The following is a 92393-nucleotide window of genomic DNA, read 5'->3' as shown; positions in this document are numbered from 1 at the left end:
ATCTCAGCAGGCGGCGGCAATAGAAGAAACTTCATCGGCTCTGGAAGAGATGGCTTCCATGACTCGCCAGAATGCAGACAACGCTTCAGAAGCTGAAAGACTCATGAGGGAAACTCGAGATATAGTTTCCGACGCCAATGCTTCTATGGATAACCTTGCCGCATCTATGGCGGAAATAAATCGAGCAAGCGAAGAAACATCGAAAATCATTAAAACAATTGACGAGATTGCCTTTCAGACCAACTTACTGGCTCTGAATGCGGCGGTGGAAGCGGCTCGAGCAGGCGAAGCTGGAGCAGGCTTTGCAGTCGTAGCCGACGAAGTAAGATCACTTGCCATGAGAGCAGCCGAAGCGGCAAAAAACACGGCAGCATTAATCGAAGCCACAGTTACAAAAGCTAAAGCCGGCATGAGCGCAACGGAACAGACAAAGGCGGTTTTTGCAAAGGTGGTTTACAGCACAGAAAAAGTTTCCGAACTGCTTGGAGAAATTGCAGCGGCGTCTCAGGAACAAAGGGATGGAATTGATCAGGTAAACAGAGCCGTATCCGAGATGGATAAATCGATCCAGGCGAATGCGGCAAATGCTGAGGAATCGGCTGCGGCGGCTGAGGAACTTAATGCCCAGGCGGAGCAGTTGCGCTCCTACGTGGGAGAACTTCTGGCTATAATAGGAGGAAGGGGCCTAGAAGTGGCTGAAGTTTCAAAACTATCGACGGAAAGACAGGCAAGAAAAGCTATTAGAGAAGTTCCAGCGCTGGCAAAACCCGCGGGCGCTGTTAAAAGAATTGCAGCTCCAGCAGCAAGACCTGCCATTCCCAGAAAAGCCTCAGAAGTCTCACCAGGTAAAACAGCTAAGGTAAAACCCATTATGGTATGGTCGCCTGAATATTCCGTGGGGGTTTCCGAACTTGACGATCAACATCAGAGGCTTTTCAAAATGATAAACGATCTGAACGAAGCTATGGCTACCGGGCGAGGAAAAGACGTGCTGGATCGAATACTTTCAGGGCTTGTGGACTACACGGATAAACATTTCCAGAGAGAAGAATACTACATGGAAAAAGCAAATTATCCCGATCTTGCAAATCACCGCGAGGTTCACAGACGATTGATGGAAAAGGTTCACGAAATGGCTAATAGATACAAAGCGGGTGAGATTGGTCTTGGTATAGAACTTCTCAATTTCCTGGGAGACTGGCTCAAGAAACACATTCTGGGAGCAGACAAGAAATATGTTCCTTACCTGACCGGGATGGATTTGAGAGATTCCATGTTTTAGGAAACAGAACTCAGCGCTATAAGGCTTTTCGGAAAAGATCGCGCTGATAAATCTCCCGGTTGCCCTATCGTAGGGGCACGGCATGCCGTGCCCCTACTGCCCAATTTATTTTTTTCAAAAGCCGAGATTTCCGAAACTCACTTCGTAAAAAAAACTGACATAAAGGCAGTATATCGTAAAAAAACCTGACAGAACTTAGACCTTATCGTTTTCTTGAGTGTAGCGACAACCCTTGCCGAAGACGTCCTTCCCTATTGGCATAAGCTTTGCCATAAGTTCCATGGGGTTACCGCACAAAAAGGGAGATCGATAATGACGAAACGCTACCACCTCGTTGGAATCAAAATGACCGTGGCTATAATTTGCTTCTCCATAATACCGCTGGTCATGCTTGGGTTTTCACTCTACCGCCATTTCAGCAATTCCTACACTGCTCGAGTTCTCGAATCTCTCAGAGTTTCGGTGGAGGATCGAAAACGGGCGATAGATTTATTTTTCGAGGAACGAGTTCTACAGCTTGCAAGCATCGCCAACACCCACAGTTTCTCCCAAATCACCAAACCCGGCTACCTTGATGAACTTTTTTCGCTCATACAGAGCCGCTCCCGATATTACATTGATATCGGGATCATAGATATGCATGGAAACCACGTTGCTTATGTTGGTCCATACAATCTCAAAGGCTTTAACTACCGCGAGACTGAATGGTTTCAGGCGGTTTCCATGCAGGGAGTTTACATAAGCGATGTATTTTTGGGCTTTCGGCGTGCACCACATTTTATTATTGCGGTTATGAAGAGAGAAGCTGATGGTTTCTGGTGGATTCTTAGAGCTACCATTAATACTGAACTTTTTGAATCTCTGGTGCTGGCTGCTCGCAAGGGGCGTTACGGCGATGCCTTTCTCGTAAACGAAAAGGGTGAATACCAGACTAATCCTCAAGTGATCGGTAAGACGCCGGATCAGTCTCTACCTCTGGAAGTAAGATTTTTCCATGGCACTAAGGTCACCGAAGCAAAAATGAACGGTCGCAGAGTGGCTACTGCGGCATCGTGGCTGGAAAATAAAAGATGGATGCTCGTGGTTATTGAAGACCTCGAAGAAGAATTATTTCCTCTTCTGCAGGCAAAACATCTGGCGTTCATACTGCTATTTGTGGGAGTAGGCGCCATTGTGATAGGAGCTGTTGCCGTATCGGTCGTGATGGTAAGACAACTTGAGCAGGCAGATCGAGAAAGAAGCGCTCTTGACGCTGAACTCATGCACTCTTCCAAAATGGCTGCTTTAGGAAGGCTTGCTGCCGGTGTGGCACATGAAATAAACAATCCGCTTGCTGTCATTCGAGAAAAAGCCGGCTGGTTGAGAGATTTGCTAGAAGAAGAGGACATCAAGGCAAGCGAAAATTTTAAGGAATTCGCCGATGCTGTTGATAAAATAGAATATCATGTTGAACGAGCACGAGAGGTGACTCACCGCCTTCTTGGATTCGCCCGTCGAATGGAGCCTCGTCGAGAAAAAGTTAATGTCAACAAGGTCATTCTGGAAACCCTTTCTTTTCTTGAAAACGAAGCGACCTATCGCAACATCACCATTCATAAAGATCTATCGCTCAATATTCCCGACATTCAGAGCGACGGAGCACAGCTTCAACAGGTGTTTTTGAATATTCTCAACAACGCTATTGATGCCGTTGAAAAGAACGGAGATATCTGGATCAGCACCAGGTTGAAAAATGGTGGGAACTGGGTTGCGATCGAAATAAGCGACAGTGGACCCGGAATTAACGAAGAAATCATGGATCGAATCTTCGATCCCTTTGTTACAACCAAACCGGTGGGTAAAGGAACCGGCCTGGGGCTTTCCATAACTTACAACATTGTAGAAAAGCTTGGTGGGAAAATCTATGCTCGCAACAGAGATGGTGGGCATGGAGCTGTTTTTACTGTTGAGTTGCCCCTGGTGGTTGGAGGAAGTGAGGACGTGCTGAGAGTATAACCCGTAAGAAAAAGGAAATCTGTTCTATGAATTCCAGAAAAATAAAAATTCTTGTCGTGGACGACGAACTTGATTTCCTCGAAACCATTGTCAAGCGCCTTGAAAGGCGGGGTTTTAATGCTTTTGGAGTATCAAGCGGCAAAGCAGCTTTGGAGTATCTTGAAACGAATGACGTGGATGTCATTGTGCTTGATGTCCGAATGCCCGGCATGGACGGCATAGAGGTGCTCAAAGAAGTCGTAACCAAGTGGCCACTGGTGCAGGTAATTCTTCTTACAGGGCACGGGTCACTTGAAGCTGGAAGACGAGGACTTGAGCTTGGAGCTTACGATTATGTCCTGAAGCCAGCCAAACTCGAAGATCTTATAAAGAAGATCCAGCAGGCTTTTGAACGAAAAATTTTGCTCGAACAAACTCAGACGGAGAGATAATTCTGTGAAGGTCGGGGAGTTTTTCGGAACGTTGCCGCTTATTAAAAACCCTCCAGAATCGTTGCTTATGACAACGATTGCAATTTCTTCTATTATTCTTGCTGCTATGGGGATTTATTCATCGCATAGCCTGGTCTTTACTGTTATCCTAATGGGACTTTTGTGTATAAACCTGGTTGGGCTTTACAAAATTCTAAAATCCTTTCAAAAACTCAAAGAAAGTCAGGTTCGGATAAACGATCAACTCATCCAATCCCACAAACTGTCCGCTCTGGGAGAAATAGTTACTGGAATTGCCCACGAGATAAATAACCCTCTTGCCATAATACATCAGGAAGTTCAGTGGGTTCAGCATTGCATGTCATCTCAAGAGGAAAATCTCATAGAAGAGGTCAAAGATTCCGTTCAGGAAATTTCACGACAGGTTCAACGTTGTCGCGATATTACTCACAAACTACTTGACTTTGCCAGGAAGCGTAAGCCTGTAGCACAATCAGCCGATTTGAATGAAGTTATTGAAGATATGGTTAAACTGGTTGAACTAACGACAAAAACGCCAACCAAAAATCGAGAATTGGGAAACTTGGGTAACACCAAGGCTGAGAAATTTATCCGAATTGAACGAAATTACAATCTTAACATCCCTCTCGTATTGGTGGATGTTCCTCTTTTAAGGCAGGTTATTCTCAATCTTCTGGTAAACGCTGTGCAATCTCTGGGGGAACAGGGTGGAATAATAGAAGTTTCCACAAGATACAGCGGTGGCGATATGGTGGAGTTTTCGGTAAGCGATACAGGTTGCGGTATTCCACCCGAACACTTAGACAAGATCTTTATTCCTTTTTTTACAACCAAGCCACCAGGCCAGGGAACGGGCCTGGGGCTTTCTCTAGCATACACGATTATTCACAGCATGGGCGGAACCATAGAAGTCGAAAGCAAATTGGGAAAGGGCTCTAGATTTACGGTGCAACTCCCAGCCAGAAAAAAGGAAGGACAAAGCCATGGAGGAAAAACAACCTTTGCGACCCAAAGTTTTGATAGTTGACGACGAGGAGCGATTCCGAAAAACTCTATCGAAGCTTCTTGTTGCTCAAGGGCTTGAAGTTTATTCTGCAGGAAGCGGTGAAGAATCGCTGGAGTTCATTAGTAATCATAATGTTGACATTGTGCTTCTTGACATGCGCATGCCCGGCATGAACGGAATAGACACTCTCACCGCCATAAAAAAGATAGACCCATCGATTGAGGTCATCATGCTAACGGGGCATGCATCTGTTGATGTGGCTGTGGAAATTATGAAACGGGGCGGTTATGAATATTTGTTAAAGCCCTGCGATATTGACGAATTGATGATAAAAATAGATTCCGCCTTCGAGAGAAGGATGACTCGGCTGAAACAGTTTTCTCAGCGGACTTCTCTTTCATAGCTTTCTTAATCCAAAGCCCCTTTGGGAAAAAATTTGTGTTCCCAACTGTTTGGTCCGCCCATAGAGAATTTTCAGGTAAACTATGACGACCATTCTTCCTGCTTTTTATAACCATTCAAAGCTCTGAACCACAATAAAGCCTGCTTGTCTAGCTTTTTCCATAACCTTTGGTTTTGCAAAGTGAGTTATTATTACCGGTACTACTTCTCCGCCAAATTCCTCCTTCACTGCCTCAACTTGATCCCACACCTTAGAAATTTTAGACATATCGTCAAGTTTCAACACTGCATCTCCAACAAGATAGATCTCTTTCCCTTCCCGAGTAGCTTTACCAAAGACATTTATTTCCAAATCGCCAATATGAGTGCGAATGAGGCGATCTGTTACTTCTATTCCGTAATTTACTTTCAAAAACTCTGGCAGTTTGCGGTATGCCTCGTTTTCCAAAGCAAATGCCACACTTATTGAAAGACCTCCAACCTGATGTCTAAGAATATCAACAGACGAAGCAAGTTTTGCAACCTCAATTTCGGTTTTCTTTTGAGCTTCCGCAAGTTCATTTACCCTTTCTTCGGTTCGCTTTTGAGCCTCCGCAAGCTCATTCAGCCTCTGCTCCGTCCGCTTCTGAGCTTCCGCAAGCTCATTTACCCTTTCTTCAGTTCGCTTTTGAGCCTCCGCAAGCTCATTTACTCTTTCTTCAGTGCGTTTTTGTGCAACGGCGAGATCTTGAACCGACTTGCCAAGTTCACGTACAATTTCCTTAAGATCGAGAAATTCTTTTTTTGTGACTGATTCCTCCCTTTGCCTTTCGAGTTCTTCCAGCATAGCGAGAAGAACTCTACGCAATTTAGGATCTACAGTGTCCAGTTCCTTGATAAAACTAACACTTATTGGCATGCATCTCCTCCTGTCTCAATGCGATTTCAATTAAAAACTATACGCGCAGGCTTAAAAATTCAAGTCCTACGTAGGATGTTCAAAAATTAGCTATCCACCTATGAAAACCCTTTTCAACCCTTCATTCACAATGAGGGTGTTCAGAAATTATCACTATATAAGTAACCACATAAAGAGTTATCTCCCCTGATTTTGTTAAAACATCTTCTTCATTAATAAGATTTTGTTATAAAGAGATTATGGTTAGGGGCATGACATGCCCCTGTAATATGATAACCGCGATTGTTATCACCACAATCTTTCTCTAACACCCTTTACTCGCCATTGACAATTTTCGGTCATTACTGGATAAAAATCTATGCAGAAAGGCTCAATATAAAAATGGAGGTCAAAAATTTCCATGACTCAACTCGAAATGGCAAAAAAAGGTATTATTTCCAATGAGATGAGAAAAGCGGCCGAGGCGGACAACATTGATCCTGAATCCTTGAGATCGCTCATTGCGTCTGGAAAAGCTGTGCTTCCCAAAAATATAAACCACAATTTTGACCGTATTCTTGCCATAGGGGAAAAGTTACGGACCAAGGTCAATGCTAATATTGGAAGCAGTGGAGCCTGCGCATCTTTAGAAAATGAGCTTGTAAAGCTCGAAGCAGCAGTATCTGCGGGAACAGATTCAGTGATGGATCTTTCCACCGGCGGCGATCTTGAAGCTATTCGCTTAGCAATTTTAGAAAAATCCCCTGTTATGGTCGGAACGGTGCCAATATACTCCGTAGCAACTCGGCTCCACAGAAATCACATTCCTATTTATAAGATGGACGTTGATGAACTCTTCAAAAGCATAGAAGAGCAGTGTCGTCAGGGAATAGATTATATAACAGTTCATTGCGGTATTACTCGAGAAACCATAAAACGAATCGAAGGAAGCAATAGACTCATACCATCCGTGAGTCGAGGTGGTTCAATACTGCTTCAGTGGATGAAGCACAATAACAAAGAAAATCCGCTATACGAGAACTTCGACGCCCTGTTGGAGATTGCTTACCGTTACGATGTGACCCTCAGTCTTGGTGATGGGATGAGGCCCGGGACAATAGTTGATGCTACGGATCGGCCTCAAATAGAAGAGCTTATCCTGCTTGGGGAGTTGGCACGACGTGCTAGAGAAAAGAACGTTCAGGCAATGATCGAGGGACCAGGTCATGTTCCTCTTGATCAAATCACCGCAAACGTCATTCTAGAAAAGCGACTGTGTGACGGTGCACCCTTTTACCTCCTCGGACCGCTTCCAACCGACATAGCTCCAGGTTATGATCACATCACTGCCGCCATAGGTGGAGCTATTGCTGCTGCTGCCGGAGCAGACTTTCTCTGTTATGTAACGCCGGCAGAACACTTAGCACTACCGACCCCGGAAGACGTTTACGTCGGTGTTGTGGCGTCTCGCATAGCGGGGCATGTAGCCGACATTGTCAAAGGAGTGCCTGGCGCTATAGAAAAAGATCGCCTGATGTCCACATATCGCCGAGACCTGAATTGGGAAGGTATGTTATCCGTAGCGATAGATCCAGAACAAGCCAAAAAGAGGCTAGCTCTCGCTAATGATCGGGAAACCTGCACCATGTGCGGAGAGTTGTGTGCGGTGAAGTTGTCTCGAGCATTCTTGAAAAAGGATAGCCAGGAAAAAGAATAAATTTCAGCGAGCTATTTTGACTCATCTCATTTTTGGTTGACTGGCTCTTCCAGGGTTAAGAACGTAGCGAGCGCTCCTCCCCTGACCGACTCGAATAATATACCCTTGAGCAATCAAATCATCGAGATCCCTTAGTGCGTGCCTAGCAGAGATACTATTGATCTCAGCATAATACTTATTTGTGATATAGCCGTGCTTTCGGATAAATTCGAGTCCTCTTACTTGGCGAGGTGACAGAAAATAAGAAGCTGGAGTTCCAGAAGAAAACGGATCCACCTGAGGGAAAGCCAGGTTTGGCTTTTCTTCCGATCGTTCTCTGGTGAATTCATCATCCTGTAAGAGTTCACCGCCTCTACCCTGGCGCACTTCGACAGGCAGGTCAGCCATAGTAATAACATTCCCCGACGACAGCAGGATGGCTCTTTCAATAACATTTTCTAGTTCTCGCACGTTTCCAGGCCAGTGATATTCCATGAGACACCGCATAGCGTTTCTGTCCACCTTCAAAGGCTCTCTATGTCCGATCTCCTTACTGTACTTTTCTAGGAAATGACTGATAAGGAGAGGTATATCCTCAGAGCGGTCTCTTAGAGGCGGCAGATGAATATTTACAACGTTTAATCGATAGAAAAGATCTGAACGAAATCTTCCTGCTTCAACCTCTCTTTTAAGATCTCTATTGGTAGCGGCGATAACTCGCACATCTACTCGGATTGTCTGGCTTCCGCCAACCCGCTCAAACTCCATCTCCTGAAGCACTCTAAGAAGCTTAACCTGAAGGTGCAGAGGCATTTCGCTTATTTCGTCGAGAAATAGAGTACCCTCATGAGCTAACTCAAACCGCCCCTTTCTCTGTTGAATGGCTCCGGTGAAGGCTCCTCGTTCATGGCCGAAAAGCTCGCTCTCAAGTAGCGTTTCAGGAAGAGCACCACAATTTACCGACACAAAGGGCTTGTCTTTCCTGGGACTCTGGTAATGAATAGCCTTAGCTATAAGCTCTTTTCCTGTGCCTGATTCGCCCGTAATAAGTACTGTCGATTTTGAAGGGGCAACCTTCTCGATTACATAAAACACCTTTTGCATAGCTGGACTTTTACCGATTATGTTCTGGAAAGAATACCGGTTTTTAATCTCTTCTTCCAGTTCTCTATTCCGGCAGAGAAGTCTAAAATGTTCCACAGCTCGAGCCACGACCATTTTGAATTCTTCGTTTTCGAAGGGCTTACAGATATAGTCAAAGGCTCCCTTCTTCATTGCTTCAACTGCCTTTTCGATAGTGCCGTAGGCTGTCATCATAATGATCGGAAGATCAGGCTTAAGACGGTGAAGGTTATCAAGAAAGATCATGCCATCAATGTCTGGCATTTTCATATCGGTCACAACAACATCAACATCGTGGTTCAGTGCCAGTTCCTGACCGGTTTTGGCGTTATCGGCTGTAAGCACTGTATAACCTTCATCGATCAAAAGTTCTTCTAGCACCACGAGGTAGTTTGGTTCATCATCCACTATGAGCACTGTTGGGGCCACGGTTTTACTACCTCCCTTTCTCCTTTGTGCAGCATCTTCAAAATAAAGGCTAACGGTGAGTTTACCACTCGTCAAGACATGAGGCAAAATGTTCGAAAATGTTAAAGGGCACCCCCATAGGAGTGCCCCTATTTTCTGCCACTAAAATTGCATACAAATCAAGAAAAGCTTTCAGATTTCGTTCCGGCACTGCTGCAGATAGGGCGATTTAGGTTATGTCTTTTGAGAACGGGCTTCTAATTCAAAAAGACTAGGAAAAATCGGTTGCTACGGTTATAAGGGGAAGGAGAGATCCAAGCTCTGTGCAATCTACTTCACTACAAAATGCAGGATCACTTATCATCAGCTCGATGGATCCCATCTCTCGTTCAACGGATTTAAGACATTCTTCAAGTTGTCCCTTTTTGGAGACATAGTAGAAGGAAATTCCCTGAGATTGAGCTTCCCTTGAGAAAAATTCAGCTCCCACTGTAGGATCTGGAGGACGATAAAGAGAGCCATCAAGAGCGAGAGCCACAATTTCGTAGGACATGCGCTTTGCAAATTCTAGAGCATAGTCAACCACAGCTTTGCTGAATAGGCCGTTTATTCCCAAAACCAGAATTTTTCTTGGTTTACGAACACCAACAAGCCGTTGAGCTTCATCTAGCAAGCCGCCCTCTGCAAAGGCGATAGCCTCACAAAAATCGTCGTAACGATCTTTAATCGATTTCAACACATTCTTTTTAGTAACTCTTACCCGGCTTTTCTTTTTCGGGCCCATAGTCCCACCGTTTACATTCTGTAATCTCTCTTGCGGTTGACCACCTGTTTTCTGGCGTAGTCACGCTCCTCTTCCTTTAGTCTCCTGTCCTCTTTCATTTCACTGAGAAACCTCATGGCAGTTTCTCTATCCCCTCTTTCGGCGTAGGTAACCGCCATGGCCCAAAGCTCTAATTTTTCTTTCAAACTCTTCATGATTATCACCTCTTTTTTTAGGTTGTTTTTTTACCTTTGTATCCGGTCTCGCCCATTTGTTCAGCATAAGTCATGCCAAAATTAGATCACTTATCCTCAAGCCTTTCTTTAATGGACGATGGAACAGCTTTCGCTTATCATAGCCATGAGCAGTAAAAACTCGTTATGATTGTTTAATAATGCAACCATTATCAAGCAAATGAGCTTAAAACTGAGGTTAGTTAAGCAAACTGAGACAACAAAATTGCAACTGTTTTTAACCAACATGTTTCTTTTATGAAACACTTGTGTAGGAGGCAAGCGATGTGGTTTTTCAAGAAAAAAGATGACGAGAATAAACAGACGGGACAGGATAGAGTTTCAAGCGCCGAGAAAATTGCGCAAGGAAGTAGTTCTCAAAGTTCAACGCTTTCAAAGTTACGATCCATGCTGGATGAAAAGCCTTATCCCCCATATGTCCGTGAAGCCGTCTTGATGGAGCTTGAACATCTTGAACATATGGACCCGGGCATGTCAGAATATTCTATAGGGCTAAATTATGTTGAATATCTCCTCAAGCTCCCATGGAACAAATACACCCAGGATAACTTAGACTTTGCTTCCGTTGAACAGATTCTGAATAAACATCACTATGGACTTACTCACATCAAAGAAAGAATTCTGGAACACTTGGCCATACGAACCCTGTGCATACTGAGAAACTTTCGTGTTCTAATTGTGGACGACGAGGAAATTGCTCTCAGGAATCTGGAATATATTCTTAAGCGTGAAGGCTACGATGTTGACTCAGCAATCAATGGCAAAGAAGCTCTAGAACAAATCATTCGAAAGGATTTTGACCTTGTTATTACAGACCTCAAAATGGACCAGATGGATGGCATGCAACTGCTTGAAAAGATCAAGGATATTAAGCCTCAAGTTGAAGTAGCGGTTGTAACAGGATACGCAACAGTGGATTCAGCCGTGGAAGCACTCAAGAAGGGAGCGGTTCATTACATCTCAAAACCGGTTAATATTGAAGACCTCAAGCGACTTGCTAGGGAACGAGCGGAAAAGAAGAGGCATCAGCAAATTGGGAGAGGTCCGGTCCTTTGCTTCGTAGGTCCACCTGGAACCGGAAAAACATCTATGGGGAAGTCAATAGCGGAAGCTCTGGGCAGAAAATTCGCTCGTATTTCCCTCGGCGGTTTAAAAGACGAAGCAGAGCTTCGAGGCCACCGTCGAACTTACGTGGGTGCTCTGCCCGGAAGAATTATTCAGGAAATTTACCGACTTGGGGTCAGCAATCCCGTAATCATGCTTGATGAGGTAGATAAAATCGGAAAAGACTTTCGAGGAGATCCAGCATCTGTTCTTCTTGAAATTCTGGATCAGGAACAGAATTTTCAATTTTACGATCACTATCTCGAAATTCCTTTTGATCTTTCCAGAGTCATGTTCATAGCCACTGCTAACACAGTAAGTGACCTACCCGGTCCACTTGTTGACCGATTTGAGATAATTCAATTTTCAGGTTACACCGAGCGGGAAAAAGTGGAGATAGCTGCAAATTACATTCTTCCTAAGTTACAGCAGGAATATGGACTTACGGATGTAATTCTGGATATTTCTCGTGATGTTTTGACCTTTATCATTAGAGAATACACTAGAGAAGCCGGTTTAAGGAATCTAGAGCGTGAGCTTGCCGCTTTATGTCGACGAGTAGCAAGGCTTATAGTGTCAAAGCAGATAGACCCTTATGATAGGGAAGACCAGAAAAGCGTTGTATCTTTCGATAATCAAAAGATTCAGGAATTTCTTGGTCCCCCACGGTTTCAACACGAAAAAATGGGTGTTATGAACAGAGTGGGTGTAACGACCGGTCTGGTATGGACAGAAAACGGAGGAGAAATCGTCTTTGTAGAAACCACTAAAATGCAGGGCACAAATCAACTTATTCTAACAGGGCTTCTTGGAAAGATCCTCAAAGAATCTGCTCAGACTGCTTTAAGTTACCTCAGGAGTCACGCTGTGGACTTTGGTATTGATCCAACTAATTTTGCGAATGTTGATATTCACATTCATATTCCGTCCGGCGCTATTCCTAAAGACGGTCCTTCAGCCGGCATTACAATCTTTTTTGCTCTTCTTTCCCTGTTTCTTAACCGTCCAGCTCGGAGAAATGTGGCTTTGACAGGAGAGCTATCACTTACTGGTAGGATTCTTCCTGTGGAAGGCGTGAGAGAAAAGCTCCTTGCAGCTCAACGTGCCGGCATAAATACCGTTGTCCTGCCTCTTAAAAACCGCTCTCACACGGAATTTCTAAGCGACGATGTTAAAGAAGGACTTAAAATTGTCTTTGTTGACGATGTGTCTAAGGTTATCGACACCGTTTTGGAGCAATTTAATGTCATGGGCTAAGCTGATATGTTGTATTTTTTCATCTTTCGCCATAGGGAAACTCGATCGATGCCAAGGATTTCCGCGGCCTTGCTTTTGTTACCCCGAGTTTTCATAAGCACCCATCGTATGTATTCCCGTTCATGTTCGTCCAGAGTAAGAAGTTCATTTTTCTGGGGACGCTTGATATGAAAAAGTCTCTGCTGCAAATCGATCGGGAGGTGTTCTACTTCAATACGGTTTCCTGTGGCTAAAGTAACGGCTCGCTCTATCATGTTTTCGAGTTCTCGAACATTTCCGGGGAATTCATATTCCATAAGTATATTCATAACGTCTTCAGAAATTTCCGTAATGGTCTTTTTTTGAGCTTTAGCAAATTTATCAATGAAGTAGTGACAAAGTAGCGGGATGTCATCCCTTCGCTCTCTAAGTGGTGGCACCTGTAAAGTAATAACGTTAAGACGGTAATAAAGATCCTGACGAAAATGCCCAAGTTCGACTTCTTTTTTGAGATTTTTGTTAGTTGCAGCAATTATTCTGACATCAATGGGTATTTCTTCTACTCCTCCTACACGTATGATTACCTTTTCCTGAATAACTCTAAGCAATCTAACCTGCATAGATGGGGGCATTTCTGCCACTTCGTCAAGAAAAAGAGTTCCTCCTGAGGCTATTTCCATAAGTCCTTTTTTTGTCGTATGTGCGCCGGTAAAAGCCCCTTTTTCGTGCCCAAAAAGCTCGCTACTTAATAATTCTTCCGTGAAAGCACCGCAGTTTATTGCTACAAAACGTTTATCTTTACGGGGACTGAGGTGATGAATCATGCGGGCTACAACTTCCTTTCCTGTTCCGGTTTCTCCCTGAATAAGCACGTTACAGTCTGCGGGGGCGATTTGCTCAATCATCTTGATAAGGCGCTCTACGGATGGGCTCTTGCCGATGAAAAGAGGCATACTTCCAACACCAGCAATTTCCTCTCGTAATTTTCGCACTTCCTTAACAAGCTGAACCTTTTCTAAAGCTTTTTGAACCAGATTTCTTAAGTCATTAATTTGAATAGGTTTGGAAAGATAGTAAAAAGCCCCCATTTTCATAGCTTCCACAGCCGTTTCAACACTCGCATACCCCGTAACCACAATAACTTCAGTCGTGGGGGATACTTCCTTAACTCTTTTTAGAACTTGAATGCCGTCAACATCGTTCATTTTAAGATCGGTTACGACCACATCAAAGAATTCTTCATCGACAAGCTTTATAGCGCTTCTTCCGTTATCTGCCGTAAATACCGTATGATTATCCTTTTCCAAAGCGTGCTTCATGTTTTGAAGAGCGATGAGTTCGTCATCTACAACCAGGATACGCCCCCCCACTGTTTGATCCTTCATTGCCCTCTTTCCCCTGAATCTCAGCAGTATGGAATATTGAACCTGCTCAATAGCAAGGTTAGTTTAATTCACACAAATCTCTCAGTATTTCATTGTTTATCACATTACGAATAATTTATGAAGTTTCTTTGTTGGTTAGCGGTAACCTGATGGTGAACTCCGTTCCTTTGCCTACCTCACTTGTAACTTCTATAGATCCTCTATGTTTTTTCACAATTCCATAAGCAATAGAAAGACCAAGCCCTGTGCCCGATGATCCTTCCTTTGTGGTAAAGAACGGATCAAAGATCCTGCCAATATGCTCCTTCGGGATCCCCTTTCCAGTATCCCGTATCTTAATTACGGCTTTGTCGCTTTCCGGGTCAACTTTGGCGATAATTTCTATTTTCCCCTTCGATGTCTCCATAGCCTGCACAGCATTGGTTATCATGTTAAGAAAAACCTGTTGCATCCGTTGTGGATCCATGGGTATTGTAAGATCATTTGGCACATCCACTACTATGTTTATCTGCGTAGGTAATTGACTGGCCATAAGCTGTATCGTCTTGTTTATAAGGCTCTTCAGATGAGTAGGCACAATGGAGAACTGTTTGGCTCGAGAAAACTCCAGGAGTCCCTTCACAATATCTTGAGCGCGCCGAGTTTCTTTCTCAATATTCATTATCATGGACTTTAAAGTTTCCTGAGGCATCTGATTCATGTCCATAAGGATAATTTGTGCAGTGGTTGAAATGTTGTTAAGGGGGTTATTTAGCTGGTGAGCAACGCCGGATGTTAAAATTCCAAGGGAGGAAAGTTTTTTTGCCTGAATCAACTCATCCTGCCTCATGTCTAGTTCTCTTAGCATTCTGTTAAAGGCCTCAATAACATTTCTAGTTTCATCGCGGGTTTCCGGCACAGGAAGCTGATCAAGGTTGCCTTCTGCGATAGCTAGAGTAGCTTTTTCTATTTCTTTAAGAGGTCGTATAACTTTCACGGCAATCATGTTGGCAATGAATACTCCAATAACTACTGCAATTCCAAGAACAGCAAGCAACTGAGTTTTAAGGAACCTTATTATCGCAAAGATTTTCGATCTTTCTTGAGTTACGGCTGCTTCAATAGAAGAAATAAGTCTTTTACCCTGATTTCTCAATTGATCTACTTCATCTTCTGTCAGAGCTTTTTTACCATTTATGCGTTCAGCTATTGCTTTATAGTTGCTAAATCCCGACCGCAATTCTTCGACCATTTTAGATACGTCAAGGGTTCCAACAAAAGGTGTGATTTCACCAATAATCTCTTCTATTCGTTTCATATAAGCCGCCATTTCATCAAGAGCTTCAGCAGACTGGTATAAAAGATAATTTTTTTCATACCGACGCATTTCAAGAGCGGCACTGCTTAATTCGTTGAGTTTCTCCAAAAATACAATTTTATGTTCGATTCTTTCCAAGTTAGTGTACGAATAATAACCTATGGTGAGAACCACCAGAGCGTAAAAAATAAAGCTTAAAACGACCTTCTGGCGAATGTTCAGGGCAAACCTGGGTTTTTTTTTGATCATTTGGGCACCTCACAATGGCCTTCTTTTTATTACCATTTTTGTTTTTAAATATTTTTGAACTTTGCTCAAGGATCTAAAGAGATAACGGTTAAATTATAAGGCGGGAGCATTGAACTACGTTGTGCTCCCGCCGGGGTCTTGGGGGTTATGATGGAAGGGTAGCAAAGTCACTAGGCAGTGCTGGCAACTTCTTCCACTTGATGCGCCGCTTCCTCCGCTGCTTTAATAGCTCGCTTTCTCGCAATCCACATGTTCGAAAGAATTATTACAGCTCCAGTCAAAAGGGCAAGGCACATGAATAGAAAACTAACTATGTCAAGAATCTTAAGGGTCTTTTCAGGCATAGAAATAAGATTCAACTGCGTGAGATATCGCGGAACAGCAAAAAACCTACTTATAACCACTATGTACATAATGGTGCCCATAACAACCTTAATCATGTATTCCTTGACGTAAGTGGTGCCAATAGCTCCCAACTGAACACCCAAAAGCGACCCAAGGAGAATAAGAAGGGTAAGACGAATATCAATCATGCCGTGTATCGCCCAGTTTATTGAACCTCCAAGTCCCATACAGAAAGCAACGACAAGTTCCGTCGCAGACGCCACAAGACTCGAAGCTCCGATAACATACATCATGCCAGGCACACCGATAAAGCCTCCAACGGCAATGGTGGCTGCAAGCATACCGGTTGCAAATCCCACAGGAAGAACCACCCAGAGAGAAATTCGCACATTAGCTGTTTTGAAGTGAATCATGGGCGGAAGATATATGGATTGGAGCTTCTTAGCAAGGGAAGAGCTTCCCTGAACTTTGGTTATGTTGTTACCTCTAATGCTTTTGTAGGCATCCCACAGCACATAGCCTCCAACGGTAAGAAGAACAACTATAAAAGCAACACTCACATAAAGGTTAGAACCGGCTTTACCCCATTTTTCGAGCACCATATGCTGAATCTTTATCCCCACTTGCACACCAACGCTAGCAAAAAGAGCCATCGCAAGTCCAAGCTTGATATCCACCTGGCCATATTTCCAGCGTTTGTAAGCTCCAACCAAAGCCTTAGGAAATTTATGACACATATTGCTTGCTACAGCCACTGATCCTGGAACTCCAAGGCTCATCATACCAGGAGTAAGCACAAAGGCTCCTCCAGAACCGATAAAACCGCTGACCAGCCCACCAATAAACCCAACTATTACCAGGAATAAAATCGCCCATACATCTAAATCAATGAAGTTTGCACTATTAAACAAGTCCTGCATATTTCCATCTCCTTTCTTTTATGTTTATGCCTGAATTCTTGGTCTTCTCCTGACCTCCGGCCTCTTTGCCACTTCTGCCACCTTTTCGGCTTCCACTTTAGGCTGCTTCAAAGCTTCAATTCCGAGAAACTGCCAAAGATAGTTAGCGAAAGCACCGTGAGCAAAGGAAAACACAAAAGCTATAGCTATTGGAAAAGCTGCGTAAATCCCACCTTTGGCGCATAATTTTAAGATTGTCGTAGAATTCAAAAACACAGCAGCATACAGAGTTGCGGTCAGGACTCCATAACCTATAACCTTCCTAAGTAAATGATTCTTCGCTACATTTTCTCTTGCCATATTCTCTCCTCCTTATAAACTGTCTATTCATTAGCCTTAAGGCATCATCCACCTGTGTCTTTCTCAAGAATCGTGCCCAAAATATTTCCGAGATTAAGATCCTGTGATCATTGAACAATTAGGTTACAAACTCAAAACACACATCAAAATCGTTGCATTATGCAATAGTTTGCTACGGGGTTATCTCTGGGGGCTTGAAATAATGTGTTGCAATGAAGCAATCTGGAAGGAAAGTGTTGCATAAATTAAACAGACGAAGGTGATAAACTCACTTAAACTAGATTTTATAACAAGGGCGTTCTAAAAATTTTGTAGAACTCAAAACTGAGAAAGGATGTTCGGAAAAGATCGCGCTGATAACCATCGCGGTTGACCTATCTTAGGGACATGGCATGCCATGCCCCTACCCATGAGGCTCTACTCCAACGATCCTGTTTCAACGTCATCAAAACATAGGGAGTTAAAAAAATCCAAAATAAGGGATAATTTCCGAATAACATCAAACTGTGAACTTGCTCAAAATAACCATCCCTTCGGATCTAACCGGAATCCTTTAATTTTGTAGCCAGATTTAAAGAAAGCTCTTTAAGCCGTTCTGTAGCATCTTCCAGAATTTTTATCTGCTGATCTCGCTCTTCGCTACGGAGGCGGCTCATTTCAACTACGTGATGGAAATCGATCATCGATGTTTCGACTCTAAGCCGTATCTCACGAATCAGCCAGATTATGCCGTTATCAATAAGTGGGAAAAGGTATTCCTTCATAAATTTGTCCGCATACCAATCAAAGGCATCAAGCATCTCCGCCCGCACTTCACTTTTTACAAGCTGCTCAGCTTCGCTCCGGAATCCTTTTCTATAAGAACCTTTAAGCCTTTTACTGCTACGACGACGTCCCAACTTATCTCGAAGACTGGAAAGAGTATCAATGGCTTTTCCAAGACCGAACTTAACTAAAAGGGTAACCATCCCCAAACCTTGCTCTTGAACAAATAAACCAAGAGAAGGAGGGTAAAGATCATGCAGATTTTTCCAATCCTTAGGAAGATCGTAAGATATAGCTTTTATTTCAAAACCCAACTTCTCAGAAAAAGTTTTCTGGTATCCATCAAAGGCCACTTTAAAAACCGACATGAAGGTTTGAAAGATTTGTCTTAATTTTTCGTATATGGCTCGCTCTTGAGTTCTAGAAAATTCAACGATTATGCCATGAGCTTTTTCGGCAACAACTCGAGCAAGTTCATTTCTTACCTCTATATAAAATTCGTAAAGCTTTTGCGGAAGATGTCTAGGATCACTTATATCTTCCCCAGCCCGACATTGATAGCTATCTATTGCATCCAGGACTTCTCCAACTAGAGGGCTCTTTTCGGGATCAAAGAATCGTAAAACTTCATATCTTGCATCATTAACCGCCGAAACAGCAAATTCCGCAACTGCCCTCTCAAAAGTATCCAGGGTCGCCTTCAAAACAGCCTGACATTTTGCTAAATCTTCAACGGCTGAAATCAGTTCTTTAACATCCATACTGAACATCTGGATACGCGCTTGAAAGGCGTTACACATCTGCGTCGCGAGAAAAAAAAGTCGGGAGCAACATCCGTTAAGGAGTTCTTCAGTGCTGGAGTCCACCATTCGCTGGATATGCTCTTTAAGGGTTCCTAATTCTCTCCTCGAAAGGTCGCAAAGTTCAGGAATTCTTTCTGCCCAAAAAAGGGTTCTTTCTCGTTCCAAAGGGTTAGCCCCTTCCCCTACAGTCGCCACCATTTCCGGAAGTGCCGCCACAGCGTAAACAGGCACATCCTGACCAAACCAGCCCAGTTCATCCTTGATTCTATTTCTTAGTCTTTCAAAATCGTCCCGTGACTCGTGTTCACTCATGTCCATGTTAATCACTACTGCGGTCATGGGCATAAGTCCCAATTTCTTTATTAAGCCCAATATTCTAAAATCGGCATTTCGGAGCCCCACTCTGCTCTGGATCACATAAATTACGCCGTGACAACGAACAAGGTAGTCTTGAAGGAGCGCAAAATGAGCCGGATTGGGAGAATCACCCCCCTGGCAATCGGCAATTTCCACATTTTCTCTAAGCCATGGCGTGGGGAAAAAGAGTTTTATGTCCTTCGTAAAAACCCAGAGATGTTCTGAACTCACATAAATTTGATGTTCGGGAAGACTGAGTTCATTAAAAAGGCGCCTCACCGGAGTATCAGTATCAAGCATATTTTCAAAATACTCATAACCTTCAAGGTAGCTATAAAGCATCATGCTATATGGATCGAAAGAAAGCCTTCCCAAACTTTGTGACTTTCTAAGTTGTTCTAGAAGCCTTTTTATAAGATCTCGATCAGATTTGCTCCTTATTTCCAATTTGTCTCTATAAGGAAAGTCTTCCTGGTCTAACAACCTCAACCCACAGTAAGTCTTTGTAATATCACTATTTATTTCTTTCCAGGATTTAAATTCCGCCCAGCCACCCTTTTCGTCCCTGGTGGTTCGGATGCGAGTCACACAGGATGTCACTATACCAGCACCACGTTTCAGTAAATCCTCACCTAAAAGGGCATTCACAAGAGTGCTCTTTCCAGATTTGACTGCTCCTGTTACGGCTATGCGAACAACACGTCCGGAGATCGCATCCTGTATAGCTTTAAGCTGATCAATCCATGAAGATAGCTCTTCAGTGGCTATTAATCCCTGATTAGCAACAGTTTCAAGAACCCCTTCTATTTTTTTGGCATACTCGGTAACAGTTTCTGAAAAGTTTATCATAAAGACCGCTCCGCAGAGGGGATAACAGTCTCATTTTCATCATCGTTTGGGATTATAGCGACAACTCTGTTTTTACCTAAAAACTTTGCCCTGTAGAGCGCCCTGTCCGCTCTCGATAGCAAATTGTCAATACTTTCTCCCGGCAGATATTCAGTTGCCCCAAAAGAGGCTGTCACTCGATAATCTTCCGGCAATCCAGGAAAGGATGCTTCCTCAATTTCCATTCTACACCGATCCAAACAAACCGTGGCAAACTCAAGAGGTGTTTCAGCCAAAACGATAAGAAACTCTTCTCCTCCATAACGCCCAACAACATCTGTTTTTCTTGTGCATGAAGACAAGATATCCACAAAAGCTTTTAACACTGAGTCTCCAACGGCATGTCCAAAAGTATCATTTATACGTTTGAACCAGTCAATATCGGCAATACAAACTGAAAAAGTAGTACCGTAGCGGTTAGCTCTTTCAATTTCCAGTTCAAGAAACTCCATAATGCCCATGCGGTTAAACACACCGGTAAGGTAGTCATGTCGAGCCAGGTGTTCCAGTCTTCTATAGGCAATAGAAATTTCAGCATAACCTTTAATAAGTTTTTTCCTGAGAGAACTTATATAGTCCCCAATAAAGGAAAACCAAACTAATGTAAAAATCAGCGTGACACCCTGGAGTATCTCGAATTTCAACTCCACAAGTTCTGGATGGCTTAACCACAAAGCGGATATAGCTATCCCATAGGTTGTCACAGCAAAAAAAGTCATAAACAGGAACTGCCGCCTATCAAACCTGAAAACCCCGAATATGAAGGCAATGAAATACATAATGAGAACGATTCCACGGTAAGCATTCATTAAATAGATAGTAATTCCAGCAAACACAATACCCACAGCAATCTGAAGCTGGGTTAAACTAGGGTCTTTGAATCTTTTATTGAACCCAGTTCGAAACATCCAGTAGAATATGGCGTTAGGTACCAGGCTGGACAAAATAAAAGCAATTGTTTGAACAAGTGTCAGCCTGAATATGCCCCAGAAATAGCAGCTAATAATCACACCCCATAATACTGTATATGACAAGAAGCCCAGAAAGAACCGCTTTATTCTGAGCTTCTGAGCATTTTCAGGGGTAGCTCCAATTCTATTTCTGCTAGTTTCTAGAGATTTTCTAATATTGTTGTAAACATTCATTCAGCAGGCTCCCAAAACACAATATCCAATAAAAAGCTATTGCCATCACCACCATTTATTCATCTAGATCTGATAGATTTGCTGTTATCTTATTTGGCCGGAACTAATCCCAGTAACAGTGTTCGCTTAGTTCTTTTAGAGCTTTCCTGGCAAATTCCAGAGAAGGATCCATTTCGAGAGACATTTGGTAAAGAGCTACCGCCTCTTTCTCGTGCCCCAGTTTTCTAAGACTCGATGCAATATTTGCATAGTCAATTGCAGAACCTGGATCTATTTCAATAGCCCGTTCAAAACACTCAATCGCCTTCTCAAACAACCCCAGATGATAATAACACACCCCCTTCAGATGATGGAATTCCTTTAAAATATAAGCTTCCTGTTCAACAGACTCAAGGCATCTAAGAGCCTGATTGTAATCCCCGAGATCTTTCCAACAGGATGCCATATTTATCATAATACTTGCTTTTTCAGCCGAAGGAGAGGGCGCTTCCACCAAAGCCTGTTCGTATAGTTCCAGTGCATCTTTAAAGGCTCCAAGTTGAGCTTCAGCATAACCACAAAAAAATAGAAGGTCATATCGCCTTCCAAAAACTCTTATAAGGTATCTAATATAATTTGAAGCTTCTTGCGGATCAAGCCCAAGTAAAAGAGTTCTAGCCATATGTTGTGGAAAATCTGTTCCTGTAGCACGGTCAAGAAAGTGAGCTCCCGGAATAATAGAATAAACGGCTGGAACGCCAAGTATAGGATGAGTAATATTCACTACGAAGATATCCCATCCTTTTCGCTTTTTAAGAACTTCCGCGGCTCGAGTAATCTCTATCAAAAGATCATCGTGAGCTACAGAAGGAAGACTAGAAAGAGAAACCACAGGAACACCGTTGCTGGTTGTAAGGTAGGACGCTTCATCTAAAGATTGATATTTTGGAAAGGTTGGCTTGTAAGATGTGCGATTCTGAAAATCGCCTGCAAGCTGAGCCACCTCCGTGAGAGCTCTACAAAGAGATGTTTCAGGATGAGTTGTTGTGCCAACTGTGAATACAATCTCACTTCTTTTGGGGAATGTAGCTGGATCATAGGCAAGAACTCCAACTGACGGAATTCCTGTATCCATAGAAAAATCCCGAAGGAATAATTTAATATTCTGGGCTCTATACTTTCTTAAAAGCTCTTTTCCAGCCTCTGACTGAACTGTTTCTGGATCTATCAGGGGAGTTGGAAGCTCGCCAAAACTTATTACCGTCCCGACATGCCGCTCTACTACCTCACAAAGGCTTTGGATAATAGCCTCTTCAATGGTGTTACCAGCGGCAGGACCGTTATATTCATTAATAAGATAAAACCAGTCCAACGGCACCCATTGGCTACGATTTTCTGCCACATTCAAAGCAGGAACCCATCTCAAGGGAACCGTTTCGAGAAAAGCCCTGGCTAAATCTTCATCTGTCACATCATCATGGATAGACATAAGGAAATGTTTTACAGAAATTGCGTCATCAGCAATTTCTTTCCAAGTAGCTTCAATGCGAGGATGTTCTTTTATGTAGGAAAAGAAACTAAAACGTTCAGCAAGTTCCATCAAAGCACTTGCTTCAGACTGAGCCGGCGTAGCCCCCTTTCCCATCTGCTTTCTGGTTCCAATAATAGTCATTGCATCGGTTCCGCAGCGACTTATGTAAACAGGTATGCCCAACCGTCCCGTATCAATGCGAAGAGTCTGAGCAAGAATATCAAATCCTGAGAGACGGAATCGTTCTTTTACCCAGGCAATTGTATCTTCCGGGGAGCGAGTTTTATCCTGATCGTAGCGGTAGGCTTTGTAAACGCTTCTGAGTCTTATACGAGAATCTGGTTTTGGGATTTTCATAAGATTCCTTCCTGTACTATCTTGAGAATCATATTTCCAAACTGCCCACGTTGTAACCTTGCAGGAACACCTTTCACCTTCTCAAGTTCTTCAAACGTGCAAGGTTTAACAGAGACTATCCTGAAAATAGTATCATCACTTAAGACTCTGAAGGGAGCTCTGTCCCACTGCCTGGCAAATTCATCCCGAAGCCGGTAAAGCCTACGAACAATCTTTTTATCCCGTTCATCGAGTTCCTTATAACAGTCCATGTGTAGGTAACCGTTGACTGAAAATCGGCGCTTCGGAACAATACGGGATGCAACAGCCTGGGAAAGTTCCCAGGCTTTTTCAAGACGACCGATTTTTTTGAGTTCCTTCTTCAACTTTTCAGCTAAAGGAATTAGATAAAACACATCCACCGCTGCATAGATTAGCAAATTTTTATCAAGAGGGCGGCGAGACCAGTCATAATGCTGTCCTTTTTTGTTGATTGATATGCCGAAATAGAGTGATAGCAGAGACGCAAGTCCACGGCGTTTGATACCGACAAGCTGACAAGCCACAGAAGTATCAAAAATGTTTACAAAGGAAAGCCCAAAATCATGCTTCAAACCCGAAATGTCATTAACGCCATGGTGCAAGATTTTCTCTATGTTGGGATCCGAAAAAAGCTCCGTGAGATGTGAACAATTCTTTACAGAAAGTGGATCGATGATATAATTCTTCACCCCGTTGGAAAGCTGAATAAGGCAGGTTTTTTCATGGTAGGCGTAAAAACCGTTGGATTCTGTATCAACAGCAAGTTGCCGTTCGCCTTTGAGGCTTACAACGAGATGGCTCAAAGCATCATCGGTTGTGATGACTTCAATGCAATCTATGGAGAAAGGAGAAACAGCCGATGAGCCAACACAAGAAGAAAAATCACGGGAAAAGTGATCCGCATCCATTATCTTCAAGTCCCTTTTACACCCCGTTTGAAAAATTAAAAAACAAGGTCTTTCTGGAAGTAAAAAAACCATCGAAAGACGCCGCTAATAAAATCACAATCGAGCATCCCATGCAAGAGATGAGTGAAGAGTTTCTCTTTGCTGAAGCGATGAAAGACGTTAAACCTCTACCTAAAAATGATGCCGAAGGCGAACGTATTCCTCCCCCTAGGCCAACTAACAAAGTTCCTCAGCACTTCATGGTTTCTGAAATGGAAGCTTATGCTGAACTTTTGGAATTAGCTTCTGGTTCTGGAAGCACAACCTTTGATCTATACTACACTGATGAATATGTGGAAGGCGCTGTTCAGGGACTTCCCTATCAGGTCCTTCGCAAGTTACGCCGCGGGGAATTCAGCTATCAGGATTATCTCGATCTGCATGGATACACTAAAAAAGAGGCTCAGACCAGGGTCATCACTTTTCTGGAAAGAGCTTACATGAGAGGCGATCGATGTGTGCTTATCATACCAGGTCGAGGACTCAATTCCGCTGAAAAAAAACCAGTCTTAAAAGAAGGGCTTATTCGATGGCTTACTCAGTATCCTTTGAAAAACATTGTGCTTGCATTTTCATCAGCAAGAGCCTGTGATGGTGGACTAGGAGCATTTTATGTTCTACTGAAGCGAGTAAAGAAAAAAGGACGGTTTATGGTGAGAGATTACCCGCTCTAGTCCACAAAAAGGGGCACAAAGGAAAACTGTTCTACGTCAACAAGCCCCCGATCGGTGATTTTAAGAAAGGGGATAACAGGAAGAGCAAGAAAAGAGAGTGCCATAAAGGGGTTTTCCATAGAAGATCCGAGCAAACGAGCTTTTTCCTTAAGTTCTTCTAGGCGATGAGCAACAACTTCGAGTGGTGCGTCAGTCATGAGTCCTGCTACTTCGAGAGGCAAGATCAGGACATCGTCAGGAGATGCAGCCACTGCCAAGCCTCCACAGACCTTCCTCAAAGCCTCAGCCGCAACTGCCATCAACTCATCGGATGTTCCCACAACTATCAGGTTATGGTTATCATGAGCCACCGTGGAAGCTAAAGCCCCACGTTTAAGCCCAAGTCCCTTGCAAAATCCCACAACTGGTAATGTTCCCGGCTCATAGCGATTCCAGACAGCTACCTTGAGGATATCTCTATCGGGATCGCTTACTGCCATCCCATCTCTCACGGTTACAGGTTCAATGAGGCTTTCGGTTACAATGGAATTTTCCTTAAGTCCAATGACCCGGATATGGGATCCCTGAGCTTTTACGGCAAAATAAGACGGCGTCACAATATCTATTTTCATCGGGCTCTGTGGTTTTGGTGCTCTAACAGAACAGGCTTCAATGAGTTTTCCATTTCTTGCGACTTCACAACCTCGCTTGAAGACTCTTTCCGGCACCCAGGGTTTAAGAGTCGGGCTCAGGGAAAAATCTGCAAGCATTCCCGGAATAATCGCTCCCCGATCTTTCAACCCAAAAGCCAGAGCCGGCGTCCAGGTAGCAAGAGTAAGAGCTCTTACGGGAGAAAGGCCCAACTCCATTGCGCTGTTCACCTGAATATTCAAATGCCCCAGTCTTAAAAGATCATCGGGATGTCTATCATCGCTTACAAAAAGACAGCGATGCCAGGTGGTATCGTCCACAAGACTGATGAGATTTTCCAGATCTTTAGTCTGGCTTCCCTCCCGAATCATAATCCACATTCCACGCGAAAGTTTCTCTCTAGCTTCTTCAAGCCTTGTGCATTCATGATCAGACTGAACTCCCGCCAGAATATAGGCATTAAGGTCTTTGCCAGAAAGAAAGGGAGAATGCCCATCAATTGAACAATCGCTAAAAAGAAATACCTTTTCCCATATGGATTTATCAGCGGATAAAACACCAGGGAAATTCATCAGTTCGCCAAGCCCAAGCACTCGTTCATCGCGGGCAAGATCAAACAAATCCACCGCATCAAGTTTTGCTCCGGATGTCTCCAGCGGTGATGCAGGAACACAGCTCGGAAGCATCACAAAAATATCAACGATGTGAGCAACCAATCTAGCCGCATCTAACACATAGGAAATCCCTTCGGTTCCGCATACATTGGCAATTTCGTGAGGGTCGGCAATAACGGTTGTTGTTCCCCAAGGAGCAACCGATTCGGCAAAACCTTCGGGAGTTAGAAGAGAACTTTCTATGTGAATATGCCCTTCAATGAACCCGGCGCAGGCGTAGGAACCTCGACAATCAATGTTTTCATGAGCATCGTAATCCCCACAACCTACAATAATTCCTTCGTGCACGGCAAAGTCTGTTTCTTCAATCTGACCGGTTAGCGGATTAACAATCTTAACGTTTCGGAAACACTTCTCCGCCTTTTCTTTACCCCTTGCAATATCAATGAAAAGGCGCCATTTCGAATAAGGACTTTTTGTCATTCTTTGCTCCTTGGGCAATATTCCTTGTTTTTTCCGCTAAGCCGAAAGTCCCAGAGCTACCCGTTTTGCCGCAATGTGATCTATAATCAAGCGAGCAGCCTTCTGAGGATCTGGTTCCACGGCAAATTTTGCTCCTACCACCTTTTCAAGGTCTTCGGTCAGAAGTTTTGCGATGTTACGGCTTCCAAGCACAGGCGGTGTTACACCCAGGACTGTGAAGATACCAGATGCTACGGCATAACAGGCTATAGAAACCGCTTTTTCGGAATACCACTCAGGGGCTGCAGCAGCAAGAGGTAGAGCGGACATATCGGCACCGATATGATTTGCTAAAGCCGCCGCAAGGACAAGAATCCGCACGTTATCAACACAGCTTCCCACATGAAGAACAGGAGGAATGGAGAGCGCTTCGCAGATTTTTCTAAGACCGTTGCCGGCGAGACGGGCTGCTTCGAGCTGTTTAAGACCGGCTTTACCATGAGCCACAGCCGCACAGCCCGTATCTACAACAAGAATGTCATTTTTAATAAGCTCTTTCGTCAGAGTCACATGACCATAGTCGTGTTTAATCTTGGGATTATTGCATCCAACTACACCGACAGCCCCTTTTATGGCTCCAGATTTAATTGCGTCAACCAGAGGATCCAGAGAGCCACCAAGTGCATCCAGTAGCGATTCCACGCTAAAGCCGCTAAAGATTTTAACAGGCTTTACGGGGATGAAGACTTTTTCGGGGATGCGATTTTTGAAATTTTCAACAGCTTCTTTGATAATTTCTCGAGCTAGCTCTCGAGCGTTTTCAGGATGAAACTCTTTATGTGTCATTCCGGGGAATTTTGCTTTATCGGAAGTGGAAATCAGCTTGGTGTGATAGCAGGTAGCAACAGTTCCGAGTGATGGCATAATGCATTGATAGTCAACGATCACCATTTCCACAGCTCCGGTGGCTATGGTGAGTTCGGTCATAAGGTGGTTACCGGCCATGGGAATGCCACGACGCATCAGGAGTTCGTTCCCCGTGCAGCATAGCCCTGCAAGGTTGATCCCTGCGGCACCGACTTCTCTGGCAAGAGCAATCAGATCGGGATCCTGCGACGCCTGAGCGATCATTTCGGAAACAAGAGGATTATGTCCATGAAGAATGATATTGACTTGATCTTCTTTAAGCACTCCAAGGTTGACTTCGGACGGGACGGGTTTTGGCACACCGAAAAGGATGTCGGAAACTTCGGTAGCGATCATAGACCCACCCCAGCCGTCAGCAAGAGCAGTTCTAAGGCCGTGAAGTAGCAGACTTATCCAGTCATTATCCACTCCCATGTGAGTGCGGTGCATCATTTCGACAACTTCCCGGTCGATGCCTCGTGGGGTAATGCCAAGTTTTGCCCAGAGTTCACGTCGGTCTTTGGGGGCTCTGGCAACAAAAGACACTTCTCGCTTTTTAGTGCCAAAGTCTTCTTCAAGGGCTTCGGCTAGCTTCAAAGCTATTTCGTTAACGCTCATTCCATCGGCATTTATGCCAAGTTCTACGGCAACCTTTTTTAACTTTTCCTCGCTGGAGATTCTGTATCCTGGGGCTTTATTTTCTGCTACGCTACGGAGCACCTCAACGAGGTCTCTTCCGTGATCGGAATGGGATGCTGATCCTGAGGCAATCATCCGTCCAAGGTTTCTTGCGACTATAATGTCGGCATCGGCTCCACAAACACCCTTTTGGGGTCCTTCGCCGAAGGGATCTATACGGCAAGGACCCATGACACAGTTTCGGCAGCTTAATCCCAGTTCGCAAAAGCCGCACTGGGGAAGCTGAGCCTGGTAACGATCCCATACGGTTTCCACACCGTCTGCCGCCGCTTTCTTTATCATAAGGCGGCCATCTTCGGTAATTGTTGGGACGTCGTGATGCATTGGTGTCCTCCTTCATGGAGTCTTTAATGCGGGTAATGGCTAATAAAACTCTGGTTTCAAAGATCCTTCAAGGATGCTAAACGAGATATTTTTCACGCTCAAATCTAACCGCCTACGGTCTATAATGTCAACTTTTCTTGAGATCATTCCAGGATTATCTTCTATTCGGAATATTTGCCGTTCTTCCTTTATAGTTGTTTGTATGACTAACGTTTGCTATGTTTCATGCAAGGAGGTTGTATTATTTATGGAAGATAGCCTTATGATGAAAGATTGAAGGGATTTAGCCTGGCATAAGACAACTTAAGGAGGCTATATGCCGGTCACACTGCCATTAGATATTTACGAGGTGTTTGAGAAGATTTTCGGAAAGGAAGATGCCAAAACAGTAATAAAGTCTCTCGAGTCAGTAATAGGCAATGAAATAACAAACAAGTGGCATCAGACAAAGGAAGAACTGAAAACCGAACTGCTCAGGGAAGTGCCTACAAAGTTAGAACTTGAGAACGTGAAGATTCAGTTAACAGGCGAGATAGAAAAAGTCAAAATTGAACTCCTTGGCAAGATAGAAACGGAGATAACCCGATTAGACCGTAAGTTCACCATAATGTTCGTGATATTGTTTTTCACGATAATCTTCTTAAACCAGAATGCCCTGGAGTTTTTGGCAAAGGCTATAGGGCTGGTAAAGTAAATAGAACTGAACAGGGCAAAAAGCCGAAAATGAGGGAATTTTCCAGATACTTAACCGGCTTTAACCAGAGTGGGCTACCATCCTTACCGTAGCAGGTGTATATTCCCAAGCCTTACATTTTTTAGTCCTGTCCTGATTGCCACTTCTTTGCATCTAAGAGCTGTCTCTCTTCTCGTTACGGGAAGATCGTGGAAGTAGAACTGAGGATAAAAAGCAAGAAGAGCATAGGGAATATCTGGATTAAGATCGGCTATAAACCTGGCGATATTCTCTACTTCTTCTTCGGTCACATAACCTGGCACAAGAAGAGTGCTTGCCACAAGTGGAGGAGGCTCAGGTCTTTCTTTTATTCTTTCTGCAAGTCTTGCAAAGTTTTTCAATGTGGTTTTATTTGACTGACCAGTAAGAACCTTATGGAGATTTTCATCCCAGACTTTTAAATCGAACTTAATGCAGCCTCCGGATTCAAGCACAAGGTCAAAAGCTTCGTCCAACAGTTTTTCATTCATAGAACCGTTGGTTTCAAAGCATATTCTTAGTATTTTCCCCTTTCTTTTTTCCAGCGCAAACTTTGAAAAAGCTATAGAAAAAGGCATTTGAGAACTTGGATCGCCGCCAAAGAAGCAGATGCAGGACGTAGCTTCATCCAGCAAAAAACCCATATCTTCAGGAGCAAAAAGCCTACCGTAATGAAGTTCCTCCTTAAAGTGCCAATTCTGACAAAAAAGACAGTTGAAAGAACAAGTGTGAAAAAATATCGCCAGATTTTTATAGCCGTATTCCGGGCCTCTTTTGTAAGCGTATTTAGGATATCCACTGCCTGTGCCACCAGGGCAAACCCAGTCTGCAACGCAGTTTGTAGGAAGAGGGTCGTGATAAAAAGATAGCTTTCCAAGTTCGAATTCAGGAGAAAGTTTTCCTCCGATGTTCTTCCTGAGACCACAATATCCCAGCTCTCCTTCGCCAATAACACAGGCATTAAGACAGACTTTGCAGGCAACACCTCCCAGGGTTTTAGGGGGAACTGCTAGCAGTCGAAACTTCTTCCTTGAACTTTTATGAACCTCGGCCGCAACCGCTAAGGCATCCTCGGGTTTTTGTCTTATGCAGTATGCACAGAGGCTTAATTCTGAAGATATTTCCGGATGTGTTTTATTACAAAATCTACATGTCCCCATAAAACAACCCTCAATACCTATGAAGTTTTATGGTAAAAAATCTCCAAATGGATTTTTTGGAGTTCTTTCTATTCGACATACTTAACTTAACAAATACCAAAACAAAGGCTAAAAAAATTCCTAATCTGACACATAATATATGGCGTAAGATGAGCCTAAAGACTTTTAGAAATTACTGATTCTTGTTAAAGTAAAGACCGAACGGGATAGCGAATACGATTGTCCATCTGGGAAGACTTTAACGAAGGAGGTTTAACCATGAAAAAAGATGTTCGTCCAGACAATGTCAAAAAGCGTTTTCCTTCCTGCTCTGTTCCACTTGTAAACGGAAAAGCTCTTATTCAAGCAGCAAGGAAAAATAAAACCATGATTATGGCAGCAAATATTCGATGTCGTCTTCCCGTTGAAGGTCTTGTGCGAGCATCCATGGCAACAAAAGCTCCGGTTATGTATGAAATAGCAAAGTCGGAACTGGGTTATACAGATTTCACACCTGCATCTTTTGTGGAATTCATCATTCGAGAAAATGAGAGGCTGGGAAACACCGACGTGCCTTTCGCCATTCATGGAGATCATATCACGGTGAAAAACCCGGGCGAGAAAGAAGGGGTAAGAGCGCTCATCCGGGAAGAAATGGAAGCAGGTTTCACATCTTTTGCTATCGATGCATCTCACATGGAAAATGAACTCAACCTTGAAGCGACTTCTGAACTCGCCAAACCAATAGTGGAAGCTGGTTTTTGTCTTGAAGTGGAACTTGGAGAAATTGGAGCCAAGAGCGGCAGCGCTGAAGGATTCACTAAGCCTGACGAAGCCGAATGGTTCATCAGGGAACTGGTCAAAAGAGGCATTCATCCAGATTTGCTTGCAATCAACAATGGATCAATCCACGGAACCTATTTTGGCACGGCAAAAGAAGGTATCCAGCTTGATTTAACGCTTGAGATTTGGAAGGCTATTCAACCCTGGTCTGTGGATATTGCTCAACACGGTATTACTGGCACTTCCTTGGAAAAAATCTCTTCTTTTATAAATTATGGTATTCGTAAGGGCAATGTAGGCACATTCTGGCAAAATATTTCCTTTGGATTTGCCATGAACGAAAACGGAAACGCTATAACCACCGAAGATAAGGGCTATATAAAAAGACCCTATCGTGGCATTCCCGACGAACTATGGGAAGAAATCTGGGCATGGGCAAAAGAAACAGGAAATGTCGGTGGAAACATTAAAAAAGCTAACAAAGTATTTGTAGCTAAACTAAACGCCATTGGTAGAGAATACAAGGAACGGATAACCTGGCAGGTTTACGAAGAGGCTATCAAACTATTTGAAGCCACTAGATCAATTGGTCTTGCAGACGAAGTATGGTCTATGCTTAGCTGATAAACAAAAAGGGGCAGCGCGCAATTTAAAAAAGCTGCCCCAATTTGCCTTCAAAAAATCTTTTTCAACACTTAATCCCCACAGGATGAACAACTTTTAGACGAAGAGGAGCTTTCTCCCGACGAAGAAGTCGACGAATCTTTCTCTTTAGATTTGGATGGCGAATAACCCTGGGATTTATGAGCATAATCTGTCACATACCATCCAGTTCCTTTTAGATGAAACGTGCTGAGAGAGATAAGCTTTCTGAGCGATCCCCCACAGGAAGGGCAAGTTGTAAGGGGTGCATCGGAAAACTTCTGCATTACCTCAGTGATCTTACCGCAACTTGTGCATTCGTATTCGTAAATGGGCATCTTCACGCTTGATTGCTCAAACTACGCATTTTGCATAGTTTGAGGCTGGGGTATTTATCATCCGCCCTTCCGGGCTTTCCCAATGCCCCAGCAGGCGGAATTTTGGGAAAGCCACAAATCATAGAGGTGACCTACGCCACCTCTTTTCCTAATTATGTTATTTTTAATATAGAGAAACAAAATAGCGTTTTTATAATAAAGCAACCAGCCATTTTTTGCAAGGCTACCATATTTCTCAAACACATCACAGTTTACAAAATATTAAATTGTCTCAAGACCTTTGCCAGACGGTCGTCGGTTTTGGCAAGTTCAAGGAGGACATTAATAAGATCTTTGGATTTGTCTTCTTTCCTGAGTTCAGCCAGAGCCTCTTCTTTAGCCTTCTTTATAATAGTTCTTCTGTCCCAGTATGCAAATCCTATAACGGTTACAACAATAGCCGTAAATACCGCCGTCAACCGATCAAGTTGTCTGTTGAGATCTTCGAAACGTCTATTTATTTCTTCAAAACGCTTGTCGATCTCCGCAAAACGCTGTTCAAAGCGTTTCTCAAGATCTTCAATTCTTTGCAAAACGGCTTTCTGATTTTCTTCGAGTTTTGTTTCGACCTTCGTGAGTCGTTCAATTATCTCCCTGTCGCTTATCCTTTCTGCTTGTTCTATCGCAAAACCGGGACAGACAAAAAAGGCCATCGATACAAGCAAAATAAGGAAGAAAATTACTTTCTTCATCAATACCTCCCATGAAAAACTGACGCTTAAACCAGGCCAGATATTTTCAAAGTTCTACAAGATGTTGAACTGCCTCAAAACCTTTGCCAGACGGTCGTCAGTCTTGGCAAGTTCAAGGAGGACATTAATAAGATCTTTAGATTTGTCTTTTTTCCTGAGTTCAGCTAGAGCCTCTTCTTTGGCCTTTTTTATAATAGTTCTTCTGTCCCAGTATGCAAATCCTATAACGGCTACAACAATAGCCGTAAATACCGCTGTCAATCGATCAAGTTGTTTGTTAAGATCTTCAAAACGTTGATCAATACGCCTGTTGATCTCTTCAAAACGTTTATCTATCTCCGCAAAACGTTGATCGAAGCGTTTATTCATCTCTTCAAAACGTTTGTCGATTTCTTCAAACCGCTGTTCAAAACGCTTTTCGAGATCATCAATTCTTTGCAAAACTGCTTTCTGGTTTTCTTCAAGTTTTGTTTCGACTTTCGTGAGTCGTTCAATTATTTCTCTGTCGCTTATCCTTTGTGCCTGCTCTATCGCAAAAGCCGATGAAACAACAAAAATAGCAAAGAAAGTTGTTATCAGACAAAAAAACACTTTCTTCATTTTTTAAATCCCTCCCATCAAGCCATAACCGCTCCGTGTAAAGCCGTCAATAAATCTGGGAGTCTATTTCTGAAGCAAACCTCAATTATTCTGATACCTTAACAGGTTCCGATCCCTTTACGGTTATCACTTTGTAAGATCTATCAACAACTCCGTAAGGATCTATTTTTCTAACTCCTGTAATGCTTCCGGAAGGTGCAAACCCCTGTTGAACTGCTAGCATGAGCCCTGCTCTGGTTTTTTCAGCACGATGTCTTATCTGCAAAATAATTGTAACAGCATCGTATCCCGCTGCTTCTAAAAATTGGGGTAAAGATTTATACATCGCCTGAAACCTGGACTTAAAAGCCGAAAAAACTTCACTGGTTTCCTGGTTAAAATAGGGCGTCACATAGTAGGCTCCATCAAGATACCCTCCCGAAAGACTTGAAAACTTGGGATTATCCCACAAATGGGAACCTATAAAAGTAACCCCTACCAAATTAGCTTGCACCAGTTGAGGCACAATAAGTGAGACGGTCTTCAAGTCATCGGGAAGAAACAAAGCCTGAAAGGGAGGGGTATCAAGAACAGTCTTTCCTTCTTTCTTTTCCCCGTAAAGCTTATCAATAAAGTTTTTGAAATTAGTCGTTCCCGGAGAGTATGATGCCTGAGCAACTACCTGTCCACCTCTTGCCTGAACAGCTTGTAAGAAAGCATCCCTGGTCTGCCGACCAAAACTTTCATCGGGATAAAAAATACCGAAGGTTTTGTAGCCAAGAGTTCCTACAGCATAATCGGCAATTCGATCAACTACAGATCGGACATCGGGAAGGAATTTAACAACAAATGATCCTCCTCCTGTTGAATCACCAGGAACAAGAGCAAAGGTAAGAGCAGGTAAAGGTTGTCCTGTGCTTTCTAATGCCTCCACTCCCTGACGGCTCATAGGACCAACTACGGCAATAACTTTGTCTTCGTTGACGAGTTTTTCAAAACCTTTCAGAGTTGATTGAGCTTCGGGAGGTGTATCCTGCACGATCAATTCAACCGGATCATCAGGGTGTTGTTCGTTCCACAGCGCCACAGCAAGCGATGCCCCTCTCATGACCTGATACCCATACCCACTGGCGCTACCACTAAGAGGCACCATAAGCCCTATTCTTCTGGGATCACCCGGTTCACCCACAATAACGTTTAACGGTTCGCTGGGACGAACCGGCTGTTGAGTTGCAACAGTTGGAGCCATACCAGAAATTTTTTGAAAAGCAGAAGCAAGGTAATGTCCCGCTCCTGCACTTTCGACCGTCGCTCTCAGAAGTTCTTTGCCTTCTGCCACACGGCCAGTATCCATAAGTTGCTTTCCAAGACTAGCCTGAGCAAAAAGCCTTAAATCCGGTGATGAGTTCTTATCAGCTAATATCGATCTAAGTTGCCTTTCATCAAGCGATTTGCTCATAAAAACCATAGCATCAGCCGCTTCGTCAGGAACTCTCATACTGGGCTGCTGCAAAGCCGCATTAAGATAATTCACAGCTTTCCTTATGTTTCCGTCCTGACTTATTGCAATGCCAAGAACAAAGTTCCTTTTCCCAACGTCAGATACTTTTTTACCAGCATCAATTGCTTCCCGGACTCTTCGTTCCATTAGAAAAGCTTTTGTAAGGCTATAGTAAGCCTCTCCCACTCCATTCCATTGTGGGTAATTGTTTACGAGATAGAGATAATAAACAGCGGCATCGTGCCATCTTCCCTGCTGTAACATAATCTGTCCCAGGCGATCCAAAGCAACTGGAGCCACAGTGCTTCCTGGATAAGATGTGGCAATTCTGTAGTAAAGATTTGCCGCTTCAGCGACGTTCCCTTCCTTTTCCAGTCGCTCAGCCTGACTCATCATGTTAGCAGTTTCATCAATAAACTGCTTAGGAGGAACCATTCCAGGTCTGGGATAGGAAGGATAATACCGCTGTTCCCCACCGTAATAACCAGAATCCATCGTTGCAGCACATGAAAGGCAAAGCAAAGCCGAAATAATTACACCAAACCAGCGAATTCCAAGCCCTACGGTAATTCTACGCTTCTCATTCATTAGACAAGCCCCCAACTACAGTTAACAATTTGCACCAAAACCTAAAAAATCTGTTGAATCCTCACGCTGCCGCTTCCATCATCTACAACTAACCTATAAATACGGTCTGCGTAATCTCGAAATAGATCTATATCATGGTGGCTTATTACCAGCACCTGATAAGACAATTTTTCGGCTATGCGGTGAATGATTCTCATAAACCGAGGAACAAGATCCGGTCTCAGCCAACAATCCTGTTCATCCAGAACAACGAACCTTCTATGATGTTTTTCATCAAGTTGTGACAAAGCTATTAGGCGAAGCCCCACGGATAGAATATTACAGACTGAACCACCCTGGCCTCGAAGAATATCTTCCCTATGCCCGTCTCGCTCAACATAAAACTGGATCCAGATTTTACCGTGTTTTACATCTACATCAGATTTAACTTTCAAATCTTGCCCTAGCACATCTTGCAAAGCGTAGGATAGATTTTCTTCAACATCCCTTAACCTTTCTACAAATACCTTGAGCGAAAGCTTCTCAAGACGGTCTGCGATGTATGGTTGAAGTTCAAGAAAACCGTTTATTTCCTGAAGTTCCTGCTCCAGATCAGCACATTTTCGGCGATAATTCTCTAAATCGCTCTTAAGAATATTAAATCGCTGGCGAACTTCTTCAGCAGCTTGAAAAATTTCATCCTGTTCGTTTAGAGTTGCATTTCTAACGTCCACTTTCGTTCCCGCCTTCAAGTTCTTTTAGCTTTTCCTTGATCTCTTCAATATGTTCCCGGTAAAGCTTTACCTTTTCTTCGTTCTCACGCCTCCATTTTTCAAGGAGATCTCGCAATTGATTCAAATCACTGGTTCCGTAAGTAGCCTCGGCTTTTGCCTTTAGTTCCTTCAATTGCTCCTCGCGACTTTTTAGATGAGTCGCCGTTTCAATTCGTTTTTTATCAAGTTTTGCATATTCAGCTTTAAGCGCTTCAAGTTCTTTTAAGATTTCATCATCACTTCGATTCATTGCTTACCGCCTCCTGATAAAGCTCCCAGATTTCTTTGTCCACAGGATCTGCCATATTCAGATTAACCTCTAAAAATTGTCTCAACCCGATGCCCTCGGCGGTTCTTCTTAGAGCTAGATTTTCGAGCCCACGGATAAATCTTGATTCTCCATCAACCGTTTCTATGTAAAATTCTCCTGGTTCAGGAAAGGGATAAAAGACTTCTTCGAAAGGTTTGTGTGGCACATCAATAGTTTCAAAATAGGGCTGTTCACCATTGTATAAAAGTGCAGTAATTGAAGGTTTTACATCTTTAATTGAAGCGCTCCTTATAATTCTTACAAGACTTCCGGGGTTAAGCCACAGAGTTTTACCCTTTTGAACTGGCGGGCGAGGTTTATGAAGATGGCCGTTCACAACCACATCGACACCGGGAATTTCTCGAAGATCAAAGCCCTTTATTCTAGGTTGAGGGCCGGGCGTGTCTTCAATAATTTCATCGAACAGAAGGTTATGATGACTGATCCACACAACCAAATCACACTTCCTTCGATCATCTTCGGAAACTTCGGCAGGAAGGGGAGTCCAGTCAGGGGAAGCTCCTAAAAGTATTGAACGTCCACAAACGGATACAACATCCACAGGACCGTCATCTTTAATGAGCCTGATAACTCCGGCTTCTTCCAGCACGGCAATGGAAACATCTGGAGTAAAGCGAGCCTCATGTTTGTCGTGGTTTCCCAACAAGACCCAGGGAATAAGTGGTTTGAAAAGGCGGATCAATTCCACGAGCAGGTAATTCGGGTTATTTCTTGGAACATGAAAAAGATCGCCCAAAATTACAGGCATAAGATTGTGTTGCCGTGCATAGTTCATAGCAAAAGATAGCTTTTCAATGACGGTTTCCGGATAATTATCCCGTCTGTAACCAGGCGCAAAAGATGCCACATGGGGATCACCAACAAAAAGGATTCCTTGATAATCCTTTGCTTTCCATGCCGCCATCAATTGTTAAGCCCCTTCACTCTTGGCAACACTAATGATTCGATCAGTAAGTTTTTGACAGGCAAACCATAAACTTTCAAGATCGATAATCTCAAGCACATTTTTATCAAAGAGAAACTTCACCCGGGCTTCAAATCCGTCCTCAGGTTGAGCGTCCCAGAAAAGAATGCGTATAGAAAGTTCAGGGAAAATGTCGAACTGCAAGCACAGATCGGCACTTTCTTCTTTAACGATTTTTGCTCCCAAGTCTTTAACTCGCCCGGTAAATTCTTCCATTCTGCCGCTGATTAGTTCTCCAAGAGGCTTTTCGCAGTAAATTCGAACATTTCTTGCCTTAGATACCGATCCCGGAATACTTTCCAGTCCCACCCATTCTCCTGAAGGTTTTCCGTGTTTACGAATTAAATAGTTAAGACAGAAGATCTTCTCCCACGGATCCAGCGTAATTTCGGAGTCCATGACGCTAATATCATGTTCGGTAACCCAAAGCTTGAAGCTAAGGAAAGGAAGGATAAGCCCTTTTTCTCCCCCACGGTTTTCTACAGGCAAGTCACAGCGTCGAGAGCAATCATCAAGGCCGATCTTTCTTAGTTCTTCAAAAAGATAATCCAGAGCGATTTGAAAATCTTCCTTTTTCAGGCCAAAGCCTTCTCCGAGCTGTGAAGCCACCTTTGCTCGAACATTTTCTCGAACCTGTGGATCTAAATGAGGACACTCATCAACCGGAATTTCTCCTTTTACGACCTGAGTAGCAAAAGCAAGGCAGGAAGCCAGTCCACAGTCGCCGCAGTTCGTTCGCGGCGTCAATTGATACAAGGTTAGCGGGACAAGATGTTCCTTTGATGACAAGGCTTTTGGCTGAACAGCCATAATTTCTCTAACCTTTCATTTGTCAACTAAAGCTAGGCTCTAAGAGCCTTCAAATATCCTTGAGCCTTCAATTCATTAACACGGTTAATTCGACGTTTTTTAAAAGTTTCAAAATATAGTCGAAGGTCTTGCCGCTTAAGATCTTCGAGCTCCTTTGCAAGATGCGCATTCTCTTCTATATCGGTAGGGGTCAACCCATACCATGAACAGTAATCTTCAAAGAAAACAAATTCTGGAGATACCTGATCATCCCTATAAACAATGCCTTTCTTTTTAAGATAAAATCGCGCTACGTCCATATCATACTGGATGATCCAACCAACATCCCGAATCATTGAAGAAGGATCCCACTCAGTCATATGGCTGCAGGCGGGACAGTAAATACTGACCACTGTTTCCTCAGGAAGAATGTCGTCACGGTAGAACAAATACGCCACGCCTAACCCGCACTGACACATAATTTTTTGATGAGTGCACATTTTTAGAACCTCCATGAAAATAATTAAAATCTGTAATTTTAAACTAACACACCTTTTGGAACTTGATAGTCCAAAAAGTGAGAAAAGCTAAAAAAGAGCATGCCCGGGAGTTCTAGGAAACGGGATGGTTTCTCTAATGTTTTGAATACCTGTGAGAAACTGAATAAACCGTTCCAATCCCAGACCAAAACCAGCATGGTGAGCAGATCCGTAACGGCGAAGATCAAGATACCACTCGTAACCTTCGATTTGCATTCCCTTAAGACGCATTTGTTCAATTAACACATCAAGGCGTTCCTCTCGTTGAGATCCACCTACAATTTCTCCTACGGCTGGAACCAGAATATCCATGGCTGCAACGGTTTCGCCATCCTCGTTTACACGCATGTAAAAAGGCTTAAGAGATCTTGGATAGTCAATCACCACCAAAGGGCCATTAACCAACACTTCAGTAAGAAATCGTTCATGCTCGGATTGCAGATCATCACCCCAGGAAGGCACCACTTCTAGTTCTTTACTGTGCTGAGAAAGCATCTTTATCGCTTCTGTATAGGAAATAATCTCAAATCCCTTCTTAAGCACGTTATTCAACCGATCCATCAGGTGCTCGTCTATAAAACGCTGGAAAAAGGCAAGCTCCTCTTCACATTCTACAAACATAGCCTCAATCATGACAGTGATAAATTCTTTGGCAAGAGCTATGTCATCATTAAGGTCGTAAAAGGCTGCTTCCGGTTCAACCATCCAGAATTCGGCAAGATGCCTTCTGGTATTGGAATTCTCGGCTCTGAAGGTAGGTCCAAAGGTATAAACCTTGCCGAGAGCGAGAGCGTAAATTTCTGCCTGAAGTTGTCCACTTACCGTGAGATAGGTTGGACGTCCAAAGAATTCTTCTTCACCATCTTTACTTGCGGTTACTCTAAAGACTTCTCCCGCCCCTTCACAATCGCTGGTTGTAATAATAGGAGTGTGAATATAGTAAAACCCACGTTTTTTGAAGAAATCGTGAATTGCGTAACTCAGAGCACTCCGCAAACGCATTACCGCAGATATGGTATTCGTGCGAGGGCGAAGATGAGCAATTTGTCTTAAAAACTCAAAGGAATGGCGCTTCTTCTGAAGCGGGTAGGTCGATGGATCCGCTTCGCCGTAAATTTCCACTCGAGAAGCAACGAATTCTATTTCCTGTCCCTTAGCCGGCGACGGTGTAACTACTCCTTCCACCATGATGGATGATCCAGTATGAAGCCGGGAAAAAAGTTCAGAAGACTTAGGATCACCAAATTTAGCATGATCTAGAATAATTTGCAGATTTCTTACCGATGAACCATCGTTTATTTCAACAAAGCTTACTCCAGCTTTGGAATCACGGCGAGTCCGCACCCAACCGAAAATTTGCATATTTTGTCCAACAATTTCCTTTCCTTTACGTAGAATCTCACAAATAGAAAGTCTCCTTTCCATATCTCTAGCGCCCCTTTCCGGTTCAACATTGTTAAATCATTGCTAATTCTAACCTTTCGCAGATTTCACTGCTAGCACATTTTTTCTAATTCGTGTTTGAGTTAACTTTATCTATTATGTTTTAATAATTAGATGAGGTTAATTGAAAGAAAGGAGATTAACTCAGTGAACTCAAAGGCAAAACCTCTAGCGGTAGGACACATCAAGGAAACGTCGCTTCTTAAACGTATTCCTGATGCTGTAGCGGCAAGGATTCTCACCGAATATGTAAAAAAGAAGACGGGAAGAACTCCGGAGGTAATGAATACATTCTCCGGCGTTATACTCCAGAGCGAGCAGGGAAAAATATTTTTTCGAGATGGTGAAGTTGAATTTGACCCGAGCCCTTTTCATGTCAAAAAAGTCAAATCATGGCCTGATGAGATAAGATCAATTATAAGGTTTTACGCAAGTAAAATTTATGTTGCTGAAGTTCGCAAAGTGTTACACGAGCAGTTCAACGTGGTTAAAGAACAGGAGATTGAAAACGGAGGATTTATCTTTGAGATTTCCTCTCAGCCAGACAACAAAGGGGACATCTTGAGACTTATTGTTACTCCAAAGGGGCGAATAGCTATTTTCCCTATTGAAGACAAAACAGAATCTCTTGAAAGCTGGGCTCAGGAGATAATAAAAGCTCTCGAAGCAAAGGGACTAATAGACTTTTAAACTGAAAACATCCAACTTAATTTAAGGTTTCTAAAATGCCCAAGACCATTCTTGGATGTGAAAAACTCATCACTAATCCACCATCGTGGCTTTATTCGGCTAGATGTGGGCTCCTATGTCACCAGGCATCGGTTACATCAAGGCTACATTCAGTGCCAGAAGAACTAATGAGTATAGGGGCTCGCATAGTCTGTCTTTTTTCTCCCCAGCATGGATTCTTTTCTGAAAAACAGGCAAACATGAAAGAATCAAACCACAGTGTTCACCCTTACCTTGGCATACCGGTTTATAGTCTATACGGGGAACATCGCTCACCAACAGACGAGATGCTCGAAAAAATAGACATTCTCCTGGTTGACCTTCAGGACGTAGGGTGCCGGGTTTACACTTACTACATAACCATGGGATTTTTTCTAGAAAAGCTCTCGGGAACGGATAAAAAAGCCATAATCCTTGACAGACCCAATCCCATCGACGGTGAATCAGTAGAAGGAAATATCGTTGAACCGTCATTTCGATCATTTGTAGGACGGTATTCCCTACCTATGCGTCACGGATTAACCATGGGAGAGCTTGCCAGATGGATCGCTTCGGAAAAAAAGCTCGATCTGGATCTTTCCGTCATCTCCATAGATTCGTGGAATAGACGAACTGAATTTCCATCTACGGGTCTTCTCTGGATATTTCCATCACCGAATATGCCATCATGGGAAACGGCTTTTCTCTATCCTGCCACGGTCTTACTGGAGGGAACCAACGTCAGTGAAGGACGAGGCACCACTCTACCCTTTGCCATTGTCGGCGCTCCTTTCATTGATCCCTACAAATTTATAACTTGCTGGGGCAAAGAACGCATCGAAAAACATGGCGTCTTCTTAAGGCCGATATTCTTTGAACCGGTGTATGACAAATGGAGCGGAAAGCTTTGCGGAGGATTCCAGATACACATTGTAAATAAAGACTTATGGAAGCCTTACAGGTTTGGTTTAGAACTTTTGCAAATGCTCATGAAATCCTATCCTGAAGAATTTCGCTGGCTGGATCCTCCTTACGAATACGAATGGAATAAGCTTCCAATAGACATCCTCATCGGAAGCCAAAGTATTCGTCAGAGCCTGGAGAAGGGAACAGCCGTTGAAGAACTCGAAGCAAAGTGGCAAAAGGAACTTGAAGAATACTGTAGAGTCCGAGAAAATGTGTTCCTGTATGGCAATTGAGATAAAAACTGCGGAGAGAGATCATGAGAGCCGTTGTGCAGCGAGTTAAGAAAGCTCGAGTTGAAGTAAAGGGAGAAGTTGTGGGAGCTATCGGAGAGGGACTTCTTGTTTTCCTTGGAGTAGGTAAAAGCGACGGTGACGAAGACCTTTCATATATCGTCGATAAACTTTTACACCTTCGTATTTTTGAAGATGATCAGGGCAAAATGAATCGATCAGTGCTAGACATAGAAGGCGGAATTCTTGTTGTATCTCAATTCACTCTTTTCGGAGACTGCCGCAAAGGCAGACGCCCTTCCTTCGCTGATGCCGCCCCACCAGAACAAGCCGAAATTCTTTACGAGGAATGCGTAAAGCGGCTGAGGGCTTTAGGTATCAACGTTGCAACAGGTAAATTCAGAGAAATGATGGATGTGTTTATACTGAACGATGGACCTGTGACCATCTTACTTGACAGTAAAAAGCTGTTTTAGGACCAGCGTGAGGGCAAAGGATGGAAGACAAGCAACCACTTATGGAACATTCAGGTATATGGGTAGATGAGGAAGGAAACTGGTTCTATTATGGAAATCCGATCATAAGAGAAGACATAATACAACTTTTCTACGAACATATTCAAACCATTCCTGGAAATGGATACGTTATTGAATGGCAGGGAAAACTTAATCCTATAGATGTTGATGATACTCCTTTCGTTATTACTCGCGTAGATTGGGACGAAGACGAACAGAGAATCAAAACTCTGTGGATAACTTTAAAACATCTACCTGAAAGAGAAATTCTCAACCCATCAACTCTCTTTATAGGCAAAAACAACGTGCTCTATTGCAAAATCCGTAACGGCCTTTTCATAGCTAGATTCTCACGACCAGCCTATTACCAGATAGCCCAACTCATAGAAGAAGAAAACGGTAGTTTTGTTATAAGGATTGGCGGTAAAACACATTTCATCAAAGACTCAACAGATCAGGTGTACTAAGGAAGATCAATGAAAGGATGGGAACTGAGCAAAGAAGATCTTATCTACCTTGCCGATCACGGAATAGATCCTGAGATTTTTAATCGCTACAGATCGCTCTTCGAAGCTGGAAAATATCCACCTGACCTTGTAAGACCATGCACTTTGGGCGATGGTATCGAATTTCTGGGTTCTGAAGATCAGGAAGCTTATATCGAACTTTACGAAAGCGAAGCCCTAAAGGGACGATGTAGCAAATTCGTTCCAGCATCCGGGGCTGCAACGAGAATGTTCCAATCCCTGTGCCTTATTTTTCAGCACGACTCCATTAATACTCTAAAAGATCTTGCTTCAAAGGCAGCCACAAAACCGGAACTTAAGGACACTCTTAAATTTTTTCAACACATTAGCAAATTCCCCTTCTTCCCGGAACTGCAAAGTTGGTGTAAATCTCACGGGCTATCAGTGGAAGAAATACTAGAAAAGGGCCCTTTGAAGTTAATCACTCGAGGCATACTAAGACACCACGACGGGCTCGGATTGGGGACGTTACCAAAAGCTCTCCTTCCCTTTCACCGTTACGGCGAAGAAGTTTTAACAGCGTTTGACGAACACATTCTTGAAGCCGCAGGTTATGTGACGGACGAAAACGGTATCTGCCAAATACACTTCACGGTTCCGGAAGAACATCTTACACGCTTTGAAAAACGTGCAGAAACTATTTCTAAAAGACTCGCTGCTCAGGGAGTGCATCTTAATATTTCATTCTCAATCCAACATCCATCAACTCACACTCCAGCGGTGAATCAAAAGGGAGAACTCGTTCGAAGACATGACGGGAAGATTCTTTTAAGACCTGGGGGCCATGGCGCTTTACTCAAAAACTTACAAGAGTTTGGCGGAGATATTGTTTTCATAAAAAACGTCGATAATGTCCCGGAAGATCACATAAAGCCCTTAGTAGTGCGATGGAAAAAAATCCTGGGCGGCATGCTCATTGCTGTGGAGCGAGATTTTAACCAGGCTCTTGATCAACTAGAAAAAGACCCTGATGGCGTTGCTAAGGCGGAAGCCGTTTGGGCAAAATGGAAACAAGTTCTTCCGCCAAACTACGACAATCTGAACAATACCGAAAAAAAACGTCTGTTCAGCTTTTTGCTTGATAGACCCAAGCGAGTTTGCGGGATGGTGCAAAATGTGGGGCAACCCGGTGGAGGACCTTTCTGGGTGAAAGATCCAAAAGGGTGGATATGTAGACAAATCATAGAAAAGCCACAGATCGATTCAAATAATCCTCAACAAGTAGCAATCTGGAATGCTTCTACCCATTTTAATCCAGTAGATGTAGTGTGTGCTTTAAAAAATAGCCACGGAAAACCTTATCAACTCTTTCAATTTGTTGATCAAACCTCATACATAATCACGGAAAAATCTCACCACGGAATATTAACAAAGGTTCTGGAACATCCCGGGTTGTGGAATGGGTCTATGGCCTGGTGGATAACCGTTTTTGTTGAAGTTCCAAGAGAAACATTCTACCCGGTGAAACAGATAACCGATCTACTTGAAAAAGAAAGCTTAAAAGAAAAATAGATTTAGATGTCACAGGAGCCATCATCTATTATCACGATCAACAAATCCGCTTTGTATTGCTTTTTTCTATTTGCACGCTTTTTTCCTCGCCGTGATACTGATAAACGTAGTTTCAACTTGCTAGATGGGCAACGGAGGCACTTTAGGACGTGCTTCTATGTCCTTACAGGAAAAACAAAGTGGCAAGAATATTCACAGGCGAGGTGATAAGATGGAACGATTCCTGGACTGTAGAGGGTTAGCCTGCCCTGCTCCAGTTCTAAAAACCAAAGAAGCGATAGAAGAACCTGGTATAATCAAGATAACAGTTCGTGTTGACAATCCTGCCGCTCGAGACAACGTATCTCGATTTCTTAGCCGATCAGGTTACAGAGTTTCATCCGTTCAGGAAGGAAACGATTTTTTAATTACAGGCGAAAAAGAAAAAACCAGTGTTTCTTCTATCCAGGAGCCTTTACCTTCCGAACTTACCTGCGCAATACCGGCGACGTCACCGGAACTACCTGTAAAGACCCTCATCATTATAGCAACCGACCGGCTGGGAAGGGATGTCGATCTTAATAATCCATCACCTACTTCTAATACCCCATCACTTGGTGAAGCTCTCATGAAAAATTTCATCGCCACTCTTAAAGAGATGGGCTCTCATCTCTGGAGACTTGTTTTTCTTAATTCGGGAGTAAGACTAACAATAGACGATTCACCTGTTCTTAACGATTTGATCGAACTTGAAAAATCTGGAATAAGCATTCTGGTCTGTGGAACATGCCTGAATTTTTATGGGCTTCTTGACAAAAAGAAAGTTGGTGAAACCACAAACATGCTGGACATTGTCACATCTATGGACGTAGCTACTAAAGTGATAACGATAACCTGAGGCAGCAGATTGATCATGCCCAGCTAAGCAAAATATATATTCCTCGGAGGGGATCTCAGGTAATGACGATTCAACAAAAGGTCAATCTTGCGGAAACGGTAAAAGCGGCAGGTTGAGCTGCTAAAATCGGGCCCGGCGTGCTCGCAGAATTGTTGAAGGATCTTCCCGTGGAGCATGACGAGAGAATTCTTGTCGGAAAGGAAACGTCCGATGATGCGGGAGTGTTTCTTCTCAACGAACAGACTGCTCTTGTGCAAACGGTAGATTTCTTTACTCCGATGGTAAACGATCCCTATGATTTTGGACGCATCGCTGCAGCCAATGCTCTAAGTGACATTTACGCAATGGGAGCAACGCCTCTTACTGCAATGAATATTGTTTGTTTTCCCACAAAAAAGATGGATCTTTCCTACCTCAAAGAAATTCTTCGAGGAGGACTCGATAAAATTCACGAAGCTGGAGCCGTACTTATCGGTGGGCACAGCGTGGAAGATGAAGAGATAAAATATGGGCTTTCAGTTACGGGTATCATCGAACCCGATAAAGTGCTCACAAATGCGGGAGCTCAACCGGGAGATGCTATCGTTTTAACAAAACCCATCGGAACCGGAATCCTTGCAACAGCCCTCAAAGGAAAGTTAATTTCTGAAAGCGATATTTTTGAAGCAACGGAATGGATGGCCACTCTGAATAAAACCGCTTCAGAGATTGCCAGGAACTTTACCGTTCATGGATGCACGGATGTTACAGGCTTTGGGCTTCTTGGACATCTCCTGGAAATGGCTTTGGCAAGTAAGGTGGTTGTAGAAGTAAGAGCTTCCTCAGTTCCGATACTTTCCAGGGTTTACGATCTAGCTGCAATGGGAATTATCCCTGCTGGAAGTTACGCCAATAGAAATTTCTGCTCCCACCAGCTTGAAGTGGACCCTTCTGTTGACTCAGTTCTCCTTGACATTCTTTCTGATCCTCAGACTTCCGGGGGGCTTTTGCTGAGTCTTCCTCAGGCGGAGGCTTTTGACCTCGTAGCACAGCTAAGAAATCGAGGGCTTACAGCCTCCGCCATCATAGGGCATGTTATAGACAAAGGGCGAGGTAAGATTATACTGCAACAATAAAATCAATGCTATATTTCAAGCCTCCATCCTAACTTTAAAGAACCATCCCTTATTTAATGCCGTAATTATTAGATAGAAATTCTATGATTATTTGTGCCTCTTCATCAGAGATGTTACTGCCTTTTTTATTTTTCATCCTTAAAACTGTTTTTTCCCAGTCCTGTTTTGACTTCCTTAAAGATTTAGGTTTTTCTGATGAATGACAGGCATTACACTTTTTTTCAAATAACTGTCTGGGGTCATCTCCATAACTTTCGATATTCAAAAAAGCAAGTGCTAAAAGCAAAAAGAACAAGATTAAAAAAGCTTTTTTAAACATTATCTCTATACCTCCTTATAGAATAAATTAAGCTGAACAAAAATAAAAAAACCCCGAATATGTGATTTGCCAGTGTAGAGGCAACACATCCGTCGCCCCTACAATCCTATATCTGTAATCCTATCGCCAGGAAAACCCCTCATGGAAAAATTTTTCTAGCACTCTCAATAGAAGCGAGGCCTTTCCCAAATTATCCCCTAAACTAATGCCCTAACCTTTGCCAGAATTTGCTCGTCAGTGTATAGTTTCAATTCAATAGCTTTACCCGGGCAGGCAGCTACACAGGCACCGCAACCCTGACAAACAGCCGGATCTATGAAAGCCGTTGATCGTCCGTTCTGCTCTATTATGGAAGGTGCCCCATAAGGACAGGTTCTAACACAGGTGAGGCAGCGGCTACACTGTTCAGGGTTAACTACCGATATGGCCCCACCGACCGTAAGAAATTTCTGTCTTAGAAAAGTCGATGCACGGGCGGCAGCTCCTTTAGCCTGACTGATGCACTCTTCAAGGAATTTAGGCCCCTGAGCCAGACCGCATATGAATATTCCCGGTGTTGCCGTATCTATAGGTTTAAGTTTAATGTGAGCTTCCATGAAGAATCCGTCGGGATCCAAACTAAGCTTAAAAACCTTTGAAAGCCTTTCGTTGTCTTCAGATGGAACAATTCCAGTGCTAAGAACAACAAGGTCGGCAGGAATCCAGATAGTGCGATTAAGTACAGGATCTTCATAGCGGACACGAAAAACTCCCGGGCCTTTACGTTCTGACTCCTTCTGAGGAATAATTTCAGGAGGAGATTCTACATTGAACCGCAGAAATCTGACTCCCATGGCTCTGGCTTCTGCATACAGTAGTTCCTTATGTCCAAAGGTTCTAATGTCTCTGTAAAGGATCGTTATCTGAGAAGGTGGACACATCTCCTTGTAACAAATAGCGTTAGCAACGGCAGTTGTGCAACAAATACGGCTACAATAAGGATGTTCCGGGTTTCGGGAACCAACACACTGGATCATGACGATGTTGTGAGCGTCTTTCAAAATGGGATCGTTAATCGCCACGGCTTTTTGAAATTCTCTCTGAGTAAGCACTCGATCGCTACTACCGCGTAAATAGTCTGAACCAGGGTATTCTATGGCTCCGGTAGCGACAATAATAGACCCCGCCGTTATAATCTCCTGTTCTCTTTTTTGGTTTTTATGAAGTGTAAGAAGAAAAGCTCCAGGTCGGCCTTCACATCGCACCACTTCAGTATCCAGCAAAATCTGGATACATTCATTGCGAGTTACTTCTTCGATAAGTCCTTTTACATAATCCTGAACTGGAGCTCCAGAATAGTGGAAATAATGCCATTGTAAGGCATTCCCCCCTAGTTTTGACGACTTTTCGATAATCGTTACCGGATATCCCTGGCGAGCAAGCTGTAGAGCTGCAACCATGCCGGAGGGTCCTCCACCTACCACCACAGCACTTTGATGAATAGGAATACGAACATCTTCAAGAGGCTCAAGAAGGCGAGCTTTTGCTACCGCCATTCGCACTAAATTTTTCGCCTTTTTTGTGGCTTTGTAAGGATCATCAGCGTGCACCCAGGAACACTGATCTCGAATATTTGCCATTTCAAATAGATACTTGTTTACACCTGCATCTTCTATCACTTTACGGAAGAGAGGTTCGTGAGTCCTGGGAGAACAGGACGCAACTACGACACGGTTTAGATTGTATTCTCTAATGGCATCTCTAATTCGTCTTGTTCCATCGGAAGCACAGGCAAATAAAAGATCTTCAGCAAGCACAACATTTGGCAAGGCGCGAGCATATTGAGCAACAGCCTTTACATCCACTACCCCGGCAATATTTATTCCGCAGTAGCAAACAAAGACCCCTATTCTTGGTGAGAAATCATCAATCTGGAGCGATTCACGTTCCTGCTTTTTTATTTTATCTTGTTCTGTCTCAGCTTCAGGGAGCTTATCCACCCGGAGAAGTTCTTGAACGGAGGATGCAGCTGAACAGGCTTGAACAACAGAATCCGGTATGTCTTTGGGTCCCTCTGCCATCCCACACACTACAACACCTGGCAAAGCAGTTTTAACCGGATCGAAAGGATCGGTCACAATAAATCCATAACGATCTGTTTGGAGCCCCAACTTTTTAGCCATATCTTCTGTAAAAGGCGACGGAACAATACCAACAGAAAGAACAACAAGATCGAATATCTCAGTTTTCAATTCGTTGGATTCATCGACATAAGAAACTTCTATCTTTCCGCCTTCCGGGGCTTCTATTATGCGAGATATGCTACTCTTTACAAACCTTACGCCGTATTGATTTTTTGCTCGCTCATAATATCGTTCAAATCCCTTACCCATGGCTCTGACATCGATGAAGAAAATAGTCGATTCCACTTCAGGATCATGATCCTTTGCAACCATCGCTTGCTTCATAGAATACATGCAGCAAACACCCGAACAATACTCCCGTCCAATAGAAGAATCCCTTGATCCTACACATTGGATCCAGGCGATCCGTTTAGGATGGCTTCCATCTTTAGGGCACTTTACTTCGCCTCCCGTTGGACCTGAAGCGGCAAGCATTCTTTCAAATTCAAGGCTGGTCACAACATTGGCGTATCGACCATAACCGTATTCCTGCTTAAAAAGGGGATCGAAAGTTTTAATTCCAGGGGCAACGATCACTCCCTCTACGGACAGTTCAATCTCTTCCGGTTTCATCCTGTGGTTAACAGCGTGAACAAGGCAGACATCTTCACATCGGTAGCATTCGGAACAGATACCGCATTCAAGGCACCTTTCTGCTTCTCGAAGGGCTTCTTCCTCGGAAAATCCCAAGAATATTTCATCGAAGGATTGCAGACGTCTTTCCAAGGGTATCTTTGAATATTTTACTCGACGCTTTCGGGGCTTTATACGGAAGGGTTTTTCAGGAACGGAAAGGAAAAAGTCCCTCCCTTCTAAAAGATCTTTCCCTTGAAGAAAACGATCGATCGATATGGCGGCTTCTTTGGCTGATCCAATAGCTAAAACCACTGTTGCAGGACCTAAAACGGCATCACCGGCGGCAAATATACCAGGGACAGAAGTTTCATAAGTTTTAGAGTTCACCCAGATAGTGCCCCATCTGTCAAGTTTCAGGCGAGTCTCGGACGGTTCATGATCGAGCATTGGAAATCTTACTCGCTGACCTATAGCTCCTATTACAGTATCGGCTTCTAATTCAAAAAAACTTCCTTCGATGGGTATGGGGCGACGTCTTCCACTTTCGTCTGGCGTCCCCAGCCTCATTCTGATGCACTTAAGACCTTTCACCTCACCTTCTTTATTTCCTAGAATTTCAACGCAACCGGTCAAATACTCAATGTGGATACCCTCTTCTTCGGCTTCTTCAAGATCCTCCCATACGACAGGCATTTCAGCTTTGCTTCTACGGTAAAGTATAGTCACTTCTTCAGCACCTAGTCTTTTAGCAGTCAACGCTGCATCGATAGCAACGCTTCCCCCTCCGATAATAGCTACCTTTTTACCCGGAGAAGGCCGACTTCCGCAACAGACCGCTCTTAGAAAATCTATACCGGCATAGACATTTTTAAGGTTTTCTCCCGGAATTCCGAGCGGCACAGGTTCCCAAGCTCCTACTCCTACAAAAATGGCATCAAATCCTTGCTGTCGAAGCTGGTAAAGAGTGAAGTCACGTCCCCAGGCTACCCCTGTTCTAATTTCAACTCCAAGCTGCTTGATTATTTCAATTTCTCTACGCACCACTTCCCGATCCAGCCTGAAGGAAGGAATGCCATACTCGAGTAGCCCCCCGGGTTTTTCCAAAGCTTCGAAGACAACCACTTCGTAACCTTCAATAGCAAGGTAATAGGCCGCTGTAAGCCCTGCAGGGCCGGCTCCAACTACAGCGACTTTTTTATTTTTTGATGGCTTCTTTTCGGGAACGTAGGGATTAGCTGAGAAAAGATCCAGATCGGCCACAAAGCGTTTTAGCTTTTCGATCGCTACGGGTTCGTCCTGTCTTCCGCGATAGCATGCCGTCTCACAGGGATGGGGGCAAACTCTGCCGCACACAGCCGGGAAAGGATTGTCTCGCTTAATCAGCTTTATAGCTTCATCATAGAGCCCTTTTCTAATCAGAGCGATAAATCCTTCGATACTTATCCCGGAGGGACATGCCGCCTTACAGGGGGCTGTTCCAGCTTTTTCTATGGCATAAGCTGAGGGAATCGCTTGAGGAAAGTGTTTGTAAGCTGCTCGCCTTAAAGAAAGCCCTTGGTTAAAAGTATCGGGAAGATCGATGGGACACACACTGGCACATTGTCCACAGGCTGTACAAAGGTTTTCATCAATAAAGCGGGGGAACTTGCTAATTTTTAGAATAAAATTGCCTGGGGTTCCAGAAAGACCTATGACTTCAGAACGGGTCAGAATCTCAATGTTAGGATGTGCGTTAACTTCAAGGAACCTTGGAGAAATCATACAAGTTGAGCAGTCGTTGGTGGGAAAGGTCTTATCGAGTTGAGCCATTACACCGCCAATGCTAATGTCTTTTTCTATGAGATACACATGGAAACCACTATTAGCTAGTTCAATACTTGCCTGCAGTCCAGCAATTCCCCCACCAATAACTGCAACGGCAGCTTTAGTAAGTTCTGTTCCCATAAAATTCCCCTCTTAAAAAGAGAAAAAATCCCGCCATCACACAAGTTAGTGAGATAGCAGGATTATATTTTATAAACTACGAGAACCAATTTTTACAGCAGACCACATTCTCTAAGGGTTGGCACGGGATCAACCACGTGGCGAGAAAGCCAGCTAACCTGACGTTCATCTCCTAAAGCTAGATTTATAAGTTCGGTGAAATAAAAGATTGGAATCTGATAACGTTCCCCGAAATGCTCTGAAATCTGATCCTGATACATATCGAGATTAGCGTGGCACATCTGACATGAAACCACTATACCATTTGCGCCCAGGGCAAGGGCTCTATCGTAAAGGCGCTTTACAAGGGCAAAAACAAGATCTGGTCGAGCAACCGTATGTCCTGCTCCGCAACAATCGGTCTTAAAGGGCCAATCAATCGATGTTGCTCCAAGAACTTCCACCAACTTATCCATCTGAGTGGGATTTTCATAATTTTTGGCGTCCGTGATTCTTGGAGGACGATTTACCATACAGCCGTAATATGAGACGAGTTTTAATCCTTCGAGAGGTTTTTTAATAAGATCGGAAATTTTATCGAGCATCTCAGGAGTCGTCAGATAGAAAAGAAGATCGTAGATTTTAACGGTGCCGCGAAAAGGATATTTTTGAGTGAGTTCTGGATGGGTATTTTGAAGAAGGTGTTTTTCTGCGTTTTTAAGTCGATTAAAGCAGAGGGCACAGGGGACAACTATATCAAGTCCTTTTTCCTCTGCAATCACAAGGTTTCTCGAAGGAAGTTCAAGAGCAATAAGTTCGTCTAAACTGTGAGCTGCCGTAGCCCCACAACAGGTCCAACCGTCAAGTTCAATAAGTTCAACCCCAAGACGTGAGCAGGCAACTTCAAGGGAATCACGATAATCCTTAGCCGTCCCTTCGAGAGAACAACCTGGGTAAAGCGTAACCTGAACCATCTTTCATATCCTCTCCGAATTAGTTCATTTTAGACTCAGGAAGCCCGTGTCCATTAGTATGAACTCGAGGTGGAAACAATCTCATTCTGCGATTTTTCAAAAGAAACAGTCCCAATTTTATATCGCGCCATATCGATCCATTTTCTAGTTTTTGCTTCCATGCTCCGGATTTCAATAGATAATCAGTAAGAATCTTCGGCTCGTGAACTCTCCCGGTTTTAAAAATATTTTCGAGAAAAACTTTCTGGAAAGCATAACTGGGGTTGTTTTTATAGTTTACCAGACCTTTCTTATGAGCTTTTTGTTTAAGATAATCCATTACTCCGGCAATATCTATTCCATTCGGACATCTGGTTGTGCAGGTTTCGCAGGAAGAACAAACCCAGATAGTGCGGCTTTTTAGAGCCTCATCCTCTTGCCCAAGTATTATAAGCCTTATAATCTGATCTGGATAATAATCCATCGCAAAAGTCAAAGGGCAACCGTTAGTGCACTTCCTACATTGAAAACAGGACAACACAGGATTACCCGTTTCTCTGGTAATTTCTTCTGCTAGAAGGAAATTAATCTCCTTTGGAGCTTCCTCTTGCACCTGTTCGAATCTATCTTCCATCATGATAAATCCCTCCTAAGACCCATAATAGCGCGCATAATTTTTACCACCCCTCCTAATATCATCATGACTTGCATCAACATTTTTTAGTTCCAGCTTTCCCAAGCTAGTTTCATATATTCAACATTATAATATACCTTTTTTGCGTATCAAGAATTTTTCAATCAGCCGATCCCAACCCACAGATTTTAAATTGCCGTAGATATCATCAGGTCTTTCACCACCAGTTGCGGCAAGAGCCATACCGTAGAGTTCTTCAGCGATCGCATCCAGTTCTCTAACTTCTGCCTTTAACCAGCTTTCTGCATCTTCTCGATACAGCAAAGACTCCGGGATCAACCGAAGATCGTCTGGCTCAACCATAAGAAGCCAACCTTCACCATAAGGATCATCTTTGGCTCGATCAGGATCAAGGATCGTCTTATAATTACGGGCAACCACAGTTCCACTTACAGGCGAAAGAATCGGCGAAATTTTTTCTTCCCGCCTGACCACCCATCCTTTATTAGAAGCCGTTATCTGCATTCCAATTTCTGGTAAACGTATCTCATCGAGGAAACCCATCAAGCGCCAGGCAAAGTCGTCCATTCCTACTCTCACCAACCCACCATATTCCATTCTAGCCCAGCTATGACCTGGATGATAAAAATAGTCCACAGCCAACCCAAAGCCTCCCACCATAAGAATTTTTACCACACCAGGAAACTCTGTAAGCTGACGTTCATACATTTCTTGATCAAACTCGCATCTGGAACATTCATAGGCATAACTGCAGACCCTCGCACCAACATTCCCGCTAATCGCATAGCGACAGAGCTTTTCTGGCGCATTCCGCAACATTTCTTCGCGCCAGCTTTCAAGAGCATCTCCTTCGCGAATAGCTTTCTGCATGGCTTTATCAAAGGAACAGGTTGTGCAATCATAAGCATTTTGGCAGAGCTTAAAGTTAACAACCCCTGCCTTCATCCAGATGCATTGCTGTTCCTGGATGCCAAACACCACCTGCCTGGTTCTTTTTTTGGGCTTCATTTTAATCCCCCCTTTCAACTGTCCGATCTTATCTTTAGCAATATCAGTGCCACAAAAGTTAAGTCCGTCAAAACCAAGTATTTACAGGGAAAACCCAAATTCAAAGTTGACAAAAGAGCCTTAAAAAGTGTTGAATTTTTATACAGAGTGATGGAAATTGCTTCACTCTGGAAAACTCCAACAAAAAGGAATCAAAATCTGATGGGACGGGCTAAAAGTAGTTCCAAAAAAAGATCAGAAAAAATCCTTCCTGCATCATCACAGCCAGATCAACAAAGATTGATTCGGAACGAAGGGGAAAATAACAAAAAGCCGATGAGAATTGCCATCATCGGGGGTGGAAGGCGTTGTAGATCACTACTCGAGATGATAGATGCAGAAAGGTTTCCATGGCTTAATGCCGAAATCGTTGCTGTGGTTGATCCTAACGACCAAGCCGTGGGAGTGCAACTCGCCAAAGAAAAAAATATCCCTACTCTAGGGGATCCAAAGGAACTTTACGGGGTCCCGGAACTTGATCTGGTTATAGATTTAACAGGTCGGGAAGAACTTCTTAAAGAGTTTGCCAACGGAGGACATCCGACCGTAAAAGTCCTTGGAACAACCATATCTCGCCTTTTTATAGATCTGATACAACTCCAGGAAGAACGGCTTTTTAGAGAGCGACAACTGGCACTTATAGAGAGTATCGTGGAAACGATTTTCTCAAGCATACGAGACCGGGTAATGATTATGCAACCTGACATGAAGGTTCTCGATGTAAATGACGCTCTTCTGGAATGGCTTGGTATGAGAAAAGAAGACGTCATTGGAAAACCCTGCTATCAGATCACTCACCGCTTTGCCGAACCTTGCAACGCCCACGGCGTCCACTGTCCTTTGAAGGAATGCATAGAAACAGGTGGAACCGGACATGCTATTCATGAACATGTGGATCGAAATAACGTTGTAAGATATTGCGAAATCAGCACGGTTCCATTGAAGAATCCCAAGGGAAATGTCGAAGCAGTTCTGGAAATTGTCAGAGATATTACGGATGAATTAGAAAAAAAGGTCGAACAGAAGACAAGAGCATTTAAAAAAGACCTTGCTCGGCTTATCCACGAAGATAAGATGATCGCTCTTGGAAAGCTCGTCGCAAGTGCGGTTCATGAAATTAACAATCCTCTTTCCGGCATTCATGCTCTTGCTCGACTCATGAAAAACCGTTTTGAAGATTCCACACCCCTTGACGATGCCGAACGCCAGCAATTTTTATATTATCTCCAGCTTATAGATCAGGAATCGGCTCGCTGCAGTAACATAGTAAGTAACCTTCTCTCCTTCGCCCGCCAGCAAAAGATGGAACGCCGCTACTTCGACGTAAATGAACTCATCCAGCGGGTAATACTTCTTAGCAAACACAAAATGGACTTACAGCAAATAAACATTGTAACCGACCTTGCAGATAGCCTTCCCCAGGTTTACGGCGACCCAGGACAAATCCAGCAATGCCTTATAAATCTCGTCTTTAACGCCGTCGAAGCTATGCCCAACGGCGGAACTCTAACCATAAGAAGTGCTTATGAGAGTTCGAGAAATCAGATACGTATTGACGTTATTGATACCGGCGTAGGAATCCCAAAAGAACTTATCTCGCAGATTTTCGAGCCGTTTTTTTCCACAAAAGGCAAGGAAAAAGGTGTAGGGCTTGGTCTTTCGGTGGTTTACGGAATCATTAAGGAGCACAAAGGAAGCATTTATGTTGTAAGCGAACCCGGGAAGGGTTCAGATTTCATTGTGCGGCTACCCTGTGCTGAACCTAAAGTGGACGACCTTATTAGCTAAGGAGAAATATTCATGGCCCACATTCGTATCCTAGTCGTTGATGACGAACTGATTGTGCGGGAATCTCTAATAGGATGGCTCCGAAAGGGCGGTTATGATGTGGATTCGGCATCAACCGGGACGGAAGCCCTAAAACGCTTGAAGGAAAAAGATTACGACCTTGTTTTCCTCGATATCAAAATGCCCGACATGAGCGGCATAGACGTGCTGAAAAGCCTGAAAGAACTTTACCCTAACACTCTAGTTGTAATGATTACCGCTTACGGATCTGTTGAAAACGCTGTGGAAGCCATGAAACTCGGGGCAAGCGACTATCTAATGAAGCCTTTTGAACCCGAACACCTCGTTCTTCTTGTTGAAAAACTACTCCAGCAGAAAAAGCTTATAGACGAAAATATTTTTCTTAAAGAACAGGTATCCAAACGCACCCGTTACCAAGAACTGGTTGGAGCAGCACCCTGCATGCAGAAACTTTTTGAAATGATAGAAGAAGTGGCAACTGTTGATTCACCTGTTCTAATTCGAGGAGAAACTGGCACGGGTAAAGAACTCATAGCAAAAGCTATTCACGCAAAGAGTTCCAGACGCTTTGGGCCTTTTATCGCTATAAATTGCGGTGCCTTTCCTGAAAGCTTGCTGGAAACTGAGCTATTCGGACACGAAGCAGGTGCATTTACTGGAGCTATCAAAGCTCGTAAAGGTCGCTTAGAAATAGCTCACGGTGGAACTTTATTTCTTGATGAGATAGGCGAAATTCCTCTCAAAATGCAGGTTGATCTTCTCCGCGTCCTCGAAGAAAAACGTTTTCAGCGGGTGGGTGGACGCGAATATATACCCGTGGATTTCAGGTTTATTTCCGCTACGCATAAAGATCTCGAAGAAGAAATTCGCCAGGGACGGTTCCGCAAAGATTTTTACTTTCGTATAAACGTCATCGAAATCCCAGTGCCACCTCTTAGGGAAAGGAAAGAAGACATTCCTCTTCTTGCTCAGCACTTCTTACAGAAATTCCGGCGAGAAACCAACAAGCTCGTTACCACAATATCCAAGGACGCTCTAAATCTTCTCGGATCTTACGAATGGCCCGGTAATGTCCGGGAATTAGAAAATGCTGTAGAACGAGCCGTAGTGCTTGCCAAATCCAGAGTGCTTACCAAAGAAGACTTCGCCTTCCTCATGCGCCATAAACCAATCTACGATGTATCAGAAGAACCCAAATCTCTAGAAGAGGTCGAACGTCACCACATTGAGAAAATTCTTCAGGAAACCGACTGGAATATAAGCCGGGCAGCCAAAATTCTCGGCGTAAACCGCACGACTCTCCATGCCAAGATAAAGAAGTATCAACTCTCTCCCTCCAGTCGCACAGAGTAAAATGATCACAAAGCGACCCGTAATCATTGGTATAGTTAGCGTCGGCAAGCTGGGAACTCTTATTCCAAAAGTTGTTTCGGCTTCTATTCAGGGAGTGCTTGACGTTCCCGTTGATATTATCGGGAAGATTGAAATTCCTGAAGAAAGTTTTTTGTTGGACCGCCGACAATACGATGCAGGAATTATCCTGAAAGCGCTTGAGAGTGTATCATCAAATCATGCCTGTATTGTGGGTATCACCAGCGTTGATATATGCATCCCAGTGTTCACCTATGTCTTTGGCGAAGCTCAACTAGGAGGCAAAACAGCCATAGTCTCTACAGCAAGACTCCACAGAGGCGAGATAGGGGAAGCCGTGCCTGAAAATGTATTTTACGAACGAATAGTCAAGGTGGTTCTCCATGAGACAGGTCACGTTTTTTCGCTTTACCATTGTGACGACGAAAACTGCTTGATGAAATTCAGTTCCCGCCTTGATATGCTTGATAGACTTCCAATCTTGTTTTGTGATCGATGTTTATTTCTTCTCAGACGATTTGTTCGACTAGCGGAAAAGAGTATCTGAAAAAGCCAAAACCTGGCGGGATCAAGTTTTCCCCCAGGTTTTGTTTGCAACCTACACCGGCGTAATGCCGTGCTTTCTGTCAGGTGATTTCTCCACTTTGTTCAGGGTCATTTCAAGAGCTTTAATGAGCTTTATCCTGAGTTCAGCAGGCTGAATGATGTCGTCCACATGCTGAAGGCTTGCCGCATAGGTCGGATTAACATACTTTGCCATAAACTCAGCCTCTCGAGCCGCTCGAGTTTCCTCCGGATTAGGTGATGCGGCTATTTCCTTCCTGAATAGTATATTCACAGCCCCTTGAGGACCCATAAGGCAGATTTCTGCAGTGGGCAGGGCATATACAATATCAGCTCCTAAATCCTTGCTGCACATAGCGAGGTAACCACCTGCGTAGGCTTTCCTAACCACACAGGTAATCTTGGGGACGGTTGCTTCTGCGTAAGCGTAAAGCATCTTTGCGCCGTGACGGATGATTGCATTATGTTCTGATTTTGTTCCGATGAGAAACCCCGGCACATCCTGAAGATTAATAAGTGGAATATTAAAAGCATCGCAGAACCTGATGAAGCGTGATCCCTTATCGGAAGCGTTGTAATCGAGAGCTCCATTATATTTTAACGGGTTGTTTGCCACAATCCCGACCACATGACCGTTAAGTCTGGCAAAGCCTATGATGAGATTGGTCGCAAAGTCCTTTTTGATTTCGAAAAAAGAACCCTTATCGACAATCGCTTCTACCACCTTTCTCATATTGTAAAGTTTCTTTTGATCCGTAGGAATAATCTCTTCGAGTTCTGGAGTCCGGCGATCTGGCGAATCATCTGGAGTTCTATAAGGGGGTTTTTCTTTGTTGTTAAGAGGCAGGTAGGAAAGAAGTTCTCGAGTCCTGGCAAGACATTCTCGATCATCAGCCCATGTGCCGTCCGAAACTCCAGTGATCCTCGCATGGACTTCAGGGCCCCCAAGAGACTGTTCATCCGTCTTTTCATAAACCACTGCCTCCACAAGAGGCGGACCGGCTATGAACATGGAACTCGTCTTATCAACCATGAATATGAAATCCATAAGAGCAGGAGAATAAGCCTGTCCACCTGCAACAGGCCCCATAATGAGAGCAATTTGAGGAACGACCCCCGATGCCTGCACATGGCGATAAAAGAGTTGGCCGTATTGAGACAGAGCTCCCATCTGTTCAGTCACTCTAGCTCCACCAGAGTCGTTTATACCAACCACAGGATAGCCATAGGTTCTTGCCATGTCGATGATCTTGCAAATCTTTTTACCGTGCCGCTCACCAAAAGTTCCAGCTACAACAGTAAAATCTTCGGCGTAGATCATGCACCCTCTGCCATTAACTTTCCCAAGACCAATAATCACGCCATCGGCTGGAAGTTCTTTTTTATCCAGCCCGTAATCTCGCCCAATATGAGTTGCAAAAAGATCATATTCTTCAAAGCTACCAGGATCACAAAGCAAATCTATACGCTCTCGTGCCGTAAGTTTGCCTTTGGCGTGCTCCTTCTCCTGTAATTCCTTCCCCCCGCCCTCTCTGAGATGAGCTTTCCTTGCCTCCAGTTCCTCAATAAGCTCCTTCCAGCTCTTTACCATAAACTTTTTCCCTCCCCAGTGATAAATGACCAGATTTAACGGTTCGGCTGATAACCGAGAGCAATACTTGAGATGACGAGTTTCTGGATGTTGGATGTGCCTTCAACAATTTGATAGGATTTAACATCGCGATAGAACCTGGCGATAGGATATTCGGTAGAAAATCCGTAAGAGCCGAAAATCTTCATGGCCTCGTTAGCCGCTTTGACAGCTACTTCCGAAGCATAATACTTGGCAATAGATGTTTGAAGTTGATTAGGTTTTTTCGCATCCTTTAGATAAGCCGCCTGATAAACTAGGAGTTTTGCGGCTTCGTGTTCTGCAACCATTTCGGCGATCTGAGCCTGAATCATCTGAAATTTTCCTATGGGCTGACCAAACTGAGTGCGTTCGTTACAGTATTTAATTGCGGCTTCCAGACATGCACCCGCTACGCCAAGGGCTCCGGCAGCACAGCTAAGACGAGTGTTATTTAGCATCCACATGCATATCTTAAAACCATCTCCTACCTTGCCAAGCACAGCATCTTTGGGAATGCGAGCATCGTCAAAGATAATTTCACCAGTGGGGGAACAGGGCAATCCCAGTTTAGTTTCAATAGCTCGAGTTTCAATTCCGGGAGTGTTGCGAATATCCACAATAAAGCAAGTCATCCCTTGATATTTTTTCTCACGATCGGTGTAGGCATAAACAAGTCCCACATCACCCACAGGAGCGTTGGTAATCCACATTTTCTGTCCATTAAGGATCCAGCAATCTCCACCGTCTCTTGCAGTAGTTCGCATTCCCGCCACATCAGAACCTGCGTTAGGTTCGGTAATTGCGAAGAAACCAAGCCATTCTCCTGATACCCACTTGGGAATACAGGTTTGCTTTTGTTCTTCCGTTCCAAATTCGGCAACGGTCAAAGCAGGACCTATGTTTTGCATATTAAAGGGCAGTCGCCAGGAAGGGGACACCTTTGCAATCTGTTCCGTCATGAGAACCGATTCCAGGAAGCCCATCCCGTTTCCGCCGTATTCTTCAGGAATACAGCACCCAAAGAAACCAAGTTCCCCCATTTTACGGACTCGTTCCCTCACAAACACATGATTTTTTTCTTCTTCTTCGAGTGTAGGGAGGATTTCCGTTTCCGCAAACTTTCTGGCCTGCTCCTGCACCATTCTTTGTTCTTCTGTCAGCTCAAAAATCATACCTTCACCCCCTTTGAGTTTCACTCAATCCTGGACTGAGTAACTTCGCTTTATTCAATGATAGCGAGTAGATCATCCTCTTCTATTCTGTCCCCTTCAGAAACCTTTATTTCTTTAACTACGCCGCTGCAGGGTGCGAAAATACTCGATTCCAGTTTCATTGATTCCATCACGATAATTTCCTGATCTTCTTCCACTCTATCGCCCACTTTGACTTTAATTTTGACGATTTTTCCGACCATCGGAGCAAGCACCTTACAACCCATTTTCAAACCTCCTCTTTAATGTTATTTAAGAACTCCAATAAAAATCGACGCAGCTATAATTGTTCCGATAACTCCTGCTATGTTAGGACCCATTGCATGCATCAAAAGATAGTTCTTTTTGTTTTCTTCCTGTCCCATCAAATGAACAACCCTGGCTGACATTGGAACTGCCGACACCCCCGCAGCTCCAATCATGGGATTGATCTTGTCCTTCAAAAAAAGGTTCATAATCTTTGCTACAATGACACCCGTTGCGGTGCTGGAAGCAAAAGCAAAGGCTCCAAGAAAGAATATCATCAGTGATTGGGGCTTAAGGAATGTTGAAGCATTCATTGTGGCTCCAACAGAGACTCCAAGGAAGATGGTAACAATATTCATAAGTTCATTCTGAGCAGCACCGGAAAGGCGCTCTACAACGCCTGATTCTCGGAAAAGGTTTCCCAACATAAACATAGCCATAAGAGGAGCCGAGGAAGGGAACAGGAGAACCACAACCAGAGTTGCCACTACGGGAAACATAATGCGTTCTCTAGTGGACACCTGTCGCGATTTTTTCATCACAATTTGCCGCTCTGCTTTTGTAGTTAAAAGTTTTATCACGGGCGGCTGTATAATCGGCACCAGAGCCATATAAGAATAGGCTGCTACAGCACAGCTTCCAAGAAGATGGGGAGCGAGTTTACTGGTAATGTAAATCGTTGTGGGACCATCAGCTCCGCCAATAATCCCGATAGCGGCAGATTCTTCTAAGCTAAATCCCATAAGTCTGGCACAAAAGAAAGTAATATAAACTCCAACTTGAGCGCCGGCACCGAGAAAAATAAGAGAAGGTCTTGAGAGAAGAGGACCAAAATCAGTAAGTGCTCCCAGTCCGAGGAAAATAAGGGGCGGGATTACTTCCCACTGAAGGCCGTAATGATAAAATCTCCATATAAGTCCTTCACCGGGCTTCATAAGATCGGTAAGTGGAAGGTTGGCAACAAGAATGCCAAACCCAATGGGAAGAAGGAGAAGAGGTTCAAATTTTTTTGCAATGGCGAGATATATAAGCGTTCCTCCGATAATCCACATGATTACGTTGCCTAAAGAAAGACCAAAGATTCCAGAGGAATAGATCATTTCCGTAACGAAATTATGCTCCATTGCTTTTCTCCTCACCAAAACGACTGACAATCGCTGAAAGAGCCTTTATAGCCAGATAGAGAGCAGCCATTCCTATGAAGACACCGATAGATCCTGTAACTAAAATCCATAAGGCTTTAATCATATAACCCCCTTTTCTCTCAGGGCTTTGATTTCTTCGTAAGAATAGCCCAGTTCTTGCAAAACCTCTTCGGTATGCTCTCCAAGCAGTGGAGGATGTCTTTCGACGGTGCATGGTGTAAGGGAAAGCTTCATCGGACTTGCTACAAGCTTGACTTTACCAGCCTTGGGATGAGGCACTTCCACAACCATTCCGCGAGCGTTCACCTGTGGATCGGCAAAGACTCGATCTAGAGTATTAATAGGGCCGCAGGGGATTTTCAGTTTGTCAAGCTCATCAAGCCATTCATCTGATGTCCGTTCTCGCATCTTTTCAGCAATGATGGGAATAAGCTCTTTTCTGTGAATAACCCGCTGAGGATTTGTGGCAAAGCGAGGATCCTCTGCCAGATGTTCAAGCCCTGCAAGGCGGCAGAATTCTCGCCATTGACGATCGTTTCCTACACCTAAGGCAATCCACACGCCATCCTTAGCCTGGAAAGGTTCGTAGGGGACAATGTTCGGGTGAGCATTGCCATATCGCTTTGGTAATTCTCCAGAGATGAGATAGTTGCTTCCTACGTTGGCAAGCCAGGCAACGACAGCATCAAGAAGAGAAATATCTATATACTGACCAACCCCGGTTTTTTCTCTGTGATAAAGCGCCGCAAGGATGGATGAACAGGCAAAAAGTCCGGCTGTGATATCTACTATTGCTACTCCAACCTTCATGGGAGGTCCGTCGGGATCACCCGTAATGCTCATTATCCCCCCCATGCCCTGGATTATGAAATCGTAACCGGGTCTATCCTTGTAAGGACCATACTGACCGAAGCCCGTAATGGAACAGTAGATGATGCCCGGATTTATTTTTCTTATGTCTTCGTATCCAAGCCCAAGCCGAGCCAATGTGCCGACCTTGTAGTTTTCGACAAGAATATCAGACCGGGCAGCGAGCTTTTTAATAATTTCCCGTCCTTCGGGAGTTTTAAGATCAACGGTAATATCTCTTTTGTTGCGGTTTACACACAGGTAATAAGCCGACTCTCCGGCAGCATCGGGTGGTCCCCATTCACGAGTTTCATCACCTTCACCCGGACGCTCAACTTTAATGACATCAGCCCCAAGGTCTCCAAGCATCATAGTGCAGTAAGGTCCTGCAAGCACTCTGCTAAGATCGAGAACCCTTATTCCCTCCAGTGCCTTCCTTCTGCTTTCCATTAAAACCACCTCCTCGCTTCTCTTAAAATTTCCGCTAATACCAAAGACTTATCGTAACGGTTCAACGGTGGGTGGATACTCCCCACCGTAACCCATTTTGCGAGAAAGCTTTTCACCGGTCTTTAGAAGTTTCTCAAGACACATCGCTCTATGTTCGTCGTCATTAAAGCGCACTGAAGGGACAGCAAGGCTTAAAGCTGCTATGAAACTCCCGCCATAACCAAAAATTGGGACACTTATAGAACAAAGCCCTGGAGTTCGCTCTCCAGTGCTAGTGGCAAAGCCTCGGGAACGTATCAAATCCAGTTCTTTCCAGAGTGTATCAATGTTGGTAATGGTGGCGGAAGTAAGGGGAGTAAGAGCGATAGAATCAAGATAGTTTTTTATGAATTCCTTCGGTGAAAATGCAAGTAAACATTTCGAAGACGCCCCAGCATAAAGTGGTGATCGATTGCCGACGGGCATACTGGCTTTAAGGTATTGGGGTGACTCTATGCTGTGGATGCAAAGCCTTTCCCTGCCGTCAATTACGTTTAGGTGTGTAGTTTCGCCAGTATCAGAACAAAGAATTCGCATAAGAGGAAGAGCTTCCTTCAGAATGGGATACTGACTTTGAAGGACTTCCACGAACCGAAAATAGATTGGCCCCAGACGATATTTTTTGGTCGAATCGTCCTGATCGAGGAAACCGTGAACTTTTAGAGTAGTGACCAGTCGTTGAACTGTTGCTGGGCTAAAAGAGAGTTGAGCGGCAAGATCACGAATGCCCCATTCAGGCTTTTCGAGAGAAAAAGCCTGAAGAATCCTAAGAGCCTTATCAAGGGATGACATCTTATCGTTTCTCATATTGGAACACCATTTCCTATATTGACATGGATATTATTAACGCTTTCCGAAGATAGTCAAGCAAAATTTTTGAGATTATTTTAATGCTTTCAATGATTACAAAACCCTGTGTAAAGATGCTCTACTTCCTTTTTGAAGCGAGATCTCCATGGTAGAATTAACAAAAAATTAACTAACGAATCACAAAATGGACAAATAATGCTTAGTAAATTCGATCCGCTAATAATTAACAATTAACAATCAACAATTAACAACGGGGGTTTAGCATGAAAAAAACAAGCCACAAAAAAGTTGTTCTTTTTTTGATGATACTTTTCATCATGTTAACCTGCACTTTATCCACATCAAGTGCTCAAAATGTTAAAAGCGTTATCTTGATGATACCCGATGGAATGAGCGTTTCTGGAACAACTCTTGCCCGCTGGTATAAAGGTTCACCTCTCGCAATGGACGAAATGGCTTCTGGACTGGTAAGAACCTACTCAGCTGATGCAGCCATAGCTGATTCCGCTCCTGCCGGCACAGCCTATGCAACCGGGTTTAAGTCCCACACAGGTTTCATAGGAATCCTACCCGACGAAAATACAATGCCGGGTCTAAAGCCAATAACAGAGGAAGACAAAAGACGACCTGTTGCAACAATCCTTGAAGCGGCAAAGCTAGCTGGAAAATCAACAGGATTAGTTGCCACCTGTGAACTTCCTCATGCTACCCCAGCGGCTTTCTCAGCCCATGTTGCCGACCGTAACAACTACGATGATATACTGGAACAGCAGGTCTATGCCGGAATAGATGTGGTATTGGCTGGAGGGTATAAATTTCTATCTCCTGAAGAAAGAAGAGACAAAGAAAACCTTCTTGAGATCATTAAAGCTAGTGGATATGATTATATAACCACACCCGAAGCTCTACGAAAGTCAACTGCTAACAAGATATGGGGAATGTTTGCTCCGAAGGATCTAAGTTATGACTTTGACCGAGATCCAGAAAAAGAACCCAGTTTAGCTGAAATGACCAAGAAGGCTATTGAAGTGCTTTCCAAAAATCCTAAAGGATTTTTTCTAATGGTAGAAGGAAGCAAAATTGACTGGGCTGCTCATGCGAATGATCCTGTGGGTGTTATTAGCGATATTCTAGCTTTTGACGAAGCCGTGAAGGTAGCTCTAGACTTCGCCAAAAAAGATGGACGCACTATTGTTATAGCAGTAGCTGACCATGGTAATGGTGGAATCAGCATAGGCGATCAAGAAACCAGTAAAAATTATGATACTCTGCCTCTATCTACATTTATTGATCCGCTAAAAAAAGCCAAGCTAACGGGGGAAGGACTGGAAAAGAAACTTAACCAGGATCGGAGCAATATAAAGGATGTTATGGCAACCTATTATGGAATTTCAGATCTCACAGAAGAAGAGTTGAAAAAGCTTCAAGATGCAAAACCTGGCAAATTTAATTATGTTGCGGGACCCATAATTAGTAAAAGAGCTCACATCGGATGGACAACTAATGGTCACACCGGTGAGGATGTCGTGCTTTACATTTATGCACCTCCCAGGCAGAAGCGCTTGACCGGAGTCATAGAGAATACCTACATAGCAAAATATATGGAAAAAGCCATGGGCCTGGATCTTGCTGCTACAACAAACAGGTTATTGACTTCAGCAGCAAAGGATTTAACCACTTTAGGAGCCAACATAAGCAAGGATTCCACCAATCCAGCAAACCCCGTTTTCGTGGTTACCAAAGGCAAAACAGCGGCAAAATTTCCAGTTAACAAAAACATTATAGAGGTTAACGGTTCTATTGTTAAACTGCCGGGAGTGATTGTTGACAACGGTAAGACTTTCTTTATTCCTAGAAAGGCGCTAAATTATTTCAAGTAGAATAAACCTGGAGGTCATAGTCCGCCATCGGCAATATTTTAACTTTCTACCCCAGCTTTCGCCTCATCAAGCAAAAACTTTGGATCTGGTGGATCATAGTTATAAAGCCATTGGCGGACTATAAATAAGAAAAACTACAAAGGCATAACGATTGTAAGCTTCATTGCTTGTTCGCTGGTTCTGGAAATATCAACCCAGCCCCCATGCTTATGAATCACGATTTTTGCAATGGGCAAATCCATAATCTCGGTTTCTTCTTGATGCCTGGTGAAAGGATAAAAGAAATGTTCCATGTCGTCATCAGAAATTAAGGCAGGTTCAACAGTAAAATCCAGATAGAGAAATTGATTTTCCTTTCTTGCTACGCACGAAAAACTTGCTCTGTTTGCTGCATAAACCACAAGGGTTGCTACAATACATCGAAGCCCCTGTTCCATCAATTCTTCATCAATGATCGCAACGGGCAGATCGTCGGGTATAGATAGACTCCAAATTATTCCTTTTTTGTCAAAAAGGCTTTTATAATTATTAAAGAATTGCTCAAGGTATTTCTTAACTTCCACGGGTTTTTTGGAAATTTCGAAAGGTTTCAGATAATCCATTGTTTTGGAAAGTATCTCTTCAAGCCTGCGAATTTCCGAAAGAACGATTTCCAGCTTTTTCGACTGTTCTGTGCCAGAAGGAAAATCTTTAAGGAGTCTTCTGGTAAAGCCACCCGCAACAGCGAGAGGATTCCGAATCTCGTGAGCAAGTCGTGCTGAAATCTCGCTCAGGGTTTTCAATTCCTCGGTTCGTATCATTTGCTGTTGAAGCTGGTAACGATCGGACACATCAGCAATAAACCCATCGATGATTTCAACCTCTCCGTTTTCATCCACAACCGGCAGAGCCTGCTCCCTGACATAGAGAGTTTTACCCAGATGGTTGTTAATACGATACTCCACAGAAAAAGCTATGCCTTCTTTAAGGCATCGCTCCATAAGAGGCCAGACTCTATGTCTATCCTCGGGAGCTACCTTTTCCTTGTAAAAATTCCGATCTGCAAGCACCTGATCCACCGGAAGCCCAACCAGAGATTCTATGTGGTGGTTTATAAACACAATTTTTCCATCAGGAAGAGCACGGTAAACCACCAAAGGCACATTTTCAACGAGAGTTCGGTATTTCTCTTCCGATTCTTCAAGGGCTCTAGTCCTAATTCTGACCATTTCTTCAAGTTTCTGGGAATATTCTTCAAGTTTTCTCCGGGATTCATCAAGAGATATGATCATGTCGTTTAGAGCGTCGGCAAGAATACCCAACTCCCCTCCGGGACGAATGCTTAGCCTTTCCGAATAACGACCTGAAGAAATCTTTATCGCAAATTCTATCATTTCTACGATAGGGCGAGTAAATGAGTAGCTAACGACATATATAGAGAATACAGAAAGGATTACACCAACGATCCCAAGAAAAATCATCCATAAAAGGTAGTGTTTAGCTCTTGCAAGCTGCGGTGAGCGGTCAAAGGCGATTTCAACTATTCCGATAACATTATTTTTATAGTCCCTAAAAGGTGCAATTAGCACTCTAAAATAACGTCCATTATCTTCCGCAAAGCGCTGCAAGTATATATCATCATTGTAAACTTGACTGTATTCTGGAGATTCAGGATCAAAGAAAGGGTGTAAAGTTGTGGCAAGAGGCTGGAAGGAAAAATGTGGAACGCCGAGTGTTTCTTTTGTTCCCGAAATAGCAAGCAAAGTTACTTCCATGAAAATGTTTTGTTTGAGGGCGACAAGAAAAGCTGAATCCAGCCTGAAGCCAATTTCCACTGTTCCTATCAATTCCTGTTCTTCCATTATGGGAGCGACACCTCGGATAGAAAGCCCAGTTACTCCTTTTTCAACACCAGCAACCCCTTCTTTTGTTCGATGCACGTCCTGGATCATTTTTCGGTAGGAAATCAGATCGTCACCGTAGATATTAGGAGACTGAAGTCTAAGAAAGGATTTTCCGTCCTTAGTGTGGAAGTGAAATTGGGCTATAGAAAACTTTTCGGCAACATCTTGATATGTGGGAAGAAACAGTTTTTTGAGCCGTTCACGGTCTCCATTTTTAAGGCATTTCCTGGCTTCTTCGTTTGCTGCAAATGTCTTGGCAAGACTAAGAGCCCATAAACCTTTCTGGTTAATATGATTGTTAAATACTTTATAGGCATCCATAAGAAGCCGCTCTTCGTAGCGGCTCATTAAAACATCCTGAGCTCTAATAGCAATGGACAGAAGAAAACAGGTACCAAGAGTTGCTAACACAACAAACGGAATACTAAATTGCCAGACGAGAGAAAGCTTTTCCAACCGGCACCATTTCCAACATGTAAAGAAAAACCTGATAACCGGATTGCGCCAGGCGTTCAAGTAATTCCCCTTTTGCTAAAGACTTAAGTTTTTCCTTGTAACCGCTCGAACTTAAAACTATACTCAATATGCTTAAAATGCTCAATAAAACAATGGCAAACCATCTATTGGATAATATAACTATTAGCTGGGTAACTCTCCAACCAAAACTATGCCAGGACCAGGTAGCGATTCCCCATCTTATTAAACAACAAGAACTGTTCGATTGTGGAGGAACTTTCTTTGGCTCAAATAAGAAAAAACCTGCGCATCTCGATTTCTTTAATCTTTGGAATTTTCATACTATGGGTAACTTTTCATCATGCAGACATCAGACTTTTCTACCACAATTTGAAAGAACTAAACTGGCTGTGGGTAACACTATCTTTTCTCTGTGCCATGGCGAGCTATATCTGTATAGCCGGAGTTCTCCAGAGCCTTCTGACCGCTTTGCACTACTACCTCAAGCCGGTTGATGTTTTCAATATAGCTCTAGTTTCAACAGTTGCCAATTACGCTCTAAACATAGGTGGAATAAGCGGTCTTGCGATAAAAATTTACCTTCTCTCGCGAAGAAAGATTCTTCCATCACATACGCTCTCCCTATCTCTCATCCATGGATTTTTTACTAATACCATAGCCGTTTTTTTCATCTTTGCTGGTTTCACAGTTTTCTACAGCCATTACAGCTTCGGTATGGCTAAAAAAGACATTCTGATATGGATTGCGTGGGTTGTCATTGCGGCTCTTATGGCAACTTTTATCTGGATGGGCTTCTTCATAGTAAATGCTTCAGTGCGTTTTGCTACATTAAATTTCTTAATGAGACTTTACCATAGAGTATCTACTCGTATTAAACTTCTTGCAAGAAAGGCTGAACTATTAGAATCCACCTTTGAAAACTTTAACAAAAGCATGGATCTCGTAGTAAAAAATATCAGGCAGATTCTCTATGCCAGCTTATATGCTTTGGCAGATTGGATATTTATGTTCGCTTGCTTAAAAACATCTTTCTTGGCTGTTCATTGCCCAGCAAAACTTGGTATTCTTGCCATTGGATTCTGCGTAAGTCTTTTTACTTCTATCATCGCCATTATTCCCGGTGGACTGGGGATTATGGAAGGCTCAATGGTAAGTATCTTTTACCTGCTGGGACTCGAATACGAAAAAAGCCTTGTAGCCGTTCTCATCTACAGGGTTTTATACTACCTCGTCCCCATGATTATCGGAGGACTCATCTTCCTTTCGGAATTGTCCAACTTCAGAAAATCAGGCTGATCTTCTACAATCTGCAAAGATTGTCTTTTATTTTTCCTCTTCAAGTATTTTATCAAGCTCGTCCAAAAGAATTTCGTCAACTTCCTCTTCCTTTTCCTTCTCTTCTCGCGCAGATACTTCAATCTCAGGTTGCTTATCTTCTAAAGGTTGAACAGCGTCAAGTGACTCTCCCACTTCGATCATTTCAGGTCGTTTTTCAGTAATCCCCGGTTCTTCTTTAAGAGCTACCATTTCTAGATTTTCCACTTCCAAAGATTCTTTAGTCTCTTCCAGGACTAATTCCTGTTTCTCAAGGGGGATTTCTAGTTCAAGTGATATTTCACCAGAGAGTCCCTCCTGCTCTTTACTAGATGGCAGTTCAGCCTCTACAGGTCCTTCACTTTCGATCTCCAAAATAGCTTCATCATCGATGATAATCTCTTCAGTCTGATCTTCCAGTGAAATCTCCAGGGGCACTGCCATTTCTATCTGCTGAGATACCCTAGGAGAAGCGATAGTTTCGGCTATCTGATCGGCTCCTACTCCAAGCCCCAGCCATTCCCATACAAAAAAGTCCTTTGGGGGAGCCTCAAAGGGACACAACTCGGATCTAATCGCACTTAAAGATGCACCACACTTCTTGCAATTATCTAGATAATCAAAAGATATATAACCACATTTGGAACATCTCATGGATCAATCCTCCTGAAAGACTTTTTTACGACCTTTCAAGCAGGAACGATCTACGGTAAGAGCTTCCCACTCTCACCAATAATAAACTCGTTCCCCCAACCTTTCCTCAAAGTTTTACGTTTCAATTTCTTTGCTTCTTATAACCTATAGAGCTAGCTTTTGAAAGCAAAAGAACGAATTTTATCCTTCTCTTAAGACAGGTAGCGCTCCTCAGATAGGAATTTCCAGACTATCTCATGTCACCCCACAAAAATTGACACAAAACTACTATTGCTACCATAGCCGTTTCATACCTTAAAATTCTTGGACCAAGAGATATCGGAACCCATTTTCTGCTTTTAAAAGCGGATAGTTCTTCTTCTGCCCATCCACCTTCTGGTCCTATAGCAACAGCTACTGAACTAGGTTTAATGCCGCTTTGGAAAAAAGCCCCAACACCGGGCAACTCGTCCATTTCGGAAGCAACAAGTTTCAAAATGTTATAATCTTCACCATTTTCCGCATAATCAAGAATTTCATCTAGCCCATTTCCATACCAGATATTGGGAACTTTTACCCTTCGACATTGACAGACAGCTTCCTGAGCTATCTTACTCCACCTTGAAACTCTATCTTGAACTTTTAACTTCTCGAGTCTGTAGGGACTTCTAGCAGACGGAAACAGCACTATTTCTTTGACTCCAAGCTCGGTAGCCTGTCGTATTGCAAGATCAACCCTATCTGATCTTGCAATTGCCATAAACAGCGTAACTTCAAGGGGAGATTCGGCGGCATGGAAGACTTCATCCAGCAATGTAACTCGAACCCCTTTTTTTGACACATGAGTAATTTGAGCTCTCCAGGTCCGTCCGCTTTCATCTTTTAATTCTATTAAATCCCCTTTTTCCAATTTAAGGACTCTGACAATCTGATGAGAAAGATCCGCGGGAAGGACGATTTCTTCATCGACTTTATCTGCAATACCTGAAGGTAAGAAAAAAACCTGCCTGGTCATCAAAAAATCCTAAAAAGCGGAGATATACCAATTCCAGAATGCACTGCTCCAGATAAGAGCAATCAGTCCCCCAAAGGCGAGAAAAGGACCATAAGGGATCATGGTGGACAGGGCAGTTTGGCCTTGAATATTATCAGAAGTGATCTTTTTTGCCCCTTTTTTGGATTGTTTTACCCCTATTATAACAAGACCTGCGATGGCGCCCGTGAAGGCTGAAATAAAGAGAGCCATCACTGCACCTTTCCATCCGGTAAAAGCTCCAATCATGGCAAGAAGCTTTACATCGCCTCCACCCATACCTTCAACTCCACGAACCTTTTGATACCCGTAGGCAATGAGAAAAAGCACCCCTCCCCCTATTAAAACTCCAAGAAAGACATCCATTACGGTCACTACTCTATTCCAGGGACTAACCACGAGTCCTGTAATAAGTCCACCAATAGAGAAAATGTCGGGTATAAGATAGGTCTCAAGATCCGTAAAGGTCACAACAATTAGAAGGGAAACAAAAATTGCTTCAATAAACCACTGGATGATACCGTATTCGATGTTTCTATAATAAAGAAGAACATAGGTTACAACGGTAATGACCTCAACAAGCAGATACCTTAAGGGAATAGGGTGTTTACAGTGAGCACATTTTCCTCGAAGCAAGAGATAACTCAAGATTGGCACATTCGCCCACAAAGGAAGTGATTTTGTGCAATTAGGGCAAAAAGATGACGGTCCTAATATGGAGAGCCCCCTTGGAACACGATAAATAAGCATATTGAAGAAACTACCCATAATTGCTCCGAATAAACCAATTATAACCAGAACTGCAGCATCGGGATTAGACTGAGAGAATATCACGGCGAACTGTCCTCTTCTATTTCTTCACGATAACGACATTCCTTATTTAAGCATACCCAAGCAGGGCTTTTTCCGCCTCGGCCGTTATTTTTGGTCATTATTGGATAACCACATTTGGGACAGGTTCTAGGATATGGTTTTTCATTTACAATAACAGAACACTCAGGATAAGCGCTACAGCCGTAAAATATCTTGCCTCGTTTGGATCTTCTTTCCACCAGTTCTCCTGAACACTTTTCCCTAGGGCAAGGGATACCAAGAGACAATGGCTTGGTATTTTTACATTCGGGATATCCACTGCAGGCGATAAAGCTTCCATATCGTCCATGCTTAACGATCATAGGCTTACCGCATTTTTCACAAACATCCCCGGTCTCTTCCTGAGCAACAAGCCTCAGTTCCCCATGTTCGCCTCTTTCATAATGCGACCTGAATCGGCACTGAGGACATTCAACAACAGGCCCATTAGTTCGACCCCATCTAATCACAAGTTTTGTCCCACACTTAGGGCATTCAAGCTCGGTTGGAATTCCCTCTATTCTCAGATTTCTCATTGCATCTTGAGCTTCATCCAGCATGGGCTTAAATCGATCGTAAAAATCCTTGAGCAGTTCAATAAGAGATCCATTGCCGCGAGATATTTCATCAAGCTTTGCTTCCATCTGTGCAGTAAAAGAAACATCCACAATTTCGGGAAAATGTTTTACGAGAAGATCGTTCACTATAAAGCCGAGTTCTGTAGGACGAAGTGTCCTTTTTTCAGACACCACATAACCTCGTTCCTGAATCGTGGAAACGATGGTGGCATATGTGCTGGGACGTCCAATGCCGAAATCCTCAAGCACCTTAATTAAAGAAGCTTCGGTGTATCTTCTGGGTGGCTGAGTAAAGTGCTGAGAAGCACCTATATCGAGCATTTTCAGTAATTCACCTGATTTCAGAGGCGGAAGTATAGAATCTCCTTCTTCGGAGGTTTCATCATCGGTAGCTTCACGATAAAGGACGAGATAGCCTGGAAAGACCACCACCGAACCGGTTGCCCTGAAAACAAACCCATCAACCCCTTCTGGCACAATGTCCACCGTGGGTTTTTCCACATCAGCCGGCTTCATCTGACAGGCAACAAATCTTTTCCAGATCAATTCATAAAGAAGATACTGATCGCGAGTTAGAAAGGGTTTAACTGAATCGGGGGTTCTAAAGACATCCGTGGGTCGAATAGCTTCGTGAGCATCCTGGGACGAAGTTTTTACCTTATACTGGTTAGGCTTTGCGGGCACGAAAGCATCTCCCCATGCAGAAGCTATAAACTGGCGGACAGATTTAACGGCATCTTCAGCCAGTCGAGTAGAATCGGTTCTCATGTAAGTAATAAGTCCTACGGGTCCGGCGTCAGGAAGTTCAACACCTTCGTAGAGTTGTTGAGCGATCTGCATGGTTTTTCTGGGGGAAAACCTCAATTGTCTGGAAGCATCCTGCTGAAGTGTGCTTGTTATAAAAGGCGGCGGTGGATTCTGTTTCTGCTTTTTCTGCTTCAGATCTTTAACGACATAAGACCTGTGTCTTAACAATTCAACTATCTTTTGGGCATCAGCTTCCGATGAAAGATCACAGCGTTTTTCTCCGTAACACTGCACCAACCTGGCTTTGAAAGATTTATCATCGTTTTGTTTTGTAAAGAGAGCATCCACCGTCCAGTACTCTTCAGGGCGAAAGGCATAAATTTCACGCTCTCTTTCGCAAACAAGCCTCAAAGCAACTGACTGGACTCTTCCAGCACTGAGCCCGGTTTTTACCTTGCGCCATAGAATTGGGGATATTAAATAGCCCACCAGACGATCGAGAATCCTCCGTGCCTGCTGAGCTTCATAAAGGTATCGGTTGAGATCACCCGGAGCCTTGAACGCTTCTGCAATACCCTTCTGAGTAAGTTCGTAGAATAGCACACGGTATATAGGCGGATTCTTTGCTGAACCGTTGCGGGAAATTTCTTCGGCAATATGCCAGGCTATAGCTTCACCTTCTCGATCCGGGTCCGGACCAAGGAATACCTTTTCTGCTGATTTAGCCGACTTCCGAAGGTCTTCGACAATCTTTTTCTTCCCTTGAATGATTTGATATTCAGCTCGAAAACCGTTTTCTATATCAACTCCCAGCTTGCTTTCGGGAAGATCCTTTATGTGTCCCTTGCTGGCTTTAACTACGTAGGTATCCTTTAGATACTTAGCAAGGGTTTTAGCTTTCGTTGGAGATTCCACAATTAAAAGAGGTTTGTTCATAACTAGCGCCTCTCACTAATAAAATACTTTCCGGGAAGTTGACGCACCAACCCCCTGAGTTCCAGCATCGTAAGAATAGAAAGAACCGTTGCACAGGAAAGACCGGTTTTCTCACAGATGTGGTCTATATGTTGAGGCTTATCACTCAGAGTCTGCAAGACTTTCAGTTCGTCGCCTTCAGCAGACTGAGAAGGCACTTCGCAATGTGCCTTTTTATTTATCATCTGTGTTACCGGCTGTTTTCCCGCCACATGGTTTTGGGGAGCAAGTTTTTGCAAAAAAGGATACTCATCCAAAATGTCTTTTATATCTTCGACCAGTTTGGCTCCATCCTTTATGAGTTTATTCGTTCCGGCAGATCTTTCATCGGAAACCGCACCAGGGACGGCAAAGACATCTCGCCCTTGATCTAGAGCCAGTCTTGCAGTGATAAGAGCACCGCTTTTAAGTCCAGCTTCAACGACAACAACACCCATGGATAAACCACTAACTATGCGGTTTCGAAGAGGAAACCGCCACTTTTCTGGTGGAGTGCCAAGAGGATATTCAGAAAATACCACTCCAGAATCGGCAATGCGATCAATAAGATCGCGGTTGGCTCTAGGATAAGGCACATCAAGACCAGATCCCATAACTGCGATTGTTTGACCCCCTGCTTTCAAAGCTCCCCTATGGACGGCGGAATCAATACCAATGGCAAGCCCACTTACCACAGTAATACCCAGAGCGGCAAGATCTGAAGCGAGTCTTTCCGCAAAAAGAATACCCTTCACCGAAGCATTTCTTGTTCCCACTATAGCCAGAGCAGTTGCATGGTCTGAGCGATAGCATCCCCTGGCAAACAAGAAAAGAGGCGGATCCGGAATATGGCGAAGAGGAGGCGGGTATGTTTCATCTTCCCAGGTAATAAAATCCACGCCTTTTTTTAAGAGGAGATCTAATTCATTCTCTGGATCTCTTATCGTCTGCTTTCTAGCAACCGCCCGAGCAGTTTTTAGCTTGATAGGAGCCCTGGCAAAGAGTTCTTCCTCCGATGCGTTGATTATAGCATCAACGCTCCCCATCGCCTGGTAAAGCTTCCAAAGTGATCGAGGTCCCAGCTCGGGGATCAGAGCCAGTGTGAGCCAGCTAATCTTTTTTTCTATTTCCATCCCTTTAGACCGACGCCCTGCCTTTAGTCTCTATTAGTGTCGTAAATGTTGCAGGAAATCTGTGAAGATGATACCTACAGATGTTAATCTTGATTGTCAAACACTTATGAACGGCGGTGGGGCAAAATAAAATAATGGGGCAATAATTTTCGTCCTTATCGCTTAAACTGGTTTTCTTAGGAATGGGGGAAAGACATGAAAGAAATAATCGGGTTCATCGGCACGGGAAACATGGGGCGAGCTCTAATCGAAGGAATCATTAAAAAAGGTGTATTCTCTTCGGAATCAATAGTCGCCTACGACGTAATAAAGGAAAAAGTAAAAGAACTGAGCGAACTTTTTGGAATAAGACATTGCAACAGCCTGGAAGATCTAGTGGCCACATCAAACGTCATAATTATCGCCGTAAAGCCGCAAAATATGGAAGAACTTCTACGCGACCTGAAAGCTCTCATTAAAGGAACTCCTCTGATCATTTCCATAGCAGCCGGCATAACCATAAAGTTTCTTGAAGAAAGGCTACCGGAAGGCATTCCCATCGTTAGAGTTATGCCCAACACACCGGCTCTGGTGCTCCAGGGGGCTTCCGCGCTCGCCAGAAACCGTCATGTAACAGACGATACCATGAAACTCGCGCTGGATATTTTCAAATCTGTGGGAACAGCATTGGAAGTGGAAGAAAAGCTTCTGAACGCCGTTACGGGGCTGAGCGGTAGCGGACCAGCCTATGTTTTACTTTTTCTTGAGGCGCTTACGGATGCCGGAGTGCTTATGGGCATTCCAAGACCGATGGCTCGTGAACTGGTAATTTCTACCGTGCTGGGAACGGCAGAACTGGCAAAACAGCGAGATCTTCATTTCGCCGCACTAAAAGACATGGTCACATCCCCTGCTGGGACAACAATACACGGGTTAAAGGTAATGGAAGAAAATGGACTGAGAGGCATAATTATGAAAGCGGTTGAACGTGCAACAGAACGCGCCGACGAACTCCAGAAACTGGCAGAAAAGTAAGCTACGGGATAAATAACAAAAACGCAGGCCAAAAGGGAGGGTGTTCACATGACAATAGACGATCTTTATAGCATGATCCCATCGGTTCCCTGTCCCCCAGGTTGTATTACATGCTGTAAGAAATTTGGTGTTCCATCAAGAATTCCTGAAGAAGACTCAAGAATAAAAGCCTTTCTAAAGGAACACGGTATATCCGGAAGAGTTAACGACTTTGAGGTCTCTGAAGGCGAAAATACCTGCCCCTACGTAACAACTAAAGGATGTGCCATTTACCCCGTAAGGCCCTTCATATGCCGCCTCTATGGAACATCTCCCAATTATCTCTGTATTGAAAATGTTCGTCCTGCGGTTCTTCTCTCAACTGAGGAAGAAGAACAGTTGCTTTTTCTTTACTCTCAGATGGCAAGAAATGGAACATAAACAGAAATTCAGCGCCCTGTAGTGTCCTTGTAATTTTTCAGACATCATCTGAATTATCTGAGGCTGTTCGAAAAAAATCGCGACGATAACCCGATGTTGCCGTATCGTAGGGGCATGGCATGCCATGCCCCTACATATGATGCGCTATTTCAACCAACGATCTTGTTCCAGCGTGGTCAAAACGTAAGAACTTAAAAAGATTCCAAATAAAGGATAATTTCCGAACAGTCTTTCGGAATCATCTTGACAACGACACATTGATCTCGGTAAAAGGCGGAGCGGTGCGTTTTTGTTTTGGCGAAAAACATCAAATTCTAAAATAAGGGAGGATTAGCTCTTGTTAAGACACAAATCTGCCATAAAGCGAGCCAGACAGAGCGAAAAGAGGCGTTTGCGCAATCGAGCACGAAAGACTCGCATGAAGACAGCCATCAAAACTGTCGAAATGGCTATACTCGCAAAGAACCCTGATCTCGTTATGGAAAAGTTTAAAGAAGCCATGTCCATCATTGATAAGACGGCATCGAAGGGCACAATTCACAAAAATAAGGCTGCAAGAGAAATCTCTAAGCTACATCAAAAAGTAAACAAATTCTTGGCATCTTTGAATCAACAAGTAGCATAAGGTCACCGATTCAGGTGCTTTGACTTTAAGGGCGCAGATATGTTTACCTGCGCCCTTTAGTTGTCTTCTATCCCAACTTAGTGCTACTCCCCTGTTGGATTGATACATGAGTAGATTTTTACTTTCGCATTACTTTCAAATATATGCCGTGCTTTTAAGTCCTAGAACTCCTCTGACAAAGCCAAGCAGAAAACCGAGAGCGAAACGCCCCATTTGCCGATTCTTAAAAGTAGGGCAAAGCCACCTGTAAAGCCATCTGCTACCGTTAAGAGCAAAACAAAGGCGAACGGGAAAGGGATAGGGAGCTTTAGCAAAGGAATATCCCACAGATTGAGGCTTACGCAGATTGGGAACAAGTAAAGGCGGATGGTAATAGACTAACTCCTCGGTGGTAATATACTTAAAACCCATAGCAAGGAACCTCATAGCAAATTCCACATCTTCTTGCCCTACAAAATCAGATCGAAATCCTCCAAGCCGTATAAGGCATTCAAGCCGCCTGTAGGCAGTGCAGCGACTCGTGAAGAAATGAGGATCATGATACTGATACCTTGGCTTTATCAGACAAAATGAAGCGACACCTCTGGGAATCACCGCCATAAGATCCAGATCATTTTCAAAAAAGCCATACAGCTTAGAGAGAAAATCATTATCCATAACCAAAGTATCGTCGTCCAAGAAAAGAACAATTTCCCCAGAAGCTAAAGACAGTCCATAATTACGAAGTGAACCGGTTATACCCCACACATTTGGATCCTGTGGCGCACTATACTTTATAGAAAGCTCCGGGAATTTGGCAGAAAGCTCTCTGCCTTCCCTGCTTCCACCTCTGTCTTCAACGAGCACGATTTCAAGATCCTTCCCAGGAAAATTCTGCCACCTGAGCCACTCAAGAGCCTGTTCCATTAGAGCTATACGCTGGTAAAAGATGAAAACTGCACTGATTTTGTATCTATTTTCTTCCTGCCAGACATTTAAATCTCCCCGAGGAAGTTTTTTGTTTCCAAGGATAATTTTCAGAATTTTTTCCCTCACCTGCATCTCTTTCCCCATATTGCAGATTATTTTTCAATGCTCTTGCGCTCTCGCCTCGTTCGCTTTTGCAAAAGCAATAAACTGTGCTAAAAACCAACCTCGATTAGTTAATCTCACAAAAAGGCAGGTCATTACCATGAAAAAGTTTCTCCGAGAGTTGATCATTCACGAAATTGAGTCAAACGGTGGTGCTATATCCTTCGAGCGATTCATGGAAATGGCTCTCTATACGCCTAACCTGGGATACTACATGAGAAATGTCCCTGTTATTGGTCAAAAGGGCGACTTTTTTACCGCATCCCACGCAGGGAACATTTTTGGTCTGCTTCTAAGTCGCCATATAATAAAGATCTGGCAGGAAATGGGTGAACCCAACGACTTTCACATAATTGAAATTGGTCCCGGCATGGGCTATCTGGCTTATGATGTCCTTACCGCCCTTGCTTCCCATTCCACCATCTTTCAAAGTCTTTCGTATCATCTAGTAGAAATGAACCCACATTTTGCTTCAATCCAAAAAGCAAGACTTTCTACTCTACATCCTCGAATCTTCTGGTGGAGCGACATCTCCGCAATGCCGTCTCTTTGTGGAGTTTGCATCTGCAACGAGATTATCGATGCCTTCCCAGTTCGGCTTTTTGAAGTAAAACAAGGTAGAATCATGGAAATCTACGTAAGCCTAAACCCCGAAGGTAACTTTTTAGAAATCCTTCGCCCCGCAGAGGAAGATCTCATAAACTACTTAGAATTTTTTGCCCCATGGGTGAAGCACTTTGATGATTACCGTTCGGAAGCAAACCTTAGCGCCAGAACATGGCTTAAAAACCTGAAGAAAATCCTAGATTCAGGAAAAATTCTAATTATAGACTATGGCCACACGTCCGAAGAATACTACGACCCATCACGAAACCGAGGAACTCTTCTTTGTTACTTCAAGCATCAGGTTAATGATTGTCCCTACATTAACATAGGCGAGCAGGACATCACGGCTCATGTAAACTTTACCGCCATAGAAGAATGGGCAAAAGAAGCCGGCTTTTCCGTCGAAGAATACACAACTCAACATCGATACCTTTTATCTCTAGCCGATGAACAGCTGCTTGAAAAGCTTTACTCAGAGAACCCAGCTTCGATGGCTCAATTCAAAACCCTTATACTTCCTCAAGGCATGGGAGAATCTCACAAAGTGATGATTCTCTCAACTTTCTAGCCTGGATTTTTCAAAACACCTTACAGACACATTTGACTAAACACTATGGCGTAATTCGCCTGATTGCCAAAATTCCTGTTTTTGGTTATTGAGCTTTCATTTGTGTCCACTTTGCAATATTTCCTGGACTTTTTTAACAAGGTCACGGAGAGTGAAGGGTTTCTGTATGAAGACAATGTCCGGATCAAGGATCCCATGGTGGACGATGGCGTTGTCCGTGTAGCCGGACATGTACAGCACCTTCAGATCGGGTTGATTTCTCTGAAGACGATTTATCATTTCTTTACCACTTATATAGGGCATCACCACATCTGTGATCACTAAGTCGGGCTTTAGTCCTTTTTCTTCCACGAGCAGCAGTGCTTCTCCGCCGCTGGCCGCAACAGTTACCTTGTAGCCCAGGCTTGAAAGGCCTACCTCTATCAGTTTTCGCAGGCTGCCTTCGTCTTCCACTACCAGGATATGTTCACCGCCGCCTCTTGCAGTTTCTGTTTCGCCTGTAACCACAACGGTTCTCGGTTCTTGTTTTGCCTCAGTTTGCGGGAGATAGATCTTGAATGTCGTCCCGCGCCCGGGTTCTGAATAGACCCAGATATGGCCGCCGGACTGCTTGACGATGCCATACACCGTGGAAAGCCCCAATCCGGTGCCTTTTCCCTTTTCCTTGGTGGTAAAAAACGGCTCGAATATTCTTGAAAGGGTTTCCTTATCCATGCCACAACCAGTGTCGGTCACAGCCAGCATCACGTAGTTGCCCGGTTGAACACCCACATGTTTTCGCACATAGGTTTCATCCAGTTGCACGTTGGCGGTCTCAATGAGCAGTTTGCCGCCTTTGGGCATGGCGTCTCGGGCATTGACCGCAAGGTTTATAATCACCTGCTCCATCTGAACCGGATCCGCCATTACCATTCCAAGATCATCTGCCAGTGCCAGTTCCAGGATGATATCCTCACCGATCAACCTGCGCAGCATTTTTTCAAGATTCTGAATTATGGCATTGAGATTCAACACCTCTGGATGAAGGGGCTGCCTGCGGCTAAAGGCCAGAAGCTGGCGGATGAGCTCCGCCGAACGGTTCGCAGCCTCCATGATTTTATTCACATAATCCCGCAGGGGATCTTCATTATGGAGTTTATGTAAAACCATCTCTCCATAACCGATAATCACATTCAGCATGTTGTTGAAATCATGAGCCACACCTCCAGCCAGTCGACCCACTGATTCCAGCTTCTGGGCCTGCTGCAATTGTTCCTCTAATGAAGCCCTTTCTTGCTCGAGGCGCAATTGTTCCGTTATGTCTCTGTCAACGAACACAAAATTTACTATCTGGCCTGTTTCATTCTTTACCGGTGAGATGGTCGATTCCACGGTAAAAAGGGAGCCGTCCTTTCGCTTCCTGACTATCCGTCCGGTCCAGGTCCTACCGGTTCTGATGGTCTCCCAAATATTGCGGTAAAAGGCTTCATCATGCTGGCTGCTTCTTAAAATCTCGGGTGTTTTGCCGATGATCTCGGCGCGAGTAAAACCGGTCACCTTCTCGAAAGCGGTATTGACATATTGGATAATTCCATCGGCGTCTGTGATCATGACGACTTCATTGGTCTGTTCGATGGCGTATATAAGCCGCTCACGCTCCAACTCCGCCCGCTTGAGCTCGGTGATGTCAATACCGAAGGAGATCATCCCCAAAAAAGTTTCCCCTTCTTTTAGTGCACTGTTTTGCCACACTATATAACGTTCCTCGCCGTTCTTGGTGATAATGGGGTTTTCAAACGATTTCAGGACGTCGCCGTTTTGCGCAATGCGCTCAAAAACCTCCCAGACATGGGGATACCGCTTTTTGGGCACCAGGATTTCAAACCAGCTTTTTCCCTGCACCTCTGCCAGCGTGTAACCGGTAATTCGCTCAGCCGCTTCGTTGATCATCACAATATTCCCCTGGTTGTCCAGCTGGACAAAGATAACATTGGCGGTCCGGATCAATTTTTCGGCAAATTCCTTGGCTCGCTGCAGTTGATGTTCGGCCTCCTTGCGTTCGGTGATGTCTTGGGCGATACCGACTGAACGGATGACTCTGCCGGTATCATCTTTTTCATGTTCGCACTTTTCCAGAATTACCCGTACGGCTTTGTCAGAGGGCCTGACAATACGATATTCCACCTCATACCCGTCTGCTTTTTCCGCAAGTGAACGGGTCCAGGCCGCATCGACCTTTTCCCGGTCCTCGGGGTGAACACAGTCCAAGAACTTCTCAGGGGAGGGAATGAATACCTGGGGATCGACCCCAAATATGCGATACACCTCGTCCGACCATGTCAGCCGGTTCTGGTTGTGGTCGAATTCCCAGCTTCCCACCCGGCCCACGGCCTGGGACCGCTGGAGAAGCGATTGGCTTTGCCGAAGTTGCTGTTCGTTTTGAACATTTCGTTCAGCACTGCCGATAAGCAGTCCAGCCAAAACCGTTGCCACGGGAAAAACCAGCATCACCGGTAGCCAGATTCGACCAATGACCGAAACCCCCGTCGGCCAGGGTATTATCAACAACTGACAGGACAGCATGGCTAGATGGGAGACGACCCCGATCAAGAAAAGCCTAAGAATCCCAACTTTCTCGGGTCGGTTGTCACAGGCTCTGCGGAAAATCAACCCCACCAGGCCGGAGGCAACAATAGATGCCACGCCGGCCCAGACCCCGGGGCCTCCCAGAAAGACGCGCCAAGCGATGGCAATGGTAGCGGCCACGGCCGTGGTAACGCCGCCCCCGAACAGCCCCGCCAGGGTCATGATGATGGATCGACCATCGTAAATGATGCCCGGCGCATAGTGGACCGGAAACACCATGCCAGCGACGGCGATCACGCCGAACGAGATGCCGGTGGCCAGCTTAATCCAGATCCCCAGCCGGTCACGCGACCGAGCAAATAGGCTGTACACGGCGGAAAGAGCGAACAGAAATGCTGCGTTTTCTATCAACTCCTTTAGCATCTCTTTCTCCAAAAAATATCCATTACAACGCCCCCTGGTTGCTGAACATACCTTCCAGCCGTTCCATCTCCTATTTGGGAATCAGGGTCGGGTTGCCAGCCAAAATACCGGGTGATACCCCAGAGGATCACATCCTTAATCGCAGGATCCGAAACCCGGCGACCGTGAAATCCCGACAGACCTCGAAATTTTCAAACTGACCACCCTGGTCAAGTATTTGAGAAAGCCGGCTGAGCAGATCAACCATTGACTGTTGTCCAGCTCAGCAAAGCGTTGCCCACGAACCTGTTCCACAGAGATTCGAAATAGATCACAGAACTAACAGTCTGCGGTGATGAGCAGTAGCCCCGATCCAGCAATAGGATTCACTCCCTCAGCGCATCCAGAACAGCTTACGCAATTTCTATATCCCACTGCATGGAATAGTGTCTTATTACGCTGTTTCTGCTGTCCTTCATCTCGTCCTTTTCTTCCAGGTGATAAAAATTCGCTTTCTCTAAGAAGCTATATGGCGAAGATGGGGCCGGAGTCAATGAGAAACTGAGGTTGTCCCAAAAAGACGTCAGTAGAGGTTAAAAATTTTTCGCCCCTATTTTGATCGCCGAGGACGGGAGTTGATCCCCTGTGTATCGATCGCCGAGGACGGCGATCCTCTTAGTATTCTAACATCATCCTAGGAGGGGCGGCATCCTCGCCGTCCTGCAAGCCTATGGACAGGAACCGGACCCCTCCCAAATCCTCCCCCTCAACGGGGAGGGGGTGCGGAGCAGGGTGAGCGAGCAAGAATTCGCTAATATCTCACGATCAGGGCGAAGCAGTGTAAATTCAGCGGTTGTGCAACTGGCAGGGACAACCGGCCGGTCGCTTATACACTCTTTAAAACATCCTCTCTTTCCAGGGGGCGATAAGCTTTCGCCCCCACTATCCGTGCTTAGGAAGGCAATTCCTCAATAATAATCTTGTGATCAACAAGAGCCATACGCCGTATGACACCTCGAATTGTCTTCTGATCACCAAATATGCTTTTCATCTTAAGCACACCGTTTTCGTTCTCAATAGTGTCAACGGCTTCCATAATGAGTTCTTCCTTATCGCCTCTCAAAAAGTAAGCATTTGCTTCGCACATTTTACGAGCCTCCCTCTTTCACTCATCACCTGCATCCTTGATAACAATTCCCGGCGGCAACGTTTCTCCAAAAGCCCATTCTTGAGCCTGTCTTCCCCAGGAGGATCCCACCTTTTCGGTAAAGGATCTAATCTTTTGTTCTGACAATACCTTCAGAACTACCTTATAAGTGCGTTCTCGCACATCTTCGGGCACATCCCTTGCCCGATCTCCAGTCTCCCGCACGAGACTAAGCAAAGTATATCCAAAAGCTTCATCCACAGGAAAGCCTTTTTTGAGGAGCTTATCCAACCAGCCTATAACTTCTTCCGGAGGAACAACCTTATCGGCGGATCCATAGAGAAGAGCTCTTGCTCCAATTCTTCCAATTACCCACAGATCCTTTGGAGATGGACGACCACTTTTAAGAAGCTTCTCAAGAAAAATTCTACCGAGCTTGACCTTCACGTCAACGGGAAGATGTTCGAAGCTTGCGAGAGTCATCCACAATTCTATGGCTTCCTGAGGCGAAAGAGTCTTAACCTTCTTTTTCTTGCTGCCCTGCCCTTCATTATGCACTAAAGACGAAACCAGCTGATAGATATGCCACTGCTGACCCGATGTAAGCCCTCCAGAAACTCTTCTCCAGAATATCCACCACTCAAGCCTGCACTGAACCTGGCGCGGAAAAACAAGATCCCGCGGAAACAGCTTCCAGACCCGTTTCATTCGCCACTCATCCAGCACATCACCAAACCCGGGGCGAAGGCAAAAGCCAAGCAGATTGAACCATCTCGCTTCGTGATGGAAAGAAAAGGTTCGGCCCTGCTCATGATCAAGGAGCACATCGGCAATTTTTCTGACAACCCCAATGGGCCATTTTTCTCTTGGCATTGCCAGGGCTTCAACCAAAGCTTTAACAAGCTCCGACGGCTCCATTTTCTTATGCTCAAACACATCGCACACGAGCCCCACCGCCTGTTCAATGCGCTCATAGTCAACCGTTTCTTCTACCACACGACCTTCTCGAACCGCTTCCTCTCGCTCGGTCTCTGATGTTTCTCTCACATCAAACTGAAGTTGCCACTTATGGGGTGTTTTGATGGACTGACACCACATCTCCAGAGTCCCCACCTCTGTGAGGCGGACTCCAAGACCTACCGGAATCGTTCGTCTTTCTTCGCCCTTGCCAAATTTCAAAACAGTATAAATCGGGGGAAGCAACACAGCATCATCTTCTGAAAGTGTTACGATCTCTCCAAGTCTGTCCTCTACTCTTGTTGTAGAAGCAAGGAGCTGGAATGAGACCGGCTGATTGGATATTACTTCAAAACCCTCTCCTTCGATTTTATACTCAAAGCCTTCCTCCGTCCCCCTGGGCACAATGCACAATGCATCATATTCTCGCTGGACTTCTCTTTCTTCCAGATCCTTATCTTTCTTCCCCACAACGATGTAGTAAGATCGAGGACTACCGGCTCCAACTCTTACTCCTGCTCCCAATCGCACCAGACCGTAGTATGCAGCTCCTACCGCCACGGCGAGATCAAGCCTGGGACCGACGAGTTCTTGGGGTTTCTCGCCAAACCAGCTTTCGACAACATCGAGAATTCTTGATCTAATCTGAGCCGGGGTCAGAGCTCCTCCATTGAAGAGCACAAAGTCGGGGTAAGGACGTTCCCGGCCGGTTTCTCTTGCCGTAAAGCTTTCAAAGCGCTTCCAGAACCAGGCAATATGGCTTGTGATGGCAGGATCCTGCTCATAGGGAAGTCCCCATTCCACAATGCCGCTTCGCTGAGTAGAAATCGGTTTTCTATCGATTGGCACAAAGGGGAAAAAGCCATCAAGAATAAGCTTTCGTAAATGGTCGGCTTCAACTGTGGTGGAGAGCGTGTCCCCGATAAGGCGGGAACCGTGCCCGAGAACGGTAAATTTTGTTTCGGATATGGATGGATCGCTGAGTATTTCTTCCTTTACCTTGCGAGCCTGATAACAGAGCTGATGCCATCTTCTGGTGTCAAGGGAACCAATCTTTCCAGTGAGTTTTTCTTCAGCCTGGCGAGCGATAGCAATGTCCATATTGTCTCCACCGAGAAGAAGATGATCACCCACGGCAAGACGGTCGAACTGCAGGTTCCTTTCTCCAGTGGCGGACTCTCTAAGAGCTACAATGGTTAAATCAGTAGTTCCACCTCCAACATCACAGATAAGCACAATCTGCCCGGGACGTATAATATCCTGCCAGTTGTGAGAATACTTTGAAAGCCAGCCATAGAAGGCTGCAAGAGGTTCTTCGATAAGAACCAGCCTGGGGATACCAGCCATGCGGGCGGCTTCAACCGTAAGTTCTCTGGCAACTTCATCAAAGGAAGCCGGCACGGTAAGAACAATAAGCTGTTCCTCAAAAGCCGAGCTGGCGGAGTTTCGAGCCATAACAAAGTTCCAGGCGTTACGGATGTGTTCAATATACCGCGAGCTTGCCTCCACCGGTGAGACCTTCCGAAGATCTTCGGCTTCCTTTGTTCCCCAGGGAAGAATCCTTGCCTTGCGGTCCACTCTGGCATGACACAACCACGATTTGGCGGAGGATACAAGCCTGTGAGGGACAGTAGATCCCTGCTGGCGAGCAAATTCTCCCACTATACCAGTGACTTCATCCTGATCGCTTTCCCAAGGAAGTCTAAAAAGCTGCTCTCTGGGAAGATCATATTTCCCCGGCAGATAAAGAAAGGATGGCAATACAGGGCGGTTTGATATCTCTCCCAGAGCCACATACTGGGGAATTTCAAAGATACGAATTGCCGAATCGGGAGATTTTACATCCTCTGCTAAATCCACATAAGCTACGGCTGAATTTGTTGTTCCCAGGTCGATCCCAATTATGTAGCGATAGTCATGGATAGTGTTTCTGAATGTGCTCATGAGTTAGCTTGATTCTCTCTCCTTGAGGTTAAAGGTTAATTTCCACTTACGCTGAGGGTTTATCGCATCTACGCAGTGGAGTTCAAGAGTTCCCACCTCAGTCATACTGCTTTGTAGCCATACGGGAACGATTGTTCCTTCAGTATCATCCTGTGATTGAGTATCTTCGGCTGGCGTAAGCATAGTTTCCATTGTTGCTACAGGTTGAATGACTTCCTCCCAGTCTTCTACGACAGCGCCAGCTTCGTCATCTTGCCGCACCGTTGATGCCATAAGAGTAAACACTGCAGGCTGTCCCACAACCAGCCCAAACTCTTGCTCTTTGAGTTCAACCGATGTGCCTTCCTCCATTCCAAAAGGCACAACGCACAGAGCCTTAACCGGGGTGGGTATGCCCGGAACCGATGGCATGGAACTTTCTATACCGATGTAGTAGGTTCTGGAAGCACCAGCACGAATTCTCACGCCCCTACCGCGACGCACAAAACCGTAATAGGCGGCACCTTTAGCAACCGCAAGATCTAGTTCTGTAGCTCTGGAAATCTCTTCCGAGCTGCCGGAATAAGCCCTTCCAGCCGTTAGATCTCTAACCTCACCTGCTCTACCCCAGGATTCAATCACTTCAACGATTCTTCGCCTGAAGGGCTCGGCTTTCATAACTCCGCCGTTAAAAAGAATCGCCGTTGGGAAGATATCACCACCCTTGATCTGGCGTCTAACGAAATATGCCATGTGGACGGTAATAGCTGGATCATCTTCATAGGGAAGGCCCATTTCTCGAACACCTATCCTGGGCTTTTTCTTGGGAACGTCATCGAGAGAACAGAAAGGGAAAAATCCTTCAAGGATGACCTCGTTAATATCCTTAAGGTTAAGCTCAGTTCTCAATGTGCCCCCTATAAGAGAAGTTCCTCTTCCCAGGATGACCACAGGTTCGGATTGAACTTCTTTGCGAGCCAGAAGCTTTTCCTTGGCAATACGGCACTGATACCATAACATTCGGAACTGCCACTCATCGAGACGAGAAGGCAACCGCTGGCGAAGAAGATAAGCTAGAGCCAGATCCATGTTGTCCCCACCAAGAAGAAGATGTTCCCCTACGGCTATACGCTTTAGAGAAAGAGTCCCGTCGTCTTCGGAAACTTCTATAAGGCTGAAATCTGTTGTGCCTCCCCCCACATCACAAACGAGGATAAGATCCCCTACCTTTACGAGATCACGCCAGACTTCTTCATGGTCGTAAATCCAGCCGTAAAAGGCGGCTTGAGGTTCTTCAAGGAGAGTAAAGTGTTCCAGACCTGCCATTCGAGCAGCCTGGACGGTCAATTCGCGGGCTACGGCATCGAAGGAAGCCGGCACTGTTATGAGCATGTCCTGATGTTCAAGGGAAAGTTCTGGGTCGCCCTTTGCAATCTCGTAATTCCAGGCGTTACGGATGTGGATAAGAAGACGCGATAAAGCTTCCACGGGCGAGATTTTCCTTACATCTTTTGGACTTCCCCAGGGGAGAATGGGTTGAGTGCGGTCAACGCCGGAATGACAAAGCCAGGACTTGGCAGAAGATACAAGCCGGTGAGGCAGTTCTGCTCCTCGCTGTCTTGCAAATTCTCCCACAACGCATTCAGGTTCAATGCTGGGATCATCCCATGGCATACGCAAACTACCCGGAGGAACATCGTGGGGTCCCGGCATAAAAAGGAATGACGGAAGAAGTGGAAGAGGCTTTATTTCGTGAGGAGCTATAATTTGAGGGATGTGGAAGATTTGTATGTCTGGCTTCAGATCTTTAGTTATTGGAGCATATCCCACCACGCAATGGGTGGTTCCAAGATCAATTCCAACCACGTAGCGTGCTTCGGTCATCGTAGAAAACACCTCCATAAATTATGTTCTAAGCGTCGGTGGAATCTCTCTTCTGAATTTCTACTTCCGCTGGAGCAATGACCCATTCTTCTGCCTGCTTAGAACCGGTAAAGACAGGAAGATCAACTTTTACAAGCTTCCAGCCTCGATGCACCACCACACCTTCAAAGGGTGGTTCGCCAATGACTTCTCCTGTAAGCTTGATTTTGCTGGCATCAAAACCGGCTGAAATAGTTACCTGAGAGCCTTCGGGTTCCTTAAAAATGGGTTCCACAGTGAAATACTCCTGAAAAGCTTTCTTCCAGCTTTCCTGGAGATTTCTCACTGCAGCACCAACCTGAGCGTCATCATACAGGGAGAGATCCTCTTTGAGAAAGTCTATGAAGCGCCCCTGCCGCTGAAAGATGGACAGAATTTGAAAGGCGGCAGTAAGGGTTTCTTCCTTACTTTTTTTCTGTGGTTCCGGTGTAACAACTTCCTTTCTGGTAGTAACGGCAGGTGTGGCGGCAACGCTTTTCTTTGCTTCTTCGGAAGCCTTTTCTATACGGCGTCGTCCCGTAAGGAGCAGAGAAAGCCAGAGAGCAAGAGTCAGAACCGCTACAGAGCCCCAGATGATTATAGTGCCGTATTGGTCAGCAATAGCAACAAGGTCCTTGATCTGTGTTAACACCTGACCTAATTCCGGTGGGAGAGATTCCATCGATTTAACCTGAGAAGTGAGCGGTGTTAGATACTGGTTAACAACAGAAAGCCCTTTACTGAACGGGACAAAGATAGCAGCTCCCAGTAATCCATTGAAGAACGCACAGAGAAAAAAAGACTGCCACGACCAAAGGGTTTTTTGCTTCATAATGGCTTCCTCCCGTAGAGTATTTGTTGAAGGTCTTAATCGCCGCTTTGAGATGTAAGGTAGAATGCAGGAAATGACAAGGTTTTTTGGAAAAAAACAGGAAGGAGCAAAAACGACAGCCTGTTGTCCTTACTTTACTGAACGTCTTTGAAGGAAATTCCAAAGACCTTAAAGTAAAATTCGTCGGCTATCTGATCGAAGGATATATCGCTAAACTCTTGCGGGCAAACCTTCATTGCCATCCATAAAGCTATCGGTGCCGATCGAGGCGACCAGGTTGACCACTTGGGTAGCTTGTAAACTCGCCCATCCCGAACAGCCTTAATGTGTTTCCACTGGGAATTTTCCGTAATCCATTGGGGCGTGTAGCCGGCATTAGCCCAGATGAAGATTACATCAGGATTCCACTGAACAATCTTTTCTACGGAAACATCTGCGTTACGGTCCTTTATTTCTCTCCCTAAGTTAACGCCACCAATCATGTTTATGAGATCGTTCGTAACACCAACAGCGCCTGAAACCGTTGTAGGCTTGCCACCGAGGTGTATCACTCGCTGCCTTTTTTCTGGCGGAATCACATCCACTCGCTTTCTTATCAGATCAAAAATCTTTTCCATTTCGGCGATTACTTCCTCTGCTCGATCCTGCTTGCCAAACAGCTTTCCGTGAAGTCTTATCACATCATAGAGTTCCGAAAGACTATCGGGATAAACAGAGATAACTTTCAAGCCCTTTTCTTCAAGGAATTTAACTGTCTTGGGATTGTAAGCCCAGGTTATAACCAGATCGGGTTTTAGTCCCAGAACTGCTTCAACATTCACATCAGTTCCAAGTCCTATATGAGGCTTTTTGAGTTCTGGTTTCGTTTTAACAAAAGTTCTGTAAAGGTCACATTCCTCTTCTGCCCAGCGAGATACTCCAACTATCTGATCCCATATTCCAAGAGCGGGCACCAGTTCGTAGGTGATCACTACCACAGCTCGCTTAACGGGAATATCGATCGTTACGGTTCTACCGAGCTTATCAGTAAGGGTTAAGGAGGATGTTCCCCAAAGAGGACACATCAAACAGGAGAAAACCACAAAAGAAAGGCTCAGCAGTATGGCAACGACAAATCGCTTCATGGAGAACATCCCCCTTCTTTAACTTCTCACTAAAATTTTATTGACACTTCGGCAAAGTAGGATCTTCCGGGAGCTTTGTAATAGACGTAGTAATCTTCATCAAACAGGTTGTCGATAACGAAAGAAACTGTGGACCACCTGGTAATGTCGTAGGAAATTTTCAAATCCACCACCCAGTAAGGATCGTAAGACCCGTAAACTCCGCTGTGCTTGTCAGCATTGGTGTCATCGTTATACCATTTCCCCATGTATCTGCCCACGATGGACGCTCTAAAGGGAGCCTTTTCGAACTGTGCTCCTATGTTTCCCTTCCAGAGCGGGACGCCGATAAGTCGCTTTCCTTCTGTCTCCGGTTTTGCCGGGTTTTTCGTAACTTCAGAATCGGTATAGGTAAAATTACCGTAAACCTTAAGCCACTTATTCAGCCATTGTTCTGCTTCAAACTCCACGCCGCGAGATTCGGCTTTACCAACGTTTGTATACTCCTGATAAGTTGAGCTCACTGTTTTGCGGGAAATTAAATCTTCCATGTAGTTTTCAAAATAAGTAATGGAAACTTTAGCACCTTCCCAGAGCTTTTGTTCTAGTCCGATATCCCAGGAAAGAGTTGTTTCCGGCTTAAGATTGGGATTTCCTGCGTAGGTTATGCCCGATGACGAAGTCCATGTGCGGTAAAGCTCGTAGGGCGTTGGAGCTCTGAAGGCTTCACCTACGGAGCTTCTAAGAGTTGTCGATTCGAAGGGTTTATAGACCAGAGCGAATTTGGGGCTTAAGTAGGAATCAGAGCGGGAATCATATTCTTTTGGATATCCTGGCTTTGGTTGCCATGTTTTGGTGTCGATATCTAAGACATAGCCATCGTAACTTTCCCACCAGTCATATCTAAGTCCTACGTAGGCTGTAAGGTTCTTCATTATGGGTATTTCGTCTTGAGCAAAAATCGCCCAAAGCTTGGTTTTACCTTTGGAATTGTATCGAAGGTTTGTCGTAGAATCTTCATCTCGCCAGTCACTCAGGTTCTTCTCTTTAGTGTCTGAACTTCCCCACCTGAAAGACCCACCGAAGGTGAGTATTTGACCGCTCACGAAAGGTGGCATATCGCCCAGGATCTGACCAACAGGAAGGCTAAATTGTATATCCCCGTTGAAAGCCTCCTGTGGTGTTGAACTTATATATCCAGGTCCGCCCTTAGACCAGGTAGCTCCAGTTTGAGTCTGAACATACCAGTCTTTTTCAGTGTCAAGGTATGCGAGATTAATCTTTGTGGCGAGATTTTGGAGAAGTGTAGTTTCAAAACTAAGTCCATAGGTATTTTGGGTGCGTCCGCCTCCACCAGGCAAAAAAGAGTATTCCGACAAGCCAGAATAGGAATAGACGGGTTTTCCGGAAGCATCCCTCAGGTAAGTGTGAGGTTCTTCATAGTCGTATTCATAACGATTTCTCATAAAGGTGAAACCAAGTTTTGTGTCTTGCGAAAAGCTATACTGAGCTTTCACA

At 44.2% G+C, this 92393-nt stretch carries 77 protein-coding genes (1 of these 77 cut by a window edge); 26 read left to right on the top strand and 51 right to left on the bottom strand.

Features of this window, described 5'->3' with window-relative positions; all coding sequences use genetic code 11:
• The 5 genes from WHS38_04230 to WHS38_04210 form a co-directional block, all read left to right on the top strand.
• Positions 1-1282: bacteriohemerythrin (locus WHS38_04230; protein ID MEJ5300177.1), on the top strand; the 1282-nt coding region annotated here is incomplete at its 5' end.
• Between the two features lie 312 nt (positions 1283-1594).
• A complete protein-coding gene (locus tag WHS38_04225) occupies positions 1595-3277 on the top strand; it encodes an ATP-binding protein (GenBank protein ID MEJ5300176.1) in 1683 nt (560 codons plus the stop codon).
• 26 nt (positions 3278-3303) lie between these two features.
• Positions 3304-3708 (top strand): response regulator, encoded by a 405-nt coding sequence (locus tag WHS38_04220; GenBank protein MEJ5300175.1) that lies wholly within the window; start codon positions 3304-3306, stop codon positions 3706-3708.
• Positions 3709-3712: 4 nt separating this feature from the next.
• On the top strand, positions 3713-4756 hold the full coding sequence (locus WHS38_04215) for an ATP-binding protein (protein MEJ5300174.1): 1044 nt from the start codon (positions 3713-3715) through the stop codon (positions 4754-4756).
• Entirely contained in the window at positions 4713-5138 is a 426-nt protein-coding gene (locus WHS38_04210; GenBank protein MEJ5300173.1) for a response regulator, read from the top strand. Before WHS38_04215 ends, WHS38_04210 begins: the two co-directional genes overlap by 44 nt.
• Positions 5139-5243: 105 nt before the next feature.
• On the opposite strand, the gene WHS38_04205 is transcribed toward WHS38_04210, so the two are convergent.
• Positions 5244-6035 (bottom strand): hypothetical protein, encoded by a 792-nt coding sequence (locus WHS38_04205; GenBank protein ID MEJ5300172.1) that lies wholly within the window; start codon positions 6033-6035, stop codon positions 5244-5246.
• 400 nt (positions 6036-6435) lie between these two features.
• On the opposite strand from WHS38_04205, the gene thiC reads away from it, so the two are divergent.
• Positions 6436-7731 (top strand): phosphomethylpyrimidine synthase ThiC, encoded by a 1296-nt coding sequence (gene thiC / locus WHS38_04200; GenBank protein ID MEJ5300171.1) that lies wholly within the window; start codon positions 6436-6438, stop codon positions 7729-7731.
• Positions 7732-7752: 21 nt separating this feature from the next.
• Here the strand turns inward: thiC and WHS38_04195 are convergent, their stop codons facing one another.
• The 3 genes from WHS38_04195 to WHS38_04185 form a co-directional block, all read right to left on the bottom strand.
• Positions 7753-9261 (bottom strand): sigma 54-interacting transcriptional regulator, encoded by a 1509-nt coding sequence (locus tag WHS38_04195; GenBank protein ID MEJ5300170.1) that lies wholly within the window; start codon positions 9259-9261, stop codon positions 7753-7755.
• Between the two features lie 250 nt (positions 9262-9511).
• Entirely contained in the window at positions 9512-10024 is a 513-nt protein-coding gene (locus WHS38_04190; GenBank protein ID MEJ5300169.1) for a hypothetical protein, read from the bottom strand.
• Between the two features lie 11 nt (positions 10025-10035).
• Complete coding sequence (locus WHS38_04185; protein MEJ5300168.1) at positions 10036-10218, bottom strand: hypothetical protein; 183 nt, start codon at positions 10216-10218, stop codon at positions 10036-10038.
• Positions 10219-10521: 303 nt separating this feature from the next.
• Between WHS38_04185 and lon the strand changes: the two genes are divergently transcribed.
• Positions 10522-12618 (top strand): endopeptidase La, encoded by a 2097-nt coding sequence (gene lon / locus WHS38_04180; protein MEJ5300167.1) that lies wholly within the window; start codon positions 10522-10524, stop codon positions 12616-12618.
• Here the strand turns inward: lon and WHS38_04175 are convergent.
• The 8 genes from WHS38_04175 to WHS38_04140 all read right to left on the bottom strand — a co-directional run bounded on the left by WHS38_04175 (position 12615) and on the right by WHS38_04140 (position 23886).
• Positions 12615-13982 carry a sigma-54 dependent transcriptional regulator gene (locus WHS38_04175; protein ID MEJ5300166.1) on the bottom strand — a complete coding sequence of 456 codons (1368 nt, stop codon included), beginning with the start codon at positions 13980-13982 and terminating at the stop codon, positions 12615-12617. The genes lon and WHS38_04175 overlap by 4 nt on opposite strands.
• 115 nt (positions 13983-14097) lie before the next feature.
• A complete protein-coding gene (locus WHS38_04170; GenBank protein ID MEJ5300165.1) occupies positions 14098-15528 on the bottom strand; it encodes an ATP-binding protein in 1431 nt (476 codons plus the stop codon).
• 170 nt (positions 15529-15698) lie between these two features.
• Positions 15699-16793: a sulfite exporter TauE/SafE family protein gene (locus WHS38_04165; protein ID MEJ5300164.1), complete on the bottom strand. Its 1095-nt coding sequence runs from the start codon at positions 16791-16793 to the stop codon at positions 15699-15701.
• Positions 16794-16817: 24 nt separating this feature from the next.
• Positions 16818-17132 carry a hypothetical protein gene (locus WHS38_04160; GenBank protein MEJ5300163.1) on the bottom strand — a complete coding sequence of 105 codons (315 nt, stop codon included), beginning with the start codon at positions 17130-17132 and terminating at the stop codon, positions 16818-16820.
• A gap of 539 nt (positions 17133-17671) precedes the next feature.
• Positions 17672-19906: a dynamin family protein gene (locus WHS38_04155; GenBank protein MEJ5300162.1), complete on the bottom strand. Its 2235-nt coding sequence runs from the start codon at positions 19904-19906 to the stop codon at positions 17672-17674.
• Positions 19903-21090, bottom strand: coding sequence for a GGDEF domain-containing protein (locus tag WHS38_04150; protein ID MEJ5300161.1), 1188 nt, complete (start codon positions 21088-21090; stop codon positions 19903-19905). Before WHS38_04150 ends, WHS38_04155 begins: the two co-directional genes overlap by 4 nt.
• Before the next feature lie 103 nt (positions 21091-21193).
• A complete protein-coding gene (locus tag WHS38_04145; protein MEJ5300160.1) occupies positions 21194-22957 on the bottom strand; it encodes a YcaO-like family protein in 1764 nt (587 codons plus the stop codon).
• The gene (locus WHS38_04140; protein MEJ5300159.1) at positions 22954-23886 is read right to left on the bottom strand and encodes an HRDC domain-containing protein; all 933 of its coding nucleotides are present in this window, start codon (positions 23884-23886) and stop codon (positions 22954-22956) included. The genes WHS38_04145 and WHS38_04140 overlap by 4 nt, the downstream gene beginning before the upstream one ends.
• On the opposite strand from WHS38_04140, the gene WHS38_04135 reads away from it, so the two are divergent.
• The gene (locus WHS38_04135) at positions 23838-24599 is read left to right on the top strand and encodes a Smr/MutS family protein (GenBank protein MEJ5300158.1); all 762 of its coding nucleotides are present in this window, start codon (positions 23838-23840) and stop codon (positions 24597-24599) included. The two genes, WHS38_04140 and WHS38_04135, sit on opposite strands and share 49 nt — an antisense overlap.
• On the opposite strand, the gene ade is transcribed toward WHS38_04135, so the two are convergent.
• Positions 24596-26326: an adenine deaminase gene (gene ade / locus WHS38_04130; GenBank protein ID MEJ5300157.1), complete on the bottom strand. Its 1731-nt coding sequence runs from the start codon at positions 26324-26326 to the stop codon at positions 24596-24598. The two genes, WHS38_04135 and ade, sit on opposite strands and share 4 nt — an antisense overlap.
• Positions 26327-26362: 36 nt before the next feature.
• Complete coding sequence (gene cooS, locus WHS38_04125; protein MEJ5300156.1) at positions 26363-28234, bottom strand: anaerobic carbon-monoxide dehydrogenase catalytic subunit; 1872 nt, start codon at positions 28232-28234, stop codon at positions 26363-26365.
• A gap of 316 nt (positions 28235-28550) precedes the next feature.
• On the opposite strand from cooS, the gene WHS38_04120 reads away from it, so the two are divergent.
• Positions 28551-28928 carry a hypothetical protein gene (locus WHS38_04120; protein ID MEJ5300155.1) on the top strand — a complete coding sequence of 126 codons (378 nt, stop codon included), beginning with the start codon at positions 28551-28553 and terminating at the stop codon, positions 28926-28928.
• Between the two features lie 83 nt (positions 28929-29011).
• Here WHS38_04120 and WHS38_04115 read toward each other — a convergent pair whose 3' ends face one another.
• Positions 29012-30106: a radical SAM protein gene (locus WHS38_04115; GenBank protein ID MEJ5300154.1), complete on the bottom strand. Its 1095-nt coding sequence runs from the start codon at positions 30104-30106 to the stop codon at positions 29012-29014.
• 258 nt (positions 30107-30364) lie between these two features.
• Here WHS38_04115 and WHS38_04110 point away from each other — a divergent pair, with 258 nt between their 5' ends.
• Positions 30365-31492: a class II fructose-bisphosphate aldolase gene (locus tag WHS38_04110; GenBank protein ID MEJ5300153.1), complete on the top strand. Its 1128-nt coding sequence runs from the start codon at positions 30365-30367 to the stop codon at positions 31490-31492.
• 71 nt (positions 31493-31563) lie between these two features.
• On the opposite strand, the gene WHS38_04105 is transcribed toward WHS38_04110, so the two are convergent.
• From WHS38_04105 to asnS, 10 genes are all read right to left on the bottom strand, one after another.
• Positions 31564-31848, bottom strand: a complete 285-nt coding sequence (locus tag WHS38_04105; protein MEJ5300152.1) for a zinc ribbon domain-containing protein — start codon at positions 31846-31848, stop codon at positions 31564-31566.
• A 251-nt stretch (positions 31849-32099) separates the two neighbouring features.
• On the bottom strand, positions 32100-32579 hold the full coding sequence (locus tag WHS38_04100; GenBank protein ID MEJ5300151.1) for a hypothetical protein: 480 nt from the start codon (positions 32577-32579) through the stop codon (positions 32100-32102).
• Positions 32580-32633: 54 nt separating this feature from the next.
• A complete protein-coding gene (locus WHS38_04095; GenBank protein MEJ5300150.1) occupies positions 32634-33179 on the bottom strand; it encodes a hypothetical protein in 546 nt (181 codons plus the stop codon).
• Between the two features lie 85 nt (positions 33180-33264).
• Positions 33265-35247, bottom strand: a complete 1983-nt coding sequence (locus WHS38_04090; GenBank protein MEJ5300149.1) for a penicillin-binding protein activator — start codon at positions 35245-35247, stop codon at positions 33265-33267.
• A gap of 41 nt (positions 35248-35288) precedes the next feature.
• Positions 35289-35960 (bottom strand): hypothetical protein, encoded by a 672-nt coding sequence (locus tag WHS38_04085; protein MEJ5300148.1) that lies wholly within the window; start codon positions 35958-35960, stop codon positions 35289-35291.
• On the bottom strand, positions 35950-36249 hold the full coding sequence (locus WHS38_04080) for a hypothetical protein (protein MEJ5300147.1): 300 nt from the start codon (positions 36247-36249) through the stop codon (positions 35950-35952). The genes WHS38_04085 and WHS38_04080 overlap by 11 nt, the downstream gene beginning before the upstream one ends.
• Positions 36236-37234 carry a metallophosphoesterase gene (locus WHS38_04075; protein MEJ5300146.1) on the bottom strand — a complete coding sequence of 333 codons (999 nt, stop codon included), beginning with the start codon at positions 37232-37234 and terminating at the stop codon, positions 36236-36238. Before WHS38_04075 ends, WHS38_04080 begins: the two co-directional genes overlap by 14 nt.
• A 6-nt stretch (positions 37235-37240) precedes the next feature.
• Entirely contained in the window at positions 37241-38104 is an 864-nt protein-coding gene (locus WHS38_04070; protein MEJ5300145.1) for a DUF3786 domain-containing protein, read from the bottom strand.
• 32 nt (positions 38105-38136) lie between these two features.
• Positions 38137-38583, bottom strand: coding sequence for a hypothetical protein (locus WHS38_04065; protein ID MEJ5300144.1), 447 nt, complete (start codon positions 38581-38583; stop codon positions 38137-38139).
• Between the two features lie 87 nt (positions 38584-38670).
• Positions 38671-40047, bottom strand: coding sequence for an asparagine--tRNA ligase (asnS, locus tag WHS38_04060; GenBank protein ID MEJ5300143.1), 1377 nt, complete (start codon positions 40045-40047; stop codon positions 38671-38673).
• Between the two features lie 165 nt (positions 40048-40212).
• Here asnS and WHS38_04055 point away from each other — a divergent pair, with 165 nt between their 5' ends.
• The 7 genes from WHS38_04055 (at position 40213) to selD (ending at position 46515) form a co-directional block, all read left to right on the top strand.
• Positions 40213-40755, top strand: coding sequence for a hypothetical protein (locus WHS38_04055; protein ID MEJ5300142.1), 543 nt, complete (start codon positions 40213-40215; stop codon positions 40753-40755).
• A gap of 35 nt (positions 40756-40790) precedes the next feature.
• Positions 40791-41972: a DUF1343 domain-containing protein gene (locus WHS38_04050; GenBank protein MEJ5300141.1), complete on the top strand. Its 1182-nt coding sequence runs from the start codon at positions 40791-40793 to the stop codon at positions 41970-41972.
• Positions 41973-41995: 23 nt separating this feature from the next.
• On the top strand, positions 41996-42445 hold the full coding sequence (dtd, locus tag WHS38_04045) for a D-aminoacyl-tRNA deacylase (protein ID MEJ5300140.1): 450 nt from the start codon (positions 41996-41998) through the stop codon (positions 42443-42445).
• Positions 42446-42465: 20 nt separating this feature from the next.
• Positions 42466-42951: a hypothetical protein gene (locus tag WHS38_04040; protein MEJ5300139.1), complete on the top strand. Its 486-nt coding sequence runs from the start codon at positions 42466-42468 to the stop codon at positions 42949-42951.
• Between the two features lie 9 nt (positions 42952-42960).
• Positions 42961-44523 carry a DUF4301 family protein gene (locus tag WHS38_04035; GenBank protein ID MEJ5300138.1) on the top strand — a complete coding sequence of 521 codons (1563 nt, stop codon included), beginning with the start codon at positions 42961-42963 and terminating at the stop codon, positions 44521-44523.
• A 157-nt stretch (positions 44524-44680) separates the two neighbouring features.
• Positions 44681-45400 (top strand): sulfurtransferase-like selenium metabolism protein YedF, encoded by a 720-nt coding sequence (yedF, locus tag WHS38_04030; protein ID MEJ5300137.1) that lies wholly within the window; start codon positions 44681-44683, stop codon positions 45398-45400.
• Between the two features lie 62 nt (positions 45401-45462).
• Complete coding sequence (gene selD, locus WHS38_04025) at positions 45463-46515, top strand: selenide, water dikinase SelD (GenBank protein MEJ5300136.1); 1053 nt, start codon at positions 45463-45465, stop codon at positions 46513-46515.
• A gap of 49 nt (positions 46516-46564) precedes the next feature.
• Here the strand turns inward: selD and WHS38_04020 are convergent, their stop codons facing one another.
• The 5 genes from WHS38_04020 to WHS38_04000 all read right to left on the bottom strand — a co-directional run bounded on the left by WHS38_04020 (position 46565) and on the right by WHS38_04000 (position 54111).
• Positions 46565-46834: a c-type cytochrome gene (locus WHS38_04020; GenBank protein ID MEJ5300135.1), complete on the bottom strand. Its 270-nt coding sequence runs from the start codon at positions 46832-46834 to the stop codon at positions 46565-46567.
• A gap of 197 nt (positions 46835-47031) precedes the next feature.
• Complete coding sequence (locus WHS38_04015; protein MEJ5300134.1) at positions 47032-51516, bottom strand: FAD-dependent oxidoreductase; 4485 nt, start codon at positions 51514-51516, stop codon at positions 47032-47034.
• 92 nt (positions 51517-51608) lie between these two features.
• Positions 51609-52469, bottom strand: a complete 861-nt coding sequence (locus WHS38_04010; GenBank protein ID MEJ5300133.1) for a CoB--CoM heterodisulfide reductase iron-sulfur subunit B family protein — start codon at positions 52467-52469, stop codon at positions 51609-51611.
• A 19-nt stretch (positions 52470-52488) separates the two neighbouring features.
• On the bottom strand, positions 52489-53085 hold the full coding sequence (locus tag WHS38_04005) for a 4Fe-4S dicluster domain-containing protein (protein ID MEJ5300132.1): 597 nt from the start codon (positions 53083-53085) through the stop codon (positions 52489-52491).
• 123 nt (positions 53086-53208) lie between these two features.
• Positions 53209-54111 (bottom strand): glycine cleavage system protein H, encoded by a 903-nt coding sequence (locus WHS38_04000; protein MEJ5300131.1) that lies wholly within the window; start codon positions 54109-54111, stop codon positions 53209-53211.
• A gap of 201 nt (positions 54112-54312) precedes the next feature.
• Here WHS38_04000 and WHS38_03995 point away from each other — a divergent pair, with 201 nt between their 5' ends.
• From WHS38_03995 to WHS38_03985, 3 genes are read left to right on the top strand one after another with little or no spacing between them, the layout of a single operon-like run.
• Positions 54313-55938: an ATP-binding protein gene (locus WHS38_03995; protein MEJ5300130.1), complete on the top strand. Its 1626-nt coding sequence runs from the start codon at positions 54313-54315 to the stop codon at positions 55936-55938.
• Positions 55939-55950: 12 nt separating this feature from the next.
• A complete protein-coding gene (locus WHS38_03990; GenBank protein MEJ5300129.1) occupies positions 55951-57312 on the top strand; it encodes a sigma-54 dependent transcriptional regulator in 1362 nt (453 codons plus the stop codon).
• Position 57313: 1 nt separating this feature from the next.
• Positions 57314-57877, top strand: coding sequence for a hypothetical protein (locus WHS38_03985; protein MEJ5300128.1), 564 nt, complete (start codon positions 57314-57316; stop codon positions 57875-57877).
• Positions 57878-57928: 51 nt separating this feature from the next.
• Here the strand turns inward: WHS38_03985 and WHS38_03980 are convergent, their stop codons facing one another.
• Genes WHS38_03980 through WHS38_03950 form a run of 7 tightly spaced genes read right to left on the bottom strand, consistent with a single transcriptional unit; the run spans position 57929 to position 64253 of the window.
• A complete protein-coding gene (locus tag WHS38_03980) occupies positions 57929-59485 on the bottom strand; it encodes an acyl-CoA carboxylase subunit beta (protein MEJ5300127.1) in 1557 nt (518 codons plus the stop codon).
• Positions 59486-59520: 35 nt separating this feature from the next.
• Entirely contained in the window at positions 59521-60678 is a 1158-nt protein-coding gene (gene acd / locus WHS38_03975; GenBank protein ID MEJ5300126.1) for a glutaryl-CoA dehydrogenase Acd, read from the bottom strand.
• A 50-nt stretch (positions 60679-60728) separates the two neighbouring features.
• The gene (locus WHS38_03970; GenBank protein ID MEJ5300125.1) at positions 60729-60944 is read right to left on the bottom strand and encodes an acetyl-CoA carboxylase biotin carboxyl carrier protein subunit; all 216 of its coding nucleotides are present in this window, start codon (positions 60942-60944) and stop codon (positions 60729-60731) included.
• 21 nt (positions 60945-60965) lie between these two features.
• Positions 60966-62087 (bottom strand): sodium ion-translocating decarboxylase subunit beta, encoded by a 1122-nt coding sequence (locus WHS38_03965; GenBank protein MEJ5300124.1) that lies wholly within the window; start codon positions 62085-62087, stop codon positions 60966-60968.
• Positions 62077-62211 carry a hypothetical protein gene (locus WHS38_03960; GenBank protein ID MEJ5300123.1) on the bottom strand — a complete coding sequence of 45 codons (135 nt, stop codon included), beginning with the start codon at positions 62209-62211 and terminating at the stop codon, positions 62077-62079. Before WHS38_03960 ends, WHS38_03965 begins: the two co-directional genes overlap by 11 nt.
• On the bottom strand, positions 62208-63407 hold the full coding sequence (locus WHS38_03955; protein ID MEJ5300122.1) for a CaiB/BaiF CoA-transferase family protein: 1200 nt from the start codon (positions 63405-63407) through the stop codon (positions 62208-62210). Before WHS38_03955 ends, WHS38_03960 begins: the two co-directional genes overlap by 4 nt.
• A gap of 48 nt (positions 63408-63455) precedes the next feature.
• Complete coding sequence (locus WHS38_03950) at positions 63456-64253, bottom strand: IclR family transcriptional regulator (protein ID MEJ5300121.1); 798 nt, start codon at positions 64251-64253, stop codon at positions 63456-63458.
• A gap of 266 nt (positions 64254-64519) precedes the next feature.
• On the opposite strand from WHS38_03950, the gene WHS38_03945 reads away from it, so the two are divergent.
• A complete protein-coding gene (locus WHS38_03945) occupies positions 64520-66136 on the top strand; it encodes an alkaline phosphatase (protein MEJ5300120.1) in 1617 nt (538 codons plus the stop codon).
• Positions 66137-66270: 134 nt separating this feature from the next.
• On the opposite strand, the gene WHS38_03940 is transcribed toward WHS38_03945, so the two are convergent.
• Complete coding sequence (locus tag WHS38_03940; GenBank protein MEJ5300119.1) at positions 66271-68535, bottom strand: cache domain-containing protein; 2265 nt, start codon at positions 68533-68535, stop codon at positions 66271-66273.
• A gap of 222 nt (positions 68536-68757) precedes the next feature.
• Between WHS38_03940 and WHS38_03935 the strand changes: the two genes are divergently transcribed.
• Complete coding sequence (locus WHS38_03935) at positions 68758-69792, top strand: flippase-like domain-containing protein (protein ID MEJ5300118.1); 1035 nt, start codon at positions 68758-68760, stop codon at positions 69790-69792.
• A 27-nt stretch (positions 69793-69819) separates the two neighbouring features.
• Here the strand turns inward: WHS38_03935 and WHS38_03930 are convergent, their stop codons facing one another.
• From WHS38_03930 to dprA, 5 genes are all read right to left on the bottom strand, one after another.
• Entirely contained in the window at positions 69820-70464 is a 645-nt protein-coding gene (locus tag WHS38_03930; protein MEJ5300117.1) for a hypothetical protein, read from the bottom strand.
• Positions 70465-70693: 229 nt separating this feature from the next.
• On the bottom strand, positions 70694-71458 hold the full coding sequence (locus WHS38_03925; protein ID MEJ5300116.1) for an RsmE family RNA methyltransferase: 765 nt from the start codon (positions 71456-71458) through the stop codon (positions 70694-70696).
• Between the two features lie 9 nt (positions 71459-71467).
• Positions 71468-72310 (bottom strand): prepilin peptidase, encoded by an 843-nt coding sequence (locus WHS38_03920; protein MEJ5300115.1) that lies wholly within the window; start codon positions 72308-72310, stop codon positions 71468-71470.
• A complete protein-coding gene (topA, locus tag WHS38_03915; GenBank protein MEJ5300114.1) occupies positions 72307-74589 on the bottom strand; it encodes a type I DNA topoisomerase in 2283 nt (760 codons plus the stop codon). The genes WHS38_03920 and topA overlap by 4 nt, the downstream gene beginning before the upstream one ends.
• Positions 74590-74591: 2 nt before the next feature.
• Entirely contained in the window at positions 74592-75740 is a 1149-nt protein-coding gene (gene dprA / locus WHS38_03910; protein MEJ5300113.1) for a DNA-processing protein DprA, read from the bottom strand.
• A gap of 195 nt (positions 75741-75935) precedes the next feature.
• Between dprA and proC the strand changes: the two genes are divergently transcribed.
• The 3 genes from proC to rpsT all read left to right on the top strand — a co-directional run bounded on the left by proC (position 75936) and on the right by rpsT (position 77799).
• Positions 75936-76754 (top strand): pyrroline-5-carboxylate reductase, encoded by an 819-nt coding sequence (gene proC / locus WHS38_03905; GenBank protein ID MEJ5300112.1) that lies wholly within the window; start codon positions 75936-75938, stop codon positions 76752-76754.
• Positions 76755-76802: 48 nt separating this feature from the next.
• Complete coding sequence (locus tag WHS38_03900; GenBank protein MEJ5300111.1) at positions 76803-77174, top strand: YkgJ family cysteine cluster protein; 372 nt, start codon at positions 76803-76805, stop codon at positions 77172-77174.
• Between the two features lie 337 nt (positions 77175-77511).
• Positions 77512-77799, top strand: coding sequence for a 30S ribosomal protein S20 (rpsT, locus tag WHS38_03895; protein MEJ5300110.1), 288 nt, complete (start codon positions 77512-77514; stop codon positions 77797-77799).
• Positions 77800-77934: 135 nt separating this feature from the next.
• Here rpsT and WHS38_03890 read toward each other — a convergent pair whose 3' ends face one another.
• Positions 77935-78840, bottom strand: coding sequence for a glycosyltransferase (locus WHS38_03890; protein MEJ5300109.1), 906 nt, complete (start codon positions 78838-78840; stop codon positions 77935-77937).
• Positions 78841-78970: 130 nt separating this feature from the next.
• Here WHS38_03890 and WHS38_03885 point away from each other — a divergent pair, with 130 nt between their 5' ends.
• The gene (locus WHS38_03885) at positions 78971-80044 is read left to right on the top strand and encodes an SAM-dependent methyltransferase (GenBank protein ID MEJ5300108.1); all 1074 of its coding nucleotides are present in this window, start codon (positions 78971-78973) and stop codon (positions 80042-80044) included.
• 96 nt (positions 80045-80140) lie between these two features.
• On the opposite strand, the gene WHS38_03880 is transcribed toward WHS38_03885, so the two are convergent.
• The 7 genes from WHS38_03880 to WHS38_03850 form a co-directional block, all read right to left on the bottom strand.
• Positions 80141-83032 (bottom strand): PAS domain S-box protein, encoded by a 2892-nt coding sequence (locus WHS38_03880; GenBank protein ID MEJ5300107.1) that lies wholly within the window; start codon positions 83030-83032, stop codon positions 80141-80143.
• A gap of 931 nt (positions 83033-83963) precedes the next feature.
• Positions 83964-84158 carry a CooT family nickel-binding protein gene (locus tag WHS38_03875; protein ID MEJ5300106.1) on the bottom strand — a complete coding sequence of 65 codons (195 nt, stop codon included), beginning with the start codon at positions 84156-84158 and terminating at the stop codon, positions 83964-83966.
• An 18-nt stretch (positions 84159-84176) separates the two neighbouring features.
• On the bottom strand, positions 84177-87059 hold the full coding sequence (locus WHS38_03870) for an Hsp70 family protein (protein ID MEJ5300105.1): 2883 nt from the start codon (positions 87057-87059) through the stop codon (positions 84177-84179).
• A 3-nt stretch (positions 87060-87062) separates the two neighbouring features.
• Positions 87063-88922 (bottom strand): Hsp70 family protein, encoded by a 1860-nt coding sequence (locus tag WHS38_03865; protein ID MEJ5300104.1) that lies wholly within the window; start codon positions 88920-88922, stop codon positions 87063-87065.
• 28 nt (positions 88923-88950) lie between these two features.
• A complete protein-coding gene (locus tag WHS38_03860) occupies positions 88951-89772 on the bottom strand; it encodes a DUF2760 domain-containing protein (GenBank protein ID MEJ5300103.1) in 822 nt (273 codons plus the stop codon).
• A gap of 134 nt (positions 89773-89906) precedes the next feature.
• Entirely contained in the window at positions 89907-90896 is a 990-nt protein-coding gene (locus tag WHS38_03855) for an ABC transporter substrate-binding protein (protein MEJ5300102.1), read from the bottom strand.
• A 29-nt stretch (positions 90897-90925) separates the two neighbouring features.
• Positions 90926-92393 carry the 3' portion of a TonB-dependent receptor gene (locus tag WHS38_03850; GenBank protein ID MEJ5300101.1) on the bottom strand. It continues 773 nt past the right edge of the window, so the window shows 1468 of its 2241 coding nt (coding positions 774-2241); its start codon lies beyond the right edge, outside the window; it ends in the stop codon at positions 90926-90928.

This window comes from Thermodesulforhabdaceae bacterium (genome assembly GCA_037482015.1).
In the GTDB taxonomy this organism is placed as follows: Bacteria; Desulfobacterota; Syntrophobacteria; order Syntrophobacterales; family Thermodesulforhabdaceae; genus JAOACS01.
This window is presented reverse-complemented; position numbering and strand designations above follow the sequence as displayed.

Bases quoted from the DNA above. Each gene is read 5' to 3' on its own strand.
- WHS38_04225 (MEJ5300176.1), top strand. From the start codon at position 1,595: ATGACGAAACGCTACCACCTCGTTGGAATCAAAATGACCGTGGCTATA.
- WHS38_04220 (MEJ5300175.1), top strand. From the start codon at position 3,304: ATGAATTCCAGAAAAATAAAAATTCTTGTCGTGGACGACGAACTTGAT.
- WHS38_04210 (MEJ5300173.1), top strand. From the start codon at position 4,713: ATGGAGGAAAAACAACCTTTGCGACCCAAAGTTTTGATAGTTGACGAC.
- WHS38_04205 (MEJ5300172.1), bottom strand. From the start codon at position 6,035: ATGCCAATAAGTGTTAGTTTTATCAAGGAACTGGACACTGTAGATCCT.
- thiC (MEJ5300171.1), top strand. From the start codon at position 6,436: ATGACTCAACTCGAAATGGCAAAAAAAGGTATTATTTCCAATGAGATG.
- WHS38_04190 (MEJ5300169.1), bottom strand. From the start codon at position 10,024: ATGGGCCCGAAAAAGAAAAGCCGGGTAAGAGTTACTAAAAAGAATGTG.
- WHS38_04185 (MEJ5300168.1), bottom strand. From the start codon at position 10,218: ATGAAGAGTTTGAAAGAAAAATTAGAGCTTTGGGCCATGGCGGTTACC.
- lon (MEJ5300167.1), top strand. From the start codon at position 10,522: ATGTGGTTTTTCAAGAAAAAAGATGACGAGAATAAACAGACGGGACAG.
- WHS38_04175 (MEJ5300166.1), bottom strand. From the start codon at position 13,982: ATGAAGGATCAAACAGTGGGGGGGCGTATCCTGGTTGTAGATGACGAA.
- WHS38_04170 (MEJ5300165.1), bottom strand. From the start codon at position 15,528: ATGATCAAAAAAAAACCCAGGTTTGCCCTGAACATTCGCCAGAAGGTC.
- WHS38_04165 (MEJ5300164.1), bottom strand. From the start codon at position 16,793: ATGCAGGACTTGTTTAATAGTGCAAACTTCATTGATTTAGATGTATGG.
- WHS38_04160 (MEJ5300163.1), bottom strand. From the start codon at position 17,132: ATGGCAAGAGAAAATGTAGCGAAGAATCATTTACTTAGGAAGGTTATA.
- WHS38_04155 (MEJ5300162.1), bottom strand. From the start codon at position 19,906: ATGATAAACTTTTCAGAAACTGTTACCGAGTATGCCAAAAAAATAGAA.
- WHS38_04150 (MEJ5300161.1), bottom strand. From the start codon at position 21,090: ATGAATGTTTACAACAATATTAGAAAATCTCTAGAAACTAGCAGAAAT.
- WHS38_04145 (MEJ5300160.1), bottom strand. From the start codon at position 22,957: ATGAAAATCCCAAAACCAGATTCTCGTATAAGACTCAGAAGCGTTTAC.
- WHS38_04135 (MEJ5300158.1), top strand. From the start codon at position 23,838: ATGAGCCAACACAAGAAGAAAAATCACGGGAAAAGTGATCCGCATCCA.
- WHS38_04140 (MEJ5300159.1), bottom strand. From the start codon at position 23,886: ATGGATGCGGATCACTTTTCCCGTGATTTTTCTTCTTGTGTTGGCTCA.
- ade (MEJ5300157.1), bottom strand. From the start codon at position 26,326: ATGACAAAAAGTCCTTATTCGAAATGGCGCCTTTTCATTGATATTGCA.
- cooS (MEJ5300156.1), bottom strand. From the start codon at position 28,234: ATGCATCACGACGTCCCAACAATTACCGAAGATGGCCGCCTTATGATA.
- WHS38_04120 (MEJ5300155.1), top strand. From the start codon at position 28,551: ATGCCGGTCACACTGCCATTAGATATTTACGAGGTGTTTGAGAAGATT.
- WHS38_04115 (MEJ5300154.1), bottom strand. From the start codon at position 30,106: ATGGGGACATGTAGATTTTGTAATAAAACACATCCGGAAATATCTTCA.
- WHS38_04110 (MEJ5300153.1), top strand. From the start codon at position 30,365: ATGAAAAAAGATGTTCGTCCAGACAATGTCAAAAAGCGTTTTCCTTCC.
- WHS38_04105 (MEJ5300152.1), bottom strand. From the start codon at position 31,848: ATGCCCATTTACGAATACGAATGCACAAGTTGCGGTAAGATCACTGAG.
- WHS38_04100 (MEJ5300151.1), bottom strand. From the start codon at position 32,579: ATGAAGAAAGTAATTTTCTTCCTTATTTTGCTTGTATCGATGGCCTTT.
- WHS38_04095 (MEJ5300150.1), bottom strand. From the start codon at position 33,179: ATGAAGAAAGTGTTTTTTTGTCTGATAACAACTTTCTTTGCTATTTTT.
- WHS38_04090 (MEJ5300149.1), bottom strand. From the start codon at position 35,247: ATGAATGAGAAGCGTAGAATTACCGTAGGGCTTGGAATTCGCTGGTTT.
- WHS38_04080 (MEJ5300147.1), bottom strand. From the start codon at position 36,249: ATGAATCGAAGTGATGATGAAATCTTAAAAGAACTTGAAGCGCTTAAA.
- WHS38_04075 (MEJ5300146.1), bottom strand. From the start codon at position 37,234: ATGGCGGCATGGAAAGCAAAGGATTATCAAGGAATCCTTTTTGTTGGT.
- WHS38_04070 (MEJ5300145.1), bottom strand. From the start codon at position 38,104: ATGGCTGTTCAGCCAAAAGCCTTGTCATCAAAGGAACATCTTGTCCCG.
- WHS38_04065 (MEJ5300144.1), bottom strand. From the start codon at position 38,583: ATGTGCACTCATCAAAAAATTATGTGTCAGTGCGGGTTAGGCGTGGCG.
- asnS (MEJ5300143.1), bottom strand. From the start codon at position 40,047: ATGGAAAGGAGACTTTCTATTTGTGAGATTCTACGTAAAGGAAAGGAA.
- WHS38_04050 (MEJ5300141.1), top strand. From the start codon at position 40,791: ATGCCCAAGACCATTCTTGGATGTGAAAAACTCATCACTAATCCACCA.
- dtd (MEJ5300140.1), top strand. From the start codon at position 41,996: ATGAGAGCCGTTGTGCAGCGAGTTAAGAAAGCTCGAGTTGAAGTAAAG.
- WHS38_04040 (MEJ5300139.1), top strand. From the start codon at position 42,466: ATGGAAGACAAGCAACCACTTATGGAACATTCAGGTATATGGGTAGAT.
- WHS38_04035 (MEJ5300138.1), top strand. From the start codon at position 42,961: ATGAAAGGATGGGAACTGAGCAAAGAAGATCTTATCTACCTTGCCGAT.
- yedF (MEJ5300137.1), top strand. From the start codon at position 44,681: ATGTCCTTACAGGAAAAACAAAGTGGCAAGAATATTCACAGGCGAGGT.
- WHS38_04020 (MEJ5300135.1), bottom strand. From the start codon at position 46,834: ATGTTTAAAAAAGCTTTTTTAATCTTGTTCTTTTTGCTTTTAGCACTT.
- WHS38_04015 (MEJ5300134.1), bottom strand. From the start codon at position 51,516: ATGGGAACAGAACTTACTAAAGCTGCCGTTGCAGTTATTGGTGGGGGA.
- WHS38_04010 (MEJ5300133.1), bottom strand. From the start codon at position 52,469: ATGGTTCAGGTTACGCTTTACCCAGGTTGTTCTCTCGAAGGGACGGCT.
- WHS38_04005 (MEJ5300132.1), bottom strand. From the start codon at position 53,085: ATGATGGAAGATAGATTCGAACAGGTGCAAGAGGAAGCTCCAAAGGAG.
- WHS38_04000 (MEJ5300131.1), bottom strand. From the start codon at position 54,111: ATGAAGCCCAAAAAAAGAACCAGGCAGGTGGTGTTTGGCATCCAGGAA.
- WHS38_03995 (MEJ5300130.1), top strand. From the start codon at position 54,313: ATGGGACGGGCTAAAAGTAGTTCCAAAAAAAGATCAGAAAAAATCCTT.
- WHS38_03990 (MEJ5300129.1), top strand. From the start codon at position 55,951: ATGGCCCACATTCGTATCCTAGTCGTTGATGACGAACTGATTGTGCGG.
- WHS38_03985 (MEJ5300128.1), top strand. From the start codon at position 57,314: ATGATCACAAAGCGACCCGTAATCATTGGTATAGTTAGCGTCGGCAAG.
- WHS38_03980 (MEJ5300127.1), bottom strand. From the start codon at position 59,485: ATGGTAAAGAGCTGGAAGGAGCTTATTGAGGAACTGGAGGCAAGGAAA.
- acd (MEJ5300126.1), bottom strand. From the start codon at position 60,678: ATGATTTTTGAGCTGACAGAAGAACAAAGAATGGTGCAGGAGCAGGCC.
- WHS38_03970 (MEJ5300125.1), bottom strand. From the start codon at position 60,944: ATGGGTTGTAAGGTGCTTGCTCCGATGGTCGGAAAAATCGTCAAAATT.
- WHS38_03965 (MEJ5300124.1), bottom strand. From the start codon at position 62,087: ATGGAGCATAATTTCGTTACGGAAATGATCTATTCCTCTGGAATCTTT.
- WHS38_03960 (MEJ5300123.1), bottom strand. From the start codon at position 62,211: ATGATTAAAGCCTTATGGATTTTAGTTACAGGATCTATCGGTGTCTTC.
- WHS38_03955 (MEJ5300122.1), bottom strand. From the start codon at position 63,407: ATGGAAAGCAGAAGGAAGGCACTGGAGGGAATAAGGGTTCTCGATCTT.
- WHS38_03950 (MEJ5300121.1), bottom strand. From the start codon at position 64,253: ATGAGAAACGATAAGATGTCATCCCTTGATAAGGCTCTTAGGATTCTT.
- WHS38_03945 (MEJ5300120.1), top strand. From the start codon at position 64,520: ATGAAAAAAACAAGCCACAAAAAAGTTGTTCTTTTTTTGATGATACTT.
- WHS38_03930 (MEJ5300117.1), bottom strand. From the start codon at position 70,464: ATGAGATGTTCCAAATGTGGTTATATATCTTTTGATTATCTAGATAAT.
- WHS38_03925 (MEJ5300116.1), bottom strand. From the start codon at position 71,458: ATGACCAGGCAGGTTTTTTTCTTACCTTCAGGTATTGCAGATAAAGTC.
- topA (MEJ5300114.1), bottom strand. From the start codon at position 74,589: ATGAACAAACCTCTTTTAATTGTGGAATCTCCAACGAAAGCTAAAACC.
- dprA (MEJ5300113.1), bottom strand. From the start codon at position 75,740: ATGGAAATAGAAAAAAAGATTAGCTGGCTCACACTGGCTCTGATCCCC.
- proC (MEJ5300112.1), top strand. From the start codon at position 75,936: ATGAAAGAAATAATCGGGTTCATCGGCACGGGAAACATGGGGCGAGCT.
- WHS38_03900 (MEJ5300111.1), top strand. From the start codon at position 76,803: ATGACAATAGACGATCTTTATAGCATGATCCCATCGGTTCCCTGTCCC.
- WHS38_03890 (MEJ5300109.1), bottom strand. From the start codon at position 78,840: ATGCAGGTGAGGGAAAAAATTCTGAAAATTATCCTTGGAAACAAAAAA.
- WHS38_03885 (MEJ5300108.1), top strand. From the start codon at position 78,971: ATGAAAAAGTTTCTCCGAGAGTTGATCATTCACGAAATTGAGTCAAAC.
- WHS38_03880 (MEJ5300107.1), bottom strand. From the start codon at position 83,032: ATGCTAAAGGAGTTGATAGAAAACGCAGCATTTCTGTTCGCTCTTTCC.
- WHS38_03875 (MEJ5300106.1), bottom strand. From the start codon at position 84,158: ATGTGCGAAGCAAATGCTTACTTTTTGAGAGGCGATAAGGAAGAACTC.
- WHS38_03870 (MEJ5300105.1), bottom strand. From the start codon at position 87,059: ATGAGCACATTCAGAAACACTATCCATGACTATCGCTACATAATTGGG.
- WHS38_03865 (MEJ5300104.1), bottom strand. From the start codon at position 88,922: ATGACCGAAGCACGCTACGTGGTTGGAATTGATCTTGGAACCACCCAT.
- WHS38_03860 (MEJ5300103.1), bottom strand. From the start codon at position 89,772: ATGAAGCAAAAAACCCTTTGGTCGTGGCAGTCTTTTTTTCTCTGTGCG.
- WHS38_03855 (MEJ5300102.1), bottom strand. From the start codon at position 90,896: ATGAAGCGATTTGTCGTTGCCATACTGCTGAGCCTTTCTTTTGTGGTT.